Genomic DNA, 115,343 nt, shown 5'->3' on the forward strand with positions numbered 1-115,343 from the left:
TTGCTTGAAATAATCTTTTGCTGATTGATTTTTTCAGTTGTGTTTTCAAGGTTCAAACGTTCCACTTCGCGCTGTGCTTTTTTGCGTTCGGTGATGTTGAAGCAAACGATTAAAAGTTCTAGTTCGTCTTTTTTGATCATTACCGGAACCATCGATAAATCTAGCCAAATGGTTTCATTTTCTTTATTTAAAATACTCATTTCGCCTTGCCAGCCACTTCTTTGTTTTTCGAAAACTAGGCGGTCGAAATTGGTTTGTTCTTTTTCGTCGACGGTTAAAACTTCGGAGAATTTTTTGTTGGATGAAAACTTGGTATAATTCAGCAATTTGGCAAATTTTTCTCCGATGTGAATGATCGAACCGTCGGGCGCAATTCGGCAATACAATAAAGTATTTTCCATTGCGTAATTGAGCGATTTTAATTCTTTAACCGAATTTTCCTTGATCTCGCTTAGAATTTCTGTGTCGTAAGCGAGCTTTAAAGCTTTCTTTTCTGAAGATAAAAGTCTTGTAATTAATCTTTCGATTTTTTTATTTGTAGGTCTGAAAATGAAAAGGAATTCTAAAAGTAAGACCAAAAGCGTGAATCCGAAAATCCAATATTCTATTCGGCGTTGTTCGGTTACTTTTTCGTGTGCTTCGAGATCGTATTGGGTTACGATTTGATTCATTTTAGAAAGGAAAACGCCTTCGGTTTCTAAAATAATGTTTACGAATTTTTGGTTTTCAACAGTTGTTTTTTTCTGCTTTACATTCAGTAAAAAGGAATCAGTTGTTTGTGCAATTTTATTGAAAATCGGATTGATTTCGAGATATAATTTAGAAAGTGTTTCTGATTTTTCTTTTGGAAAAGCCAAGCTGTCACTGCCATTTTCGAGCGCATTTTGGTTTTTCTTCCAAAGCGCTAAAACTTCATTTAAATGCGAAATTTGTTTGATGGAAGCGGTATCAGAAACGTAATGCAGAATCAGAACTTCTTTGACGATTTTCTGGCTCAGCATTCGTTGTTTTCCCGAGAAATTAATGATTTTAGAGTCGCTTAACTGCTGATTCAGATTGTATTGTACTAAAACCTGACTTACAATTATAGTTAAGGCAATAGTAAGAAGCGCAAAAAAATACAGACGACGTAAATTTTTGAACGTGATTTTGTCTTCTTCCTGATTGCTTTTCTTCATATGAATTATAGTCCTAAAGAAGCTTTTATAAGATTCAGATTTTCTTCAGAATAGTTGATTTTTAAGGCTTCCTGATGTCCTTTTTCCGACATTTTATCCCAGGTTTTTTTGATGATGTTTTTTAGTTTTTCTTCGTCGTGTTTGTGTACAAAAGGTTCTAAGTAATATTCTAAAAACACCAGACAAATAACGTCTTCAAGTAATTGGGTTTCGTGATCTTTTTTAAGTAATTTTTTCTCTATTAAAAAGGAAACACGATCGATAAAAGTCTGGTCGTAACCTGCTTTTTCTAGTATTTCGGAAGTAGTTTTTGCGTGAAATTTTTTCAGTTCTTCTCGCCATTTCAAATAACCAACACGATCCATTGGATACGATTCGCGGGCGACTTTCCATCGACAGATGTGTTGTGCTTTTGATGCGATTTGGATTTCTTCGGATGCATTGGGTTCAAACTGCATCAGTCTTTCGTACATCCTGTTGGAATACAATAATTCTTTTGGATATTCTTTGTTTTGGTCGGTTTCGATGTTTGGGTCTTGTGCGTTTTCGGCATCAATCCATTCGCTTGCTTTTTGAAAAGGTGTAGTCATTTTTTGGTTTGATAATAGAATTTCAAAGATACGGAATTAAGTTTTTTTTCGCCACGAATTTCACGAATTAGCACGAATTATTGTTTTTGTTTTTTGCCACAGATTAAAGGATTTTTTGGATTTAATCTTGTGTAAATTTTTTTCGCCATGAATTTCACGAATCTCCACGAATTAAATTAGTGTAATTTGTGAAATTCGTGGCGAAAAAAAATCCTTTTAATCTGTGTAATCTGTGGCCTATAAATCAGTCTATGAAACCAACAAAAACTTCATCTTCAACAATCTTTATGGGATAAGTTGCAATGCTGTATTCTTCGCCGTTTAAGTTAGAACCATCAACTAAAGAAAAAGTCTTTTTATGCATCGGGCAGGCGATTTTTGGGATATCGTCGGCAGAACCTGTCATTCCTCTTGAAAGCACCATTTCCATTTTGTGAGGGCAGGCGTTTTGGCAGGCGTACCATTCGTTGCGACGGGTAAAATTAAAAATCGCAATTTGTTTGTTTTTGTATTTGATACATCCGCCTCGGTTGGTTGGAAAATCTTCTACTTTACCTGCTTTGAACCAAATTGTAGCATCGCTCGCATGAACTGTTTCGTATTGATTTAAGATTTCTTCCATTTTGATAAGTTTTGATTTCCTGTTTCTTAGCCCTCTTTTTACAATCATGAGAGTTATGATGGCGCAGTAAAAAAGAGGGTAAGAAGGACAGCAAACGTTTAATGATTTTTTTTCTTTTTTTTGGAGCTATTTTTTTCTCCCGCAGATTTGGCAGATTTAGCCGATTTTATTTTTAATCTTTTTAATCTGTGGCTTTTATTTTAAACACATAGAAACATAGATTTTTTTGTTTGTTGTTTGAGAAATAGAAAATTAAAAGAAACTAGTTTCTAACACATAGCTATGTGTATTTATGAAAGTGAAACGCCTTTTTTTGAGTTCAATAATTCTATGTCTCTATGTGTTTAAATAAATTTACGACCAGGCTTTTGGCATTTTTTGATCTCTTAGCGGAACAAAAACGGCGTTATCGTCTTTTTCGTCTGAGTTTATAAAGTGATTGAAACGTTTTAATAATCTTGGTTTTTCCAGCACTTGTTTCCATTCGCATTCGAAAGTGTTTACTAAAGTCTGCATTTCGGCTTCGAGAGTTTCGCAGATTCCTAGGCTGTCTTCGATAATAACTTCTTTTAAATATTCTAAACCTCCGTCTAGTTTTTCTAACCAAGTTGAAGTTCGGATTAGCGGGCCAGCGGTGCGGATGTAATACATTAAGAAACGATCCATGTATTTGATTACGGTTTCTTTGTCGATTTTTTCGGCTAATAAAACGGCGTGTTTTGGGTTTGCACCGCCATTTCCTGCGATGTATAAATTCCATCCGCCTTCAACAGCAATTAATCCGAAATCTTTTCCGCGGGCTTCGGCGCATTCGCGAATGCAGGCTGAAACACCTCCTTTTAATTTATGCGGAGAACGGATTCCTTTATATCTATTTTCAAGTTCGATGGCAAATCCGGCGCTGTCGTCCATTCCGTAACGGCACCAAGCGTTTCCAACACAGCTTTTTACGGCACGAAGTGATTTTCCGTAGGCGTGACCGCTTTCAAAACCATTGTCTATTAATATTTTCCAGATTTTTGGTAAATCGCTTAAATGTGCTCCGAATAGATCCACTCTTTGTGCTCCAGTGATTTTAGTGTATAAATCGAATTGTTTGGCAACTTCGCCAATTACAATTAATTTTTCGGCAGTAATTTCCCCTCCCGCAACTCTTGGAACAACAGAATAAGTTCCGTTTCGTTGAATATTCGCTAAAAATCTGTCGTTTGTATCTTGCGTTGTAACGTGTTTGTTTGCCGTATCGTTGTAAATACTAGAGAAAATTGAAGCTACAACAGGTTTGCAAATTTCGCATCCATCGCCTTTTCCATGATGATCCAGAACGTCGTAGAAATTCTCGTATTTGTTGATTTTTACCAAATCAAATAATTCCTGACGGTTGTAATTGAAATGCTCGCAGATCACTTCTTTTACTTCTTTTCCTAAAGATTTTTGAGTTGCTTTTACCAAATCTGAAACCATTGGTTTACAGCCTCCACAACCTGAAGTTGCCTTAGTTGCTTTTACAACATCTGAAAGAGAAGCACAACTTTCATCTAAAATTTTACAGCAGATTGCACCTTTGGTAACATTTTCGCAAGAACAGATTACGGCTGTATCAGGCAAATCCATAACGCTTCCTAAAGAAGAACCTTCAGAACCATCGCGAGAGCCTAAAATCAAATCTTCCGGATTTTTAGGCAATGCCATTTCATTGATATAAATCTGGAAAAGGGAATTGTAATCGCTAGAATCTCCAACTAAAATTCCGCCTAACAATTTTTTAGAATCTTTGGTAACGTTGATTCTTTTGTAAACGCCACTTAGTTTATTTTCATAAATAATAGCGGTAACGTCATTATTTTCAATAAAAGGATCACCAAAACTAGCCACTTCAACACCAATTAATTTCAATTGTGTCGACATATCGATGGTTTCCCTCATGGTTTTATCGCCATTTAAGATTTGCTCAGAAGCGACATCGGCCATTTCGTAACCTGGAGCAACCAATCCGTAAATGTTTTGGTTGTAAAGCGCTGCTTCGCCAATCGCAAAAATAGAAGGATCTGATGTTCGCATTTCATTGTTTACCACAATTCCGCCTCGTACACCAACTTCAAGGCCTGAAACTCTAGCCAGTTCGTCGCGAGGTTTGATTCCGGCAGAAATAACCAACATGTCTACTTTTAACAATTCGTCGTTTGCAAACATCATTCCTGTTATACTTTCTTTTCCGTCGATATATTGTGTTGCTTTGTTGAGATGAATTCCGATGTTTAATTCTTCAATTTTAGCTTGTAGCATATCACTCGCGCCTTGATCCAATTGTCTCGGCATCAAACGTGGGGCAAACTCCACCACATGCGGATTCAATCCTAAATCTCTAACGGCTTTTGCCGCTTCAAGACCTAATAAACCTCCACCTAAAACAGCAGACTTCAGTTGCACCTTTTTGTTTTATTTTTTTGGCGTAAGCCATTATCGCATCAAGATCTTCGATGGTTCTGTATACAAAAACACCTTCTTTTTCGACACCTTCAATTGGTGGAACAAAAGCCGAAGAACCGGTTGCCAAAACTAAGTAGTCGTACGTATGCGTTTTTTCTAAATGAGTATGTATTGTTTTTTCTGTACGGTTAATATCTGTAATTAATTCAGAAGTGTTTAGAATAATATTGTTTTCTGCGTACCATTGGGTTGTTGAAAGAGATAGGTCGTCTGCCGTTTTTCCTCCAAAGTACTCGCTTAAGTGAACGCGATCATAAGCGCGTCTTGGTTCTTCACCAAATACAGTGATTTGATACTTTTCCTGTCCTGATTTTGCAACAAACTTTTCGCAAAATTTATAACCAACCATGCCGTTTCCAACTACTATTACTCTAATCATGATTTCTTTAATTAAGTATTATTATGCAAATATAAGTATTTATACTTATAAAAATACGTAATAAATTTGTTTTTTTTAAGTATATAGAAATTTTTTTACTACGTATTTTACTTTGATCTTTTACGTAGTGCGGATTACGAATGATTTTGTCGTATTTAGTTTTTTTAAATTTGAAAGGATTCTAAATAAGCGTTTCAAAAAAAATGTCGTAAATTCATAAGAATTTTATAGATGTTTTACGAAGAAGAACATTTTTAATTTAGATCTCATGAAAAAAGTACTCTCATTATTGTTGTTATCATTTTTAATGATAGGCTGTAAAACGACAGCAAATAAAGAAACTGCACAAGCGGGTTCGACAAGTTCTACAGAAGAAGATTTAAAATATTATTTTAAAGGAACAGGAAACGAACCGTTTTGGGGAATCAAAATAGGGAATGAGGAAATCGTTTTTACATCATTAATACCTGGGAAAGAAAAAGTCATTTTTCCCGCTGTGGAAGCTATTAGAGCAATGGATGCGAATGTGAAAATGTATAAAGTAAGTAATGAAAATACTTCGGCGACAATTACAATTCAGCAATTGGATTGCCAAGATTCAATGTCTGGTGCGATTTCTCCTTATAGTGTAAAAGTCGAAATCAAAAATAATTCAGAATTAGAAACGAAAAAAGTAAAGGGCTGCGGAAAATATTTAACCGATTATCGTCTTCATGATATTTGGGTTTTGGAAGAACTAAATGGTTATAAGGTTTTTGCAACTGATTTTCAAAAAGAAATGCCTCGAATTGAAATTAATTCATCTGAAAATAGATTTTCTGGTTACGGAGGTTGTAATGCGATTAGCGGTTCTATTTTTTATGAAAAGGATTTGCTAAGATTTACAAAGGTAATTTCGACTTTAATGGCCTGCCCGCAAGGAAATAAAGAAGGTGAATTTACAAAAGCGTTGCAAAGCACAACTACTTATTCTATCGGGAATAATCAGTTGATTTTATCTAATCCTTCTGGGAAATTGGCTGTTTTTAAAAAGGTTGATTGATTATTATTTGTTCCCGCAGATTTTGCAGATTGAGCAGATTTTTATCGCATTTTTTGGCATTTCGACGAAGGAGAAATCTTCGCAAGAAATTCTACAAAGATTGACCTTTCTGTGCGGAGTTACTTGCGAAGATTTCTCCTTCGTCGAAATGACAATAATATGTTTAATACATGATCTTCAACATGTTTTTTTTGTTACTCAAGCAATTCCTTAGTTTCTTCCTCTTCGTCATCACCTTCAATAAAATCCAATTCCAAAGCTTTCACACTCTGAACTGCATTTCCGGCAATACCACGAATTGACCCGTACATTCCTAAAGTATTGTGAACCACTTTTTCGATTTGTTTTTCACGTTGTTTCCAGATTCTTTGCATGGCTCTTTTTTCAGAATCTAAATCGCTTTGCATTTGTGTAAAACCTTCAACAATTCCTTCAATTTGCAAACGGAATTCGTTGCTGGTTAAGAAATCATACAACATAGACATTTTATCGCCTTTGTTTTCCTGCGCCTGAACGGCTTGATTGATCTGAATTAATGACTGACGTAAAACCGCGCTTAAACCTTTAAATTCTTCGTAAGTACAAATCCAGATTCCGTCGCGCATGCCCATTCGTTCCATTCCGTTTGGCATTACTTCAGTGACTAAAACTCCAATATTGGCTCTCTTGATTCTGATGTCATTTTTAAATTTCTCAATCCATGAAGGTTGAAAAGCTTTTGTTCTTTTACTTTCGTAATAAATAGAACCGCAATTTTGGTGTTCTCTTGTGTTTACAACTTGAAGACAATCGGCGCCGTTTGCGCCTTTTTTAATTTCGTCAATACTGTCAAGAGGAAAGTTGTTTGCCAGCCATTCTTCGATAGCTAATTCCATTACTTCACCTTGCAATTGCATTGAACCTTGTTCTTGCTTGCGTTTCATTTCTTCAGTTAGCTTTTTTTGTTCTTCTAGCTGTTTCTGAAGTTCTTTGAATTTCAATTCGTTTTTATCGTCTTCTTGTTTTCTGATTTTTTCGCGTTCCAAAGTCAATTGAGCGTTTAATTGCTTTTCGGCTTCGGCTTGAATGGCATCTTTCATTTCCAGTTTTTCGCGCTGTAACTTGGCGATTTCACCTTCCATTTTATTTAATTCCCTGATTTTTTCCGATTTTTCAGAGAGTTCTTTTTCCATTAAAAGCAAACGGTCCTTGTTTTCTTCTTCAAGTTTGGTTTTTAGTTTTTCAGAAATTTCTTTTTCCGCAATTTTTCTTTCACGTTCCAAACGCTCGGCAAAAAGTTCGTTTTCTTGTTTCTTTTTGGCTTCAAATTCGGCTTTGGCTTTATCCAATTGTTCGTTTTTAAGCTCTAATTCTTTATTTTGAATAGTCGCTTTTTGTTGAAATTCTTTACGGATACTGTCTTCTAATTGATGTTTTAAAACATCATTTACGTCGATAGGAGTTCCGCAGTTTGGACACTGAATAGAAGATTGCTCAGCCATTTTATATTGAAATTTTATTGTAGAATTTGAATTTGCTAAGATATTTAAAAGTTCTCTTTTTATAATGTGGATTTCTGTACTAAATTGTAACGAATTTTTGTTATAGCCACGAAGGCGCTAAGGCGGAAAGTTTTTTTATAATTTAATCTCGCAAAGGAGCGAAGGCGCAAAATTTTTTTTTACAGCTTTTTCGAATTGTTTGTCATTTCGACGAAGGAGAAATCTCCACGAGAAGCTCTACAAAGATTGGCTTATAGGAACGGAGTTACTTGCGAAGATTTGCTTCGCCTGGTCGCTATCGCTCGAGTCTCCTTCGTCGAAATGACAAAAATGAGATAAAATCCTTTTAATCTTTTAATCTGTGGCTAAAAAAAACTTTGCACCTCTGTGCCTTTGCGAGATTAATTTCACCACAAAACTTAGCGTGAACTACTTTTATTCAATAAAAAATCAACAGCAGTTTTTGTAATTTCAGAATCATCTTCTTTTGAAGTGATAATTGAAACATCTGTACGTAAATTGACTTTTTTCAATTCAATAAAACCAATTTCAGGATCCTGATTATTTCTGGCAATGTTCGAAGGAACAATCGAAATTCCCAATCCATTTTTAACTAATTGTACGATCGAATTGATGTTATTCGCTTCGTGAATAATCTTCGGCGTAAAGCCATAAAAAGCACAAAGTTCCAGTAAAACTTCGTGATAATGTGGTGCGTAATCTTTGTTGAAGAAAACGAATGTTTCATCTTTCAGGTTTAGAATTTCTTTTTCAGATTTTAGCTGAATATTCTTTTTATTAAAAACAATTGAAAATCCGTCCTGAAACCATAAATGCGATTGTATTTTGGGAGATTTTATTGGTGATCGAATAATTCCCATTTCGATTTTTCCTTGTTCTAAAGCATCGATTTGTTTAGTGGTCGAAATTTCGAAAAGTTTAAAATTTACATAGGGAAATTGCGTTTTAAGATGTTTAATTAAATCTGAAATTATTGCTGAATAAATCGAACTGATATAAGCAATTCTGAATTCGCCCGAAACGTTTTCTGCGATCTTTTTTGTTTTGAGTGAAATGCGTTCAAGATTCAGGAAGAGGTCTTTTGTTTCTTTTTCAAAATATTTTCCTGCTTCTGTGAGTTCTACTTTTTTGTTGTTTCGAATGAAAAGTTTTGCTTGAAGCTCTTCTTCCAATTCAGCTATTTGTCGGCTTAATGGAGGTTGAGAAATAAATAGTTTTTCTGAAGCTTTGGTAAAGTTTAGTTCTTCGGCTACAGCCAGAAAATATTTTAAGTGACGTAATTCCATGATACTTTTAAAGTATTGTTAATTGATAAAAATAGTATTTTTAAAGTATTTATTAAAAGAATAGTTTTGAAAAATCAAAAAATAATTCTCTCGCAGATTGAGCAGATAAAGCAGATTATTAATTTTTAGATAAATCATTCTTAATCATAATAATATCCAATCATATAATAGCAAAAAGATTCGCTCAATCTGCTTGATCTGCGAGAGATTCAAAAAAAACAAAAGACCATGAAAAAATCAACTATTAAAGAAATCAAAGAACGTTTTGACAATGATGTCGAACGATTTTCAAATTTAGAAACGGGACAAGTAGCAACAATAGATGCTACTATTTCTTTAGAATTAATAACCGAAGCTTCAAAACGTATTGTTCCGAAGGCTAAAAATGTGTTAGATGTTGGCTGCGGAGCCGGAAATTATACTTTAAAAATGTTATCTAAAGTGCCAAATTTAAATTGCACTTTGGTCGATTTGAGTTTGCCAATGCTAGATCGTGCTTTTCAAAGGGTTTCAGCTGAAACCAACGGAAAAGTAGTAACAAAACAAGGCGATATTCGCGAAATAGATTTAGAAGAAAATAGTTTTGATATTATTTTGGCAGGTGCAGTTTTGCATCATTTGCGTGATGATAACGATTGGAAAACGACTTTTACTAAATTGTTTAAATTATTGAAACTTGGCGGTTGTTTGATGATTTCGGATTTAATCACACAAGACACAGAATTATTAAATGAATATACTTGGCAACGTTACGGCGAATATTTAGAAGGAATTGGAGGGGCAGAGTACCGCCAGAAAGTTTTGGATTATATCGAAAAAGAAGATTCTCCAAGATCGATGAATTATCAATTGGATTTAATGAAAAAAGTAGGTTTTTCAAAAGTTGAAATTTTACATAAAAACATGTGTTTTGGCGCTTTTGGAGGAATAAAATAAAAGTTTAATCGTTTGATTTTTGTTTTTGGTCGGTTTTATGTTTCTGTCTGTATAATAATTGATTGATGAAGTGAAAAAAAGTGTTGTTTTGTATAATCAAGTTCTATTTTTTCTTTCACAACTTAAATATTTAAAATGAGCAATAATCAACAATGGAATCGCAGAAGTTTTCTGTTTACAATGAGTGGAGCAGGAGCAGCTTTAATGTTAAATCCGCTTTTGTCTTGGGCTGCAACTGAGCAAGATCCCAGAGTTGCTCGCTATTGTTGCAAGAACATTTGGAATCGATACACACAATCACATTGATGTTCCTTTGATAAAATCGGAGCTGCCAGGCCCAAAAGTTGATTTGTTTGGTGAAATGCAGAAATCTGGCTTATCTGCAATTTGTATGACTTTTGCCGTTGACTATCAGAAATTAGTTAATCCGGGAGATGCTTACGAAAGATTTCTAAATGGGTTAACTGCAATGGATGAAATATTAATTGCTAATAATATGAAACGCGCTCTCAATTACGCTGATTTGGAAGGCGCTCATAAAAATAAAAAGCCTATAGTAATTCAATCTGTCGAGGGCGGACATTTTTTAGAAGGCAAAATTGAGCGTTTGCAGGTTGCTTACGATAGAGGTTTAAGGCATTTAGGTTTGCTTCATGACAATGATGCTTCTGTTCCGTTAGGTGATATTTTTACAAAAACGCCTCAATGGGGTGGCCTTACTTCTTTTGGAGCTGAAACAATTACAGAATGTGAAAGACTAGGTATTTTGGTCGATTTGTCGCATTGTGATGATAATACGGTAAACGGAGCTTTAAAAGTTGCTAAGAAACCTGTTTTAGTTTCGCATACAGGTTTAAATACCCGTCTTGGAACAAATGAATTTATGTCTAAAATGATGATGCCAAGACTTATAAGTAAAGAACAGGCAAAAATTGTAGCAGATCACGGCAGTGTAATTGGGGTTTGGACACATCTCGCTGATTCACCAACTGAATTTGCAGATAATATAAAAGCTATGGTTGACGTAGTTGGTGTCGATCATGTTTGCATTGGAACTGATACTAAACTGACTCCAGCTTATCGTTCTCCAAATGATAAAGGATGGGGGCAAGGAGATAATAAAAAACCGGAAGATAAAAAGGAAGAGCCCCAAAAACAAAACGATCAAAAAAGGCAAAATACTAATAAAAAGCAAGGACCACAAGGAACTAATCAATCTTGGGGAATTGAGAAACAGGGATTTTATTATACCGTTGTTGAATCTTTACTGAAAGCGGGTTTTAAAGAAGAAGAGATTGCTAAAATCGGCGGTGGAAATTATTGCCGAATATTTGATATTGCAACGAAAAGATCTTAATCTGTCAAAGAGTATTTGTAAACAAAACAAAAGCGAAATAAAGAATTTTATTTCGCTTTTGTTTTGTCTTTATTTGGTGCTGGATATTTGTTTCTAAGATCAAAAACTAATTCTGAAGGGCCATTTTTCTGTAGGTAATCTAATTTTTCTACAGCTTCTTCCATGCTTGGAATTTCTCCTTTTGGAATCCACCACATGGCTGTATGCGCTTTTCCGAATTTCTGAAACCATTCTTTTCGGCGTCTCAAAAATTCACTGTGAAAAGTTTTGTACATATAATGCTCCAAAGTTTCAATGCTTTCCCAAACTGATACATTGATGATAATTTGCTCATCATTGTACGGATTTAGACTTGTGGCATTGTAACTGTCAGTTTCATCTTTTAATCTCCAAACAAAACCTTCGCTTTCTTCGGCTAAAGTGTTTACTGCATCTAAATTATCTACAAATTCTTTCATAATTGGGTCGTTAATGTCGACTCCTTTCATTTTGGCAATATTAATTTCGGCAAGATGATATTGACTCATAAGTTTTTATGTTTCTGAATAATTATGTAGGATTATTTTTTCGCCACAAATTACACGAATTGCACTAATTTTATATTCTAAATAAAAAAGAATTTGTGAAATTTTGTGTAATTCGTGGCAAACAACTTATAAAATCTGTGCAGTTTTGTAAACCTGAATTGGGCTTGAAACAAGATTTTCGGTTTTTTGGATAAAATCCTTTAAGTAAGATTGGTTGTTATGTAAGTCTAAACCAATTTGGTCTTTCCATTCTTCCCAAAGAATAAAAACATTTTCTGAAGTGTGTAAATCGTAACGAATACATGCGCCTTCTTTTCTAGTTTCTGTTACTAGATGTGTCAGAAGGTTTTGAATTTCAAGTAAATGTTCTGGTTTACTTTTTAAAATTGCGGTAATCGAAATCATAATTATAAGTTTTTAAAGGTTTCTTCAAGATGTTTCGTATAATTCTCCTTAAAGATAACGATATTTTCTGGTGTAGCACCTTTTTCAACGTCATGGAAATGGAATCCGTTTATACGTTCCATTCCTGTAAATTTATTCATTTTATGGAAACCAAACATTGCGCCGTCATCAACCGAAGTTTGATCGAAGAATTCTCCCGAAGTGTAAAAGCCGTTGCTGGAGCATTCCAGCTTGTGGTAAGCATGTATTTGCGTCCGTGCAAAAGTCCGCCGGTTCCGTAATTGATATCTGGATTTACGCGACTTCTTCCATCGCTCTTGTAAATTCCTTTGTTGTGACCTGCTGTAAAAACATCGTCTATGTATTTTTTGAAAAGGTTTGGAAGTTGAAACCACCAAACTGGTGTGTGGTAAATGATTACATCTGCCCAAACAAATTTTTCTACTTCTTGGTCAAGATCAATATTGTCTTCTACATGAGTTGTTTTTATTTCGTATTCGTTGCTTTTTGAAAGAAATTCGGTTGTCCAGTCTTGCACTGTTTTGTTGAATTTCCCTCCTGAATGGGCAAATTTTTGTCCACCGTTGATTATAAATATCTTTTTCATGTTACTTTATGTTATTATGGATACGTGATGCGTGAGGGATAGGAGCGATATCCTTTTACTTTTTTCTTTAAAAAGTAAAAGATTTAGCGGATAGCCCGCCCTTGGGACACGCCCAAATTCTAATTATTTAATTTTTGAAATCGCCTGATTGATGAATTCCAATTCTGAAGCTGATAAATCGAAATCCATTGTTTTAGCGTTTGAAATGGCTTGTTCTGCGTTTCTTGCTCCAGCCAAAACTATTGCAATTCCTTTTTGTAAAGAAGTCCAACGTAAAACTAATTGTGATAAACTTGCTTCTTTTGCGTGTGCTAAAGATGTTAATTCTTCGACTAAAGTTTTTACTTTTTGAAGATCGAATTGACTGAAATATCCGTTTCTGTGATCGTTTTCTTTTAATTTGCTATCTGTGAAATATTTTCCAGTCAATAACCCTCTTTCCATTGGACTGTAAGCAATGATTCCGATGTTTTTTGCAACTGTAAAAGGAATTAGTTCTTCTTCAATTTTACGGTTCAACATACTGTAAGCGACTTGATTTGATGCGATTTGAATTGTTTTTTGTGCTTCCTGAATTTGTGCAATGTTGTAATTACTAACTCCGAAAGCTCTGATTTTTCCTTGCTGAATTAAACTTTCTGCAGACTTCCATTGTTTCAGAAATTGGAGTAGTAGAGTCTGGCCAGTGAATTTGCAGTAAATCGATATAATCGGTTTGAAGACGTTTTAAGCTTTCCTCAACTTCTTTAATTACGTTTGCTTTTGATGAGTACTTATATACTGGAACTTTTTTTCCGTTGTCGTCAGCGTCAAAGAAGAAATCGCCTTTTCCGTTGTTGCTTCCGTCCCAAACTAAACCGAATTTGGTAAGTAGTTGAATTTTAGAGCGGTCGTAAGATTTTATAGCTTCGCCGATCATTTCTTCGCTTAAACCAAATCCGTAAAAAGGAGCGGTGTCGATTGTGGTAACGCCGTGATCGATTGAAGCTTGGACAGATGCTATTGAATCTTTCTTTTCTGTTCCGCCCCACATGATTCCGCCAATAGCAAAAGCGCCGTATGTAATAGCTGATAATTCAAGTTCTGAGTTGCCTAGTTTTCTATATTCCATGATTGTGATTTTTTATGTTTAAAATTGATGAGGCAAAATTATACTGTTTTTGTGATTCTTATTTGGTATATATTTGTCTTTTTTAGGTATATTTGCATCTTCAAATAAAATGGAATTATGAAAAAAGAAAACTTATATGAACCTTTTACGGTTTCTTTTGAAACGCTGAATGAATATCCAGACGTTGGAGATCGTCATAATTTTTTCGAATTGGTTTATATTCTGGAAGGAACGGGAAGGCAGTGTATTAATAAGAATATTTTTGAATATGATCCTGGGCATTTGTTTTTATTGACACCAGAAGATTGTCATAATTTTACGATTGAAACCAAAACGAAGTTTTTCTTTTTAAGGTTTAATGATATTTATTTGAAAAATTCGAGTCTTCAGAATGAAAATATTCAGCGATTAGAATATATACTTCAAAATGCCAATCATCAACCAGGCTGTATTCTTAAAAATGATCCTGATAAATGTTTGGTGAAAGTAATGATTGAAGCAATTTGCCGAGAACATCAGGATAAAGATGTTTACAATCAGGAATTGATTCAGCAGTTGGTTAATACACTGATTATTATTGTGGCGAGAAATATCGCGAAATACTTGCCTGAACAAGTCACCATAAATACGGAAGCTAAAGCGATGGATATTCTACAATATATTCAGAACAATATCTATTATCCTGAAAAAATCAAAGCGGAATCAATTAGCGATTATTTCGGAATCTCGAATACTTATTTAGGACGTTATTTTAAAAAACATGCAAGCGAAACGATGCAAGCAATATATCAGTAATTATAAAACGAAACTGATTGAACATCGTTTGCAATTCAGCGAGAAGCGTATTAACGAAATAGCCTATGAATTTGGCTTTACGGATGAAAGCCATTTTAATAAGTTTTTCAGAAAACAAAAAGGCTATAGTCCGTCTGAGTTTAGAAAGACGATTCGATTGAGTGCTTAGTTTTTTTTGCCACGACCCGAGCGATAGCGAACAGGCGAAGCAATTCCTGAATTTGCACTAATTTTATTTTTACCACAGATTAATTGTATTAAAAATGATTTTTTTTGCTTATTAATTTTCTCTCGCAGATTTAGCAGATTATGCGGATTTATTTTTTTAATCTGTTTAATCTGCTAAATCTGCGAGAGAATAAAAGAAGAATTCGTGTAAATCCGCGTTTTCGCAAAGCGAATCTGTTTTATTCGTGTACTTTAATTTTCTTTACTTACTATAAAATCAAAATGCTCGGTTTTACCAGCTTTTAAATTATTGATTTCATTTTGGATTAATTCTTCTAATGAATCTGCAACTATTAGGCGTGACCAAGATTCGTTTTGAAGTTCTATGATTTGTCCAAATTTTCCTTTTAATGCTGGATCTGTATCGTATAATAAGTAATCGCCATTTCTACCTGTAGCAAACGGAATCCATTTAGGGTTGGTGTAATTGTTTGTGTTGATTTTTTCGAAATCTATTTCCTGTTCAGGCAAATCGTCTTCATCAAATTGTAAATCTTGAATGGAATCCCATTCTTCTTTAATATCTTCAAACGGAATAAGTTCGTACCACCAATTATTAATTAAAATCTGAAAAGCTGAAGTAACTGCATCATAATCGACATTTTGAACTTTGTAAAAGTTGATAAGTGCCAGGGGAATTGTAATAGCGTCTTCTAGTTCTGTGTGTTCTTGAATATCTTCAATAGAAATTCCCTCTGCAAGATTGTAATAATCGTTGTTTGTAGAAATGATCTTATTGATTTCCGAAATCCATTCTTGCCATAAAGGCTGAAATGATTGGAATGCAGGATCAAGTGGAGCACTAATTTTCTTTTCTTTTTCTTCAGCGACCGAAATGCTCAAACTTGTAATTTTGCCATCTTCTTTATCAAACCAAACACTGATTCCGTTAAGGATAAAAGCGCCGCTTCTGTCTCCTTTAAAGAGTTTTACAAGCTGATTTTTGTTGTTTTCGTAGTAATGAAATAATTCTTGCCCTTCAAAAATAAATTCTCCTGAAAAAATACTTTTTGCGCAATAATCATATTCACGAAGTTCGAGTTCAACAGCAAGGCTTTCGACCTTATTTCCTTCTTTAGAAAAAGCCATAATGCCTTGGTCGTCCCAAGTGTAAATATGATTGTATTGTTTTTTAAGATATCTAGATTCTCCTAAAGCTTGTTTTAAAACTGTTATATCAATTGGGAATTCGATGTTTACATTGTTAATCTGAAAGCCTGTTTTGGATAATTCAAGTTTTGTCATTTCGCTTTTTTAGGAATTAGATAATCTTCTTAATCACACGAAGTTTGTGAGTGTGTTTGTTTAATTCGGGATTGTAGATTCCAGTATGGTCCAAACGGTCAATACGAACTTTTCCACTTGCGTGAATGATGTAGTTGTTTTCCATGATGATACCAACATGAGTGATATTTCCTTCGTCATTGTCGAAGAAAGCCAAATCACCTGGTTCACATTCTTCAATAAAACTTAACGGATCGCCTTCAAGTGCTTGCTGAGAAGCGTCACGATGAATTTTATAGCCGTTTAGTTTGTAAACCATTTGAGTAAAACCAGAACAGTCAATGCCAAAAGGTGTTTTTCCGCCCCATAAATACGGAGCATTCAAGTACATAAAAGCGGTTTTAATTAAAGCGCTTTTAGGTTTAATGCCGCTGGTTTTGGTTCCTTCAAAATCAAAGTTGGAAGTATTGATTTCGCTATTGTTTAAAAATGATAATGAAGCTCCAAGCGGAATAGGAAGCAATAGATTATTTGGAGCAGTGATATAATCAATTAAATCGGCATTTAAAATAATTGACTCTTTACTCAAAAGATCAAATTGCTCTTTTGTAATTTCCTGATATTGCTTAGAATCTACCCAGCCTTCATAGTCATCAAACTGAATCCTGATTCGCGCCCATTGATTTTTACGTTCTAAAATTTCGATATGCTCGCCAAACAAAAGTTGTGTGACAATTTCACTTCTGTCGCTAGCTTCAGCGCGAACGGGTACTATGGCTAAATTGCAAATTCCAAACATTTAAGGAAATTTATAAGTTGAAAAATCAGGAGTTATATTGATAACTCCTGATTTTTTGAGATATTGTTTTAAGCTCTTTCGATAACAATTGCTGATGCGCCACCACCACCGTTACAAATTGCGGCAGCTCCAGTTTTTGCATTGTTTTGTTCTAAAACATTAAGTAAAGTTACAATTATACGTGCTCCAGAAGCTCCAAGAGGATGTCCTAAAGAAACTGCACCACCGTTTACGTTTACTTTATCGTTATCAAGATTTAATATTTTTGCATTGGCTAATCCCACTACAGAGAAAGCTTCGTTAAATTCGAAGAAATCAACATCTGAGATTGAGATTCCTGCTTTATCTAAAGCTTTTGGTAATGCTTTTGCCGGACTTGTTGTAAACCATTTTGGTTCTTGTGCAGCATCTGCGTAGCCTTTTATGTAAGCTAAAGGTTTTAAACCTAATGCATTTGCTTTTTCTTCAGACATTAAAACCAAAGCAGCGGCTCCGTCATTGATTGTAGAAGCATTTGCAGCGGTTACAGTTCCGTCTTTTGTGAAAACTGGTGCTAAAGATGGAATTTTATCTAATTTCACATTAGTATATTCCTCATCTTTAGAAAATATAACGGGTTCACCGCGTCTTTGAGGAACTTCAACAGGAACAACTTCATTGTCAAATTTTCCAGCGTCCCAAGCTTTTGCGCTTCTTTCATAAGATTGAATTGCAAATGCATCTTGTTCTTCACGGCTGATTTTGTATTCAGATGCACATAAGTCAGCGCAAACTCCCATTGCGTTATTGTCGTAAGCATCTGTCAAACCATCTTTTTGCATTCCATCAAGCATAGTTGCCGGACCAAATTTATTTCCAGTACGCATTTGTACATAGTGAGGAATCAAGCTCATGCTTTCCATTCCGCCCGCTACAACAATTTCAGCGTCGCCGCATGCGATTGCTTGGGCAACAAACATTACGGCTTTCATTCCAGATGCACATACTTTGTTTACTGTTGTAGCAGACAACTTCTTCAGACAGACCAGCAAAAAGCGCCGCTTGACGTGCTGGAGCTTGTCCGACACCCGCCTGGATTACATTCCCCATGAAAACTTCATCGACTAATTTTGGGTCAAGGTTAATTTTTGAAAGCGCTCCTTTTATGGCAGCAGCGCCTAATTTTGGTGCAGGTACAGTAGATAACCCGCCCATGAAACTTCCGATAGGTGTTCTAACGGCAGAAACGATAACAACTCTTTTGTTCATTTTCTGTTTAATAATAGTTAGTAAGCAAATTTAATGTTTATTTGAATAAATTCAAATTTTGTATTGAATCGAGCTGAATTTAAATTTAGGGTGAAATTTTTGTTAATTCTATTCGTTTGATTGTGAAGTGTTTTGAAAAAAAGATTAAAAAAAACTAAAAAAACTCAAAAAAAAGCTTGTGAGAAATGGAATGTTGTTATACATTTGCACTCGCAAAACGGAAGCAATTCCTTGAGCAAGGAGAGGTGCCAGAGCGGTAATGGAGCAGATTGCTAATCTGTCGACGGGTAACCGTCGCCAGGGTTCGAGTCCCTGTCTCTCCGCTTAATTTTTGCCTCGGGGTGTAGCGTAGCCCGGTTATCGCGCCTGCTTTGGGAGCAGGAGGCCGCAGGTTCGAATCCTGCCACCCCGACTACAATTGAAATAATGGTCGCATAGCTCAGCTGGATAGAGCACCTGCCTTCTAAGCAGGCGGTCGAAGGTTCGAATCCTTCTGCGATCACAAAAAACCATTCATCTCGAATGGTTTTTTTGTTTTTATGTAAATAGTTTTGATTTCTATTCTTAGAAATTTTAAAATAACGGTTCCATAGCTCAGCTGGATAGAGCAACGCACTTCTAATGCGTAGGTCGAAGGTTCGAATCCTTCTGGGATCACTTTATAGGATGATCATTTTTGATCATCCTTTTTTGTTTTGTACCTATTTTGTTTATTTTTAGTTGTTTATGGTTAAAAAATATTAATGGTATGAGAATAGCAATTCTTGGAACTCATAAGGTTGGTAAAACCACATTAGCAGAAAAACTGCATGAAACTCTTCCTGATTATGAGTTTTATTCAGAACCGTATTTTGAATTGCAGGAAATGGGTTTTGATTTTTCTGAAACGCCTACTGCAGATGATTATATAATCCAGTTAGAACATTCTTTAAAGCAAATTGTAAGAAGTAACAAAAATGCTATTTTTGACCGCTGTCCAATTGATCTTTTGGCATATGCTTTAGCGGTTGATGATAAATTGAATTTTTCGTCAATATTTAATAAAATTCAAAATGCAATTAAAGAAATTGACGTTTTTGTATTTGTTCCTATTGAACAGCCAGATCGAATTTTGTGCTCAGATTCAGATTTGCCTGAACTGAGGTCTGAAGTAAATGATGTAATCCGAGAATTAATTGATGATTTTGATTTGGAAGTAATTGAAGTAAGAGGAAGTTTATCTGAAAGGTTAAATCAAGTTCAAAATAAAATAGAGCATTAAAGAGATAAAATAAATAAAGACCAAACATTCTTGAACGCTTGGTCTTTATTCGTTTGTAATATTTGTTTTTAATGCAAATTACATTTATCAATAATTGTCAAATTCTCTTCGTTTGTAAAAAGTATCGTCATTACTTTCAGAAGCAAGGCGCGATTGTTCAGTAGGATAATAAGAATTCAATACTCTTCTTTCGTATTCCCTATCAAAATCATTTTGCCAGTTATATCTGCTTGTTTTTCTAAATGTATCATATCCAATATTGTTGGCCATGACAATTTTAGTATCTTTATTTATACTGACAGAACCAATTGGTATAATAATGTGGCTGTCTCCATCTTTATAGATAAATTCCTTTCCATTTTCATTTGCAATTGCATCATGTACTTCATTACGACTGTCTTCTATTAATCCTTTATCAAGATTAACGTCTAGATAAACAACACGTTGCATATCTTTATTAACCCAAAGGTTATCAATTTTTCCTATTGTGCGGTTGTCTGCGTCTACAATTTTCCAACCTCTTACATCAGAATAGTTTGAAGCGACTTTATAATCAGAAAGCTCGTCTAATCTGTATAAATTTCTATCTTTATTTTCCATAGTTTCTTAATAATTTGCTGTGCTGTCTACACTAGAATTGTTTTCGATTTCCATTCTGTTTTCATTTTGCACTTGGTTATCTTTCAAAAAGACATAGTATACAAGTGCTGAGATTAATAGGACTGCTACAATCCATGGCCAAATTGGCTTCTTTTTCTCAATTTTAATTTCTGCCATAACCTGTATTTTTATTATGAATATTTAATTTTATAATAAAGGTACTAATGGAGATTACGTTCGAAAGTATTTAATTTCATATAGAAGTTATAGAATTTCCAGTTGGATAGAAAATTGATTTACAATGTTTTGTGAGCTTAGTTGTTTGAAATGTATTAATTGAAATTGTTTTGTCTCTTTAGTTAAACCAATGTTTATGGGAGTTTCTTGTGTTCTTAAATTGTTTTGCAGTAAATTGCTTATTCATTTTTAATTCTAATAACAAATAAAATTTTTACTACACCCCATGAATGAAGAAATAAAATTTTTCCGAAATGCTAAGAAAACCAGAAATTTACTTTTTTATGCTAGCGCAATTAGTACTTTATTAGTAATTATGCTTTTATATGGCATAGGAACTTTTGATGGAGTATTTAAAATAAAACTTTCAATTGTTTCTGGTGCTATTCTTTTAATAATGCTTGTTTTGATATTTAAAATGCTTGCCAGTATAAAAGATAAATCTCCATTAATTCAAATAGATTCAAATGGTTTTTCTGGAAGAACAACTCCAGTAGCTAAAGCTTTCGGAAGAATAGAGTGGCAAGACGTTACCGATGTGCAACTAAATAAAGTAGGAGGTGATACTTTGGTTGCTGTTACAATTGATAATATAGCAAAGTATGACGGCCGCGCTTCTAAGTTTCTTTGGAAAATGGCTTATGACGAGCAAAATTCGAAATTGAATATAATGTACTCCGCTTCAGAAATTGAAATTAATGCAGATGAATTATATAAGCTGTTTTTAGAACATTGGAAAAAATAAAAATAGTCTGTTGTAAAATTTAAAGAGCCACTTTAATGAAGTGGCTCTTTTGTTAGTTCTAAATGCAAAATCGGATAGGGTTTTCCGCAGCCGTCTAGATCAGAAGTAGATTTTACTTCAAATCCAAAATGCTTGTAAAATGCAGTGGCTGTTTGGTTATCTTTATTTACATCAACTTTTGAGATTTTAAGTTCTTCAATTGCATATAATAATAACTTTTTTCCGATTCCTTTTCCGATTTGGTCCGCTGTTACAAACAACATTTCTAAGTTCTCATCATGAGTTCCGATAAAACCAATAATTTGTTGTTGGTCATTTTTTATACAGTTTAAAGAAACATTATCAAAAAAGTTTGGAATAAGTTCTTTGTAAAATGTAAAATCTTCAGGTTTTAAAAAATCGTGCGTTGCTTTTACTGAAGATTCCCACACTGAAATTAATTCTTGATATTCTGATTTATTGACTTTTTGAATCACAATTGATAAATGTTTGTTTTTTTGATAATCGGCAAAAATAGCAATTCTGTGTAACATTGGTTTTATCTTTTTGCGGCTGCCCAGAAAATTGAGTTTCTCAATAGAGTAGTGTATGCTTCGTTTTGAAATAATTCTGGTGCATGACCCATGAAAATGTAAACATTTCGCGAAGCAAAGTGATTGTTTGTCCAAACCACAGGATGATCTCCCATTTTTACTTTTGAATCTGGCTGGTAAGTAGATTCATCAACAGAAGCTAGAACATGAACATTTATTCTCGGACTTTTATCGTAAATGTACCATTCTTCTTTTTTGACTAGAAAATCTATTGGAATTCCTTTTGTTACAGGATGAGATTTGTCTTCAATAGTTACTTTACCACTGACAAAATCTGGAATATAATTAACAAATCTGATTCCGCCCATAAAATCAGAAAACCACTTCCACATTGGATATCCGTCAAACTCTCCAAGCAATGTCGCGTGATGCAGTCCAACCCAGCCGCCTTTCCCGCTGTTCATATATTTCTGAAATGCCTGCATTGATTCTTCGCTCCAAGTGTACGGAGGATAATCCAATTGTATAAAGACTTGATATTGCTTTAAAAGCGCTTCGTTGATGTTTTTTGTACTTTCTATATAATCGATTGTAAAACTGCTGTCAATAGCGAGTTTATTCAACCAAGGTTTGGTTGCTTTTGTAAAAGGAAGATGATGTCCGCCGTTTTCGTACAAAACTAAAGCTTTAAAACGCGACTTCTTTTGTTTTTGAGCTAGACAGTCTTGTTGAAGGAAACAGCCTAAAATAAGTAGAATAAAAAGTGTTATATTTTTCATTGTTTTGTAAAAGTTGCAGTTAAGCTAACGGTAATAGCTTTTAGTGGCAAATTACAAAAAAATGAAAATTTTTTTAAGTTTAATATTTTACGTTAAAAACTGAAATTTACAACACAAATCAAGTCTGTCATTGTCTGTGTTGTAAAATTCTAAAAAAGAACGATGTGTATTTGATGTGATTTAATTCGTCATTCTTTTTGCTTTTTCCATTTGTTTAAAACATTTGGAGTGAATTTCAAGTCCTTCTTTATATTGTTCAAAACTCATTCCGTATAGAAATGATTTGCTTTTTAAATCAATCTTACTTGATGCTGGGGTTTCAAATTGATTTTTAATAGAATCTGTTGGAATATTTTCTTTTTTATTGGTATTCTGATTTGTCATAAAATTAAAACTTTGATAAAAGATGTTTTTTCTAAATGCTTTATAAACTCAAGAGGTTAAAAGTTTTATTTTCTCAATTGCTTCTTTATTTTCATTTGCTACTTCTACCAATGCCAGTAAAATATCGTTTCTAAATATTGTTTTATTTCGAACATTTCTAACTAATGATTTGCTAGGAGCAGGCTGTCCTTTTTTGATGATACAAGCAATTGTAAGATCAACATAGGTTACAGGTAAATGCTTATCTATAAATTCATAAGCTTTTTTATTGTGAGAATTATCTTCTTTAAAATTGCTATTATTGATTAATTTTGACATATATTTGCTAAGTATTAATAACATGGTAATTGGCTTATGTAAATGTAGGAATAATATTATATTTATTATTCTTTTTAATGTTAAAAAATATATTTTAGCTATATTTTGAATGAATTTTAATAATGATGTATCACGAAAAATTAAGTAAATTCTTTAAGGACAAAGGATTGAAACAAAAGGAAGTTGGGGCGATTCTAGGATTTAGCCCTGCAATGATTGGGAGGTATTTACATGGAACGGCTAATATAGGTTCTGAATTTATTATTAGCTTAAGTAAAAATTTTCCAGATGTGGATTTGAATGATCTTTTTGCTCCCGATGAGCAAAATATGGTTAATGAAATGGGAGCGGTTTATCAAAAACAAACAATTTTGAATGACCTAGAAGAAATAGAAGGGCGCATTCATAATATTAGACTTCGTCTAGTAGACAAAAAGTTTGAGGAGTAATTGCAAGTTTCCCAAGAAAATATCTAACAAATTTAAACTTTACAGCAGTAATGAAACCACTCTATTTGGAGTGGTTTTTTTGTTATAAAATACTTCATTTTTAGTTAGGTATATATCAAGTAGTTAAGTTTTTTTTTACTAAATTTGATTAACAATTTCTAGCAGTAACCAATATGGAAAAATTAAAACGACCGGTTTATGTTAAACCAGGAGCGGATGATTTTTTTAAAAAGATGCGTTTAGAAGTGAATGAAACGGTCTTAAAAAACTCGTCCTTGTATGTATTAAATGTTGTGAAGTCATTAGGGCTTCTAGCAGTATTTTTTTTATTCTACGCCTGTATTTTAATGTTCGGGAATCAGACTCCCTTATTGTTTCTTTTTTACATTTTGTCTGGCATTACAATGATCGTTTTATTTATAAATGCTTTTCATGATGCTGCACATGGAGCTTTGTTTAAAAAGCCAAAGCATAATGAATGGTTTTTATATGTTTTAGAACTCTTCGGGAGTAATCATTGGCTTTGGATGAGACGTCATATAAGTCTGCATCATGCATACCCAAATGTGCCAGATTGGGATGTTGATATCAAACAGAGTGATATTATTAGAATATTCCCAAACAGTCCGCTCTTTAATTACCATAAGTATCAACACATTTACATGTGGTTTATCTATCCTTTTTATAGCCTAAATTGGCTTTATATTAGAGATTTTAAAGACTTTTTTGGTAAAAAGGATAATTATGTAAAGAAAGTAGTAGATAAAATTCCAAGACAAGAAGTTTACAGATTGTTTGTGGCTAAAATTATTAATTTAATTTACTTGCTTTTCATTCCAATGGTGCTTTTGAGCCAGCCTTGGTATACGGTTCTTTTTGCTTGGCTTTCAATGCATTTATGCGGTAGCGCAATTGGTGTTGTGGCGTTAGTTTCTACTCATGTTGACGAAGATGCTCATTTTCCTCATGCAGATGAAGACGGAAATCTTTCTGATACTTGGGTGATGCATCAGATGATTGTTACCAAAGATTTTAGTACAGAAAGTAAATTGGCTAATTTTTTATACGGCGGATTTACTCATCATGTAGCACACCATCTTTTTCCGGCGGTTGGGCATACATACTATCCATATATTACGCCAATTATAAAACGTTATGCAGCCGAATATAATCTTCCTTATACTTCATATCCGTTTCATCATGCTGTTCGTTCTCATTTTAGAATGTTGAGAGACAAAGGCGTAAAAGAGAACATTTTAATTACAGGAGAAATATAGTCTTCAAGATATTTAATAAAAAAGCGGTTTTTTTAAAACCGCTTTTTTTATGCATGTATTATTTTTTAATTTCTGTATTCTCCTTTTTAATATTTAAATCTTTTAAAAAGTTGCCTGTAATCTCAATCTCAAAATTATCTTCTTTAAAAATCGTCAGTTTTGACTCAGAAAATTTGTAGACGTTTATTTTATTGTTTTTAACATCAATATACAAATCATAAGAATAAGTGCTGCAGTCATGCTGTTTGCAACCCCAAGCGTGCAGTACATTATCTTGTTTTTCAAAAGGAGTTTCGGTATTCCAGTTTTTTATCATTGCATCGTAGTCAGCTCCTAAAAGTTTTTTTAATCTTGGCGCTAAACTGCTTTTAGTTAAAAATTGAGTCCCAATAACACTTTTATCTACTAAAGCATATAAAGAATCATTTGGGTTTAAAACAGTGCTATCTGCCTGTAAAGCCTCAGTTTTTATAGAAGTAGAATCTGTTTTAGGAACTTCTTTAATAATTTCTTTTTTGCAGGATAACAAGATTAAACTGCTTACAATGGCAGACTGAAATGTATTTGGCTCTGTAATTCATAATATAACTGATTTTAAAATTAATAATTTATTTTACAAAGTCGTAATGATCTAATTTTCATAAAGATATTAAAAATATTGTTTCTTTTAACAGTAATTTATGACGGATTTCAGATTCAAAAAAATAAATTTTTAGCTCTAAAGAGAAATCGTAAAAATCGATTTTTGATATTTTTTGTTTAACTTCAGTTTTTTAAATTATCTGACAATGAATCATACATTAAAAATTATAGCTTTTTTTCTTTTAGGAATTAGCACTCTACAAGCGCAAAACGAGGTTTATACTTCTCCTTCAGAAGTTAAAATTTCAGATACTACTTTTGTAAATCTAAGAGATTATAGTAATGATTTTGTATACGATATGAAATATGCGACCGAAGATAATTTTCTGAAAACAAAGGTTTACGATTGTGCTGAATGTATGCTTCGTTTAAAGACTGTAAAAGCACTAATTGCGACCAATAAAGATTTTCAGAAGAAAGGATATAAAATTAAATTGTATGACTGCTACAGGCCTTTAGATATTCAGAAAAAAATGTGGGAGATTGTTTCGAATCCTATTTATGTTGCAGATCCAAAAAAAGGCTCCATCCATAATAGAGGAGGAGCCGTAGATATTTCTTTAGTTGATGTTACAGGAAAAGAAGTTGATATGGGAACGTCTTTTGATTTTTTCGGAATTATGGCCAGTCATAATTTTAAACAGCTTTCAAAAGATATTCTTTCAAATAGAAAGTATCTAAAAAATACAATGATTAAAAACGGCTTCAATTCTTTTGATTCTGAATGGTGGCATTATAATTTAAAAGCAGGTTTAAAAGATAAAGTGTCCAACGAGAAATGGAAATGCGATTAATTATTCAACGCATCTTATGTTTTCCATAAAATAGGTATTTGGGTGTGTAACCTTTCCAGTCAATTCAGAGGTTAGTTCTCTTTTTACGATATAATCTTCAACATTTGTTAGATATTTCACTCGCATAATTGAGATCGGAGATTTTTTTAGTTCTTCGTAATTGTCTTTCATAAACATAAAAATACCAGTGTTTATGCGGTTGTCAAATCCTTTGTCGTCACGAACTAATGTTCCGCAATTTTCTTGATTGATATGCATCAATGTTACAATTTTTCCATTTTCTAATTGTAAAAAGATTTTTGAATTTTTATCGAAACAGTTGGCTTTAATAAAATCTTTACTTTTTTGAATAGATTGTAAATTTAAAGTAGGCAATCCGTCTGTTTGGGCTAATGAAAAGAAGATATAATCAAAGTTTCCTCCAAAATATTTCTCACTCATTAAATACTCATTTGTTACTTTATAGCTTCCAATAGAGTCATTTACATTTACGCTGTATTCACATGGTTTTTGCGCAAATGCAGTAATGGTCAATAAAAAAAGGGTTAGTGTAATTAGGTGTTTCATTGTATTAGTTTATTTTGGTGCAAATTAAAACTATTTTGTTATCTTTTACATCAGTTGTAAAAAAACAATACAAATTACCTCCACTTTTTATTTTCCATTTTTTTCTAATGTTTTCTACTGTTTCCTGAAAATTGCGAGTTGTGACATTTGCCTGTTTATTTGCAAGTTCATTTTTCATCTCGTTTTTGTTGTACGAAATGGCTTTTTGAACTTCAAATTTTCTTCCTGGAAAATCAATTAATTCATCAGAAGTATACAAATGAGAATGTTTATGAAGTTTGTCAATTTTAAAAGCAATACTTACTTCATCAAAACCGCCAGATTTCATAATAGCGACATTTGGTTCATAAAGATATTTCTTTGGAAAATCAAAAGATGGGAATGAGATTTCTTCGCCTAAAACAAATTCAAAAGTTTCTATTTTTTCTTTTAAAATATTGGCGGTTTTTAAAGTTATTCTACCAGAATAACTTTTGTGAATCTCAAAAAGCAGTTCTTTAACTTCATTTTCGAGCGCTATAATATGAATGTTCTTGACATTTTTTAATTCTGATAATCCTGCCGAAATATCTAATAATGGCGCAGTTTTAATTAAAATAGAATCTGATTTTTCAAAATAAAAATCAAGCAGTTCAGGAACATTTGGAAGACAATCTTTCAGCATGAAAACTTTGCCTTTGCTGTCGTTCCTCCTTGAAGGATCAATATAAATCCAGTCAAATTTTTGATTCGTTTCTTCCAATAAATGAATAGAATCTCCAGCATGAAAAGTGCAATTTTCAACTTGCAATTTTTTGAAATTTTGCGAAACAATAGCAGATAATTCTTCATTGATTTCGCAATGCGTTATCGATTTAAATTTCTTCGAAAAATAATAATCATCGACACCAAAACCTCCAGTTAAATCAATTAAAGATTCACCAGAAATTAAAGAAGCTTTGTAAGCGACTGTTTTTTCTGAAGAGGTCTGTTCTACAGATATTTTGCTTGGATAAATTATATTTTCAGCAAGCAAACCAAGACGGAAGTTTTTCTTTAGCTTTAGTTCGGGCTTCAATTTGGTTTAAAATTAAAATCCAATCTACTTCTGGAAATGGATTTTTCTGCAGTGCCAATTTTGTTATATCTGCACCAGTATTTTGGGTTATAAATTCCTGTATATCTTGATGCAAAATAGAAATGTTCAAAACTATATTCTTTCGGTTAATGTGGAGACAATTTTGTTTTCAGGAAAAAATTCTTTTAAAATTACTTTTATCATAGTAAACAAAGGAACGGCAATGATCATTCCGACGATTCCAAATGTAATTCCGCTGATTAAAGTAATGAGGAATATTTCCAGAGGATGCGAATTTACGCTTTTTGAAGAAATTATCGGTTGACTGATATTATTATCAATTGCCTGAACCAATAAAAAGCCAATTACGACATAAATTGTTGTCGGAAGAATTTGCGATTGAAAATCTTGACCTATTAAGCTAATCATGGTTAAAAGTGCGACTAAAATAGTTCCAATAATTGGCCCTATATATGGTATAACATTCAGAATAGCACATAAAAAGGCAATTACAAAAGCGTTTTTATTTCCAAAAATCATTAAAACAATTAGATACAAAATAAAAACAACAGTAAGCTGCAAAGAAAAGTCCAATAAAATATCGTGTTAGTAAATGATTTATTTTAGTGATAGAATTTAAGATTTTGTCTTCGTTTGTGTCAGGAAGTATTCTGCGGGCTTGAGCTTTAAAAATCTCCTGATCTTTTATAAAGAAAAAGGTGATGAAGAAAACAGAAACCAATCCCATTCCCATATCGGCCATAAAACTTATTATTGAATTGATAAATCCAGTAAAATAGCTAAAATCTAACATAGAGGTTAGTTTAGAATCTTTTATGACTTTATTTAAGTCAACATGCTGAATATTAAAATATTGTTCAATGCTTTGTTCTGTTTGTATAAATTGTGCCTGAAGATGTGCTGTGTCTAGAAGAGATAAATTGTTGGCTTGAGAAATAATTAACGGAACAAACAATAAAATAAAGCCTACAATCAGGAAAATGAACAAGATAATAGTTGTTGTTGCGGCCAATGAATTGCCAAACTTTAGCTTGTTTTTTAAAAATAAAACTAGTGGGTTGGCAATTAAACATAAAATTAATGAGATGCATAGATAGACAATTACCGTCTGAATTTCATATAAAAAATAAAGCACAACTGCTATAATTAAGATTACAGCGAGCGCTCGTAAAATTCCATTTGCAATAATTTTTGATGTTATCATTAATTCAAGTTTTAGAGCATAAATATAGGAAAAAGCATTCTAAAATTTAACATCAAACAAAAAAAGCGAGATGAAAACATCTCGCTTTGATTGACTTTTTAATTCTACTATTGCGCAAATGTCTGCTCTAGCACCTCCAGTTGTAAAAATAGCCGATATTCTGCTTTTTTGCCCTGCCGAAAACATATACATTGCAAGATCGTCAACATAGTCCATGTAGTTCATTGTCATTTCTACTGGCGTTCCAGAACAAGTACTGTAATGTGGGTAAGCAGGAACTCCATAGTTTGCATCATTATGAGTAGGAGTATCTGCAACAAGATCGCTTCCGCAAGTTGCGTCTCCCCAAATGTGACGTAAATTCATCCAGTGGCCAACTTCGTGTGTAGCCGTTCTTCCTAAGTTGAATGGAGCGTTTGCAGCGCCAGATAATCCGAAATAGCGAGAATCAATTACCACACCATCAGTAGATGAAGCACCGCCAGGAAATTGTGCATAACCTAAAATTCCACCGCCAATGTTGCAAGACCACATGTTTAATTTTGTAGTTGGAGAAGTAGGAGCAATTCCGCCTTGTGCAGTTTTTTTCATTGCATCATTTGTTCCCCAAGAAGTCTTAGTTGTAGATTTTCTAATAACTTGATCCAAAACAAATGTAATTCCGATGTTTGCTTTAACTCCAGCAAATAATGCAGGCACATTATTATAATCTGAGTTTAAAGCATTAAAATCTTTGTTTAAAACATCGATTTGTGATTGAATTTGTGCATCCGAAATGTTTTGTGCAGCAGTTCTATAAAGAACATTAACCACAACTGGAATTTCGATTTTTCCATTTACCAAACGGCCTGTAAAATTTGAACCTGCATGTTGTGTAGTAAAAGTTTCAATTTCGTTCATTCTAATAGCTAATGAAGGATCAGCTTTCAATTGAGCTTCTAAAACTTCTTGTGTTGCGCATCCTCTTCTAGAAGCAACAGTTGCATCTGCATTGGCAGAATCAGATTGTTCATTTTGACAAGCAAACAGCATTAATGCTGCAAATGTGGTAATAATAACTTTTTTCATAATAATTTGGGTTTTTGTTATAAAAATGTTGATTAGTTGAATAATGCAACAATTTTATAACAAAAAAATATTGTAGAAAAATATTACAAAGATTATTTTGTGAGAAATTTTATAAACCCTTACAAATACTGATTCCTACAAAAATTGAATATAAAATATTAATAAGTTATTTCTTTCTTTTTCATTTTTTTAATGCATTACGTCTTGATTATTTGCAGTTTAACGATTTTTTTGTATTTGCAGAATCAGTAAATTTTTGACTTGAGGGAAGAAAAAAACGGTTTTAAAGTATGTCTTACAAAGAAGTTATTTCATAAAGTGCAATACTTGCAGCACTGAACCACATTCATACTGCTGTTTTTGCCAAACATATTGATATGTACAATTTGATGAGAAAGTTTTAGAAGTTCCTCAGAAATTCCATTAATTTCACTTCCAATCAAAAGAGCGATTTTTTTGTCGAAAGGAATCATAACTTCTTTTAAGGGTTTACTATTCGAAGTGATTTCTAAGGCAATAATTTCAAAATTATTATCAAGTAAATAGGATTGAAGTTCACCAAAATCTTCAATAACAGAATGAGCCACATGAAGATGAGTACTGCGTGAAGTTTTATTGATTTTACGTGGTGTCAGCGGAATATCTTTTCCGAAAAATATAATATTTTCAACTCCAAAAGCTTCAGATATTCTGAATAAAGAACCAATATTCTGTTGAAAGTAAATATGATCGCATATTAAAGTAATAGGAAATGTTTTTCTTTCAAATTGATTTTCTTCGTGAGTTAGTCGCACTTTCTAAAATTTAATTGGTAAAAATATAATTGATAATGTTGGCGCCCATTTTTAGCGCTTTGTCTCTTACGTTTGCAGGATCGTTATGAACTTCAGGATCTTCCCAACCATCACCCAAATCGCATTCGTAAGTATAAAGTAAAACAAGTTTGTTATCAATAAAAATTCCGAATGCCTGCGGACGAGTTCCATCATGTTCGTGAATTTTTGGCAATCCGTTTGGAAAAGGAAATGGTTTCTGAAAAATTGGATGATTTGCTGGAAGTTCAACTAAATTATTATTCGGAAATATCTTTTTGATTTCTTTTCTGATAAATTGATCCATTCCGTAATTGTCATCGATATGCAGAAAACCTCCAGCCGTTAGATAATTTCTTAAATTGGTTACGTCAGCATCGCTAAAAACGACATTTCCGTGACCAGTCATATGTACAAATGGATACGAAAGTAAATCTGGATTGCTTGGTTCTACAGTAGAAGGTTTGCTTTTAATACGGGTATTAATATTAGCATTGCAGAAACTGATTAAATTTGGCAATGATGTCGGATTTGCATACCAATCGCCGCCGCCGCTATATTTAAGCAAAGCAATTTCTTGCGAAAAAGAAGAGATTGAAAAAAGTAATAATAAGTAAAATATTTTTTTCATTTGATTTTTTAAATTATAGGGCTTTACCGTACTATTTCTCTTTCGTCGAAATGACAAAATTGTGTTTAATTAGAAACTTCATTAAAGAAAACAACACTATGACAAGCCACAACCGCCGCTGTTTCTGTTCTTAAACGCGTATTTCCTAAAGTTACAGGTTTGTAATTGTTTTCTATTGCCAATGCAATTTCCTTTTCAGAAAAATCGCCTTCTGGGCCAATTAAAATCGTAACATCTTCATTTGGTTTTAAAACCTCTTTTAGTGACTTTTTATCCGTTTCTTCGCAATGCGCAATTAATTGTAAGCCATTTTGTTTTTGTTTAATGAACTCTTTATAAGAAACAGCTTCATTTAATTTTGGAAGAAATGTTTCGTTGCATTGTTTCATTGCTGATAAAATGATTTTTTCGAAACGATCACGATTAATTACTTTTCGTTCAGAACGATCACAGAAAATAGGTGTAATTTCTTGAATGCCAATTTCAGTTGCTTTTTCTAAAAACCATTCAAAACGATCATTCATTTTAGTTGGCGCGACAGCCAAATGCAAATGAAATTTTGGCTTTTCGGCATTTTTTATAGAAAGTACTTCAACGGTACATTTATTATCTGAAGCCAGAGTAATCTGAGTTTCAAATAATAATCCAAAACCATTGGTAACATGCAGAATATCTGAATCTTTTTTTCGAAGAACTTTTATAATATGACGGCTTTCTTCTTTATCAAAAGAAAAACTTTCGGTTGTTTCGTCTATATTCGGATTAAAAAATAACTGCATGATTAAAATTCGATTCTTGCTTTAGAAACTACAGCAGAAGTTTCAAAACGATTAGATAAGTATTTTTGGTATCCTACAATTCCAATCATTGCAAGATTATCTGTTGTATATTCAAATTTCGGAATAAAAGTTTTCCAACCGTATTTGCTTTCAGTTTCTTTTAAAGTTGCTCTGATTCCAGAATTTGCCGAAACTCCTCCGCCAATAGCAATTTGAGTAATTCCAGTTTCTTTTACAGCCAATTTTATTTTATCCATCAAAATTTCGATAATGGTGTGTTGAATAGAAGCGCAAATATCATTTAGATTTTCTTCAATAAAATTTGGATTCTGCTGTTTGTTTTTTTGAATGAAATACAAAATAGCTGTTTTCAATCCTGAGAAACTAAAATCTAATCCCGGAACTTTAGGTTTTGTGAAAGGAAAGGCTTTCGGATTTCCTTCTTTCGCATATTTATCAATCAAAGGTCCACCAGGATAAGGAAGTCCAAGAATTTTTGCGCTTTTATCGAATGCTTCACCAACAGCATCATCTGTAGTTTCTCCAATGATTTCCATATCAAAAAAACTATTCACTTTTACAATTTGAGTATGTCCACCACTGATTGTTAAGGCTAAAAATGGAAATTCTGGTTTGTCATAGCCTTCTTCATCAATAAAATGAGCTAGAATATGAGCATGCATGTGATTTACAGCAATTAGAGGCACGTTTAAGGCTAACGATAATGATTTACTGAAAGAAGTTCCCACCAATAGAGAGCCCATCAATCCTGGCCCTTGCGTAAATGCGATTGCGCTTAGCTGTTCTTTTTGTACATTTGCTTTGCGAAGTGCGGCATCTATCACTGGAACAATATTCTGCTGATGCGCGCGTGAGGCCAATTCTGGAACTACGCCTCCATATTGGTTGTGAATTAATTGATTGGCTACAACATTTGACAATACTTTGTCGTTATGTAAAACCGCGGCAGCAGTATCATCGCATGAACTTTCGATGGCTAGAATAAAAACCTCTGGATTTTGCATATAAAGGCACAAATTTTGAATTATATTTGACAAATCAAATTATTAAATTTCTTTGATTTAAGCAGTGCCCCAAAATTAAAGAATTTTTATCAAAAACAGCTGTTCTTTGTCTGTTCAAAATAAATTTAAAAGAAACTAAAATTAAAGAAGCTATCAAAAAAGTAAAGAAAATAATATCACGAACCCTAATTGGGTTGATTTTACTTTTGTTAGCGCTTGCTATCATACTATCTCTTCCTGTCGTTCAGACACAGATTGCTAATTATGTTACCAACCGATTAAACGAAGATTACAAGGTTAATATTAATGTCGAAAAAACGGCAATCAACATTTTTGGTGGAGTAAAATTGAAGAAAGTAACGATTTTAGATCATCATAAAAAAACGATGATTTATTCGGATATTATTACTACCGATATTGCCAGTTTCAGCAGACTGTTAGATGGAGATTTGATTTTTGGAGATTTACGTTTGACAGGCTTGATTTTTAATCTGAAAACTTATAAAGGCGAAGACGAGAACAATATCAATAAGTTTATACAAGCTTTTGAAGTTGAAGATACACCTAAGAAAAAATCAACAAAGCATTTTTTGCTGACGGCTAAAAATGGTTATATAGAAAAAGGAAGATTTTCTGTTATTGATGAAAATAAAACGACTCCAAAGTTTCTAGATTTTACAAAATTAAACGCTTATATCAGCGAGTTTAAATTGTATGGGCCAGATGTAAATACAAACATTCACCGATTTTCGTTTATGGATCACCGTGGTTTGTATGTTTCTAATTTTGCAGGGAAATTTAGTTATACCAAAAAACAGATTATAGTCGAAAATCTGGCTATTAAAACCAAAAGATCTTCCATTTACGGTGTGGCAATTCTAAATTACAAGCCTTCAGATTTTCTGGATTTTACAGATAAAGTTCGATTTGATGTGTTGATAGATTCTTCTTCTATTGCAACAAACGATATTCGTCATTTTTACGATGGTTTAGGCAAAAACCAGCATTTTAAGCTAAAAACAAAACTAGACGGTCCGCTTAATAACATGCTGTTAACAAGGTTAAGATTAAGTGATACAAATGGGTCAAAAATTAACGGAACAATTAATTTTAGAAATCTTTTTAGGCAGTAAAGACCAGAAGTTTTCTATGGATGGAAAATTTGACAAGTTGCTTTCTAGCTATGATGATCTAGTGGTGCTACTTCCTGAGGTTTTAGGAAAAAGGCTTCCGAAAGAAATGAAAAAAATCGGTAAGTTTAATATTGTTGGAAAAGCAAAAGTTTCGACTACAGCCTTAGAAACAGATTTTAAAATGGCAACCGATCTTGGGAATGGACAAGTCGATCTTCATATGAATAATATGGATTTTATTGATAAAGCTTCCTACTCTGGAAATATCATTTTGACAAACTTTGATGTTGGTGCTGTTTTAAGCCGAAAAGATATTGGCAGAACTACTTTGAATCTAGATGTGGATGGAGTTGGTTTTACTGAAAAATATTTGAATACTGTTATAAAAGGAGACATTTCGAAATTAGATTACAATAAATACACCTATAATAATATAGTAGTAAACGGAAATTTTAAGCTTCCTTATTATAAAGGGCAAATTGCTATTAATGATCCTAACTTGAATTTAAGTTTTGATGGTTTGCTAGATTTGAGCAAAAAAGAAAATCGTTATGATTTCCATATCAATGTCGAAAATTCGGATTTGCGAAAACTTAAATTTGTTGGCGATTCGATTTCTCATTTTAAAGGCGATGTTGTCGTTCAGCTATCTGGAAATTCTATTGAAAATCTGCAGGGTGATATTTTTATTAATGATGCAGAATATCAAAATCCAAAATCGACTTATGTTTTTGATCAAGTAAATCTGAATTCAAGTTTTGATGCTGATCGTTTGAGAACGATTACCATCAGTTCAAATGATGTTGTCGACGGAAAAATTGTGGGTAAATTTAGATTTGATCAATTAAATAAATTGGTCATGAATTCAGTTGGTAGTTTGTACACCAACTATAAACCTTACAAAGTTAAAAAAGGACAGTTTTTAAATTTCAATTTCCGTGTTTATGATAAAGTGGTCGAAATGCTTTATCCAGAAATTAATATTGATTCGTCTACAGTTGTTAGAGGGAAAATAGATTCTGATTTACAAGAGTTTAAATTCCGTTTCAGATCTAAAAAAATCACGGCTGATAAAAATACATTTGATAACATCCGTATTAATATTGACAATAAGAATCCGCTTTATAATGCTTATGTTGAGTTAGACAGTATAAAAACACCTTATTATAAAATACGAGATTTTAATTTGATTAATGTTACCGCAAATGATACTCTTTATGTGCGTTCGGAGTTTAAAGGAGGAAATGAAGGTGAGGATTACTTTAATCTAGATTTGTATCATACCATTGATAAGAATAAAAATAATATTATCGGAATCAAGAAATCTGAAATGAAGTTTAAAGACTATCTGTGGTACTTAAATGAAAATGCTGAAAAAGATAATCAGATTATAGTTGATCAGTACTTTAAAAATTTCTCATTTGATAATATTGTTTTATCTCACGAAAACCAAAAAATTGATCTAAACGGAGTTATAAAAGGCACCGATTATAAAGATCTGGTCCTCACTTTTGAAGATGTTGATATTAATAAAATTACACCGGTAAATTCCAAATTTGTATTTGATGGTAATTTGAATGGAAATGTGAACTATAAGCAGAATAAAAATGTTTATCAGCCCACGGCATCCATTAAAATTGACCATCTTGTGATGAATAAGACGGAATTGGGTACGCTTAATTTTGATATTTCGGGAGATGAGAATTTTAAGAAATTCACAGTTAATTCATCGATCCAAAATGGCTTTACCGAATCGTTTCGAGCCAACGGAACTTTTGCTATTGAGAATAAAGAAACAATCATGGATATGAGCTTGAAGCTGGAAGGTTTCAATTTGGCTACATTAGGAACTATAGGAGGTGATGTTATCTCTAATGTTAGAGGTTCTGTTTCTGGAAACGCGGCTGTTATTGGAAATTTGAAAAAACCTGAAATCAATGGACGTTTGTATGTTGAGAAAGCAGGAATGACAATTCCGTATCTAAATACTGATTATGAACTGAGTGATCGAACCGTAATTGATTTAACTAACGAAAAATTCTTGTTTAGAAATAATCAGTTGACTGATACTAAATATGGGACAAAGGGTTTGCTGAACGGAAGTATCGAGCATAATAATTTTGGTGATTGGAAATTAGATTTAAATGTTACTTCTAAACGATTAGTTGCATTGGACACAAAGGACAGTGAAGATGCTCGCATATTTTGGAACAGCCTTTATAAATGGATCTGCTAGTATAAAAGGTCCTGTTGAAGCTCTTTTTATTAAAGTAGATGCAAAATCTGAAAAAGGTACTGAGGTTAAGATTCCAATCAATAACACGCAAAGTGTTGGAGAAAGTAGCTGGATTCATTTTGTGACGCCAAAAGAGAAGTACAATCTAGCTAATGGAATTGTTGAGAAAACAAGAGATTATAACGGACTTGAACTGGAATTTGATTTTGATATTACACCAGATGCCGAAGTAGAAGTTATTCTAGATCGAAATTCTGGTCATGGTATGAAAGGAAAAGGATACGGATCGCTTTTGTTTAAAATTAATACATTGGGTAAATTCAATATGTGGGGAGATTTCCAGGCATATGAAGGAACTTATAACTTTAAATATGGCGGACTTATCGATAAAAAGTTTACGGTTAAAAAAGGTGGTTCGATTATTTGGGAAGGAAACCCGATGCGTGCTCAGTTAAATTTGGAAGCAGTTTACAAAACCCAAGCCAATCCGGCAGTACTTTTAGATAATACTTCTTCATTTAATAAAAAAGTTCCTGTAGAGGTCGTTATCGGATTGAGAGGAGATTTGGCGAGTCCAGAACCAAATTTTGATATTCAATTCCCTTCTGTGAGTAATGTTTTAAAATCGGAAATACAATATAAGCTTGATGACAAAGATATTCGCCAGACGCAGGCACTCTATCTGCTGTCGACAGGTTCGTTTATGAGTACTGACGGATTTAGTCAGGGAGATTTCTCTGGAACATTAACAGAAACGGCTTCAAGTTTATTAGGAGGGATTATCAAATCAGATAATGATAAAGTAAATATTGACTTAAATTATATCGCCGCAGATAGAAGGACAGGGCAGGAGGTTGATGGTCAGTTTGTGGCCAATATATCGTCTCAGGTAAATGAACGAATTACGATTAATGGTAAATTGGGAGTTCCTGTTGGTGGTGTAAATGAATCTGCAATTGTTGGAGATATTGAGATTTTATATCGTGTAAATGAAGATGGAACAATGAATCTCCGTTTATTCAATAAGGAAAATGATATTAATTACATAGGACAAGGAATTGGTTATACACAAGGAGTCGGTATTTCTTATGAAGTAGATTTTGATACCTTTAGCGAGCTTGTAAATAAGTTATTTAAAAGCCATAAAATAGAAAAAGCTGTAAAAGGTTCTTCTGCCGATCAAATGCAGGATTCTTATCTAAATCCGGATTACATGAATTTTACAAGTAAAAAAGATTCGGAAAAGAATAAGAAGAAAGCAAAAGAAGATGAGGAGAAAAGAAAGAAAGAAGAAGAAAAGAAGAAAAAAGAACAGCAGGCACCAACTAATAATCAAGGATTGATTCCAGATAACGATTATTAACACTTTGTTAAAAATCGGCATTTATAAAACCATTATTCTCATAATGGTTTTTTTGTGCTAAATTTAGGCACTCTAATAAAATTTTCCATGTGAGCAGGAAATTCTGATTTTTATAACACTTCATCAGGGTATTGTTAATTTTGACGATTTAATTAAAAAAATAGCGTTTTATTATTTTTAATGAAATTTTTTCCTAGAAAAAACTTATTAACGAAAACGTTTGAATTTAACAGATTTTATTAATTTATGATAATCGTAACCCGAAAAGTGCTGAATGTTTGCTAATTTTACACTTTAATACTTAAATAATGCCAAAAACAATAAAAAAAGTAGGTGTTCTTACCTCAGGAGGAGATTCACCTGGAATGAATGCTCGCAATACGATCAGTTGTTCGAACTTGCGCATACCATAATATAGAATGCATCGGAATTTATAGAGGGTATCAAGGAATGATTGAAGGAGACTTCAAGGAGATGGGACCACGTAGCGTAAATAATATTGTAAACAAAGGTGGAACGATCTTGAAATCGGCTCGTTCAGTTGAGTTTAGAACCCCTGAAGGTAGAAAAAAAGCACACGACAACCTTGTTAAGGCAGGTGTTGATGCTTTGGTTGTTATTGGTGGTGATGGTAGTTTTACTGGAGGATTAATTTTTAATTCAGAATTTGATTTCCCAGTTATGGGAATTCCAGGTACAATCGATAATGATATTTATGGTACAAGTTTTACTTTAGGGTATGATACTGCTTTAAATACTGTTGTAGACTGTATTGATAAAATTAGAGACACTGCAAGTTCTCATAACCGTCTTTTCTTTGTAGAGGTTATGGGTAGAGATGCAGGTCATATTGCTCTTAATGCAGGTATTGGTGCAGGAGCAGAAGAAATTCTTATTCCTGAAGAAGATCTAGGTTTAGATCGTCTTTTAGATTCGCTTCAAAAAAGTAAAGCGTCAGGAAAATCATCTAGTATTGTTGTAATTGCTGAAGGAGATAAAATTGGTAAAAACGTATTCGAATTAAAAGATTATGTTGAAGCTAATTTGCCAGAATACGATGTGCGTGTTTCGGTGTTAGGACACATGCAACGTGGTGGTTCTCCATCTTGTTTTGACCGTGTTTTAGCAAGCCGTTTAGGAGTTAAAGCTGTAGAATCTTTAATTGAAGGAAAATCGAACTATATGGTTGGACTTCGTGAAGATAAAGTAATCTTAACACCACTTGAGCAAGCTATTAAAGGTAAATCAGAAATTGATAGAGAATTGTTAAGAGTGTCTGACATCATGTCGACATAACCAATATAAAGTTTAAAAAAGAAAGAGAAGTTTATTGTGAGGAAATTAGACTTTGAATTAGTGTAATAAAAACAAAAGCAAAAATTTAGTAAAATGTCAAAAGTAAAATTAGGAATAAACGGATTTGGACGTATCGGAAGAATCGTTTTTAGAGAGTCTTTCAATAGAGATAATGTAGAAGTTGTTGCAATCAATGACTTGTTAGACGTAGATCACTTAGCTTATTTATTAAAATATGATTCAGTTCACGGTCGTTTCAACGGAACTGTAGAAGTTAAAGAAGGAAAATTATATGTAAACGGAAGAAACATCCGTATCACTGCAGAAAGAAATCCTGCTGATTTAAAATGGAACGAAGTTGATGTAGATGTAGTAGCTGAATGTACTGGTATCTTCACAACTATCGAAACTGCAAGTGAGCACTTAAAAGGTGGTGCTAAGAAAGTTATCATTTCTGCTCCTTCTGCTGATGCTCCAATGTTTGTAATGGGAGTTAACCACGAAACTGCAAAAGCTTCTGATTTAGTTGTTTCTAACGCTTCTTGTACTACAAACTGTTTAGCTCCTTTAGCTAAAGTTATCCACGATAATTTCGAAATCGTTGAAGGTTTAATGACTACTGTTCACGCAACTACTTCAACTCAAATGACAGCTGACGGACCTTCTAGAAAAGACTGGAGAGGTGGACGTGCTGCTGCAATCAACATCATTCCTTCTTCAACAGGTGCTTGCAAAAGCGGTTGGAAAAGTTATCCCATCTTTGAATGGAAAATTAACTGGAATGTCTTTCCGTGTTCCTACTGCTGACGTTTCTGTAGTAGATTTAACTGTAAAAGTTGCTAAAGAAACAACTTACGAAGAAATCTTAGCTGTATTGAAAAAAGCTTCAGAAAACGAAATGAAAGGTATTTTAGGATATACTGAAGATGCAGTTGTTTCTCAAGACTTTATTTCTGATAAAAGAACTTCAATCGTTGATGCTGGTGCAGGAATTGGTTTGAACTCAACTTTCTTCAAATTAGTATCTTGGTATGACAATGAGTACGGATACTCAAGCAAATTAATTGATTTATCTGTACATATTGCAGGTTTAAAATAATAATATATATTTTTGCAAAATCCCGTTACTTATAATAACGGGATTTTCTTATTTTGTTACCTCTATAATTAATGTAAAAAACACACTTTTAAATTAAAAATAGAAAACCTAATTCCAAAAACTAAACAAATGAAATTAATAGTTGATAGTGGATCTACTAAAGCCGATTGGATTGCGATAGATGATAATGGAAAAGTATTATTCACAACACAAACTTTAGGATTAAATCCTGAAATTCTAGACGAGCCAGAAATCATTGAAAGATTAAATGACCGTTTTGATATCTTACAAAACAAAAAAAATGCTACACATTTATTCTTTTATGGTGCCGGATGTGGTACTGATAGAATGAAAGAGTGGTTAAAAAGAATTTTCCAAGAGTATTTTTCTAACGCAATTGTAGACGTTCAAGAAGATACTTATGCGGCAGTATATGCAACAACTCCAAAAGGACAAGAAGCTATAGTTTCGATCTTAGGAACAGGTTCTAATTGCAGTTACTTTGATGGAAAAGTGTTGCATCAAAAAGTACAATCATTAGGTTACATCGTAATGGATGATTGTAGCGGTAACGTTTTTGGAAAAGAATTAATTAGAAAATACTATTTTAATAAAATGCCTAAAGAATTGGCTGTTGAACTTGAAAAAGAGTACGACGTTGATCCAGATTTTATTAAAAACAAATTATATAAAGAGCCAAATCCTAATGCTTATTTAGCTACTTATGCTAAATTCTTAATTAAGCATAAAGATACTGAGTTCTGCAGAAAAATCATTTTCAAAGGAATGAAGTCTTTTGTTAAAAATTACATCAAACAATTCGATAACTGCAAAGAAGTTCCAGTACATTTTGTTGGTTCTATTGCATTTTATTTGAAAGATGAATTGCAAGAGACATTTAATAAATATGAACTTCAATTAGGGAATGTTTTAAGAAGACCTATTGATGGATTAATTGCTTACCATGTCGCTAATCAATAGTTCTGGTTTTATGGAAATTGCCATTATTGCTCATGATGGAAAAAAAGCAGATTTAATTGATTTCTTAATCAAAAATGAAGCTGTTTTACACAATGAAAAAATAAGGCTTATTGGTACTGGTACTACTGGAGGAAAAGCAGAAGCTGCTGGATTTAAAACTCAGAGAATGCTTTCTGGACCTCTTGGAGGCGATGCGCAAATTGCAGGAAGAGTTGCGGAAGGAATTACGCAGATGGTTTTCTTTTTTAAAGATCCCTTGTCAAGTCATCCGCATGAAGCAGATATTAACATGCTAATTCGCGTTTGCGATGTGCATAATGTGCCGCTGGCAACCAATGAAGCAACGGCACAATTATTATTAGATGCTATTGCACAGCAATTATAGAAATTTCTACATTAACATTTTTTGGCAAACATGCCACTTGAACCGTTTCACGAGCTGGAGCGGTTTTTTCGTTAAAATAAGATCCGTAAACGGTATTTATTGCTCCAAAGTTGTTCATGTCCATAATGAAGATTGTTGACTTTACAACGTTCTCAAAAGTCATATTTGCAGCTTCAAGAATAGCGAGCAATGTTTTTCATCACTTGATCGGTCTCGTCGTTAATATTGTCTGTAATCAATTCTCCTGACTCAGGATTGATTGCAATTTGTCCAGAGGCATAAAGTGTGTTTCCAGACAATACGGCTTGATTATACGGTCCGATTGGAGCCGGAGCTTTCTCGGTAAAGATGATTTTTTTCATAATGAAATTATTTTGATTCGAAAGTAGTTTATCTGTTAGAAACGCTTCGTTTGTTCCATTTGATATCGCTAAGCATACCAGATTTAATTCCGATGAAGAAGTTCCAGTTAGAATTCGTTCCTAATGGTTGCCAGTTAAAGGCCATTCTCCAACTTAATAAATCTCTTTCAAAACGGAATTGTGTAAAGGTAACTCCTTTTTGTACAAAGTCGTAACCTGTAGAAACACCGGCTTTCCATTTAGGAGTAAGATCGGTATTGACAGAAATCATAATCGAATTACCAGAAATAGTGCTTTCTCGCTTTACGTTTGAATACGTTAACGAATAGGCAAGTGTCATGTCCCAAGGGACTTTAGAGTTGAAGAATTCTGTAATTACATCATCTTTTTCAGGCTCGTTAGCGAACTGGCTGTTACGGCTGTCGTTTAAGTCGGTATTTGTACCAAACAAGTCATCGCTTCGTCCTCCGTTCCGCTGACTTTGGGTATTCTTTTCTTTCTCTTTTCCGGTTCCTTTATTAGAGAATGAGTAGTTTACAGTTACGTTTGCACTAGTCATTCTAAATAAACTTCCTCCATTGTCAATATTGAATTTGTCAATTTTGTTACCTCCATTATCAATTGCATATGGGTCTAATGTGGCTCCAAAGTTCATATTCATTTTATTGTCAAAAAACTGTGTTCCACCACTAACCAATACAGGTTGCCAGCCAAAAGTAGATTTGCCATCAGCATTAAAATTGTAACTTGTGCTAAAGTTTAAGTTGTTTAGCAACATTATTTTTTTAGGCTCTGTTTTTGTACTGTCTCGGTCTCTTACTTTGGCTTCAAAAGTATTACTTAAGGCAAAACCAACAATATTAGAGTTGTCTTTTCCAGGTGCTCCAAATAATCCGTTTTCAAATCTAGTATATTCAGAAGTAATTCTTCCAGAAGCATCGACTCCATAAGTGTCGTAGTATCTTTCAAAACTTGGCGTATAAGCATAAGTTATACTTGGACGCATTACGTGTCTAATTGACTGAATTCTTTTGTCGTCTCCGAAGTTAAAAGTTCCGTAGATCGTTGTTCCTAAATTGGTACTGAAATTATAAGTTCTATAAGAGTCAAAACCGTTTATAGATTTATTAACTGTTTGTCCTGCAGTAGGATCGTACTCTTTTTGGATTGTTTTGTTAACCCATGTTTCTTGATAGGTTGTAGACGCTCCAGCACTAAAATATTTGAAAATCTTAAAGTTAGTGCTCAACGGAATAGTCTGTTGTAATCCTAATTGCGCATCGTCAAACATCTGCGGTTTAAAAAACAAAGAATCTTTTGTTTTAAAGTAGTTTTTACCGCTTACATTATATTGTAAGTTGATGTTTTTGATTAATCCTTTCTTTACACCATCTTTTCCAACAAAAGGATAAACACGATCGATACTTCCTTGTAAGGATGGAAGAGTCATAATAATGTCTTCTGTTTGCGTATTCTGGCTATGTGTTGCAGATAACGAAATACGTGAGCCAGGAATGGTGTTGAAAGTTTTGTTATATGAAATAGATGAACTTAATGTGTTATTTAAATTTGATCCAATATTTGCTTGATTGATCGACTGTTTGAAATACTTACTACTACCCATGTTGACAGAAGCAGAAAAAGTTGAATTTGGATTTGATTTTGTGTCTTTAGAATGCGACCATTGTATATTATAGATACTTTGTTTTGAATAATCAGGATACCCGCGCTCACTGCTAATTAAATTCTCAAAACGGATATTGACATTTCCTCGGTACTTATATCGAGTAGCATATGCAGATTCAAAACGCATGGCGTAACTTCCGTTGGTGTAATAATCTCCAAGTACAGTTAAGTCGTAATTGTCGCTTAACGCAAAGTAGTAACCTCCATTCTGCAATGAAAATCCACGTGTGTTAGAATCGTTATAACTCGGAATAATAATACCAGAGACGCTTTTTTCTTTGCTTAAAGGGAAAAAACCATAAGGTAATGCAAGTGGTGTAGGAACATCAGCAATTACCATTTGCGTTAAACCGGCAACAATTTTTTTGCCTGGTACAAATTTAATTCTGCTGGTTTTGAAATAATACTCAGGATTATCAATATCTTGAGCCGTTGTAATAATTGCTCCTTTTAAGAAGTATACAGAGTCATTCTCTTTTTTGGTAACAGAAGCTTTAATATTTAATTCTCCTTGTTTTGTTCTTGAGTTATAAATTAAAGCTTTTTTAGTTTTAAAATTAAAACGGATCGAATCTGGCTGTACCTCACTTGATCCTTGTTTGAAGTTCGGAAATTGTGTTAGTACTCCTGCAGAATCCTTAATTCTTCCTGCATAAACTTCATCTTTTTCGTAATTAAGAACAATTATACCCGATTTTAATTCGACATCTTTATAGTATAATTCTGCTTCATTATATAAAGTGATCAGCTTTTTTTTCTGATCAATTTTAGCATAGTCTTTTGCTTTGTATCTTACTTTTCCATCCAAAAAGTCTTTTTTGGTTTAACTGTATCTAGTTTTATGGTATCTGTAATTGCAGGATTTTCTTTATCTGTTTGTTTTACAGCAGGTAAAGGCTTTTTTTGTTTTTTATTTCTTGCGAGTATATATTACCACAACCTATAGTTAGGAAAAATGATATTAAAACGATATTAAATAAGTTTGTGTGCAAAGGTTTAAATGCTATTTTTGTAAAATTATGGCTTGTTTTTTGACATGTCAAACTTACATATAATTTTTTGGCAAAAATAATCAATTCTAAAAATTATAACAGCTGCATTTTATTAAAATTAACTTTTAGATTTATGAATAGAATTAACAAATTTAAGGTAATATTTACTTTATTTCTAATAATATCGTCCTTTTGTGCTCATAGTCAGTCAAATGTGTTTAAGGTAACACTTGATGCCGGACATGGAGATCATGACTTTGGAGCTGTTTACAGTGGACGAATTGAAAAAAATATTGCTTTAGCTATTGTTTTGAAGGTAGGAAAGATTTTAGAGCTAAATCCTAATGTTAATGTAATTTATACTCGAAAAACAGATGTTTTTATAGATTTGGTAGAGAGAGCTAATATTGCAAACAGAGCAAATTCGAATATTTTTGTGTCTATTCACTGTAATGCAAACAAAAATACAGCAGCCGACGGAACAGAAACCTATGTTATGGGTTTAAGTAAAGTAGCATCAAACCTTGAAGTCGCGAAAAAAGAGAACTCTGTAATTACATTAGAGAAAGATTATAAACGTAAATATGAAGGTTACGATCCTAATTCTCCAGAATCTATGATTGGTATGACTTTAATGCAAGAAGAATATTTAGATAATAGTATAACGCTTGCTACCAAAATAGAGGAAAATTTTGAAAAATTAGGAAAAAAACTTCGTCATGGAGGAGTAAAACAAGCGCCTTTTATGGTACTTCACAAAGCATATATGCCAAGAGTTTTGGTTGAAACTGGCTTTGTGTCGAACCCAACAGAAGGAAATATTTTGAATTCTGAAGAAGGTCAAGATGATATTGCGAAAGCAATTGCAGAAGCAATCTTAAGTTACAAACGCGAATATTTTGGGACAGGAGCGGAAGCTACTGAGAGTCGGCCCGTAAGAGACACTACTCCTGCAAAACCTAAAACAAGTGCGCCAGTTGCAGTAGCGAAGAATAGTCCAAAAGGGACTTTTTTTAAAGTACAGCTTATTGCAAGCATCAAAAAAACACCTTTAGAACCTAAAAACTTTAAAGGATTGAAAAATGTAACGATGGTATATGAAAACAATATTTATAAATATTTCTACGAAGAAACTTCAAGTTACGAGACAGCCCAAAAATATCTGCAAGAAGCTAAAAGTAAAGGATATGGCGCTGCATTTTTAGTAGCAACTAAAGATGGTGAAAAAATCAGTATTCAGGACGCGATTAAATAATAAGCTCAAGTTCGAATATTTATATTAATTTTGTACAAACACTTAGAATTTTGAAACTAACAAGAGAAATTAAAACGGCTATTTTAGTCATCGTATCTATTTTATTATTTATCTGGGGATATAGTTTTTTAAAAGGCAGAGATCTTTTTACTAATTATACCGTATTATACGCTGAATATGATAATGTTGAAGACTTAGCACCATCAGCTCCAGTAACACTTAACGGACTTGCAATTGGTAAAGTAAGTAAAATTACAATTGATGAAGTAACTGGTAAATTATTGGTTGAACTTCAGCTTAAAACAGATTTTCCAATTTCTAAAAGCAGTACAGCCGCAATTTATTCTCCAAGTTTAATTGCAGGAAAACAAATTAAAATCATTCCAAATTTTGCTGACAAAGAATTAGCTGAAGACGGACAGAAATTAACTTCTACTGTTGAATTGGGGTTGACAGAATCATTAGGAGGAAAAATAGAGCCAATTCAGCAAAAGCTTGATAAAATGCTTTTGAATATTGATAATTTGGTTACAGGATTAAACAATACTTTAGACAAGAATACTCAGGAAAATCTAAAGAAAACAATTGCTGAGTTGAGTCAAACAATGCAACAATTTCATAAAGCATCTGGCAGTCTTAACAATATCTTAGATACCAATAAAGGTCAGATAAATGGAATGGTTACAAACTTCAATAAAATGTCTGGCAACTTCAATAAGATTTCAGATTCATTGAACAAGGCAGATTTAGGTAAAACAGTTCGTAACTTGAACCAAACTTTAGCTAAAGTTGATGTTTTAATGAGTAATTTGAATTCTGGAAAAGGGACAGCAGGAAAAATACTTAACGATGAGGCATTGTACAATAACCTGACTAAAACTTCAAAAGAGCTAGAATTGTTATTGCAAGACCTTCGTCTTTATCCAACCCGTTACGTAAACGTTTCTCTTTTTGGAAAGAAAAACAAACCATACGTAGCACCAACAGAAGAAACAAACTCAACTGATAAAAAATAAGTATAAATGAGTTATTTAGATAATATTTTATTCGCAGTACTTCTTATAGTAGGTTTCGGTTTTTTTGCAGCTGAGCGTAAAAAAAATCATCCGAAATATTAATTTAGGAGTCGATGTAGATCGAAAAGATAATCCTAAAGCTCGTTGGAAAAACATGGCCTTGATTGCTCTTGGGCAATCAAAAATGGTGAGACGCCCTGTTGCTGGAATACTGCATATCTTTGTATATGTAGGTTTTATAATTATCAATATTGAATTACTTGAAATCATTATTGATGGACTTTTTGGAACTCATAGAATTTTCGCACCCTATTTAGGCGTGGTTTATGACGTTTTAATTGCTTCGTTTGAAATTTTGGCAATACTTGTAATTATTGCTGTAGTAACGTTTTGGATTAGAAGAAATGTAATTCGCTTAAAGCGTTTTATTAATTCAGACTTGAACGGATTTCCAAAAAGTGATGCCAATTACATTCTGTATTTTGAGACAGTTTTAATGATTCTGTTTTTATTGATGAATGCTTCAGATTTGCATTTGCAGAATGTTCCAGGTGGATATTCTCATTTTCATAAAGCAGGAAGTTACCCAATAAGCCAGTTTATTGCTCCAATTTTTAATGGTACATCTAATGAAGCTGTTGGATTATTGTTTGAAGTTTTTTGGTGGTTGCATATTGTTGGTATTTTAGTTTTTATGAACTATTTATACTTTTCAAAACACTTGCATATTCTTTTGGCTTTCCCGAATACGTATTTTGCAAACTTAAAACCAGAAGGGCAATTTGATAATTTGGCTTCTGTGACAAAAGAGGTGAAATTAATGATGGATCCAAATGCTGATCCGTTTGCGGCAGCTCCGGTTGATGAAAACGCGGCTCCGAGTAAATTTGGTGCAAGCGATGTTCAGGATTTAAACTGGGTTCAGTTATTAAATGCTTATACATGTACAGAATGCGGACGTTGTACTTCGTCTTGTCCAGCAAATCAAACGGGTAAAAAATTGTCTCCACGTAAAATTATGATGGATACAAGAGATCGTTTAACAGAAGTTGGTAAAAATATCGATGCCAATAAAGGTGTATTTGTTCCAGATAATAAATCACTTTTAAACGATTATATTACTCCAGAAGAATTATGGGCTTGTACCTCTTGTAATGCTTGCGTTGAAGAATGCCCTGTAAATATTAGTCCGTTATCTATTATTATGGATATGCGTCGTTACTTGGTTATGGAACAAAGTGCTGCTCCAATGTCATTAAACGCAATGATGACTAACATTGAAAATAACGGTGCACCATGGCAATATAGCCAGCAAGACCGTTTAAATTGGAAAAACGAGAATTAAGATTTATTGTTTAATCGGTTAGTTGTTTAACCGTTTGATCGATTTTAAAATAATATTTCGGTTTTTATAGAATTGTCATACTGCTTTTAGCAATTAAACAATTTCACGATTAACCGATTAAATAAAAGTGAGAGAAATGTCAGAAAATTTAGTAGTACCAACAATGGCAGAAATGCTTGCCGAAGGAAAACAACCAGAGGTTTTGTTTTGGGTAGGTTGCGCAGGAAGTTTTGATGATAGAGCAAAAAAAATTACTAAAGCGTTTGTGCGTATTTTAAACCGTACTAATGTTTCTTTTGCAGTTTTAGGTACAGAAGAGAGTTGTACTGGAGATCCTGCAAAGAGAGCTGGAAATGAGTTTTTGTTTCAGATGCAAGCTATGATGAATATCGAGGTTTTGAATGCTTATGAAGCTAAAAAGATCGTTACAGCTTGTCCACACTGTTTTAATACTTTAAAAAATGAATATCCTGAATTAGGAGGAAACTACGAAGTGATTCATCATACAGAATTTTTGAAATCATTAATTGATGATGGAAGATTAACTGTTGAAGGCGGACAATTTAAAGGTAAAAAAATCACTTTTCATGATCCTTGTTATTTAGGTAGAGCAAATAAAGTTTACGAAGCGCCAAGAGATTTAATTCAGAAATTAGACGTTGAATTGGTCGAAATGAAACGTTCTAAAGCAAATGGCTTATGCTGTGGAGCAGGAGGAGCACAGATGTTTAAAGATGCTGAACCTGGAAATAAAGAAGTAAACGTTCTTCGTACAGAAGATGCATTAGAAGTAAAACCAGATATTATTGCTTGCTGGTTGCCCGTTCTGTAATACAATGTTGACAGACGGAATTAAGCATCAAGAAAAAGAAGGACAGGTAAAAGTGCTGGATATCGCTGAATTAATTGCGAATGCACAGGATTTGTAGTCTGAGGTTCTAAGTTACTAAGATGCTAAGGTTCTAAGACTAAATCTTAAAAATCTAAAATCAACAATCTAAAATCTAAAATTAAAAATGTATATACCTTTTGAAAATTTACCAGGTGAATCTAGAGTTTGGATTTACCAGTCGAACAGAAAATTTTCTGAGGAAGAGTTTTCTGAAATCGAAACAGATTTAAAAGCTTTTGTAGAACAAATGGGCTGCGCACGGCACAAGTCTAGAAGCTTCATTTTTGTTAAAATACAATAGATTTATAATATTGGCAGTAAATCAAGATGTTCAAGCTGCTACAGGTTGTTCTATTGATAGTTCTGTTGAATTTATTCAAAGTTTAGAGAAAAAGTACAATGTTGATTTATTGGATAAAATGAATGTTACTTTTAAACTAGGCGAACATATTGCGCATAAACCATTAATTGATTTCAAGAAAATGGTAAAAGATAAATCAGTTTCTGAGAATACAATTGTTTTCAATAACTTGGTAAACAATATTGAAGAATTCAATGAGTCTTGGGAAGTTCCTGCAGCTGATAGCTGGCACAGCAGGTTTTTTTAAGAGTGTTTAAAATATATTTAAAAGGCATGAAATTTAGATTTTGTGCCTTTTTTTTATGGTTTGAAGTTTTAGGTTTCAAGTTTAAAACCTGTTAGGTTTAGTTGTGTAAGGAACTTTGTCAAAGTTGGGTAATGCTGTTTGTGAATTAAACCCGACAGGTTTTTAAAACCTGTCGGGTTTCGTTGCTTAAAGAACTTTTGTAAGGGATGAATTATAAAGTCGGTTTGCGCATTTTTGTCATTTCGACGAAGGAGAAATCTCCGTTAGAAGCTCGACAAAGATTGCTTTTTCGTTGCGGAGCTACTTGTTGAGATTTCTCCTTCGTCGAAATGACAATGATTGTGGTTATTTTGTGTAATACTAATGTTTCTTACAATCTTGGTTTTAAACTTTGGCAAGTAGGCAAGAAAGGCTCTTATGAAAACAAAAACGTCTAATCTAGCCCCGATGGGAGCGGTATCTCCCGATTTAGAAAAACAAGGCTTTTTCAGCCGTAGTTTTTGTTGATCGGGAATTTAGCGGACAGCGGGACTAATGTTGTTTTGACCGATATTGTTCTGCTTCTAAAAAATATTTATCAACCAGAGTTAATCTAATTTTGTCAAAAATCTAACAATTTAAACGGTTAATTAAACGCTATTTTTGAGTATTTTCGTAGAATTAAATTTTATCCATGAAAATAGCAATAGTTTGTTATCCTACTTTTGGAGGTAGTGGTGTAGTAGCCACCGAGTTAGGTCTCGAGTTAGCCAGAAGAGGACACGAAATACATTTTATCACATACAGTCAGCCAGTTAGATTGGCACTTTTAAATCCGAATGTTCATTACCACGAAGTAAATGTTCCGGAATATCCATTGTTTCATTATCAACCTTATGAATTAGCGTTATCGAGCAAATTGGTCGATATGGTTAAGTTGTACAAAATAGAGCTTTTGCATGTGCATTATGCTATTCCTCATGCTTATGCGGGGTACATGGCAAAACAAATGCTGAAAAACGAAGGAATTAATCTTCCGATGATTACAACACTTCACGGAACAGATATTACACTTGTTGGAAATCATCCATTTTATAAACCAGCGGTAACATTTAGCATCAATAAATCAGATTATGTGACTTCGGTTTCTCAGAGTTTGAAAGATGATACTCTGAAATTATTTAAAATCAAGAATAAAATCAAAGTGATTCCGAATTTTATCGAATTAGATAAAGTTAAAAAAGACCCAAGTGCACCTTGTCATCGTTATGTAATGGCAAATGAGAATGAACGCATTATTACTCATATTAGTAATTTTAGAAAGGTTAAACGCATTCCAGATATTATTAAGATTTTCTATAATATTCAGAAAGAAATTCGGCTAAATTAATGATGGTTGGTGATGGACCTGAAAAAGAAAAAGCTGAAATTCTATGTCAAGAATTGGGAATTTTAGATAAAGTGATTTTCTTTGGAAATAGCCACGAAATTGATAAAATCTTATGCATGACTGATTTGTTTTTACTGCCTTCAGAAACTGAAAGTTTTGGTTTGGCAGCATTGGAAGCAATGGCATGCGGTGTTCCTGTGATTTCTAGTAATTCTGGAGGTTTGCCTGAGGTTAATTTTGATGGTTTTTCGGGGTATTTAAGCAATGTTGGAAATGTTGAAGAAATGGCCGAAAACGCGTTAAAAATTTTAAAAGACGATGCGGTCTTGAGTCAGTTTAAAGCAAATGCTCTTGAAGTAGCAAGAAAATTTGACATCAAAAATATTCTGCCTAAATATGAGGCTTTATATCAGAAAGCAATTGATGATTACAAGTATGAAAAGCACTAATTTAAAAGGATAAAATGAAAAAAGTAATTTCTGTTTTAGCGATTTTTGTTTTGATTTCGTGTGGAGTAAAAAAAGTGGAAAGTTCAAATGCAGCATTGTATGAAGTTTTGACAAAACAATCGGACGGCGGTGGAAATATTAAATTCTTCGAAATTTTGACCGAGCCCAATGAAATTAAAATGCTTGAAAATGATCCAAATTTGGCTCATAAGATGAAAGATCCAGATGTTCAAGATTACAACTATGTAATTTTGAATATGGGTGAAAAAAATACAAGCGGTTATTCTATTGATGTTGAGAAAGTAGAAGAAACAGATAAGAATATCATTATTACGGTAAAAGAAAATAGTCCGGCAAAAGATGCAATGACGATGCAGGTTATTTCATATCCTTATACAGTGGTGAAAATTCATTCTAAGAAAGAAATTATTATTAAATAAAATTAAATTAAACTTGGCTTCGACTCCGCTCAGCCTGACATTGATTGTTTTTAGAAAGCGATTTCAAAGTTTGTCAGGCTGAGTGGAGTCGAAGCTTTTTTTTAAATTTCTTTAAAACCATAAAAAAAACCTGTCGCTTTTAAACGACAGGTTTCTTCTTACAATTATTTTTTATTTTAATTAGAATCTGAATTTAACGCCTAAACCAACGTCAAATCCAAAATTATCATCATCATAATATCCAGAACCAATTTCAGGTCTCGCGTCTAAAGACAAAGTAATTGGCACTTCTTTAAATCTATATTCAATACCGATATCTCCAGCAGCAAAAACATAAGTTCCGCTATCTTTATATTTGTAGTTGTTATTGTAGTAATCGTAATTCCAAGAAGCTAAACCTCCACCGACACCAGCGTACCAGTTAAAGCCTCCGTCAATGTTCCAAACCCATTGGTAAAGTGCCACACCTTTTACAGCGTCGACATCTCTACTGTTTCTCCAACCTAAATCGAACTCAAGTCTGTTCTTTTGGTTTAATCCTAATTGGTACGATATTTCTCCTCCAAATCCGTTATTGTCCCCAAGACGTAATCCTAATGCGTTTTTCGAAATTTCTTGTGATTGAGCCGTAAATGCTAAACCAAGAAGCATAATGGCAGATAAAAGTATCTTTTTCATAAAAATGGTTAATTAATTTTTTTCAAATGTATTATTACAGTCAGATAGAGAACGTATAATATTTTTGAAAATTGTTATATAATTTACATTTTTAGAAATTTGAAGCGTTAAAATTCTTAAAAAACTGTTTCTGAGAGCTCTATTTTAGTATTATCGAAGAAATTAGCTGAGAAGTGAGAAGATCTTCCATTTCTAAAAGATTTTCTTCTTCAGCAAAATTACTAGCTTTATAAGAAAACAGTTTCCAGCGTTTTTTATGGTATTCCAACGCAGTTAAATTTTCTACCCAGTCGCCAGAATTCAGGTATAAAGTAGAACCATGTTTGTTTTCTTTGGTTACGATTTTTGGTTCATGAATATGTCCGCAAATTACATAATCGTAGTTTTTTTCAATGGCTAGATCTGTTGCAGTGGTTTCAAAATCAGAAATAAATTTTACTGCTTTTTTAACACTTGCTTTTATTTTTTTCGAAAAAGAATACGGCTCGCGTCCTAGTTTTGCCAGACACCAGTTAGCAAATCGATTCATTAAAATTAAATAATCATAACCTAATCCGCCCAACTTTGCAATCCATTTTGAATGCTGAACAGAAGCGTCAAAGACATCTCCGTGGAAAATCCAAGCTTTTTTATCATCTAATTCTAAAACTAATTTATCAACAAGAGCAAAATTTCCCATATTCATATCACTGAATTTTCTAAGTATCTCATCGTGATTTCCAGTAATATAGTAAACTTTTGTTCCTTTAGAAGCCATTCCGATTATGCGCTGAATAACTCGTAAATGCGCTTTTGGAAAATACGATTTACGAAACTGCCAAGCATCAATTATATCGCCATTTAAGACTAAAGTTTTGGGTTTAATGCTTGAAAGATAGTTGTTTAATTCTTTGGCGTGACTTCCGTAAGTTCCTAAATGGACATCAGAAAGGATGACCAATTCGACATTTCTTTTTTTCAATTTTTCTTGATTTGAAGTTTTACAAATGAATAAAAATTTGTGAAGATTGATTTTATTAAAAGGTTATCAAAAAGTGGGTAATTTTACCAAATTGTGATTTTTATCCCATTTAATGTTTCGTTAATAATACCAGTTTTAAATTTTTTAATTTAATTCATAAAACTTACATTTGCTCAAAACAAAACACAATGGCAGGAAACAGCTTCGGCACACTATATAAAGTAACTACATTTGGGGAATCTCATGGTGAAGCTTTAGGCGGAATTATTGATGGATGCCCTCCAGGAATACAATTAGATTTTGAAGCAATTGAAGTAGATATGGCTAGAAGAAAACCAGGTCAGTCAGCAATTGTTACACAAAGAAAAGAACCAGACAGCGTTCAATTCTTATCAGGAATATTTGAAGGAAAAACAACTGGAACTCCAATTGGTTTCATTATTCCAAATACCAATCAAAAATCAGACGATTACTCTCATATAAAAGATAATTATAGACCAAGCCATGCTGATTATGTTTATGATCAGAAATATGGTTTACGTGATTATCGTGGTGGCGGAAGAAGTTCTGCAAGAGAAACAGCAAGTAGAGTAGTAGCAGGTGCAATTGCAAAACAAATGTTGCCTGAAATTAAAATCAATGCTTATGTTTCTTCTGTTGGGCCAATTCATTTAGATACACCTTATCAGGAATTGGATTTTTCTAAAATTGAAAGCAACCCTGTTCGTTGTCCAGATGAAAAATCTGCGGCGATTATGGAAGAATATATTCGTGATATCCGTAAACAAGGAGACACTGTCGGAGGTGTTGTAACTTGTGTAATTCAAAATGTTCCTGTTGGTTTAGGAGAACCTGTGTTTGATAAGCTTCATGCAGAATTAGGAAAAGCAATGCTTTCTATTAATGCAGTAAAAGGTTTTGAATACGGAAGCGGTTTTTCTGGTTCTGAAATGAAAGGAAGTGAACATAACGATTTATACAACCCTGACGGAACTACAAAAACAAATCTATCAGGCGGAATCCAAGGTGGTATTAGCAACGGAATGGATATTTATTTCAGAGTAGCATTCAAGCCAGTAGCAACTATTATGCAGACTCAAGATTCTTTAGATAATAAAGGTAACATTACACCAATGACAGGAAAAGGACGTCATGATCCGTGTGTAGTGCCTCGCGCAGTGCCAATCGTAGAAGCGATGGCGGCAATTGTTTTGGCAGATTTTTATTTAATCAACAAAACATATTAATAAAAGGTAAGACAGTGAGGGTCTTATATTTTAATAATTAAAAAATAATTTAATGCAAGAAGTTACAGAAACTAAAAAACAATCATTTCTTTCGGGATTAACAGGGCAAATTATAATTGCGATGGTTCTAGGAGCCGTTTTAGGCATTATATTGCACAACACTATTTCGCCAGAAGCGGCACAGTTATTTAGTGGCAAAATCAAAATGCTAGCAACGATTTTTATTCGTTTGGTGCAAATGATTATTTCTCCATTAGTTTTTACCACTTTGGTAGTAGGAATTGCAAAATTAGGAGATATTAAAACCGTTGGAAGAATTGGAGGGAAAGCTATTGGGTGGTTTTTTACAGCTTCATTTATTTCTCTTTTAATCGGATTGTTTTACGTAAATGTTTTGCAGCCAGGTGTTGGTTTAAAACTAGAACACGTTGATATGGCAGCAGCTTCTGAAGTTACTGGTAAAACACAAAATCTATCTTTTGACAATTTTGTTGAGCATATTGTGCCAAAAAGTATTGTTGAAGCAATGGCAACTAATGAAATCCTGCAGATTGTAGTCTTTTCTATTTTCTTCGGATTGGCAGCGACTTCTTTAGGAGAAACTGTAAAACCAATCATTGGTGCTTTTGATAAACTGTCTCATATCGTTTTGAAAATGGTAAACTATGTAATGAAGTTTGCTCCAATTGGAGTTTTTGGCGCCATTGCAGGTGTGTTTGCGATTCGTGATGCTGAGGAATTGGTTATTACTTACTTTAAGTTTTTTGGTTCATTTTTAATTGGTATCAGTACACTTTGGGTAATTTTAATCTTAATAGGATATATTTTCCTTAAAGGTAGAATGACAGAATTGTTAAGACGTATTACAGGACCTTTGGCAATCGCTTTTGGTACAACAAGTAGTGAAGCTGTATTTCCTAAATTAACAGAAGAGTTAGAAGCTTTTGGGGTAAAAGATAAAATTGTTTCTTTTATGTTGCCGCTTGGATATTCGTTTAACCTTGACGGAAGTATGATGTACATGACTTTTGCAAGTATCTTTATTGCTCAGTTCTATAATGTACATTTAGATTTAGGAACACAAATGGCGATGCTTTTAGTTTTAATGCTTACTAGTAAAGGTATTGCAGGTGTGCCACGTGCAAGTTTGGTTGTAGTTGTCGCAACATGTGGTATGTTTGATATTCCGATTGAAGGAATTGCATTAATTCTTCCAATTGATCACTTCTGCGATATGTTTAGAAGCGCAACAAATGTATTAGGAAATGCATTGGCAACTTCTGTTGTAGGACAATGGGAAGACAATAAAGAATAATAAAAACGCTGAGATTTTAATTTTTTTATCTTAGTTATCGAAATAATATTTGAAAAGCTGTATTTTTTTATGAAATGCGACTTTTTTTATTTTAAAGTGTATATTTGATCAAATTAGCCGATTAATGCCCCAAAAACGGATTTTTTTACTATTATTCTTGGTTCTGAATTGCTTTGCCAATTCGGCAATTGCGCAATCTCATTGTAATCTCGATCCTAAAATTGATAAGACTGTAAAAGAAGCACTTTTAAATTTTAGGGAAGCTAATTTCGAAAAATCACTCATTTATTCCAGAGCAGCCTTAAACGCGGCAACAGCAATAAAAGATTATTGTCTTATTGCTCGTTCCTATAATATTATTGCGGCCAATTATAACGAATTAACAGAGTTTGATAAAGCTATTTTTTTCTATAAGAAAGGCCTCTACTACGCTAACAAAACCAATAATGATTCTATAAAATGCCTTCTCTATAATAATTTAGGGAATATGTATTGTTTTGAAAAGAAGCAATTTGATGAAGGGATTCGAAATTATAAGAAAGCGGTCGCTTTTGCTTTGAAAATTAATGATTTAAAGGAAGTTTATTTTACTAATATCAATATTGCTTGGGCTTATTTTGATATTGGAAATTTCAATCAAGGACATCTTTTTTTAAAATATGTTAACAGCACTAAATTAAAATACAACGACGGATCGACAGAAGTTATTGTTGATATGCTGAACGGTATTTATTCTAGTCATATAAAGGATGATAAAGCTGCCAATGCCTATTTTTTAAGTGCTATTGAGGCAGGAAAAAAATGTCAAGAAAAATCAGATCTGGCGCATGCTTATTTAGAATATTCTCATTTTTTGAATAAAATCAATAAACACAAAGAAGCTTACGGTGCTCTGGTTAATCATTATAATCTTTCGGATAACTTGTATGATGTTAAAAAGCTTAAAAGAGCATCTCAAGCAGGTTTAAGTCTTGAATTAGATGAATATAAAAGACAGATTGATAAAGTTGAAGGAGAAAAAGTAGAGCAATCTCAGAGTTTAAGAAAATCAAAAATCATTGTAATTCTTTTTATTTTGATTTCGCTAATTCTTCTAATTTTAATTGTCACTCTGGTAAAGAATATCAGATATAAGAAAAAACACAATTTAGAGCTTCTTAAAGCTAAAGAAATTGCAGAAGAAGCCTCTTTGCTCAAAACTCAATTTATATCGACGATAAGCCACGAATTAAGAACGCCGCTTTATGGAGTAGTTGGAATTACAAATATGCTTGCTAGAAGAGCATAAAGAAATTTCGAGAAGCCAGCATTTAAGTTCTCTAAAGTTTTCTGCTAGATATTTGCTGTCGCTCGTAAATGATATTTTGCAGATCAATAAAATTGAAGAAAACAAAATCGTTCTGGAAAACCTGACTTTTAATATTTCTGATGAAATAACGGTAATTAAGAATTCGCTTTCTTTTCTTTCGCAGAAAAATAATAATAGCATTTCTATTGATATTGATCCACATATTCCAGAATATTTAATTGGAGATAAATTGCGTCTGGCTCAGATTTTAATGAACTTGGTTAGCAATGCGTTGAAATTTACTAAAGACGGGCAAGTTGAAATTATCATAAAACTAAATAAGGTAGAAGGGAAGCTCCATTATTTGGATTTCTTGATAAAAGACAACGGAATTGGAATTGCAGTTGTAGATCAGAACAAGATTTTTGAAAAGTTTGTTCAAGTTGGCCGAAAAGATGAAGATTATCAAGGTACAGGTTTAGGACTTAGTATTGTTAAAAGGCTTTTAGGTCTTTTTGGAAGCAGTATTACTTTGGATAGTGATTTAGGAAAAGGAACTTCATTTTCGTTTACAATTGCTTTTGAGCACGATTTGGCTAAAACAAAAAGTATTATTGATGAGATTGAAGTGGATTTAACTTCGAGCGAAGTTTATAAAATTTTAGTCGTTGAAGACAATTTGATCAATCAGCTTGTTACCAAAAAGATTATTGAAAAAAACAATTATGCTTGTAAAGTTGTTGATGATGGTTTTGTTGCGCTTAAAATTTTAGAAGACGAAACTTTTGATTTGATTTTAATGGATATCAATATGCCTTTAATGAACGGATTTGAAACTACGAAAAGAATACGTCTTCAAGGAATAGAAACTCCAATTGTAGCTTTAACGGCTTTTGATAAAGATGAAATTACAGATGAAGCAATTTCGTCTGGAATGAACGATATTATAATTAAACCTTTTGAGCCAGTTAAATTATTTAAAATAATCAATTTCTTGATAAACGAAAAAAACGCTGTTTAGTACCAGCGTTTTTTATTTTTCTTAGCATTATTTGATTTTCTCGATTTATGAGCGCCACCGCTTCTGTTTGAGCTTTTAGGCTTTTCTCCAGCTTCCGGACTTCCAGAATGCCATTGATACGGATGATCTGCAATTGTTTTTACATCAACCTTAATTAATTTCTGAATGTCTTTCCAGTACGGAAGTTCGTCTTTTCCACAAAAAGAAATCGCAATTCCGCCGTTTCCAGCGCGACCAGTACGGCCAATACGGTGAACATAAGTTTCAGGAATATTAGGTAAATCAAAATTGATTACATAAGGAAGCTGTTCGATATCAATTCCTCTTGCGAGCAATATCAGTTGCAACTAGAACTCCAACTTCTTTATTTTTAAAAGCGTCTAGAACTCTTTGTCTTGCATTTTGAGATTTGTCTCCATGAATCGCTTCTGCGGGAATATCTTTTTTGCGAAGTGCTTTAACAACATTATCTGCACCGTGTTTTGTACGTGAAAACACAAGCACGTTAGATAAATTCTCTTCTTTAATTAAAGTATAAAGCAAGTTTCTTTTTTCGGTTTTATCTACAAAATAAACACGCTGCTCTACATTTTCTGCAGTAGATGAAACGGGAGAAACTTCTACTTGTGCTGGATCTTGAAGAAACATTTCTGCCAATTCGCGAATTGCAATTGGCATAGTTGCAGAGAAAAGTAAAGTTTGTCTGTTTTTTGGAGTTAGTTTTACGATTTTTTTGACATCGTTAACAAAACCCATATCTAACATCTGATCGGCTTCGTCTAACACTAAAGTGTGCAAATGATTTAAATCAAGAAAACCTTGTTTATGAAGGTCAAGCAAACGTCCTGGAGTAGCAATTAATATATCAACTCCGTTTTTTAAAGCATCAACTTGAGGATTCTGAGAAACTCCTCCAAAAATAGTCAGTTGCGTTAAGTTGGTATATTTTGCGTAAGTGTCAAAACTTTGTCCAATTTGTACAGCAAGTTCACGAGTAGGTGTAACTACAAGGGCGCGAATTACTTTTGCTTTTTTTGATGAACCGACAATTCGATGTAGTTGATGTATAATTGGAATAGCAAAAGTCGCCGTTTTTCCTGTTCCTGTCTGCGCACAGCCAATTAAATCACGACCTTCTAAAACAATAGGAATTGATTTTTCCTGAATTGGAGTCGGATTTAAATAGCCTTCTTCAAATACGGCTTTTTGTATACTTTTTGAAAGTGATAGATCTTCGAATAACATATCTTTGGTATTTAGTATTTTAGTTTTAATTACTAAAATGCTGTGCAAAGATATGTTTATTCGTTCAATCGTTTGTTTGAATTTGCTTTTATTTGGCAAAGAGGCCTTATAGCATAATCAAATAGAATATTTAAAATCAAGCAGGTTCTATGTTAGCTTTGATAAAATCGGTTACCAAATAACCAATTAATTTGCCAATTAAATTATTGTTTGGAGAATTGTCTAAATCTGGCGCACCCTCGCAAATATGCAGATATGTGGCATTTTTATGTTCTGCAAAGAAAGAAACAAATTGCCTTAATTCTTCAACAGAAAATCCGCTGATTGTCATGGCACTACTGGCGATATTAGGAATTGCATCTAAGTCAATTTCAATTCCGAAAGCATCATTTTTAATAAAATCCAAAGCTGTAATCATTTCACGATTAAAGTCTTTTTCTTTTCTAATGTTGACACTGTCGTAAGTATTGTAACGAACGCGGTCTTCCAATTTTTTAATAATATCTAAAACACTTTTTGACGTGTAATTCTCGTGCAGACCAAAAATGAAATATTTCTTTAAAAAACCTTCTTCGTAAGCGTATGAAAATCCATTTCCGCTGTGACGGCCTTCTAAAATTCTAAAATCAGAATGCGCATCAAAATTAATGGCATTTACAGGTTTTCCTTTTGCAAGTGCAGCGCCTTTAATATTTCCGTAAGCATTATTATGGCCTCCGCCAATAATAATTGGTGTTTTTCCAGCTTTAATTATGGTAAAAATAATATGAGAAACTTCTTTGTCTATTTTTTCAACTAGCTGGCTTAATTTGGAACGGTCGTCAATGTCGTTAAAATCTAAGTTTTCAACTTCACGCATTTCGTCAGCAACATTGATATGTCCTAGAATAATAATATTGCTTCCTTTAGCAAAACGATTGTGCTGAATGTTTGCAATGCTTTTTATAGCGCATTGCCATGCAGAAGCAGCTCCAGGTCTTCCGTAATTGGCACGAACACCAATATCTTCAGGAATTCCTAAAAGCACATATTTAGCTTCACTTTCTTTAATAAAATTAATCTTATCAATTCCTGGCGGAATGACAATCATTTTTTCTCCGAACTTTATTTCACCACTTCTGTGATTTGTGATTTTTGCTAAATCATTTATAGTGAATGGGATTAATTTTTCCATGAAAAAAATTTATTTTCCAAAAATAATATAATTGTAGAAACTTACGTTATTACCTTATATTAATTCTTAAATTTGTTATTAAAGAAAATTATTTAAATATGGAAAACCCAAAGAACAACAATTCAAGTCTAAAGGCGGTAATCGCGGTTTTAGCAGTCCTACTGATCGGTAGCTTAGTGTATATTTTTAAATTATCTTCTGATACAGAGGTGGTTAAAACTGAACTTACAACAACCTTGACTGAAAAAGAATCTGTAATGAAAGATTTACAGGAGTTAAAAGCGACTTATGATGCTTGCTATTGCTGAAAACACTTCTATGTCTGACGAATTAATTCAAGAGAGAGACAAAGTGGTTGCTTTAATGGATGATTTGAACAAATCTAAAGGAGATGTTTCTAAATACAGATCTCAAGTTCAAGCAATGCAAAGCAAAATGAAAACTTTAGTTGCTGAAAATGATGAGTTGAAAAAACAAAATGGTGTTTTAACTACTCAAAGAGATAGTACTATTGTAGTTTTAGGAGAATCTAAAAAATATAACGAAGTATTAGTTGGTCAAAACGAAGAATTAGCTAAAACGGTAGAGAAAGGTTCTAAATTATCTGTATTAAATACTAAAACTTCAGCTTACAAATTGAAAAGCTCTGGGAAACAAATCGAAACAGATAAAGCAAGCCGTGCTGATATGTTGAAAGTTAGTTTTACAATTGCTGAAAATCAAATTGCAAAATCTGGAGATAAAACGTATTATGTTCAAGTTATCGATGCTAAAAACAATGTTTTAGGCGAAAAGAAAACAGAAAACTTTGGAGACAATACATTAACTTATAGCTTCAAAACTACAGTAAAATATGAAAATAAAACTGTTCAAGTTAGTGAAGATTTACCAGGAAAAGATTTTGCTAAAGGAACTTATTTTATCAATGTTTTTGATAATGATGAGTTAGTTTCTAAAACTAGTTTCAGTTTAAGATAATTCTGCCGAAGGGAAAAATACCACTTAGATATTAAAGGTCTGTGATTTTCACAGACCTTTTTTTATGGAATAAAACTTGAGTTATATAATTTGACCCTCAACAAAAACAGATTCGATAAGATTGCTTCCAAATGCATAAGGAATCTGATAATAAGAAGAAATAGGTTTTGTTACGATCAAATTGGCTTTCTTGCCTTTTGTAATGCTTCCGTGAGTTTCTGAAAGCCCCATTGCGTAAGCGCCGTTTATTGTAGCCGCATTAATAGCTTCTTCTGGTGTCAATTTCATTTTAATACACGCCGTTGCAACTACAAAATTCATATTTCCGGATGGAGTAGAGCCAGGATTAAAATCTGTTGCTAATGCTATTGGTAAACCGGCTTTTATCATTTCGCGCGCTGGCGTGTACGGAATACTTAAAAAATAAGAGCAAGAAGGTAAGGCTACAGGCATTGTTTCTGTATCTTTTAATGCTTGGATATCTTCTGGATTCATCACTTCAAGATGATCGACAGAAATAGCGTTAAATTTAACTCCAGCTTGGATTCCGCCAATTGAATTAAATTGATTGACATGGATTTTTGATTTTAAACCAAAAGCTAAACCTGCTTCCATTATTTTTTCGGTTTCTTCAACAGAAAAATAACCGCTTTCGCAGAAAACATCAACATAATCTGCAAGTTTGTTTTTGGAAATTTCTGGCAAGCATTTCGTTAATAATTTCGTCCAGATAACCCGCTTTATCATCTTTGTAATGTAAAGGAAAAGCATGTGCGCCCAGAAATGTCGCTTTAATTGCAATAGGATAATTTTCTGCTAGTTTTTGAATTACACGAAGCATTTTTAATTCTCCATCAACTGTCAATCCGTAGCCAGATTTTATTTCTACGGCACCAGTTCCTAAATGCATTACTTCTTCTAAACGGATTTTAGATTGTTCGTAAATTTCTTCTTCAGAAGAATCATTTAGTTTCTTAGCCGAATTAAGAATTCCGCCGCCGCGATTGGCGATTTCTTCATAAGAAAGCCCGTTGATACGATCTACAAATTCCTGTTCGCGGTTTCCTGCATAAACAATATGAGTGTGGCTGTCGCACCAAGACGGAAGAACAACTTTTCCTGTTGCATCAATTATTTGGTCGGCATTTATTTTTGGAAGATTATCCATTGAGCCAAAATCTTCGATCAAATTGTCTTTTAGTATTAAAAAAGCATTTTTAATAGTTGGAAGTTTTGCCATTTCAGAACCTGAAACTTTAGCGATTGAAGTTTCGCGAACTTGTAGTAACTCTTGTATATTTTTGATTAAAGTGATCATTAGTAAGAATTGTTATAAAACACAAATTTCACAAATTTTCACGGATTAATATGTGAAAACTTGTGAAATTCGTAAAATTGTTTTTCTCTAAAGATTATTCAGAAACTGTTATTTCGAACATTTTATCCCAATATTTACCAGTAACGAAAATAGTTTTAGTTGCAGGATTATATGCAATACCATTTAAAACTTCGGCATTTTTAGCTTTTAATGATTTACGTAAATCTGAAAGATTAAGAATTTTTTCAACTGCTCCAGATTCTGGATTTACAACTGCAATTGCATCTTTCTGCCAAACATTTGCGTAAAATTTACCGTCAATTAATTCAAGTTCGTTAATCGCTTTAATTTTTGAACTTCCAGAATATACATTGATATAATCAATTAATTTTTGAGTTGCAGGATCCATTTTCCAGATTTTCTCGGTTCCGTCAGAATGATAGATGTATTTGTCATCGTGCGTCATTCCCCAACCTTCTATATCTTTATCGTATTTAAATGTTTTTTCTAATTTAAAAGTCTTGGCATCGTAGATGTAACCTGTTTTTTCCTGCCAAGTCAACTGATATATTTTGCCACCAAAGAAAGTAATTCCTTCTCCAAAATATTCTTTCGGAAGATCAACTTGTTTGATCACTTTTCCTGTTTTGTAATCTACCTCTCTAAAGTAAGAATCACCTTTTTGTCCTGTACTTTCAAAAAGCCTTCCATCATGAAACTCTAAACCTTCTGTGAAAGCTGTAGTGTCATGAGGAAAAGTATTTACAATTTTATATTTTAATAATTTAGGCTCAATGTCTGAAACTACTTCAATTCTTTTAGTGGCATCAGAAGAATCTCCACCAAAATAAACCTTAGCTTTTAGGTATTGATAACCTAATTTTTGATCTATTAATTCAAATCTAAAATTTTCAGTACCTTTTGTACCTCCAACTCTTTTGTCGTTTACGAAGTAGGCAATGCTGTCAATTTCTTTCGATTTTGGGTTTAAAATTCCAATATTAAGCGCCTCTTTTTGGGTAAGATGAGCAGGAAAAGCAGAATCATCGATAGTAAATAAAGAATTTTCACCTTTATTTTTTTCTCCACATCCAATTAATGTGATTCCTAATAAAATGACAGCTAGGAAGTTATATTTTTTCATAGTTTAAAATTTGAATAAGGCAATATACGACGATATTTTTATTGCTCGCAAAGGTCTTGCAAAAATATAAAAAGGTTGTATATTTGCACCGGCAAGTCCTACACGACCAGCTCCTGCAGACTCCCCCAGGATGGGAACATAGCAAGGGTACGTGGTTGAGCGGTGCGATGTAGGTCGCTTGCCATTTTTTTTAGAATTTAATTAGTTTGCAATCTTCCTTTCAGGAGGATTTTTTTATTTTTGACCCTATCTGAAGTTAGATGTCATTGGTTAAAAGTTAAATTTTGAGCATTAAATATACTGTTCAAATAAAACCATTTTCCAAAACTCATAACTCATAATTTATAACTTATAACTAAAAAAAATGAGCAAAGTCGTTTTAATTACCGGAGGATCATCAGGAATTGGAAAATCTATTGGTGAATTTTTACATCAGAAAGGTTTTGTTGTGTACGGAACAAGCAGAAACCCTGAGAAAGTTTTAAATTCAGTTTTTCCTTTGGTTGCTTTAGATGTTAGAAATTCGGACTCTATTAAAACTGCGGTAGCTAAAATTATTGCAACTTCTGGGAGGTTAGATATTGTAATTAATAATGCTGGAGTTGGAATTACAGGGCCTTTAGAAGAAATTCCGACAGAAGAAATTAGAAATAATTTTGAAACTAACTTTTTTGGGCCAATTGAAGTTATGAAAGCGGCGTTGCCACAAATGCGCAAACAAAACTCGGGGCTTATTATTAATATTACGTCGATTGCCGGTTATATGGGACTTCCGTACAGAAGTGTGTATTCTGCGTCGAAAGGAGCTTTGGAGTTAATTACAGAGGCTTTAAGAATGGAAGTGAAAGCTTTTGGTATCGAAATTACAAATGTTGCACCAGGAGATTTTGCAACCAATATTGCAAGCAGGGCGTTATCATGCGCCGGTAATTAAAGATTCGGCTTACGAAAAAGTATATGGAGATGTTTTGGCGACAATGAATGATCATGTTGATGCAGGAAGCAATCCAAATGAAATGGCAGAAGCGGTTTATAAAATCATTCAAACTAAAAAACCTAACGTTCATTACAAAGTAGGCGCTTTTATGCAGAAGTTTTCGATTGTTTTAAAACGTGCGCTTCCAGATAAAATGTATGAGAAAATGCTTATGAATCATTATAAGCTATAGAAAAATGTAAAATATACACTTATTTTTAACATATAATTTTAAAATGGTTTTAATTTTAAAATCTTTATTGGTATTGATTTTGTAATTTTGCGACTAGATTTCTTTAAAAGAATTTATTTTAAAAGAAATTTATAAATACGAACAAACCATTTTTAATTAAACAAATTATGAAATTTTTTATAGACACAGCTAATTTAGCTCAAATTAAAGAAGCACAAGCTTTAGGTGTTTTGGATGGTGTAACAACTAATCCGTCATTAATGGCAAAAGAAGGAATTACTGGAAAAAACAACATCCTTAAGCATTATGTTGACATTTGCAATCTTGTTGATGGTGATGTAAGTGCAGAAGTTAACGCTCTTGACTTTGAAGGTATGGTTAAAGAAGGTGAGGAGTTAGCTGAATTACATGAGCAGATTGTTGTAAAACTTCCTATGACTAAGGAAGGTGTTATGGCGACAAAATATTTTTCTGATAAAGGAATTAAAACTAACGTTACTCTTGTTTTCTCTGTAGGACAAGCACTTTTGGTCGCAAAAGCTGGAGCAACTTTTGTTTCTCCATTCGTTGGGCGTTTAGATGATATTTCTACTGATGGATTGAATTTGATTCAAGAAATTAGAGAAGTTTACGATAACTACGGTTACGAAACTCAAATTTTAGCGACTTCTGTACGTCACACAATGCACATTGTAAACTGTGCTAAAATTGGTGCTGATGTGATGACTGGACCACTTTCTGCAATTTACGGTTTATTGAAACACCCATTGACAGATATTGGTTTAGCTCAGTTTGTAGCTGACTTTGAAAAAGGAAATAAATAATCCTTAAATATTTACAAAATTAAAATCGTCTTTTTTCTAATGAGAAAGGACGATTTTTTTTACTTTTATATTGAATCTTAAATAGTTAAATATGAAAGTTGTCTTATTTATGTTGTCGTTTTTTGTTGCGAGCTTTTCTGTAAACGCACAGGCCGCTAAAGTTATTACTTCAGTAAATGAAGCGGGAGATGTTGCTACTTATGAGCTGGATTGTTCTGTAAAATTTCAAACTCTAGCTAAAGGGCTTCGTTATAATATTACGAGGCATGAATTTAAAGGGCCAGAACTAAAAAACAGCTATCGTCTTTTGCTTGTAATGGATGGATTTTACTCGAAAACATTAAATAGTGAGATGACGATTTCTGCAGTTTTAAGTGATGGCACCAAAATAGAGGCTAGAAAAACGATAGAAGATGATGGCTTTTTTGATGGAGCTTGCACTTTAAAAATAAAAGATCCTCAAGCGCTTTTAAATGCCGATATAGACAAAGTAATAGTTCACGCGGATAAAGATGTCGTTTATTCTTTAACAGCGCAAAATAAGGCTGTTTTTAAGAAAAACTTGAGTAATATTATTAATGCTAAATAAAAGTTGCTAAGATTCTGAGATGCTAAGGCTTTAAGTTATTTCTTCTTTGAATAAAAAAAAAATCCAAATTCCAGTTTTAAAATTGGAATTTGGATTTTTATATATTGGAGTTTTTTAATTTTTAGTGTCCGCCGCCAGCACTTTCTATGTGACTGATACCTTGTCTTTTTAAGATTTTAGGACAGTAGAAACCATAGAATCCTAAATATGCAAAACCGATAAGAGGTACAATGTAAGAGAAGTGAGTGTAAGTGATGCCGAAAATTCCACCTGGATTTGTTGCGTCTAAATCACAGATACTTCCTTGCACTAATGGAATTACTCCACCACCAAGAATCATCATGATTAAGAAAGAAGATGCTTTTCCTGTATTTTTTCCTAATCCTGCAATAGCTAAATCGAAGATTGAAGGCCACATAATTGATAAGAATAATCCGCCAGAGATAAAGAAGAATTTAGCAATTTCTGGGTTTGGCCAAACTAAACCTAATACCATCATAGTTAATCCTGAAATTCCGAAAAGCATTAATGTTTTTCCTGCGTTTTTACCACCAACAAAACTTACAGCGATAAACAGCAAAATCCAAAATGGGTAGATGTAAAATGAAGAAACGTCGTGAGCGACAAAGATGTTTGCGCCAATAATTACTCCAAATGCAGCAAGCAGGAACAATAAATTTAAGTGCAGTATTTACCAAGTTTGAAGTATTGAACACGTTTGCTCCACCATTCCAACGACCGATCATTAAACTACCCCAGTAAAGCGCAATAAACGGTGCAACAGCGTCTTCTAAGATGTTTCCGAATTCGTGAGTGTGTAATAACGCAGGTAAATTACTGATGATTGTTACTTCAGTTCCTACATAAATAAAAATTCCTAACATACCCAAGTATAATTGCGGATAGTCAAGAATGTTGAATTTACTGTGTTTGTCTTTTATTATAGCTTCTTCTTCTTTTACAGGATCTTCGATTTTTGAGAAATTCATAAATACTGCAACAGCAATAAATGCAAGACCTAAGATGATGAAAGGCAATTTAATATCTTCTAGTGAAAGAGCCGTTTTTTTGTTATCTCCCATTCCGAATAAAGCGATACCTAATAAGATTGCTCCAATTGTTGTTCCAAAAGAGTTGATTCCACCTGCAAGAGTTAAACGGTGTGCTCCAGTTTCCGGACTTCCCATTTTAATCGCCAAAGGATTGGCAACAATTTGTTGAATAGAAAAGCCTAAACCAACTGTAAATAAAGCTGTTAAAAAGAAAGGGAAGCTCTCGATTGTTGCAGCTGGAATGAATAAGAATGAACCTACAGCTGATAAAATTAATCCTGCAGATAATGTTCTTTTGTAGCCATATTTTTGTAAAATATCTACTTTTAAAGAAACGATAAAGAATATAATTGATCCAACAAAATAAGCGACATAGAAAGCCCAAGCTACTAATTGAGATTGTACTTGCGATAGCGTAAATACTTTTTTGAATACTGGAATCAGGATGTCGTTAGCAGAACCAACAAAACCCCAAAAGAAGAAGACGATTATCAAAGAGATAAATTGCCCCCATTTGGTTTGAACATTTTCTGAACTCATAATAATAAGGTTAATTTTTTATTTTATTGTTTTTTGAAGACCGTAAATATATTTGTTAGGATTATCAAAAAAATAAAAAGGTATAAATAATGTTAAATTTAAACCAACGGCTATGTTTTTTCAACAAAGTGTTAATTTTAACCTACTTAGAAAATGTAATTCGTAATTATATTTATTCCAATATCTTATTTTTAACTTCTTTACTGTAGTTTCTGCCTATTGGAATGTTGTAAGATTGTATTTGAACACGGTTTCCTTCTATAGATTTTACCTTGTTTAGTGCAATTACATAAGATTTATGAATTCTAAGGAAGCGATCTGCAGGTAATTCTTCTGATAATGATGTAAGAGATTTATGAGTAATATATGTCTTATCTGGTGTGACTACTTTTATATATTCTTTCATTCCTTCAACAAACAAAATTTCCTCAATATTAATTTTCATCATTTTTTTATCGACTTTAATAAAAATATGAGAATCTCCTTTTGAAGTTTCGACTTTAATATTGTTTTTGAGATTGTATTCGGTGGTAATTTTATTGATGCATTTTATGAATCTTGGTAACGGAATAGGTTTTACCAAATAATCTAATACATCCAAATCATAACTTTCAGCAACAAATTCTCTAAAAGCGGTTGTAATGATGACTTTGGTTTTGTTTTCGATAAGGCTAATAAGCTCAAAACCGGTCATCATAGGCATGTTAATATCTAAAAAGACAGCATCAACAGGTGTACTGTTAATAAAATCGAGTGCCTCTAAAGAGTTATTGAATGTTGCTATAACTTCAAAATCTGTAAAATTGGTAAAATAATTTTGCAGGACCTTGATAGCTAAAGGCTCATCATCAATTAACACGCATTTAATCTTCATTATATGTAGGTATTTGTAATCGGATTATGTAGAAATTTAGCTTGGTTTGTTGTTTAAGGCGGAAATTGCTTCTGTAAATTAGTTTCAGTCTTTTTTTCGTATTAACCAAACCAATTCCTCTTTTCGGATTATGATTTTGTGAAATTACAAAATTATTTAAGATTTCAAAATCGAGTATTTTATTGTCTGTAACTTTACAATTGATCTTTATTTTTAAATTTTTGTTGTTTAGACCTCCATGTTTAAAAGCATTTTCGACCAAAGAAATGAAAATTAATGGCGGTACAACAACATCGTCAATATTAGATTCTAGATTTATGGTGACTTCGACATTTTCAAAACGAAGCTTTTCTATTTCAATATAGTTCTGGATATAGTCGATTTCTTTTATTAACGGAACAAATTTGGTTCCTTTAACATCATATAAAACATACTCCATCAAATTAGAAAGCTTTATAATTACATCAGGAACTTTCTTTGATGATTCTAACGATAAAGCATACAAATTGTTTAGCGTGTTGAAGAAAAAATGGGGTTGAATCTGGTTTTCAAGATACTTAAGTTTAATCTTAAATTGGTTTTCTCGTAAAGATCTGTTTCTTTCTCGCTCTCTTAGCCAAGTTAAGGTAAGATAAATTGATGATGCCATTGCTAAGACATACAATTCTCCGATACAAACAGCAACAATGTGATTGATCTCAAAAGGATGATATTCTCTATTAGCTTCAGGCCATATATTTTCTGATATTATATAGTAGGTTAGAGCTGTTTTTAGAAGATATATCACAAATAGACTCAACAGAAGTAAAAAAGTATACATAATATACTTTTGTTTGAGTACATATCTTGGAACCAAAACAAATAAATTCAAATAAACTAAAGGAATAACCAAAGAGAATTCAATTAAGTTTGATTTGAATGCATAAGGATAATCATTAAAGTAAGCGCCCCATCTTAAAAAGTTTAAAGTAAAATAAACTCCCCAAAACCAGACATGATTTTGCAGTTTGATATCAAATTTAACTTTTCGTATTTCTTTCAATTGATTCTAAGTTGTTTGAGAATTTTAGTTTTTCTTAACAGTATTTAAATAATGTGCAACTTTAAACAATTAACTGGTAAATGACAATTTTTTTGCAAAAAATTTCCAAAAAAAAGGATATTGGTGCTTATTTTTTGTATTAGAACGTTTTCGTAAAGCGTATTATTGAATAATTTATGTCGTTCGTTTAAATTTTGTTGCTGTTGGTTTAATTTATTTTTTTTAACAATGCCTTAAGAATAATTTTACATCATAACTAACAAAATAAAATAAACATGAAAAAAATTTTCTTAATCTTTATGATTGTTTTTACGGCGCAAGTTTCGCTTGCTCAAGTAAAAAGTGTCAAGGGTGTGATTACAGATTCTGATGGGATGCCATTACCAGGGGCTTCTGTTGCTGTACAAGGAGGTCAAAAGGGAACAACTACCGATTTTGACGGATTGTACACTATCGAAGTTCAAAAGGGTCAAAGTTTAGTTTTTACTTATGTAGGACTTGAAACTCAAACTATAGTTGTAGGAGATCTTGCTACAATTAATGTGAAGATGGTTGCAGTTGCATCAAATGCTTTGAATGAAGTTGTTGTAACTTCTTTAGGTCTTAAGAAGTCTAAAAAATCATTGACTTATGCTACTCAAGAATTAAAAGGAGAAGAATTAGTTCGAGTAAAAGATGCAAACGTTATCAATACTATTGCAGGTAAAGTTGCTGGTGTTGCTGTTACTAAAAGTGCTGGTGGTACTGGTGGTTCTACAAAAGTAGTAATTCGTGGTAACTCATCTATTATGAATAGCCAGCCATTATATGTAATTGATGGTATTCCGATGTATAATGGATCTTCAAGCCAACCAAATGGTACTTTTGGAGATACAAATGGTGGTAACCGTGATGGTGGTGATGTAATCTCTCTTGTAAATCCTGATGATTATGAAAGTATGACAGTATTAAAAGGTGCTGCAGCTTCTGTATTATATGGTTCTCAAGGAGCAAATGGTGTAATTTTGCTTTCTTCTAAAAAAGTAAAAGAAGGAAAAGGTAATTTTACAGCTTCATCTGTAACTACATTCGAAAATGCGACTTACTTGCCAAAATTCCAAACAGAGTACAATAGTACTGGAGCAAAAGAAAACACAAAAGATCACGTAAAAGATTTTTTTGACACAGGTGTAACTCAAATTACTTCTTTCGGATTTACAACTGGTTCACCAACTGCTACAACTAGCATTACTTATGCTAACACTTCTTCTTCTGGAATTATGCCAGGAAACGGTTTGAAGAAAAATAACTTTGGTATCCGTCAAACAGGAAAATTCTTTAATGATAAATTAACCGTTTCTGCAGATGGAAAATATACTACTCAAACTATTGACAACAGACCGCTAAGTGGACTTAACTTCAACCCATTAACAGGTGTTTATTTAATGCCAAGAGGAAATGGAAATGACTTTAATTACTATAAAAACAATTTTGAAGTTTTTGATCCAGTTAGAAACTTAAATGTTCAAAACTTCCCAGTAATTAATGAATATATTCAAAACCCGTATTGGTTAATCAACAGAGCTAAATCTGAAGATAAAAACAACTTCTTTAACGGATCTTTAGCCTTAGATTATAAAGCGAATAACTGGTTAAATATTACAGCAAGATATAGCTATAATAGAATCGAAAGCATTTTTGATAAAAAAATCTACGCAACTACTTCTGAAATTATTGCGGCTCCAACAGGAACTTATATCAACATTGGTACATTAAGTACTCAGCGTTATGGAGATTTAATTGCAAGAGTAAATACAGATTTTAGTGAAGATTTCTCTTTTAATGCTGTTCTTGGTACAAGTATAAATAATACTATGGCTAACCAACAAACAATCTTAAACTCAGGAACAAATAATGGTGGATTAGTTAACACAAACTGGTTTACTTTAGGAAACTTCGTTAACAATAAAGCAAATCAACAAGTTTCAGGTTCTAACAGAGAAGTACAATCTGTATTTGCATCTGCATCACTTGGATATAAAGGTATGTTGTATTTAGATTTAACAGGTAGAAATGACTGGTCGTCTACATTAGTTAATACAGGAAATGGTTCTTACTTCTATCCATCTGTTGGTTTAACAGGAATCATTAGTGAAATGGCTACAATGCCAGAGTGGATTAATTTTGGTAAAGTGAGAGGATCTTATGCACAAGTTGGTAACGACATTAACGCTTTCGTAACTTCTCCTAGATATACAATCCTTGGAGGGCAGTTTATTGCGCCAAGAGTTGGACCAAGACCAGGAGAAACATTAAAACCAGAATTAAAATCAGAGTACGAAATTGGTACTGAATGGAGACTGTTTAACAATAGATTAGGTTTTGAATTCTCTTACTATAATTCAGAAACTAAAAACCAATATGTTGAAGTTCCAGCGCCTTCTACAAACCCTTACGGATATACTAACTATGCATTTAATGCCGCAAGTATTGCTAACCAAGGTATCGAGATTGTGTTAAATGGTAAAATTATTCAAGGAGATAAATTTTCTTGGGATACTACAGTAAACTATTCTCATAATAAAAATACAGTTAAAGAACTTCCAGAAGAATTAGGAGGACGTGTAATATTGACAGATCCAGGATCTAATGCATATAGATTCTCATTAGTAGAAGGAAGACCATTTGGAGTTATTGAAGCTTACACTTTAGTTAGAGATGCTCAAGGAAGACTTCTTCTAGACGATCAAGGTAAACCACAAGTTGATCAGAACTTTAAAGAAGTAGGTAATGCTAATCCTGATTTCATGTTAGGTTGGTCTAACACTTTCAAATTCGGATCTTTCTTTGCAAATGTTTTAGTTGACGGAAGATTTGGAGGAAGTGTAATGAGTATGACTCAAGCTTTAAATGATTCTTATGGAGTTTCTAAAGCTTTTGGAGATGCTAAAAATGCTGGTGGTGTTACAGTTAATGCAATTGCAGCAGATGGAGTTACTCCAGTTAATAAAATTTCTGCAGAAGATTACTACGGAACAGTTGGTGGTAGAAGTGGAGCTTTAGCTGAATATGTTTACAAAGCAACAAACGTTAGCTTAAGAGAACTTTCTGTAGGATATACATTTAACCCTAAAGCAGTTCCATTCATTCAAAATGCAAGTATTTCTTTAATTGCTAGAAACTTATTCTTTTTCTACAAAGACGCACCGTTTGATCCAAATGTTGCTTTAAGTACAGGTCAAGGTTTACAAGGTGTTGACATTTTCGGATTGCCAACAACTAGAAGTATCGGTCTTAATTTAAACGTTACATTTTAATAAAAAAACATCATGAAAAGAAAATATATACAAAAGTCGATTCTCTGCTTAGGCTTATTAGTCGCTATGAGCTGTACTGATAACTTTGACGAGATTAACTCTGATCCTCAAGGTTCTACTGCTGAACAATTAGCACAGGATTTTAATAATATCACGGGTTATTCAAAAGTAATGTTCAATTTTATTTTTGAACAAGATCCATTGTGGGGATACCAAATCCAGCAAAACTTGCAAGGTGATGTATGGTCAGGTTATATGGCTACTCCAAATCCATTTGGAAGTAATAATAACAACATGACTTACAATCTTGTAAATGGTTGGAACGGTAGAGCATGGGATGATGCGTACACAAACGTAATGGCAAATGCTCTAAAAATAGAGCATGAGACTAAAACAAAAGGATTATATCCAGAAATATATGCAATGTCTCAGATACTAAAAGTTGAGGCGATGCATAGAATAACTGATATTTATGGACCAATTGTTTATTCAAAATATAGTTCTGAATCTTCAGTTAAAGAATACGATTCACAAGAACAAGTGTACACGCAGATGTTTGCAGATCTTGATGAGGCTATTGTAACATTAAGCAAAGCGAGCAGATTCTGGTGAAAGCTCAATTATTACTAAAGCTGATTTTTCTAAATATGGAGGAAGCTATTCTAAATGGGTAAAATTTGCGAATTCTCTTCGTTTAAGATTAGCAATGCGATTAGCTGTAAAAGCTCCAGCAGTAGCCAAAGAACAAGCTGAAAAATCTATTTCTCAGAAATATGGTGTAATGCTTACTAAAGACGATAGTTTTGTTTTCTTAAGTGACTTTACAAATCCTGTATATGGAAATAGTAATAGTTATGAAGATATTAACATGTCTGCAGATATGGAATCTATCTTAGTAGGATATAATGATCCAAGACTATCAAAATATTTCGCTGTTTCAGTTAAATATCCAGGAGAATATAAAGGAATTAGAACAGGAATTGTTTTGCCAGTTGCTCCAGATGGAGCTACAAAAGCAGCTCGTAAAGATTTTTCTAAAGTTGGAGAAGCTATAAATGTAAAAGAAACTGTTTTCTTATCTACTGCTGAGGTTTTCTTCTTAAGAGCAGAAGGAGCTTTGAGAGGATGGAATATGGGAAGCGATGTTCAATCTTTATATGAGGCGGGAATCACAGCTTCTTTCGAGCAGTTTGGAGTTTCTTCATCAACATACAAAACTAGTACAGCATTGCCAAAAGCTTATGTTGACCCGCTTGATGCAACAAATAATGTCGCTGCTGTTAATAATGTGACTGTAGCTTGGGAAGCAGGTGCTTCTAATGAAGTTAAACTTCAAAAAATTATTACTCAAAAATGGATTGCTGGTTTCCCTGACGGACAAGAGGCTTGGACTGAGTGGAGAAGAACTGGATATCCAAAATTATTCCCAATCACAAATAACACAAGTAACGGAGTTATTAGCTCTCAGTTAGGTGTTAGAAGAGTAAATTTTGTGGCATCTGAAATTGCTGGAAACAAAGATGGAGTTGCAACTGGTATTGCTAAGTTAGGTGGACCAGATAACGGTGCAACAAGACTTTGGTGGGATACTGGAGTGAACTTCTAAAAAAAATGGGATATTAAGTTTGGTTAGTAGTGTGGTATAGATGGCGAAAGCTGTCTATACCATATCTTAAAACCATGATGGTAATTACTACAAAAAAGAAAAGAAATGAAAAGTGCTTTAGAAATAAAACCTGATATCAGTTATAAAAGCGCGGGAAAATTTGAAGAAACTCGTTTTGAGAAAATTCATAACGAAATTTTCAAAAGTTCTATTGAAGCTTCTGTAATTGTAGCGCAGGAAATTGCGCGACTAATTAGATCTAAGCAGGAAAAAAATAAATCTTGTGTTTTAGGTCTGGCAACAGGTTCTTCTCCTATCAAAGTTTATGAGGAACTAGTGAGAATGCACAAAGAAGAAGGACTAAGTTTTAGCAATGTAATCACTTTTAATTTGGATGAATATTATCCAATGACTAAAGAAAATAATCAGAGCTATCATTATTTCATGCACGAGCATCTTTTTAAACATATTGATATCAAACCTGAAAATATTAATATTCCTGATGGTACTGTAGCAATTGAGGAAATCAATCAATACTGTATTGATTATGAAATGAATATTAAAAATGCGGGTGGTCTTGATTTTCAATTGCTTGGAATTGGTAGAACGGGTCATGTTGGATTTAACGAGCCTGGTTCGCACATCAATTCAGGAACAAGAATTATTACCTTAGATCATATCACAAGAGTCGATGCTTCATCTGCTTTTAATGGTATAGATAATGTGCCGAAACGCGCCATAACAATGGGAGTTTCGACCATTATGAGATCAAAACGTATTGTTTTGATGGCTTGGGGACAAAACAAAGCAGATATCATCAAAAGAACTATTCAAGGAGATATCAGTTCAGAGGTTCCAGCTACGTTTTTACAAAATCATCCAAATGCAACTTTTGTTTTAGATCAGTCGGCAGCATCAGAATTAACCCGTTTCAAAACACCGTGGTTAGTCGGTGAATGTCTTTGGACTCCTGAATTAAAAAGTAAAGCAATTGTCTGGCTTTGTCAAAAAACAAAACAATCTATTTTAAAACTGACAGACCGTGATTACAACAATAACGGAATGTCTGACCTATTGGCTCAAGAAGGTTCTGCTTATGATATGAACATTAATATGTTTAATATTTTACAGCACACTATTACTGGATGGCCAGGAGGAAAACCAAACACAGATGATTCATTTCGTCCAGAAAGGGCAAATCCGGCAAAAAAGAGGATTATTCTTTTTAGCCCGCACCCAGACGATGATGTGATTTCTATGGGAGGAACATTTTCAAAATTAATCAAGCAAGGACACGATGTTCATGTGGTCTACCAAACTTCAGGAAATATTGCAGTTTCAGATGATGAAGCTTTAAAATTTGCAGAAGTTGCCAGTGATTTTATCGGAGAAGGTCAAGCTGATATCAATTTCAAATCGGTTATCGAGTTTTTAAATAACAAATCTGAAAATCAAATCGATTCTTTGGAAGTTCGAAAATTAAAAGGACTTATAAGAAGAAGAGAATCTTACGGAGCAACAAGATATATCGGATTGAAAGATGAGAATACGCACTTTTTGGATCTTCCTTTTTACGAAACAGGACAGGTTAAAAAGAATCCGTTAGGACCAGAAGATATTGCTATCGTAAAAGACATTATTGCTAGAATAAAACCACATCAGGTTTTTGTCTGCTGGAGATCTTGCAGATCCGCACGGAACTCATGAGGTTTGTTTAAATGCCATTTTTGCGACTTTAAAAGAACTAAAACCAGAACCGTACATGAATGATTGCTGGTTGTGGCTTTACAGAGGAGCTTGGCACGAATGGGACATTCATGAAATTGACATGGCCGTTCCGTTAAGTCCTTCAGAAGTATTATTAAAACGTCATGCCATTTTACATCACCAGTCTCAAAAAGACAGAGTAATGTTTCAAGGAAATGATTCTCGTGAATTCTGGGTTAGGGCAGAAGATCGAAACAAAAACACAGCAATTTTATATGATGAACTAGGTTTAGCTGAATATGAAGCAATAGAAGCCTTTAAACGTTTTGATTATTAAAGTTTTATGATTCTATAAAATGAATCAAATGACAAAATTCAGATGATTACTTGTAAAAGTGAGGTATGCAGAAGTCATTCTGGATTTTGTCTTTTTATATAAATTAGGATATGGACTAAGAAACTATCCGACCAAAAAAAGAAAAATGAAATATTTATTTGTACTATTATTTGCAGGTATATCGGCAGGTGCTCAAGTCCAGAAAGAGCAACTGAATCTTATGCCTTGGCCTCAGAATGTTGTAATTAATGAAGGTAATTTTAATTTAACTAAAAATTTTAAAGTAAATATTACTGGTAATCCAAATGCTAGAATTTTTGGAGGAGTAACTCGTTTTTTGCGCCGTTTAGATGGTAGAACAGGTATATTTTTTGAACAAGGTTTTATTACCAAATTAAATGAAGTTCCAAATGCAGAATTACAAATTAATTGTAGTAAAAGCGGAAAAATTGGTTTGTATGAAGATGAGAGTTATCATTTAGATATTACTTCAAACAAAATTATAATTAATGCAACCAGTGATTTGGGAGCTTTGCATGGCTTGGAGACATTGTTGCAACTTCTTCAAAACAATTCAAAATCGTTTTATTTTCCAGTTTCAAAAATTTCAGATTTTCCAAGATTTACTTGGAGAGGTTTAATGATTGATGCTTCAAGACATTTTCAGCCTGTTGATGTTATTAAAAGAAATATTGACGCATTGGCAGCAATGAAAATGAATGTTTTTCATTGGCATTTGGTTGATGATCAAGGATGGAGAATTGAAATGAAAAAACATCCAAAGTTTACTCAATTAGCTTCGGATGGAATGTATTATACACAAGAGGAAATTAAAAATATCGTAAAATATGCCGATGAGCGCGGTATTTTAATTGTTCCCGAAATAGATGTTCCAGGTCACGGATCTGCAATTTTAACGGCTTATCCAGAAATTGGCAGTAAAGTAATCAAGTTGACAGGAGGAACATCCGAAAAAAATATTCAAGGTACAGCAATCGCTACCTATGGAATTGAAAGAAATGCTGGTATTTTTTCACCAACATTAGATCCTTCAAATCCTAAAACGTATCAACTATTAAGTGAAGTTTTTGATGAGGTTTGCCCATTGTTTCCAGGTGCATATTTCCATATTGGAGGAGATGAAAACGAAGGAAAAGATTGGGATGAAAACCCGAAAATTCAAGAATTCATGAAAAAACATAATTTAAAGAACAATCACGAATTACAAACTTATTTCACGATGCAATTGGCTCCGATGTTAAAGAAGCACGGAAAGCAATTGATGGGTTGGGAAGAAATTTTGACGAAAGATTTATCTAAAGAAGCGATCGTTCACTCATGGAGAGGGCCAAACGAAGGAATGCCAGCAGGTAAATCTTTGGTAGAAGCTGTTAAAAAAGGATACAAAACCGTTTTGTCTAACGGATATTATATCGATTTGATGTACCCAATTGCAAGCCATTATTTAAATGATCCGATGCCAAAAGGAGCGAATTTAACGAGTGACGAAAAAGCAAGAATTCTTGGTGGAGAAGCGACAATGTGGACAGAATTGGCTACACCAACAACTATAGATTCTAGATTATGGCCAAGAACTGCAGCTATTGCAGAAAGACTTTGGTCTGCAGAAGACGTAGTAGATGTAGAAAATATGCGTAAACGTTTAGAAACAGTTTCTTTCAGATTAGAAGAATTAGGAATTACTCATATACGTAACAAAGATGTTATTTTAAGAAATATTGCCAACAATCAAAGTATTCAACCGCTTGAAGAGTTTTCTAAAGTAAGCGAACCTTTAAAAGGATATACTCGTAACAAAGGAGGAACAGAGTACCAGATGTATTCTCCTTTTACTTTGTTTGCAGATGCTTGCGGACCAGATGCAAAAGATGCTCTTGCATTTGATGCAGCGGTAAATCAATATTTAGCAAATAAATCGGCAGATAACAAAGCAAAAGTGACTGCATTTTTTACTAAATGGATTGCAGTGCATAATGACCTTACAGCACTAAGTGCAAATGCTCCATTAGTACAGCCAATTTTACCATTGTCTAAAAAATTAAGTGATGCATCGCAGGAATTATTACTTGTATTAGACAACAAATCGACTTTAAAATCAGCAGATTTAAAAAGTTTAATAGATCAATGTAATACAAAAGATCATGCTGACGTGGAATTGTCAGTTTATGAAAGTTTGAAAAAACTAATATGAATTTTGGTTGAGTTAGTGTTATTAGAGTTACATTAATTAGGCTTTTAATTATCTCTGCTGAAGTTCCTCGGTAGAGATAGTTATAGCCAAGATTTCAGAAATAATCAACACTTAACTTAATTAAATAACAAAATATAAGCCGTGAAATTAATTATTAACATTTAAAACCAAATAGAAGAATAAGAATACAATAAAACATGACAAAAAAGTATAGATTGATGATTAGTCCCAAATTTATCATTTGTATTTAATATTAATTTTTAAAATTATAAATAAATATCAATCACTACTATTTACTAATGATTATGAATGAATCAGAAATAGTAATATTTATCTATAGAATGTAATTTGAGTTTATTTTCAATCGATCGCGGGGTTCCAATCTGCTGTTGAGCGAAACCCAGAAGAATTTAAGCTTCTGTGGCCCAATTATTTATTTTCTATTAACTAATATTTATTAACTATGAAACATTATTACAGATTGCTCTTTTTGTTACTGTTTCCCTTACTAGTGTTGGCCCAACCGGCTCACGGAAAAAAAGTAGTGGGGTATTATGCGCAATGGTCTATTTATGCTCGGGATTTTAATGTTCCGAAAATTGATGGGAGTAAATTGACGCATTTAAATTATTCTTTTTATGGGACCACTTATGATCCTGCCCATCCAGAGAATACAAAATTAAAATGTTTAGACACCTATGCCGATTTTGAGCATATGGAAGGCGGAATTCCTTGGGATGCGCCAGTTAAAGGAAACTTTTACGATTTAATGAAATTGAAAGAAAAGTATCCGCATTTAAAAGTTTTAATTTCTGTTGGAGGCTGGACAAAAGGACAAGATCTTTCTCCAATTGCCTGCAAGTCCTGTAGCAAGAGCGGCTTTAGCGAGCAGATATGGCAAACTTCATTATTACATATCCATTTATTGACGGTTTCGACATCGACTGGGAATATCCTCTTTCGGGCGGAACTGATGGTACAGAAATAGTAAATGGTTCGCCTGTTCCTCCTCAAAAATATAGTCCTGATGACAATAAAAATTTAGTGCTTTTATTAAAAGCTATGCGTCAGGCAATGCCAAATAAACTAATTACTATTGCTTGCTGGAAACAATGTTAGAAATGTTTCTAAACAGTATTTAGGACCAAATAACAGAGCACAATACGGAATGACAGAAGACATTTCGACTTATTGTGATTATATCACCTATTTCGGATACGATTTTGGCGGTAACTGGTATGATAAAACCTGCTATAATGCGCCTTTATATGCAAGTGGAAATCCAAATGATCCGTTGTATGGTGCAACACAATCAGAATCATTAGACGAATTAACGAATCAATATTTAAATGTAATTGGTTTTCCTGCGAATAAATTAATCATGGGATTACCTTTCTACGGAAAAAAATTCGACAACGTTGCCGCAAATTCAACAAACGGATTGTTTGTTTCAGCACCAAGATATGTAGTCCCTGGATGTACAAATCCGCAAAACCCAACAGGAACATGGGATGGTTCAGGAGCTTGTGAAAAATCTGGAAGTATCGAAATCTGTGATTTAGTTGGGAATCCAGTTACTAATTCGCATGCCTATTTAGATCCAAACACGATGATGGTAACGCCATCTGCAGCTTCGGCAGGATGGGTAAGATATTTTGATAATACTACAAAAGTTCCTTATTTATATAATGCTACTTCAAAAGAATTTATTTCTTATGAAGATAAACAGTCAATGGACTTAAAAGTGCAGTATATAAAATCAAAAAACTTAGCAGGAGGGATGATCTGGGAATTATCTCAAGATACAAGAGGTTCAATTCCCAACGCATTATTAAACCAAGTTGATACTTCTTTTGGAAGTGTTGTGCCAGGAACAGTTAGTATTTCTGGTTCAGTAAAAAACGGAGCAACTTTAGTTACAAACGTTACAGTTGAATTGCGAAATGCAAGCAATGCGGTGATTCAAACAGTAGTTTCTGCAACAGGAAATTTCACATTCAACAATTTAACTTCTGGGCAAAACTATTCGTTAACAGTCGCAAAAGCTAGTTATACATTTGTTCCTGTAAGTTTAACGAATGTTACAGTTAATCAGACAGGCGTTACAATCAATGGATCTCAGCCAACTTACACTGTAAGCGGAACCGTTCTAGACGGAACAGTAGGAGTTTCTGGTGTTACAGTTTCAGCAGTTTCTGGAACTACAACATTAACAGGAGTTTCAAATGCAAGCGGAGCTTACAGCCTAGCAGGATTAACAGCAGGTTTAAACTTTACAGTTACCGCTGCAAAATCTGGATTCTCTTATACGCCAGCGTCAACGGTTTACAATGCAATTGATGCTAATAAAACGTTGAACTTTACACAAGGTGCTGCAGTGGTAACGTATACAGTAAGCGGAACAGTTCTTAACGGAACAACTCCAGTTTCTGGCGTAACAGTTACTGCATCTTCTACAGCAGGAAATGTTACTGCAACAACCAATTCAAGTGGAGCATATTCATTGACTTTAGCTTCTGGCGGAACTTATACAGTAACGGCTGCTTTAACAGGTCAAACATTTACACCAGCTTCAACAGTATATTCTAATTTGAATGCGAATAAAACGTTGAATTTTACTCAAGATGTTGCAACTACAAGTAAAATTAGCGGAACAGTTAAAAACGGAACAATTCCTGTTGCGGGTGCAAAAGTAGAAATCGTTTTGCCATGGACAGATAATGCACATCCGTGGAAAAGTGTTTTGGCAACAACAGATGCACAAGGAAAATACAGTTTTGATAATGCTGTTACAGACGGTTATACAACTATTACAAGTTTAAAATTAAATACTTGGTCAAATGGAGAAGTAAATTATTACCCAAATAATTTGGCAAATTTTCCTGTTCCATCAACTCCAACAGTTTACAACTTTAATACAAGTTCAACAGCAAAAGCGAGCATTGGCAGCGAGCGACAAACTTAATCAGCGGAACTGTGAAAAATGGTTCAACTCCAGTTGCTAACGCACAAGTTGAAATCGTTTTACCTTGGACAGATAATACACACAACTGGAAAAGCGTTCTGGCAACAACAGATGCATCAGGAAATTATACTTTCGATAATTCAGTTGTAGCAGGTTATACACAAATTTTAAGCTTGAAATTAAATTCATGGCAAAACGGAGAAGTAGCTTATTATCCAAATAATCTAGCCAACTTTGCTGTTCCTACAACGCCAACAGTTTATAATTTCAATACCCAAACAACGGTTGTAACCAAGCCAGTTGTTGCTATTACAGCACCGACAACTTCGGCGATTGCTATAAATTTAGGATCAGCAATTAATTTTGTTGCAACTGTTGGATTAAGCGCTGCAGATGCGACTACAATTTCTTCTGTGGTATTTAGTTTAGACGGACAAAGTATAAGTGCGACAAACTCTTCTGGAACTTATACAGCGAGTTGGACACCAGTAGCAAATCAGTTTGGAGTTTCTCATGCCTTAACTGTTACGGCTACGGCATCAAACGGAACAACAGATTCAAAAACATATAGTTTTACATTAACTTGTTCAGGTGCAAACTGTCCAAATGCATTGCCTGTAATCACTTGGAATTCACCATCAAATACTACGGTATACCAAAGTTCTTTCCAAGCTGTGCCAATTTCAGTTACAGCTGTTGATAGTGACGGAACAGTTTCAGGTGTTACGATTACCATAAACGGCGGTACATTTAACATGACAGCAGGTACAAATAATACTTATACGTATAATTTTACGCCAACTGCTTATCAGGATTATCCAATTGTAATTAAAGCAACCGATAATAAAGCTGCCGTAAATACATTAAATAATACTATTAAAATTGCTACAGTAAGTGGTAATAGATTTATTCCACTTCCATCTAAAATTATTTTAGGATACGCGCATTCTTGGGAAAATACTTCAGCTCCATTCTTATATTTTTCTCAGATTAAGGGAAGTAAGTTTAATGTAGTGGATTATTCTTTCGTAGAAACCGTTAATCGCGATGGTTATACACCAATACTGACTACAAATGATGCTAGATATTTGACCAATGGCGTTTTCGATAAGCAATTATTGAAAAATGATATCAAAACTTTAAGAGATAGCGGCGTTCCTGTTATTGTTTCTATTGGAGGTCAAAATGGTCATGTTGTTTTAGAGAATGTAACGCAGAAAAATATTTTTGTTAATGGTCTAAAAGCCATTATTGACGAGTATCAATTTGATGGAGTTGATATTGATTTTGAAGGCGGATCTATGAATTTTAGTGCCGGAGGTCTAAGAGATATTTCTTATGCAGGAATTTCAGCTTATCCAAGATTGAAAAACGTAGTAGATGCTTTCAAAGAATTAAAAGCATACTATGGGCCTGGATTCTTATTGACTGCAGCTCCAGAAACACAATATGTACAAGGAGGTTATACTACTTATACGGATACTTTCGGTTCGTTCTTGCCAATTATTCAAAACTTGCGTAACGAGTTAGATTTGTTAGCGGTACAATTGTATAACACAGGAGGAGAAAACGGATTAGATGGTCAATATTATGGTACGGCTAAGAAAGCAAACATGGTTACAGCCTTAACTGATATGATCATAAAAGGGTACAACATTGCTTCAACAGGAATGCATTTTGATGGCTTGCCAGCTTCAAAAGTTCTTATTGCATTGCCAGCTTGTCCGAGTGCAGCAGGTAGCGGTTATTTAACTCCTACAGAAGGAATTAATGCTATGGATTATTTAAGAAACGGAACCAATTTCACTGGAAGAACATATACTATGCAGCCAGGTGGACCATATCCTTCTTTAAGAGGTTTAATGACTTGGTCTGTAAACTGGGATGCGTCTTCTTGCGGAAATTCATCTGAATTATCTAAAGCATACGCGGCTTATTTTGCATCGCAAGGCACAGCAAAAACATTGGCTGTAGAAGATATAACTGCTGAAAGTAATACAACTGTTGCCTATTTCAGAAACAATACATTATCTGTAGCGAATGATACGGGAGATATTGCTCAAGTTGATGTATTTAATACGATAGGACAAACTGTTACAAGTCATAGAAATATTCAGAACAATAAAGAAGTACTGCTTAATAGTCCAAGTTTTGCTAGTAAACAAATTTTTGTTGTGATCGTAACAGATAAATCTGGACACAAAAAGTCATTGAAAGTAATGAACTTTTTAAACTAAAATAAAAGAATTAAAAATTTAGAAATAAGAAAGTTGGGACGGTTAAAATTGAGTTTGGTTATTTATTTTTTAACCTAATTTTTATTTCTTAAATGCTGTGAAGTGAGGTAATTTGTTATTTGGTTTTTGCCTCATGTAGCGCATTATGAACCTGGCAATTTTTGTTGCCAGGTTTTTTTATCGGTAAAATAATTCCTTATTTAAGCTTCCAAATAAGGATCTAAAACTTCTGCAAGTTGATTAAGCCAATAAAAATTATCATCGATATTCTTTATTCCCGATTCTATCGTTTCGCATTTTCTCATTACTGATAAAGAAAGCACATTATTTACTTCGCGTATCATTTTTGCCATTTCCTTACAATCAATTTTGTCTGTAAAGAAATCGATTAACCTTGCTTTAATTTCATCTGAATGATTATTTGTAGTCATTGTCTTGTTTTTTTTAGCAAATCTAAAGAATTACTATTTTTATTATGACACAAATTTGTTTCATAATGGAAGATTTTTGAGAACGAATCTTCTAAATCTGCAGAGTCTGCGAGAAACCCTTTGCGAACTTTGCGCATTCCTTCGCTCCCGATAGCTATCGGGATTGCGGTTAAAAAACTTTCACTATTTTTGAGATCAAATACAATTGATTTAGAATCTATGCAGAAATTCATTAGCTTAATTACACTACTTTTTATTTTTACAATAAGTACAGCTCAAAACAAATTCGGAAATCCAGAAGTTGATCCCACTCAAATTCAAAAAACTTACCCAGAATGGGCAGACTTATCAGAATAAAAAAATAATGCTTTCTAGAGACTTTATCGCTTTAGACGCATCTTCAAAAGAAATTACTAAAGAATCTTTTTTAGATCAATTGGCAAATGGAAATTTCATTCCAGTTCGATTAAAATCAGAAGAAAGTGTATATGTCTATAAGCTTTTCAAAATCCTGCCAAAAACAGATACAAGTATAAAAGCAACCATCAATCAAATTGGTTTTGATGCTTATAAAAACTATAAAATGGAAGGAACAGCTTTTCCGCAATTCTCCTTTAAAGATTTAGACGGAAATCTGGTAACTAACGAATCCATGAAAGGAAAAATCATTGTGATAAAATGCTGGTACATTCACTGCACTCCTTGCATTAGAGAATTTCCGCAAGTCAATAAACTGACTGAAGAATACAAAGACAGAAAAGACATTGTTTTTATGAGTTTAGCCGAAGATTCAGCAGAACAATTAAAAGCATTTTTGGCTAGAAAACCCCTTTCATATTCTGTAATTCCAGACATGAAAGTTTATATGAATGAATCTCTGCAATTGAATTCTTTCCCAACACATTTTATTCTAAACAAAAGAAGGAATGATTGCAAAAGTGCTTCCTAATTTTGAGAGTCTGGAAGTGGCTTTGGCTAAAGAAAGTAAGCTCTAGCTAAATTAATCTCGCAAAGTTTTTATTTAAAACCAATAATTAACGGTCCAGTTTGTCATTTCGACGAAGGAGAAATCTCACTAGTTAATCGATAAAGTAACCCCATTTTTGTCATTTCGACGAAAGAGAAATCTCCACAAGTAGCTCGACAAAGATTGGCGATTATAGAAGTGGAGTTTCTTGCGAAGATTTCTCGTCCCTCGAAATGACAAGATTGCGTAGTAATCAACTTGGTAAAAAAAACTCTGCGCCTCTGCACCTCTGCGAGAAACCCACACAACTATAAAAAACCTTAGCACCTTAGCATCTTTGCAACTTAGAACCTTTTTCACTACTTTTGCACCAAATTAATTAAAAAGACATTCATGTTAACAGTCAATAATTTATCAGTTCAGTTTGGTAAAAGGATTTTATTCGACGAAGTAAATACTACGTTTACTCACGGAAATATTTACGGCGTTATTGGAGCAAATGGTGCAGGAAAATCTACTTTCTTAAAAGTGATTTCGGGCGATATTGATCCAACTTCAGGGCACATTCATTTAGAGCCAGGAAAACGTATGTCGGTTTTAAACCAGAACCACAACATGTTCGACGAGCATACTGTTTTGGAAACCGTTTTAATGGGAAATAAAGTTCTGTATGCTGTTAAAAAAGAAATGGATGAACTTTATTTAGATTATAATGATGCTAATGCAGACAGAATAGGGGAGTTACAAGTTCAGTTTGAAGAAATGAACGGATGGAACGCCGATTCTGATGCAGTTGCGATGTTGTCTAACTTAGGAATCACAGAAGCAGATCATTATACGTTAATGGCGGATATGGAAGGAAAAATGAAAGTTCGTGTGCTTTTGGCACAGGCACTTTTTGGAAATCCTGACTTGCTGATTATGGATGAGCCTACCAACGATTTGGATTTCGAGACAATCGCTTGGTTAGAAAACTTCTTGGCAAACTACGAAAACACTGTAATCGTTGTATCTCACGACCGTCACTTTTTAGATGCGGTTTGTACACATATTTCTGATATTGATTTCGGAAAAATCAATCACTATTCAGGAAACTATACGTTCTGGTATGAGTCTAGCCAATTAGCGGCAAAACAGCGTGCACAGCAAAACAAAAAAGCAGAAGAGAAGAAACAAGAGTTGGAAGAATTTATTCGTCGTTTTAGTGCAAACGTTGCGAAATCGAAACAAGCAACTTCTCGTAAAAAAATGATTTCGAAATTAAATATTTCAGAAATTAAACCTTCTAGCCGTCGTTATCCTGCGATTATCTTCGATCAAGATCGTGAAGCAGGAGATCAGATTTTGAATGTAGAAAATTTAGCGGCTTCTGTAGACGGAGAAGTTTTATTTAAAGATATTAACCTGAATATGGCAAAAGGCGATAAAATCGTTCTTTTCTCTAAAGATTCACGTGCAACAACAGCTTTCTACGAAATCTTAAACGGTGAGCAAAAAGCAGACGCTGGAACTTTCGATTGGGGAATTACAACCAATCAAGCGTATTTACCAGCTGAAAACCACAAATATTTTGAAAATGATTTAAGTTTAGTTGACTGGTTACGTCAATACGCTAAAACAGAAGAAGAACGTGATGAGGTTTTCATTAGAGGTTTCTTAGGAAAAATGATTTTCTCTGGAGAAGAAGCTCTTAAAACGTCTAGAGTTTTGTCTGGAGGAGAAAAAGTACGTTGTATGTTGTCTAGAATGATGATGGAGCGTGCAAACGTTTTAATGCTAGATGAGCCAACAAACCACTTAGATTTGGAGTCTATTACAGCTTTCAACAACTCATTGAAAAACTTTAAAGGTTCTGTAATCTTCACAACGCATGACCACGAGTTCGCGCAAACAGTTGGTAACAGAATCGTAGAATTGACACCAAACGGAGTTATCGATCGTTACATGACATTTGACGAATATCTTGATGATGAGAAAATTCAAGAACAAAGAAAGAAGATGTACAATCTTTAATTTTTTGAAATTCCAATAAATTGTAAGTTCCAATTATTGAAATTCCAAATTCCAAATTCCAATCTTTGACTTTACAACTTTGTCAAAGTTTAAAACTTTGACAAAGTTCTATACCCATAAAAAAATCCCAAACTCCAAGTTTAATTTGGAATTTGGGATTTTTTTATTGTTTATTTAAAACTATTTGCTTCCGAACATTTTAGCGAAAATCCAGATAATAATCGCAATAATAAAAATTACGATAAAAATTCCGAATCCCATTCCGGCTTTAAAAATGTCTCCTATAGCTTCACAGCTTGTAAATGAAAACAGTATTACAAATACCATTAACAATCTTAGTATTTTATTTTGCATGATTCTGATGTTTTAAATTGATACTTAAAATTACTTCAGGAATAGGCAAAATCTGTTATAGAATTTTTTGGAAATGTTTTAGGATTTGGATTTTATGATTTTCATTTCTAATGTGAGGAGCCCAATAATTATAGCCATTTCTGCTAGAAAGTAAATAATCCCAAAGACAGAAACGCTTTTATAATTGTAGATTAAAATACCAAATATTAGGGTGCAATAAAGAATGTTAGCTGTACAGATTATTTTTAAAAACGGTTTCCAATTTTGTTTGACTAAAAAATAACAATTGATGGAATAGACGAAAAATGAGAATGCAATAATTGAAAGGTATTCGAAAATATCTTTTGGTAAACCGAAAAATTCGTTCAAGTTTTTAAGGATAAAAAAGAGTAGGATAGTCGTAAGCATAGCTCCGAAGCTGTCTATTAAGAATATGTTTTTTGGTTCTGTTGGAAAATGCTTCATATTTTTTATTTGCGAACCTTTTAAAATAATTTTTTATGTCCCTTATTGGTTTTAAATTTTCTCATTTCTGTCGCACTAAAGCCTGGCCAAATTAATGTAAATAAAAGAATAGAAAAACCTATGCCAAAAGAGCCAAATATCCATTGAAATTTGTTTCCATTTCTTTTTTCATATTTTTCTTTTATCGGTTCTAAGATAACATAGTTTTCTGATTTTTTTTGAGCTCTCGCTTCTACTGCTTTTATGAAATTTTGTTTTTTATCAGATGTTGGCGTTCTCTCAAAATGATCTAATGAATAAAAATCATAATTTTTCATTCTATCAAGACAATAATTATAAAACTCATTATATGAGCGTTTATTTTTTTCGTCATTTCTTGCGTTTCTCAATCGATCATGAAAACTTACACCATACCAATATTTTGGTAAACTATTAATATTTGTTTGCTTTCTGTCAAAAATTGGAACAACAAAATAAATGTCAAAATTTAGATCATTGCTTCTTCCACTTCGACTGAATGATGTATAAGTACCTCCGAAATTAGTTGCAACAGAAAAATTAGCTAAATTATAATAACGGCTTTTTGGGGTTATCTCAATATCTGTTATTGTTGATAATTTTTGGAGCTTACCTGTTGCAGTAGTTAAATATTCTTGTGAATTTATTAGGCATGCGGTAATTGTAATAGCAGATAAAAATTGAAAAAAGAATTCGTGATGATCATTTTTTAAAATAAGAATTTTAAACCTAGGACGTAACCATATTAAAATTGGAATCCATGGTAATAAGACTGGTAACCAAAAGTTCCAGATTTTTTCATTAAAATCAAAAATTTCAAATTCAATTGTAAATATCCAACGAATTATTAAAAGACCAATTATAATGGATAATGAAATCAATAAGAAGATTGGTAGAATGTGCCTTAGTTTTGTAATGTAGTTTTGCAATGTTTTTGTTTTTTTGTAAAAGCAGAATACAAATTTATGGTTTAATTCTTACATTTTGTATTTTGGTACTTTTCTTTTTTGAGTTAGAAATTTTCGTCTAAAAATATTTCCAAGCTCAACACCCCAACAAATAAAATCAGATTCCGTATATTTGCGCAACCAAACATTACAATCACTTATGAGTCAAAAAGTATTACTTAATTCGAAAGAAGTTACTATCATACTCCATCGTTTGGCTTGTCAGTTAATCGAAAAACATCTTGATTTCTCTAATACCATTTTGGTGGGAATTCAGCCAAGAGGTGTTTTTTTAGCTGAACGTTTAAAACAAATATTAGAAAACGAATACAAGGTTCCTGAAATTTCTTTGGGATATCTGGACATCACTTTTTTTAGAGATGATTTCCGTCGTACTGATAAACCGCTTGAAGCCAATAAGACCCAAATCAATTTTATAGTCGAAGACAAAAAAGTCATTTTTATTGATGATGTTTTGTTTACCGGAAGAAGCATTCGTTCGGCGCTAACTGCCATTCAATCTTTTGGGAGACCTTCAGAAATTGAATTATTGGTTTTAATAGACAGACGTTTCAGCCGTCATTTACCAATTCAACCCGATTACAGAGGCCGTCAAGTAGATGCTATTAATGGTGAAAAAGTAATTGTAAGCTGGAAAGAAAATGATGGTGAAGATGTTGTTCACCTAGTGACAAATTAGTTTAATCGGTTAACCGGTTAATTGTTTAATCGGAGAAACTCAATGATTAGACAATTAAAAATATAAAAAGTTGAACCGTTAAATCGGTTAACTGTTTAATCGCAAAGCAAACGATTAAACGATTAAACAAATAAACAGTTAAACATTAAACATGAAAGAATTAAGCGTAAATCATTTATTAGGAATAAAATATATCAATGAGAATGATATTAACCTGATTTTTGAAACGGCAGATCATTTTAAAGAAGTCATTAACAGACCGATTAAAAAAGTTCCTTCATTACGAGATATTACCATTGCCAATATTTTTTTCGAAAATAGTACCAGAACCAAACTCTCTTTCGAATTAGCGCAGAAACGCTTATCTGCTGATGTAATCAGTTTTTCTGCGACTCAGTCATCGGTTAAAAAAGGAGAGACTTTGATTGATACTGTAAATAATATCCTTTCGATGAAAGTGGATATGGTTGTAATGCGCCACTCTAATCCGGAGCGGCTTATTTTTTATCTAAAAATGTAAAAGCAAGTATCGTAAACGCTGGAGACGGCGCGCACGAACATCCAACTCAGGCTTTATTAGACAGTTATTCTATCAGAGAAAAACTGGGTGATGTTGCTGGAAAAAAAGTAGTTATTGTAGGCGATATTCTGCATTCGAGAGTTGCCTTATCCAACATATATGCTTTGCAGATGCAAGGCGCTGAAGTTAAAGTTTGCGGACCAAAAACACTGATTCCAAGATATATTGAATCGCTTGGTGTTACAGTTGAACCAAACTTAAGAAAAGCATTAGAATGGTGTGATGTTGCGAACATGCTTCGAGTGCAAAACGAACGTATGGATGTGAATTTCTTCCCATCAACGCGTGAATACGCACAACAATATGGAGTAGACAAACCGCTTTTGGATTCGCTAGGAAAAGAAATCGTAATCATGCACCCAGGACCAATTAACAGAGGAGTAGAAATTACTTCTGAAGTGGCCGATTCTGATCATTCGGTTATTTTGAATCAGGTAGAGAATGGTGTTGCGATTAGAATGGCGGTTATTTATTTGCTGGCTTCTAAGATTCAATAGTTTTTTAGTTTTCAGTCACAGTCGCAGTTTTCAGTTTTGAAATAGGTGTCACACTGAGCGTAAAACTTGAAACCTGAAACTTGAAACAACAAAAAAACTTAGTAAATTAGCATCATAAAATATAAGCCCCTCAAATTAAAAAATGAAAGTAGATCAAAAAGGACATACCGTTACGATTAAAGATACTCAAGGAGATGTAAATGCTTTCTTGGAAAAAGTAACGCAACAATTTAAAACCTTTGAAAAACAAAATATTATAATCGATTTATCATCAGATTCTAATATTTCAGAAAATGATTTAAAAGCTTTTTTACCACTTTCTAAAGTTCAGAAAAAAGCGAAAAAATCGTTTGTAATTGTAGCAACCGATCTTGATTTTAACGCTATTTCAGATAAATTGGCTGTAGTTCCTTCTCTTTTAGAAGCTCACGATATTATCGAAATGGAAGAAATCGAAAGAGACCTCGGATTTTAAAATTGGTTTAATTGTTTATTCGTTTAACTGTTTAATCGATTTGATTTAATTTTAAGCCGATTAAACGATTTACCAAATAAACGAATAAACAATAAAATTGAAACTAACTATACTTGGCTGTTATGCCGCAACTCCGAGAACACTTACTAATCCGACTTCGCAGGTTCTAGAAATTAAAAACAGATTGTTTTTGATTGATTGCGGAGAAGGAACTCAGGTACAGCTTCGCAAAAACAAGATTAAATTTTCAAAAATTAATCACATTTTTATCTCGCATCTTCATGGAGATCATTTGTATGGATTAATAGGAACTATTTCGACTTTTTCGCTTTTAGGTAGAACTACAGATTTACATATTTATGGTCCGAAAGGAATTAAAGAATTAATTCTTATTCAATTAAAACTGACTGAATCTTGGACAACGTATTCTTTGTTTTTTCACGAATTAGAATCGAAAGAAAGTGAAGTTGTTTTTGAAGATAAAAAGGTCATTGTGAAAACAATTCCGCTAAAGCATCGTGTTTATACAAATGGATATCTTTTTCAGGAAAAACCAGATGAAAGAAAACTAGATGTTGAAGCAGTTCAGCGTTATGATATTCATGTTGCTTATTATCAGAAAATAAAAAATGGCGGAGATATTACGCTTGATGACGGAACAGTAATTGAAAATGAAAAACTTACTTTTGATCCGCCGCCAGCAAAAAGTTATGCTTTCTGTTCTGATACAGTTTACAATGAAGAGATAATTCCGATTATACAGAATACAGATATTTTATATCACGAATCTACGTTTTTAGAGTCGGAAGCAAGATTGGCCGAAAAAACACTGCATTCGACAGCAAAAGAAGCGAGCAAATATTGCTTTAAAGGCCAATGTGAAACAGCTTATTTTAGGTCATTATTCAACGCGTTATGATGGTCTAGAGCCATTTAAAAAAGAAGCAGAAGAGGTTTTTCCAAATGTGCTTTTGGCTGATGATGGAGTTAGTTTTGAGTTTTAATCTAAGGTTCTGAGATGCTGAGGTTCTAAGGGACTAAGTTTTGCTGTATTTGCTTCAAGTTTAAGTTGATGGAATCTTAATATATGATTGTCACACTGAGCGAAATCGAAGTGCTTTTTTTGAGTAGAACTTGCTTTGTAGTTGTGGGCTTCGACTTCGCTCAGCCTGACAAACTTCAAACCTGAAACTTGAAACCTGAAACCTGAAACAAAAATCTAAAGTCAATAATCTAAAATAACAAATCATGAACGATTTAAGTAATTATAGAAAATCTTACGAGAAGAGTGAATTATTAGAAAGTAATATTCCAGAAGATCCGATTAATCTTTTTAACCGATGGTTTCATGAGGTGGAAGATTTTGGTGGAAGCGGAGAGGTGAATGCCATGACAGTTTCGACAATTGGATTGGATGGTTTTCCGAAATCGCGTGTTGTTTTATTGAAGAAATTTTCTGAGGAAGGTTTTATATTTTATACCAATTACAATTCGGAAAAAGGGAAAGCAATAGAAGCTAATCCAAATGTTTGTTTGTCTTTTTTTTGGCAGGAAGCAGAACGTCAGGTAATTATTAAAGGAATTGCCCAGAAAACATCTGAGATTGTTTCTGATAATTATTTTGATTCACGTCCTGACGGAAGTAAGCTAGGCGCTATAGTTTCGCACCAAAGTGAAGTTATTCCGTCGAGAACTTTTTTAGAAGAAAACTTAAAAAAAATAGAAACTGAATTTGAAGGTAAGACTATCCCTAGACCTGAAAATTGGGGAGGTTATATTGTAACTCCACTTCAAGTTGAATTCTGGCAAGGAAGACCTAATAGGCTTCACGATAGAATTAGATATACAAGTCAGTCTGATTTTTCGTGGAAAATTGAGCGACTATCTTCTTAGTTGTAAGAAAATACTTTTTTAAATAAAAATTATATGCATTTCATCGATTAATTTTGTAGTTTAACGGTAATTTGAATACGTTTGGTATAGAAAAAGCAAACGATATTTTATTCAAAAATAAATTTAAAGGATTTGCCCCAACATTTACTTTAAACCGCTAAAATGCTGATGATTATGAAAAAGATTATGCGCACCATGTTGTTCATTGCGATTTTGTTCGCAATGAACGCATGTTCTGCTGATAACGCCGAAGCAAGCTTGGATAGCACTCCAACAGAAGCTCTTATTGTAAACTACACTTATAACGATACCGAAATAGAAACTATGAAGCTAATAAACGAATACCGTGTGAGTATTGGTTTAAATGCTTTAGAGAGAATTAATCATATATCTTTTAAATGTGAAGAGCATAATAAGTATATGATTGAAAACAATGTTGTAGATCATAATGATTTTGTTGCTAGATCAAGTAATATGACTAGTATACTAGGAGCTAAAAAAGTAGGCGAGAATGTAGCCTACAATTATAAAACTGCAGAAGCGGCTGTACGAGCTTGGCTTGACAGTCCTGGGCACAAAGAAAATATAGTAGGCGATTATACCCATTTTGGATTATCTGTAACAACAGATCCTGCTACGGGAAAAAATATTACACTAACATATTTGTTAAGATTTAAAAGTTTATTGAACAGGTTGGTTTTTAGAGGTCGTTGTAATTCATAGAATTGCAACGACTTTTTAAATAAAAAAAGCCGCCATATCGGCAGACTTTTTTGTTGATCTATTTTTAATATTACAAGGCTGTAATAATGAATTCGCTTCGTCTGTTTGCTTGATGTTCTGCTTCTGTACATGGAACTCCGTCTGAACATTTATTTACAAGTTGATTTTCTCCGTATCCTTTTCCAGTCAATCGGTTAGGAGCGATTCCGTTTTTAACTAACCATTGAATAGTCGATTTCGCTCTGCGGTCAGATAAAGCTTCGTTATACTGATGCGAAGCTCTACTGTCTGTATGCGAACGGATATCTAGTTTCATTGTTGGATAATCATTCAGAACAACCAATATTTTTTCTAGATCTAAGGCAGCTTCGGTTCTAATATTAGATTTATCCAAGTCGAAATAAATCATCTTGATGCCAAAGCATTTTCCTAAATCGTCGCCTACAGTAACCTTACAAGTTGATTTTTCCAATGCAATCGGTAGACTAGTTTTTCCGCTTGTTTTATCTATAGTAACAGGTAGCTCTTTTGTGGCATATTCTGGTTTTTCGGCTCTTACATAATAGGTTTTCCCGCATTCTACAGAAAAACTGTATTTACCAGATGCGTCTGCAACACTAGAATTTTTGAGATTCATTTGGTCATCATATAAAGTAAGTTTGGCTCCAGGAAGAGCAATTCCTGTTTCAGCATCAGTTACTGTTCCATACAATTCCTGAATACATCTTAATCTTGTGGTTTCTAGAAATCCGTAAATGTCATCAGACCCTTGTCCTCCGTCTTTATTAGAGGAGAAAAAACCTCTTCTCGTTTCGGGATCAATAATATACGCAAAGTCATCTTTTGGAGAATTGACGTCAGCTCCAACGTTCTGTATATTACTTATTTTTCCGTTATTGTCAATATTGGCAACAAATACATCTAAACCTCCAAGTCCTGGATGCCCGTCTGAAGCAAAGTAAATTTCATTTTCAGAAGTTAGATACGGAAAAGTTTCTTTTCCTTCTGTATTAATTGTATTTCCGAGATTTTCTGGTGTACCATAACCTCCATTTGGATTTATGCTGACTTTATACAAATCTGACTGTCCAATTGATCCTGGCATATCAGAAGCAAAATACAGTGTTTTTTCGTCTGGACTCAAAGCAGGATGAGCCGTACTGTAATTATCACTATTAAAAGGAAGTTCCGCAATGTTAGTCCATTTATTATCTGGTCCAAGTTCTGCTTTGTAAAGTTTGATTAAAGTGATCTTATTTTCATCCTTTCCTTTCTTTCCGTTGATATAATTATTTCTAGTGAAATAAACCGTTTTACCATCTTTAGTAAAAACTGGTGAAGCCTCATGGAATTTAGTATTAATGGCCGATTTAAATTTATTGACTTTTGATGTGCTTCCTGTTGCAGGATCTAGATCAGCATCATAAATATTAGTAAAATATTCTCCTGTCCATTTGTGTTTGCGTTGTGTGAAATTCCCTGTATCTCTTGCAGAAGCAAAATAAATTTTGTTGTTGTAGACAAATGATCCATAATCGGAGTACTTGCTATTGATGCCTGCATTTTCTATTTGGTACCTCCCAGAGTTTGCTTTAATCTGATCCAAATAGTTTATGTCTTCTTTATAAAGTTTTCCTCTGCTGTCATTTTTTGATTTAGCATTAAACTCATCCAGAAGTTTATTTGCTTTAGCCATATCTCCGCTTGATTTTAGAGACTGTGCGTATCTAAAATAGTATTCTGGCTCAACATCTGTATTCATTGCAAATAATTCGCCATACCATTTTGCGAGCATTCTGAAAATCTGAATTAAAATAATAGGCGTTACCTAGTTTTTTAAACATGTCTTCAGACTTATAGCCTTTATTAGCAACTTTTTCATAAGTTTTAATGGCATCAACATAGGCATAACTGTCATATTTCTTGTCTCCAGAATTGACTTTTGCCTGTTGCGCATAAGTGCTAAATGAAAAAGCGCCTATAATTGTAACGAAAAGTATTGTATAGTTTTTCATGATACCTTATTTTTAGAAGAAACGAGGAGTTGTCATTTTGCCTTTGTTTGAGAAGAATTCATAACGCAAGAAGATTTCGTGCGAACCTGAATTGTAATTATTCAATTTGGTAGTTTCTCGATCATATCCGTAACCTAAATAAAGTCCGTCTGTAATTTGAAATCCAACCATAGCACTTAAAGAAGCGCTCCATCTGTAAGCTGCACCAATCATAAATTTATCATAGAACATAAAGTTGGCAGAGACATCTACTTGAAGAGGTGCTCCTTCGACCATTTTAGTCAAAAGTGCAGGTTTAAATTTTATGTATTGATATTTATCAAGATCGAATACGTAACCTCCAATTAAATAATAATTGATTTTGTCTTTATAAATTGCTACATCGTTATCATTGTAACGATTAGTTTCAATAAAGTTTGGAACAGACAAACCAATGTATGCTTTATCAGAGTGCCAATAAACCCCAGCTCCAACATTAGGACTGAATTTATTATTTAAATCCTGAAATTGAGGATCTCCTTGATCTGCAGGATTTAATTTGTTTACATCTAAGTTGAAGATATTTGCGGTTCCTTTAATACCAAATGAAAGTTTAAAATCTGCAGATGTCTGAATTGTATAAGATAGGTCTACAGAAATGTTGTTCTCATTTGTTGGGCCAATTTTGTCGTTAACCAACGATGCTCCTATACCTAATTTGCTATTATTTATTGGTGTATTAATTGAGAAACTGCTTGTCTCTGGAGCTCCATCAAGGCCAACCCATTGGGTGCGGTACAGGCCGAATACACTAAATACTCCACGAGAACCTGCATATGCAGGATTTATGGTTATTGTATTGTACATATACTGTGTATACTGTGCATCTTGCTGTGCATACCCTGAACATGTAACTAACAGAATGACGAAGAAAAATAATTTTGTTCTCATAGTAGATTTTATTAATTTAATAATTACTATTGATTTTTTAAATCACTGAAAATCAATGTCATATAAATCAAAATTAGTCAAAAAAATCATTTTTAAATACGCCGCAAATAACCTTTGCGACGTATTTTAATTGTTATTTCGATAGATATAAGTACCCGTCTAATTTGTGATCTTGAGCATTGTTGTTTCCATCTAGAGATTTATAATTAATAATGTAAAAATAAGTTCCAGTTGGTAGTCCATCAGATTGCTTAACGGTTGTTCTTCCTCTTGAAGTTCCGTCGAAAGCATTTGTTGTATTATTGTAGTTTGTGGTTTCAAAAACTAAAACTCCCCAGCGATTATATATTTCAACAGAATTGGTTGGATAACAAGTTGTGTCATCAATATTATCAATTTTGAAGAAATCGTTTATATTGTCACCGTTTGGAGAAAATGCATTATGTACTAACACATCACCACAAGCTAAGACTTTACAATCATCATTGATTTCCATATTTAAAACTATATTTCTTGGACATCTTTCATCGGCTATTATATATTCGAAAGTGTAATTGCCCAATGCTAAACCAAACGGATTAAGAATACCACCCTGAAGGGCATTAGTATTGTTTCTATCTTGCCAAATTCCTGTTGAAGGAGTTCCTTCAGGAAGTAAGGTGCTTAGGTTAATCAATGTCGAATCATCGTTACATGCTGTGCCTCTTACTTCTACAACACCACTTGGAATTACTATAATGGTAACAGTTGCAGAATCACAATTATCTGGACTTGATTTGTCACAAATTGTGTAACCGTAAGTATAAGTGCCAGCAGGCGTTAAGCTAGACACATTTACATTTCCAGAAGCATCAACAGTAATGTTTGGATCTGTTTTAGTGTTATTTCCTTCGGTAAGAAGCGTAAAGTTTACTAATTCTATCGTTACAGGTGTTCTTCCTTTTAAATCATTGCTGAAAATATTACCTACTAATCCGAATGAATTACAACCGATATTGCTATAAGTATCATCATTCGCAATTATAGGAGAGATCACAATAACAGTCACAATAGCTGTATCACAGTTTCCAAAATCGGCCTTTTCGCAGATTTGATACGTTAATGTATAAGTGCCACCAGGCGTATTTGTCGCAACATTTATAGTTCCGTCAGGGCCTATTGATATTGAACCTGTTGGGTCGGGAACTGTTGTTGTAAGTGTTACGTCATTTATATTTACCACAGAACCATTTAGTGTATCGTTGGTTAAAACGTTACCCACAGTAGTTTGTGTTGGGCTTGATATTATTGGTGCAGGATTATCATCATTGGCAACAATTGCAAATGTTGGTCTTGCAGTACAATAAGGATCTGCCGGTGGATAATTAACTGTTATAGTCTCACTCGGATTTACAGATAGCGTTACATTAGCGGTTGGACGTAATTTCTCAAATCCATCAGCGGCTTCAATCCATTTGTTGTTTTCAAAAACCCAACCTGGCCAATCAATTCCTTTTCCTTGATCATCTACTACCGCTCCAGGCCATAATACGCGACCACTTAATGGCAGATTGTTCATTGTTGTTACAACATTATTGTTGCTATCTGCCCAAGCAATAGTTACACCATTTACAGGAGTGAAGTTTACTGGTGTTACTACATAATCAATGTAAGGAACATCATTAACACAAATTGAGGTTGCAGTAACTGTCATTACAGGAGCTTCTATTGTAACGGTTACAGTTGCTGTGTCACAATTGTCTGTCTGATCAGCTTCGCAGATTTGATACACCATTGTTAATGTTCCTGCTGGAGCATTTGGCAATACATCTACTGAACCATCAGGGTTTAGTTGTAAAAACTCATTTGGTGTAACCGTTGTAATTATAACATCAGATGCTGTTATAGTATTTCCTTCTAATGTATCATTTGGTAATACATTCAATACATTGGTTGTTGTATGATTTACACCAGGGATTGGACCAGCAGAGTCATCATTTGCAACAATATCTTTGTATTCTTTACAGCTAATTCCGAAATCATTGTCTAAATGAACTAAATCTTCTGGAGTAATGGTTACAATGTATCCGCTGTCTGTTGTGGTTTTACAAACGGTATGCAATTGCATTTTGCCTGTTTTACCAGCAATATTTTTAGCAGATATAGACGGAAGTACTTTTACTAAACCAGTTAATCCTAAGTTTGTCGCCATAGTATCGAAATTCGCATCTCTAACCAATTTTATAGTATATTCTCCATAAGGATTTGCTATATCTGGACGGTTTCTCCAGAATCCTTCAATTCCCACAATTACTTCATCATGGTATCCGTTTGGACCATCAATAATTATATTTGCGTTCAATGCATTTCCGAAACCTCCAGCATTTAATTCTCCAACATTTTGAGGTCCGGTATAGCTTCCGTCTCCGTTAAGATCTATCCATTCCCATTGGCTATAATCAATGTTTCCATTTGAGTCTGGTATATTTTTAGTTACAATTCCATCATTGTTCGCATCATACCATTCATCCTGAATTCCGTTACTATTAGTGTCAAACCAAACGTAATCTCCAAGAACAGGAAGTTTTGAAGCTCCATATTCAAAATTATGGGTTTGTATTTTACAATCTTCTAGAGTAGTAAAGAATAAGCTAGAGTTAACAGGGTATAATTGATATGCACTATTCAAATTAGCGTCTTGCACTTGAACTAAGTAGCTTCCAGCAGGCATTCCAGAGAAACTATACATTCCGTCTGCGCCTGTAATGTGCATTTGTATTGGTCCTGTAGTAGTTCCCTGAGGAACTAAAGTAACAGGTACATTTGCGATTGGAGCGTTAGTATCTATATTGATAATCTGTCCAGAAATTTTTACAGTATACACAGGTTGTGTAATCACAACGGTAGCTGTAGCAGAACAAGTCTGATTTTCACCATTTATAGGTGCAGTTGCAGTAAGAGTATAAGTTCCTGCTGGTAAATTAGTATTGCCAACAACCTCATTTCTTTCATTAGTAATTACTACAGTTGAGCCTGCGCTGTTTGATACTGTAATTGAACCATCTGAACCACCAAAACAGCTGGTGTTTGTTGCAATTCCGCTAACTGTAACTTTACGTTCGACTGTGAAAGTTTGAACCAATTCGGTTTTATTTCCTGCACAGTCGGTTAAAGTGTAAGTTCTTGTTAAGATATATGGTTCTCCATCACATCCATTTCCGCCATTGTTTGTATCGTTAACGGTGATATTTACAGTAGGACTGCAATTATCAGCAAGCATCTTTAATATCTGATGGATTTCCTACAGGTATTACATCTATACTAGCTAAGTTGGTTACACTTTCTGGAGCTGTTCCAGTTGGAGCAGTTTTATCTCGTACTGTGATAACTTGAACATGAGTAGTCGTATTGCCACCACAATCACTAATTTTCCAAGTACGAGTCAAGGTATAATTAGAAGGACATTCATTTTCAATACCTGATTTCGTTTCTGTATAAACTATTGGTAAGTCTCCATTGCAATTATCAGAAGTATGCATTTCTGCTGGTTCAGGAACTGCATCACATGATACTTCAATATCTAAAGGAAGAGTGCCAGTAAATAGTGGAGCAGTAGTGTCCTGAATTGTAATTATCTGAGTAAAAGTTTCCGATGTATTTCCACAGTCATCTTTTACAGTCCAAGTATTGGTATATGTTCCAGCATTTGAACAATTTTCAGAAGCCACAAACTGTCCGCTTGCTTTGGTGATGTTTGTGACATCAGCATCGCATGAGTCAGAAGCAGTTGGGAATTTTGCCTGAGCGGCAGCAAGCCCTTCTGCATCGCTGCATTCTAAAGTTGCATTTAAAGATCCAGCCGCAGTAGTCCATGTCGGAGCTGTGGTGTCTTGAATCGTAATGATTTGTGTGAAGGTTTCCGATTCATTTCCGCAGTCATCTTTTACGATCCAAGTGTTTGTGTATGTTCCCGCGTTAGCACATCCTTCAGAAGCCACAAACTGTCCGCTTGCTTTAGTGATGTTTGTAACATCAGCATCGCATGAGTCAGAAGCGGTCGGGAATTTAGCCTGAGCGGCAGCCAGCCCTTCTGCATCGCTGCATTCTAAAGTTGCATTTAAAGATCCAGCCGCAGTAGTCCATGTAGGAGCTGTGGTGTCTTGGATTGTGATGATTTGTGTGAAAGTTTCCGATGTATTTCCGCAGTCATCTTTTACGGTCCAAGTGTTTGTGTATGTTCCCGCGTTAGCGCATCCTTCAGAAGCCACAAACTGTCCGCTTGCTTTAGTGATGTTTGTAACATCAGCATCGCATGAGTCAGAAGCGGTCGGGAATTTAGCCTGAGCGGCAGCCAGCCCTTCTGCATCGCTGCATTCTAAAGTTGCATTTAAAGATCCAGCCGCAGTAGTCCATGTAGGAGCTGTGGTGTCTTGGATTGTGATGATTTGTGTGAAAGTTTCCGATGTATTTCCGCAGTCGTCTTTTACAGTCCAAGTGTTTGTATATGTTCCTGCGTTAGCGCATCCTTCGGAAGCCACAAACTGTCCGCTTGATTTAGTGATGTTTGTAACATCAGCATCGCAAGAGTCAGAAGCGGTCGGGAATTTAGTTTGAGCATGACAGCAAGCCCTTCTGCATCGCTGCATTCTAAAGTTGCATTTAAAGATCCAGCTGCAGTAGTCCATGTAGGAGCTGTGGTGTCTTGGATTGTGATGATTTGTGTGAAAGCTACAGATTCATTTCCGCAGTCGTCTTTTACAGTCCAAGTGTTTGTATATGTTCCTGCGTTAGCGCATCCTTCGGAAGCCACAAACTGTCCGCTTGCTTTGGTGATGTTTGTAACATCAGCATCGCATGAGTCAGAAGCGGTCGGGAATTTAGCCTGAGCGGCAGCCAGCCCCTCTGAATCGCTGCATTCTAAAGTTGCATTTAAAGATCCAGCTGCAGTAGTCCATGTCGGAGCTGTGGTATCTTGAATCGTAATGATTTGTGTGAAAGCTACAGATTCATTTCCGCAGTCATCTTTTACAGTCCAAGTGTTGGTGTATGTTCCCGCATTAGCGCATCCTTCCGAAGCCACAAACTGTCCGCTTGCTTTGGTGATGTTTGTGACATCAGCATCGCATGAGTCAGAGGCAGTCGGGAATTTAGCCTGAGCGGCAGCAAGCCCTTCTGCATCGCTGCATTCTAAAGTTGCATTTAAAGATCCAGCCGCAGTAGTCCATGTCGGAGCTGTGGTGTCTTGGATTGTGATGATTTGTGTGAAAGCTACAGATTCATTTCCGCAGTCATCTTTTACAGTCCAAGTGTTGGTGTATGTTCCCTCGTTAGCGCATCCTTCAGAAGCCACAAACTGTCCGCTTGCTTTAGTGATGTTTGTAACATCAGCATCGCATGAGTCAGAGGCAGTCGGGAATTTAGCCTGAGCGGCAGCAAGCCCTTCTGCATCGCTGCATTCTAAAGTTGCATTTAAAGATCCAGCCGCAGTAGTCCATGTAGGAGCTGTGGTGTCTTGGATTGTGATGATTTGTGTGAAAGTTTCCGATGTATTTCCGCAGTCATCTTTTACGGTCCAAGTGTTTGTGTATGTTCCCGCGTTAGCGCATCCTTCAGAAGCCACAAACTGTCCGCTTGATTTAGTGATGTTTGTAACATCAGCATCGCATGAGTCAGAAGCGGTTGGGAATTTTGCCTGAGCGGCAGCAAGCCCTTCTGCATCGCTGCATTCTAAAGTTGCATTTAAAGATCCAGCCGCAGTAGTCCATGTAGGAGCTGTGGTGTCTTGGATTGTGATGATTTGTGTGAAAGTTTCCGATGTATTTCCGCAGTCATCTTTTACGGTCCAAGTGTTTGTGTATGTTCCCGCGTTAGCGCATCCTTCAGAAGCCACAAACTGTCCGCTTGCTTTAGTGATGTTTGTAACATCAGCATCGCATGAGTCAGAAGCGGTTGGGAATTTTGCCTGAGCGGCAGCCAGCCCTTCTGCATCGCTGCATTCTAAAGTTGCGTTTAAAGATCCAGCCGCAGTAGTCCATGTAGGAGCAGTAATGTCTTGAACAATTATAGTTTGACTGACAGGAAGCGAAACATTATCGCAAGCGTCTTTTGCAGTCCAAGTTCTTGTTTTAGTATATGATCCAGCACAATTTCCCTCTGTAATTGTATCTACATAAGTTAATGAAGAAACTGTTCCACTGTCATCCGTTGCTGTGGCTTGTGTGAAAACTGGTTCCGCTGGGCAATTTATGGTTGTTGTTTCTGGTAATGGATTTATAATTGGTTTAATAGAGTCTCCATCCAAAATCGTAAATGATTCTGAAATCTGGCATCCATTTGCATCAGTTATAAGAACTGTATAATTTCCTGTAGGAAGATTGTTGGCTGTAGCTCCTGTTTGAACAGGATTTGAATTCCAAGAATATAAATATGTAGGAGTTCCTCCAGAAACTGTTACAGTTGCAGAACCATTATTACCTCCACCACAAGTTACATCAGTTTGAGATTTTGTAGCAGATAATCCTTGTTGAGGTTGAGATATTGTTACAGAACAAGTAGTAGTATAATTTAACTTGTCTGTTACAGTTACATTATGAACGCCAGCACTTAAAGCAATTGCTTGTGCAGTAGTTTCACCATTATCCCAATGATAAGTATAGTCACCATTACCTCCTACAGCTGTAATAGTTGCTTTTCCAGTATTTTCTCCAAAACATTTTACAGCGCTATCTTGAGAAATACTGCAAGAAAACACATCTGGTTGAGTTATAGTGACAGTACAAGTTGTTGTGCATCCTTTTGAATCGGTTACAGTAACAGAATGAAGACCTGCACTTAATCCAACTGCTTTTTGAGTAGTTTCACTATTATCCCATAAATAAGTGTAGCCTACATTACCACCAATTGGAGTTACAGTAGCTTCTCCATCGCTTAAACCATTTGAAGTGACAGCTTTATTTTGAATAATAGAACAACTTAAAGCTATAGCTGGTTGTGATATGGTTACTGAATTGGATTGAGAAGAGCAAGAATCAGTAATTGTTAAAGTGTACGTTCCTGAAGGAAGGTCTGAAACAGTTGCTGTTGTTCCAACTTCAATTCCTCCGCTATTTTTCCAAGAGTAGTTTACTGTTCCAATTGCGTTTGTTACAGTTCCAGCCGTTACAGTTCCAGTGTTTGCTCCAAAACAGAAAACATCAGTTTTGGAAGATGCGTCTAAAGCTAAAGCCGCCGCAGGCTGTCCGATTGTAACAGAATTGGATTGTGAAGAACAGCTATCGGTAACAGTTAAAGTATAAGTTCCCGCAGGAAGATTTGAAACAGTTGCTGATGTTCCAACTTCAATTCCTCCGCTATTTTTCCAAGAATAGGTTACAGTTCCAATCGCGTTTGTCACAGTTCCGGCTGTTACAGAACCAGTGCTTTTTCCAAAGCAGGAAGCATCTGTTTTAGAAGATATGCCTAAAGCTAAAGCCGCCACAGGCTGTCCGATTGTAACAGAATTGGATTGTGAAGAACAGCTATCGGTAACAGTTAAAGTATAAGTTCCCGCCGGAAGATTTGAAACAGTTGCAGATGTTCCAACTTCAATTCCTCCGCTATTTTTCCAAGAATAGTTTACCGTTCCAATTGCGTTTGTCACAGTTCCAGCTGTTACAGAACCAGTGCTTTTTCCAAAACAAGAAGCATCGGTTTTAGAAGATGTGCCTAAAGCTAAAGCCGCCGCAGGCTGTCCGATTGTAACAGAATTGGATTGTGAAGAACAGCTATCGGTAACAGTTAAAGTATAAGTTCCCGCCGGAAGATTTGAAACAGTTGCTGATGTTCCAACTTCAATTCCTCCGCTATTTTTCCAAGAATAGTTTACCGTTCCAATTGCGTTTGTCACAGTTCCAGCTGTTACAGAACCAGTGCTTTTTCCAAAGCAGGAAGCATCAGTTTTAGAAGACGCGCCTAAAGCTAAGGCCGCCGCAGGCTGTCCGATTGTAACAGAATTGGATTGTGAAGAACAGCTATCGGTAACAGTTAAAGTATAAGTTCCCGCCGGAAGATTTGAAACAGTTGCTGTTGTTCCAACTTCAATTCCTCCGCTATTTTTCCAAGAGTAGTTTACCGTTCCAATCGCGTTTGTCACAGTTCCAGCCGTTACAGTTCCAGTGCTTGCTCCAAAACAGAAAACATCAGTTTTAGAAGACGCGTCTATAGCTAACGCCGCTGCAGGCTGTCCGATTGTAACAGAATTGGATTGTGAAGAACAGCTATCGGTAACAGTTAAAGTATAAGTTCCCGCCGGAAGATTTGAAACAGTTGCAGATGTTCCAACTTCAATTCCTCCGCTATTTTTCCAAGAATAGTTTACCGTTCCAATTGCGTTTGTCACAGTTCCAGCTGTTACAGAACCAGTGCTTGCTCCAAAACAGAAAACATCAGTTTTAGAAGACGCGTCTATAGCTAACGCCGCTGCAGGCTGTCCTATTGTAACAGAATTGGATTGTGAAGAACAGCTATCGGTAACAGTTAAAGTATAAGTTCCCGCCGGAAGATTTGAAACAGTTGCAGATGTTCCAACTTCAATTCCTCCGCTATTTTTCCAAGAATAGTTTACCGTTCCAATTGCGTTTGTCACAGTTCCAGCTGTTACAGAACCAGTGCTTTTTCCAAAACAAGAAGCATCGGTTTTAGAAGATGTGCCTAAAGCTAAAGCCGCTGCAGGCTGTCCTATTGTAACAGAATTGGATTGTGAAGAACAGCTATCGGTAACAGTTAAAGTATAAGTTCCCGCCGGAAGATTTAAAACAGTTGCAGATGTTCCAACTTCAATTCCTCCGCTATTTTTCCAAGAATAGTTTACCGTTCCAATTGCGTTTGTCACAGTTCCAGCTGTTACAGAACCAGTGCTTTTTCCAAAACAAGAAGCATCGGTTTTAGAAGATGTGCCTAAAGCTAAAGCCGCTGCAGGCTGTCCTATTGTAACAGAATTGGATTGTGAAGAACAGCTATCGGTAACAGTTAAAGTATAAGTTCCCGCCGGAAGATTTGAAACAGTTGCAGATGTTCCAACTTCAATTCCTCCGCTATTTTTCCAAGAATAGTTTACCGTTCCAATCGCGTTTGTCACAGTTCCGGCTGTTACAGAACCTGTGCTTTTTCCAAAGCAAGAAGCATCAGTTTTAGAAGATGTGCCTAAAGTTAAAGCCGCCGCAGGCTGTCCAATTGTAACAGAATTAGATTGTGAAGAACAGGTGTCTGTAACGGTAACCGTATAAGTTCCCGCTGGAAGATTTGAAACAGTTGCAGTAGTTCCTACCACCACATTTGCACTGTTTTTCCAAGAGTAGTTTACCGTTCCAATCGCGTTTGTCACAGTTCCAGCTGTTACGCTTCCACTGCTTGCACCAAAGCAAGAGGCATCTGTTTTAGAAGACGCGCCTAAAGCTAAAGCCGCCGCAGGCTGTCCGATTGTAACAGAATTGGATTGTGAAGAACAGGTGTCTGTAACAGTCACCGTATAAGTTCCCGCTGGAAGATTTGAAACAGTTGCAGTAGTTCCTACCACCACATTTGCACTGTTTTTCCAAGAATAGGTTACAGTTCCAATCGCGTTTGTCACAGTTCCAGCCGTTACGCTTCCAGTGCTTTTTCCAAAGCAGGAAGCATCGGTTTTAGAAGATGCGCCTAAAGCTAAAGCCGCCGCAGGCTGTCCTATTGTAACAGAATTGGATTGTGAAGAGCAAGTGTCTGTAACAGTTAGCGTATAAGTTCCCGCCGGAAGATTTGAAACAGTTGCAGTAGTTCCTACCACCACATTTGCACTATTTTTCCAAGAGTAGGTTACAGTACCAATCGCATTTGTCACGGTTCCTGCCGTTACACTTCCAGTGCTTTTTCCAAAGCAGGAAGCATCGGTTTTAGAAGAAGTCTGCCAAAGCGAGAGCTGCTAAAGGTTGTGTAATTACAACACCATTAACATTTGCAGAACAACCATTTGCATCAACAACTTTAATGTCATAAGTTCCTGCTGTTAAATTTTGTAAAGTATTTGGAGTCGTACCGCCGTTTATGTAATACGTATATGGAGCGGTTCCGTTGGTAGCTTTTATCTGAATAGTACCATCATTGCCTCCAAAACATTTTACATTAGTTTTTGTATTTAATGCAACCGTGTAAAATGGAGGTAAAACAATAGTTGATGTTACAAAATCTCGATTGGCATACCACCAAGTATTTATCGTATTTAAATTACCATATTGTGGAGAACCATTATTGTTAGAATTAAAACCATTCCATCTGTGGCAATTACTAGGAGGAGTACTGTTAGGTGTACAACCTGTTAGGTTTACTTTGGCATCAAAAGTACCGCCAGTATAAGTAATGGCGCTGTCATCCCAGTAAAACTTTAAAACGTATCCTGATGGAGCTGCTGGTCTTACAGTTGTGCATGAAAAACCATATTGATTTTCTTCTACATCATATATTGGGAAATGGAATGCAGCCTGCCCAAATGTAACGACAATAGGTATATTTGTTCCTTGTGCGATAGTGTTTCCCAAACCATCTTTTCCGTTCCAAGGAACACTTACGGCATAAGGAGGAGCGCCTGATGCAGTAACAGTTTGAGTTGTCAAGACATCTTTGGTTCCTGGAGTATAAATTCCGTCTCCGCCATTAAAATCAAGAAGTATTTCAATTGTTCCGCTTTTAAAAACGCTGATATTGATATTACTTTCACCAATACCACAGTTTGTGATTCCGTTAATGACTATGTTGCCGTTGTAAGTTCCGTTTTTCCAGACATTAATATCAGGATCGTTTAAGAAAACCTCATACTTCGGACTCATTTTTGTGGCATCAGAAGCATTGTAAACGCTTTTTTGATCATTTGCAGCATTTCCTGAATTTCCCGGACCTGTATTGTTAAAAGCAACATTGAAGTACCATGGTCTAAAACCTGCACCATTGAAATTGATTTTATTAACAAAACCATTTTGAGTAGTAGCTCCAGTTGTAGAGCCATTGTCGGGAGCAAAAACATAGAAAGCTCCTGTAAAATCGGTGGTAACATTGTTCATGGCAAAAGCCCAACGTTTTGAATAAAGACGACCTGGAATTGAATTTTTAGTACTGTTGTTAGCTACAGTTATATCATAATAATTATAATAAAGTTCAGAGTAGTTTGAACTGTTGCTTTCAAATTCAATCCAGTAATCACCAGCAGGCATACCTGTTGGATCAAATACAATAGGAACATAACCAGCAGTAGTAACTCCATCGACTCCATTCGGACCATTTTGGGCTCTTGAAAGGCGTTGAGCTTCAGTACCTGTTATGTTTGCTGTAATACTGGTCAAATTATAACTAGCAAAAGCAACCGTACCGTCAGGTTTCATAATTCTGAATTTAGAATCTATTTCGTTGCTGTTATCTGGTGCAGTTCTTCTGGCTCTAGTAAAACCTAAGTACACCTTTTCGCTATTTGGATTTTGAATTCTAATGTAAAGCCTTTGTTCATTGGTTGAACCATATCGGGCAAAATTTCCGTATTCATCATTATTTATGCAAAGAGAAGCTCTATGATTAACATCTGGAGTTGTTTGCTTAGAACCTTCGCCAGCATAAATATTGATGCATAAAGTGCTCAATACAAGGCTTAAAAGAATTTGTAAATTGATCTTAAATGTAAAGTTTTTCATATTAAATATTTTTAATATTGCTGTAATTAGAACTACGAGTAAAACGAATGACTACTACATTTGGTAGTTTAAAGCATAAAGTGTTTTAGAAGTCTGCGATCTTTTTAAAATCTAAGATGAAGTCGTTAAACCCAACCCCTTTTGTTTTTTTTGGAGGGACATAGGTGTAAACAATAGTTTGGCTTATGCTTTGAGGACAAGTAGAAGATGTTGCAATGATTTTAGTCCCATTCCATTGATCAAGCTGACTAAGATCTCTTGGATTAAGCTTTATGTAAAATTCTTTGCTTTCTCCTGGAGCAAGAGTAATGGTTTTGTTTTCCAGTCTATTAGTGAATAAAACATTACTTTTTGAAGAGCTTCCATCTGGATTTTCATTGAAGTCTGAAAAATTATCCGCAGATAATTGATAAGTATCTGTTGCGTTTCCAGTATTTTTAATTTGAAGCACAAAGGAAGTTTCTGCACCTGTAAATTTTTGCTCATTTGATCCATCAATAGTGATTTCCGAACCACACGAACCAGACTGAGCAAATAAAACCGTTGTAATCAAGCAGAGTAGCGACGTAAAAAAGTTCTTTTGAAAGATATTTTTTCTTTGCGAAAAAATAATCTTACAATTGCTTACAAATTTCACCGCTTTTTCAAGAGTAGATTTAGTTTTCATAACTTAAGATTTTATTTTAAAGTATTTATGAAATTTTAACAGAATCAAAGTTATATTAGAGTTTTTCTAATATTATTTTTTTATCTGTAACTAACCAAAAAACTCGTTGAAGTGTTACTTTTTTAGAAAAAAATGACCCAAAAACACTTTTTTTTAACTCAAAAAAGTAGAATTTTTTCGTACATTTTTTTGCTCTTTTGATGAAAATAGGTTTGTTTTTAATGTTGTAAATAATTAATAATCAAGTATTTAGTTAAAATTTTAAAAAAATGTATAATATCGACTAAATACTAATTTCTTAGATGAATTACATAAAAAATAAAAATTTACGTTTCTATTTTATGTTAATGTTAATGTATTGAGAATAATGTATTCTTGTTAAAATTTAATAAGAATGTTAACAGAAATAAAAAAAAGAAAAGGTTTAAAATATCTTTTGTAAATTAGAACTTAATTAAAAAAATATCCTGTAAAACAGGTTTTTAAATTATGCGACTTATGAAAAATCTCATATTAATTCGTCATGCCAAATCTAGCTGGGAAGCACCACTAAAAGATTTTGATCGTCCTTTAATGAAAAGAGGAATTTTAGATGCGCACGACGTTTCATTAAATATTTCAGAGTATCTTCCTAAAACGTATATTATTTGGAGTAGCACTGCTGCGAGGGCTTCAGAAACAGCATTGATTTTTGCTCAAAATATTTCATACCCTATAGAAAGCATTGTTTACAAAGACGAGTTATATACTTTTGACGATAAACAACTCGAAAAAGTTATTAAATCGTGTGATAATAGTTTTGAAAGCGTTATTCTTTTCGGACATAACGAGGCTATTACAAATTTTGTTAATAAATTTGGGGATGTTTTTATAGAAAATGTTCCAACTTCAGGCTTTGTGTCATTACAATTTGATGCAGAAAGCTGGGACACTATCCATAAGGGCAAAACACATAAAACTATTTTCCCCAAAGATTTAAAATAATAACAGTGTACGAACAGAAATATATCGATAGAGAAAAAAGCTGGTTAGCGTTTAATGCAAGAGTACTTCAAGAAGCTGCAGATAGTACAGTGCCACTTTTAGACAGACTGCGTTTTGTTGGAATTTTTTCAAACAATTTAGACGAATTTTTTAGAGTTCGATATGCAGCCATTCGGCGATTAAGCCTCTCGGGTATTTCTGGCGAAAAATATTTAGGAGGTATTTCTGCCCACCAATTAATTAAAGATATTACCGAAATTGTAATTCAGCAAGCAATCTGAAAGTTTGCGTATACTTAGTAATATTGAAGCCGAACTCGAATCTGAGAATATTTTTATTATAAACGAAACGCAAATTACGCCAAAACAAGAGTGTTTCTTAAAAGACTTTTATACTCAAAAATTAAGTCCAGAACTGGTAACGATTATCCTAAATGATTTAGCAGTTTTTCCAATTTTAAAAGATACGTTAGGTTATTTGGCAGTTCGTTTAGAATTAGCTAATGACGAGGTTCGTTATGCCTTAATCGAAATTCCAAAAAATATTAACAGATTTGTCGTTCTTCCGTCTGAAGACGAAAAACAATATGTTATTTTAATTGATGATGTCATTCGTTTCAAGCTGAAAAACATCTTTAATATATTCGATTATAAGAGTGTTTCTGCTCACATGATTAAAATTACACGTGACGCACAATTGGACATTGACAGTGATTTGAGTAAAAGTATGCTTGAAAAAATCGCTACATCTGTAAAAGACCGTCGTATAGGAGAACCTGTTCGTTTTATTTACGATAATTTAATTGAAGATGATACAGCTGCAATTTTTCTTAGATAAAATGAAAATTGTAGAAACAGATAGTATAATTCCTGGAGGAAGATATCATAATCGCCGTGATTATATGAGTTTTCCAAACTTAGGACGTTACGATTTATTGTATAAGCCAAATGAGCCTATGCCGGTTCCTGGTTTAAGCTTAGAAGGCAGTATTTTAGAAAAAATCAGCAAAAAAGATTATTTAGTTCATGCGCCCTATCAGTCTTTTTCTTATTTAACCAAATTTTTGCGAGAAGCGGCTTTAGATCCTAAAGTAACAAGTATCAAAATAACTTTATATCGTTTAGCTAAAAACTCGCAAGTAATTAGCTCTTTAATAAATGCTTGCTAAAAATGGTAAAAGAGTAGTGGTACAAATCGAACTTCAAGCCCGTTTTGATGAAGCTTCAAATATTTCGTATGCCGAACAAATGCAAATGGAAGGAATTGAACTTATTTTTGGAATGAAAGGTCTTAAAGTACATAGTAAAATATGTGTAATAGAAAGATTGGAAGAAGGTAAAAATCGTCGTTATGGATTTATTTCTACAGGAAACTTCAACGAGTCGACTGCTAAAATCTATACAGACGTAACGCTTTTAACCTGTCACCAAGGAATTTTAAAAGACACTTCAAAAATATTTGAGTTTTTCGATATCAATTACAGAGTGCATCGATATAAGCATTTAATCGTATCGCCTCATTATACAAGAACCAAATTTATAAAACTGATTGATCGCGAAATTCTTCATGCGCTTGCAGGCAGAAAAACGCACATAAAGTTAAAAATGAATAGTTTATCTGATTTTAAAATGATTGATAAATTATACGAAGCAAGCAATGCAGGAGTAAAAATTCAGCTTCAAGTAAGAGGAATTTGCTCTTTAATTCCTGGAATTCCTGGAATGAGCGAAAATATTGAAGCAATAAGTATTGTAGATAATTACTTAGAACATTCGAGAGTATATATTTTTGGAAATGCTGGTTTAACCGAAGTTTATATTTCATCTGCCGATTTTATGACTAGAAACCTAGATGCAAGGGTAGAAGTAACATGTCCGATTTATGATCTTGAAATTAAAAAAGAACTAATCGATAACTTCAATATTGGTTGGAAAGGAAATGTAAAAGTAAGGTATCATTCTTATAAATTAGATAATAAATATAAGCCAAAAAATCATCATGCCCCATTTAGAGCACAGTTTGAGACCTATAAGTATTATCAAAATAAAGTAGCAATACTAGATGAGGTTCCTCAAAAAGTAAATTAATAATAAATACCAATTTTCAAATCATAAAGTGAGCATGATTAACATTAGGAAGTTTGCGGCGATAGACATCGGTTCGAATGCCATGAGGCTTTTGATCGCTAACGTTGTGGAGCAAGAAGGAAAAGAACCGCAGTTTAATAAAAGTTCCCTTGTTCGTGTGCCAATTCGTTTAGGGCAAGATGCCTTTACGGTTGGAGAAATTTCACAAGAAAATATAGATCGAATGGTTGATGCCATGAAAGCATTTAATCTTTTGATGAAAGTACATAAAGTAGAGCGTTATATGGCATTTGCAACTTCTGCAATGCGTGAAGCATATAATGCAAAAGAAGTCGTGGCTTTGATTAAGAAAAAAGCAGACATAAAGATTGAAATTATTGACGGTAAAAAAGAAGCGGCAATTATTGCTTCAACAGATTTGCATCATTTAATTAAATCTGACGAAACGTATCTTTTTGTTGATGTTGGAGGTGGAAGTACTGAGTTTACTTTGTTCTCTGACGGAAAAATGATTACTTCAAGATCGTTTAAAGCAGGAACAGTACGTTTGCTGAATAATATGGTGCATGATGTTGTTTGGGATGAAATCGAAAAATGGATTAAAACCAACACGGCAGATTATGATGAAGTAACGTTGATAGGTTCTGGAGGAAATATCAATAAGTTGTTTAAAATGTCTGGCAAACAACAGGAAAAACCACTTTCGTACATTTATGTTAACTCTCAGTATGCTTTCTTAAATTCGTTGACATACGAACAAAGAATTGCTGAATTGGGACTAAACTCTGATCGTGCCGACGTAATTATCCACGCAACTCGTATTTACCTGAATGCAATGAAATGGAGCGGCGCCCGCCAGATTTATGTTCCTAAAATCGGACTTTCTGATGGTATCGTAAAAGCAATGTATTACGGTAAAATTTAATATTTATGTTTTTTTAAATGAACAAAGGTAGACTAGAAGCTTTTAGTGATGGTGTTTTGGCAATCATTATAACCATTATGATTTTGGAAATCAAAGCGCCAGAAGGACATCAGTTTGAAGATTTAAAACCGCTTATTCCTAAATTTTTAAGTTATATTTTAAGTTTTATCTATGTTGGAATATACTGGAATAATCACCATTATTTATTGCATGGATTGTCAAAAGTAAACGGAAAAGTGTTGTGGAGTAATCTGCACTTTCTGTTCTGGCTTTCACTAATTCCTGTTTCTACCGCTTGGATGGGAGAACATAATTTTGAGAAAGCGACAATGTCGCTTTATGGTGCCATTCTATTTTTGTCTGCAATTTCATATGTAATATTGCAGTACACGATTATGTGTAGTGAAGGTGATGATTCTGCTTTGAGAAAAGTGCTTAAAAAAGATTTTAAAGGTAAAATTTCTTTGGTTTTATATGTAATTGGAATTGTTGCCGCATTTTATAATCAATGGATTTCTGGCGCTGCATATTTTATTGTGGCAATGTTGTGGCTTATTCCAGACAAAAGAATCGAGAGAGTTTTTGCTTCTAACGAATAATTTATGAAATCTGTTTTTCAGTCCATTCAGAATTTTTCTGCTGGTGAATTAAGTCATTTAGATGATTTGATTACATTTCGAACATTGAAAAAAGGAGAGCTTTTATTGACTGAAAATCAGATTTGCAACGAAATAGTTTTTATCGAAAAAGGAATTCTCCGTTCCTTTTTTG

At 33.9% G+C, this 115,343-nt stretch carries 76 protein-coding genes, 4 tRNA genes, 1 other RNA gene and 26 pseudogenes (2 of these 107 running past the window's edge); 58 read left to right on the forward strand and 49 right to left on the reverse strand.

Translation table 11 applies throughout. From position 1 onward, the window contains the following. The 4 genes and pseudogenes from P5P87_RS24785 to nirB form a co-directional block, all read right to left on the reverse strand. On the reverse strand, positions 1–1,178 hold the 5' portion of the coding sequence (locus P5P87_RS24785; RefSeq protein WP_278020962.1) for a PAS domain-containing sensor histidine kinase. The gene continues 631 nt to the left of window position 1, outside the view; 1,178 of the gene's 1,809 nt are visible here — the first part of the coding sequence; its start codon is at positions 1,176–1,178; its stop codon lies beyond the left edge, outside the window. A 5-nt stretch (positions 1,179–1,183) separates the two neighbouring features. Then, a complete protein-coding gene (locus P5P87_RS24790; protein ID WP_278020963.1) occupies positions 1,184–1,768 on the reverse strand; it encodes a DUF4202 domain-containing protein in 585 nt (194 codons plus the stop codon). 244 nt (positions 1,769–2,012) lie between these two features. After that, entirely contained in the window at positions 2,013–2,390 is a 378-nt protein-coding gene (nirD, locus tag P5P87_RS24795) for a nitrite reductase small subunit NirD (protein ID WP_278020964.1), read from the reverse strand. A 354-nt stretch (positions 2,391–2,744) separates the two neighbouring features. Then, a pseudogene (gene nirB, locus P5P87_RS24800) lies at positions 2,745–5,259 on the reverse strand (nitrite reductase large subunit NirB). Positions 5,260–5,527: 268 nt separating this feature from the next. On the opposite strand from nirB, the gene P5P87_RS24805 reads away from it, so the two are divergent. Next, entirely contained in the window at positions 5,528–6,301 is a 774-nt protein-coding gene (locus P5P87_RS24805) for an META domain-containing protein (protein WP_278020965.1), read from the forward strand. Between the two features lie 194 nt (positions 6,302–6,495). Here the strand turns inward: P5P87_RS24805 and P5P87_RS24810 are convergent, their stop codons facing one another. Then, a complete protein-coding gene (locus P5P87_RS24810) occupies positions 6,496–7,782 on the reverse strand; it encodes a DUF2130 domain-containing protein (RefSeq protein ID WP_278020966.1) in 1,287 nt (428 codons plus the stop codon). Positions 7,783–8,201: 419 nt separating this feature from the next. Continuing rightward, entirely contained in the window at positions 8,202–9,089 is an 888-nt protein-coding gene (locus P5P87_RS24815; protein WP_278020967.1) for a LysR family transcriptional regulator, read from the reverse strand. A 228-nt stretch (positions 9,090–9,317) separates the two neighbouring features. Between P5P87_RS24815 and P5P87_RS24820 the strand changes: the two genes are divergently transcribed. The 3 genes from P5P87_RS24820 (at position 9,318) to P5P87_RS24830 (ending at position 11,382) form a co-directional block, all read left to right on the forward strand. Beyond that, positions 9,318–10,025: a class I SAM-dependent methyltransferase gene (locus tag P5P87_RS24820; protein ID WP_278020968.1), complete on the forward strand. Its 708-nt coding sequence runs from the start codon at positions 9,318–9,320 to the stop codon at positions 10,023–10,025. A 135-nt stretch (positions 10,026–10,160) separates the two neighbouring features. After that, positions 10,161–10,331, forward strand: coding sequence for a hypothetical protein (locus P5P87_RS24825; RefSeq protein ID WP_278020969.1), 171 nt, complete (start codon positions 10,161–10,163; stop codon positions 10,329–10,331). Beyond that, positions 10,279–11,382: a dipeptidase gene (locus tag P5P87_RS24830; RefSeq protein WP_278020970.1), complete on the forward strand. Its 1,104-nt coding sequence runs from the start codon at positions 10,279–10,281 to the stop codon at positions 11,380–11,382. Before P5P87_RS24825 ends, P5P87_RS24830 begins: the two co-directional genes overlap by 53 nt. Before the next feature lie 47 nt (positions 11,383–11,429). Here the strand turns inward: P5P87_RS24830 and P5P87_RS24835 are convergent, their stop codons facing one another. The 4 genes and pseudogenes from P5P87_RS24835 to P5P87_RS24850 all read right to left on the reverse strand — a co-directional run bounded on the left by P5P87_RS24835 (position 11,430) and on the right by P5P87_RS24850 (position 14,032). Beyond that, positions 11,430–11,909 carry a DUF3291 domain-containing protein gene (locus tag P5P87_RS24835; RefSeq protein WP_278020971.1) on the reverse strand — a complete coding sequence of 160 codons (480 nt, stop codon included), beginning with the start codon at positions 11,907–11,909 and terminating at the stop codon, positions 11,430–11,432. Between the two features lie 126 nt (positions 11,910–12,035). Further along, positions 12,036–12,314: a putative quinol monooxygenase gene (locus P5P87_RS24840; RefSeq protein ID WP_278020972.1), complete on the reverse strand. Its 279-nt coding sequence runs from the start codon at positions 12,312–12,314 to the stop codon at positions 12,036–12,038. 2 nt (positions 12,315–12,316) lie between these two features. Continuing rightward, a pseudogene (locus tag P5P87_RS24845) lies at positions 12,317–12,921 on the reverse strand (NAD(P)H-dependent oxidoreductase). A gap of 123 nt (positions 12,922–13,044) precedes the next feature. Beyond that, positions 13,045–14,032: pseudogene (locus P5P87_RS24850) on the reverse strand (aldo/keto reductase). A 117-nt stretch (positions 14,033–14,149) separates the two neighbouring features. Here P5P87_RS24850 and P5P87_RS24855 point away from each other — a divergent pair. Continuing rightward, positions 14,150–14,827, forward strand: coding sequence for an AraC family ligand binding domain-containing protein (locus P5P87_RS24855; RefSeq protein ID WP_278020973.1), 678 nt, complete (start codon positions 14,150–14,152; stop codon positions 14,825–14,827). Then, the gene (locus P5P87_RS24860) at positions 14,793–14,996 is read left to right on the forward strand and encodes a helix-turn-helix domain-containing protein (RefSeq protein ID WP_278020974.1); all 204 of its coding nucleotides are present in this window, start codon (positions 14,793–14,795) and stop codon (positions 14,994–14,996) included. The genes P5P87_RS24855 and P5P87_RS24860 overlap by 35 nt, the downstream gene beginning before the upstream one ends. Before the next feature lie 251 nt (positions 14,997–15,247). Here the strand turns inward: P5P87_RS24860 and P5P87_RS24865 are convergent, their stop codons facing one another. The 3 genes and pseudogenes from P5P87_RS24865 to P5P87_RS24875 form a co-directional block, all read right to left on the reverse strand. After that, entirely contained in the window at positions 15,248–16,300 is a 1,053-nt protein-coding gene (locus P5P87_RS24865) for an SMI1/KNR4 family protein (protein WP_278020975.1), read from the reverse strand. Between the two features lie 16 nt (positions 16,301–16,316). Next, positions 16,317–17,078 carry a C40 family peptidase gene (locus P5P87_RS24870; RefSeq protein WP_198856342.1) on the reverse strand — a complete coding sequence of 254 codons (762 nt, stop codon included), beginning with the start codon at positions 17,076–17,078 and terminating at the stop codon, positions 16,317–16,319. Positions 17,079–17,146: 68 nt separating this feature from the next. Next, a pseudogene (locus P5P87_RS24875) lies at positions 17,147–18,326 on the reverse strand (acetyl-CoA C-acyltransferase). Positions 18,327–18,565: 239 nt separating this feature from the next. Between P5P87_RS24875 and P5P87_RS24880 the strand changes: the two are divergent. From P5P87_RS24880 to P5P87_RS24900, 5 genes are all read left to right on the forward strand, one after another. After that, positions 18,566–18,649 (forward strand) — tRNA-Ser (locus P5P87_RS24880). 14 nt (positions 18,650–18,663) lie between these two features. After that, positions 18,664–18,738 (forward strand) — tRNA-Pro (locus P5P87_RS24885). 16 nt (positions 18,739–18,754) lie between these two features. Next, positions 18,755–18,828: transfer RNA gene (locus P5P87_RS24890), tRNA-Arg, on the forward strand. Between the two features lie 81 nt (positions 18,829–18,909). Continuing rightward, positions 18,910–18,983: transfer RNA gene (locus P5P87_RS24895), tRNA-Arg, on the forward strand. Positions 18,984–19,074: 91 nt separating this feature from the next. After that, positions 19,075–19,587, forward strand: coding sequence for an ATP/GTP-binding protein (locus tag P5P87_RS24900; RefSeq protein WP_278020976.1), 513 nt, complete (start codon positions 19,075–19,077; stop codon positions 19,585–19,587). Between the two features lie 87 nt (positions 19,588–19,674). On the opposite strand, the gene P5P87_RS24905 is transcribed toward P5P87_RS24900, so the two are convergent. Together P5P87_RS24905 and P5P87_RS24910 are read right to left on the reverse strand one after the other, a co-directional pair. After that, positions 19,675–20,187 carry a PRC-barrel domain-containing protein gene (locus P5P87_RS24905; RefSeq protein WP_278020977.1) on the reverse strand — a complete coding sequence of 171 codons (513 nt, stop codon included), beginning with the start codon at positions 20,185–20,187 and terminating at the stop codon, positions 19,675–19,677. A 6-nt stretch (positions 20,188–20,193) separates the two neighbouring features. Continuing rightward, a complete protein-coding gene (locus tag P5P87_RS24910) occupies positions 20,194–20,364 on the reverse strand; it encodes a hypothetical protein (protein WP_278020978.1) in 171 nt (56 codons plus the stop codon). 286 nt (positions 20,365–20,650) lie between these two features. Here P5P87_RS24910 and P5P87_RS24915 point away from each other — a divergent pair, with 286 nt between their 5' ends. Further along, positions 20,651–21,169, forward strand: coding sequence for an STM3941 family protein (locus P5P87_RS24915; protein WP_278020979.1), 519 nt, complete (start codon positions 20,651–20,653; stop codon positions 21,167–21,169). 32 nt (positions 21,170–21,201) lie between these two features. Here P5P87_RS24915 and P5P87_RS24920 read toward each other — a convergent pair whose 3' ends face one another. From P5P87_RS24920 to P5P87_RS24935, 4 genes are all read right to left on the reverse strand, one after another. After that, entirely contained in the window at positions 21,202–21,645 is a 444-nt protein-coding gene (locus P5P87_RS24920; RefSeq protein ID WP_278022831.1) for a GNAT family N-acetyltransferase, read from the reverse strand. Positions 21,646–21,707: 62 nt separating this feature from the next. Further along, positions 21,708–22,481, reverse strand: coding sequence for a ThuA domain-containing protein (locus tag P5P87_RS24925; protein ID WP_278020980.1), 774 nt, complete (start codon positions 22,479–22,481; stop codon positions 21,708–21,710). Positions 22,482–22,661: 180 nt separating this feature from the next. Next, positions 22,662–22,865: a hypothetical protein gene (locus P5P87_RS24930; protein WP_278020981.1), complete on the reverse strand. Its 204-nt coding sequence runs from the start codon at positions 22,863–22,865 to the stop codon at positions 22,662–22,664. Between the two features lie 48 nt (positions 22,866–22,913). Further along, complete coding sequence (locus tag P5P87_RS24935) at positions 22,914–23,183, reverse strand: hypothetical protein (protein ID WP_198856333.1); 270 nt, start codon at positions 23,181–23,183, stop codon at positions 22,914–22,916. Between the two features lie 122 nt (positions 23,184–23,305). On the opposite strand from P5P87_RS24935, the gene P5P87_RS24940 reads away from it, so the two are divergent. Together P5P87_RS24940 and P5P87_RS24945 are read left to right on the forward strand one after the other, a co-directional pair. Then, on the forward strand, positions 23,306–23,632 hold the full coding sequence (locus P5P87_RS24940) for a helix-turn-helix domain-containing protein (RefSeq protein WP_198856332.1): 327 nt from the start codon (positions 23,306–23,308) through the stop codon (positions 23,630–23,632). Positions 23,633–23,805: 173 nt separating this feature from the next. Beyond that, on the forward strand, positions 23,806–24,909 hold the full coding sequence (locus tag P5P87_RS24945) for a fatty acid desaturase family protein (RefSeq protein WP_198856331.1): 1,104 nt from the start codon (positions 23,806–23,808) through the stop codon (positions 24,907–24,909). 58 nt (positions 24,910–24,967) lie between these two features. Here P5P87_RS24945 and P5P87_RS24950 read toward each other — a convergent pair whose 3' ends face one another. Continuing rightward, positions 24,968–25,438, reverse strand: a complete 471-nt coding sequence (locus P5P87_RS24950; RefSeq protein WP_278020982.1) for a hypothetical protein — start codon at positions 25,436–25,438, stop codon at positions 24,968–24,970. A gap of 259 nt (positions 25,439–25,697) precedes the next feature. Here P5P87_RS24950 and P5P87_RS24955 point away from each other — a divergent pair, with 259 nt between their 5' ends. After that, positions 25,698–26,345, forward strand: a complete 648-nt coding sequence (locus P5P87_RS24955; RefSeq protein ID WP_278020983.1) for a M15 family metallopeptidase — start codon at positions 25,698–25,700, stop codon at positions 26,343–26,345. Here the strand turns inward: P5P87_RS24955 and P5P87_RS24960 are convergent, their stop codons facing one another. From P5P87_RS24960 to tsaD, 8 genes and pseudogenes are all read right to left on the reverse strand, one after another. Beyond that, on the reverse strand, positions 26,346–26,912 hold the full coding sequence (locus tag P5P87_RS24960) for a hypothetical protein (RefSeq protein ID WP_278020984.1): 567 nt from the start codon (positions 26,910–26,912) through the stop codon (positions 26,346–26,348). It abuts the gene before it with no gap. 4 nt (positions 26,913–26,916) lie between these two features. Next, positions 26,917–28,099 (reverse strand): annotated as a pseudogene (locus tag P5P87_RS24965) (THUMP-like domain-containing protein). 2 nt (positions 28,100–28,101) lie between these two features. Further along, positions 28,102–29,194 (reverse strand): annotated as a pseudogene (locus P5P87_RS24970) (AI-2E family transporter). A 39-nt stretch (positions 29,195–29,233) separates the two neighbouring features. Beyond that, positions 29,234–30,262 (reverse strand): zinc metalloprotease, encoded by a 1,029-nt coding sequence (locus tag P5P87_RS24975; RefSeq protein WP_278020985.1) that lies wholly within the window; start codon positions 30,260–30,262, stop codon positions 29,234–29,236. A 295-nt stretch (positions 30,263–30,557) separates the two neighbouring features. After that, a pseudogene (locus tag P5P87_RS24980) lies at positions 30,558–31,056 on the reverse strand (TrmH family RNA methyltransferase). A gap of 10 nt (positions 31,057–31,066) precedes the next feature. Continuing rightward, positions 31,067–31,705, reverse strand: a complete 639-nt coding sequence (locus tag P5P87_RS24985) for a DUF4159 domain-containing protein (protein WP_198856323.1) — start codon at positions 31,703–31,705, stop codon at positions 31,067–31,069. 65 nt (positions 31,706–31,770) lie between these two features. Beyond that, positions 31,771–32,484: a 16S rRNA (uracil(1498)-N(3))-methyltransferase gene (locus P5P87_RS24990; protein ID WP_198856322.1), complete on the reverse strand. Its 714-nt coding sequence runs from the start codon at positions 32,482–32,484 to the stop codon at positions 31,771–31,773. A gap of 2 nt (positions 32,485–32,486) precedes the next feature. Continuing rightward, entirely contained in the window at positions 32,487–33,509 is a 1,023-nt protein-coding gene (gene tsaD / locus P5P87_RS24995; protein WP_278020986.1) for a tRNA (adenosine(37)-N6)-threonylcarbamoyltransferase complex transferase subunit TsaD, read from the reverse strand. A 194-nt stretch (positions 33,510–33,703) separates the two neighbouring features. On the opposite strand from tsaD, the gene P5P87_RS26025 reads away from it, so the two are divergent. The 7 genes and pseudogenes from P5P87_RS26025 (at position 33,704) to P5P87_RS25020 (ending at position 42,002) form a co-directional block, all read left to right on the forward strand. Next, the gene (locus tag P5P87_RS26025; RefSeq protein WP_340696599.1) at positions 33,704–34,642 is read left to right on the forward strand and encodes an AsmA family protein; all 939 of its coding nucleotides are present in this window, start codon (positions 33,704–33,706) and stop codon (positions 34,640–34,642) included. Then, positions 34,590–36,878, forward strand: a complete 2,289-nt coding sequence (locus P5P87_RS26030; RefSeq protein ID WP_340696600.1) for a translocation/assembly module TamB domain-containing protein — start codon at positions 34,590–34,592, stop codon at positions 36,876–36,878. Before P5P87_RS26025 ends, P5P87_RS26030 begins: the two co-directional genes overlap by 53 nt. Then, a complete protein-coding gene (locus tag P5P87_RS26035) occupies positions 36,835–38,241 on the forward strand; it encodes a translocation/assembly module TamB domain-containing protein (RefSeq protein WP_340696601.1) in 1,407 nt (468 codons plus the stop codon). Before P5P87_RS26030 ends, P5P87_RS26035 begins: the two co-directional genes overlap by 44 nt. Positions 38,242–38,549: 308 nt before the next feature. Then, a pseudogene (gene pfkA, locus P5P87_RS25005) lies at positions 38,550–39,537 on the forward strand (6-phosphofructokinase). A 93-nt stretch (positions 39,538–39,630) separates the two neighbouring features. Further along, a pseudogene (gene gap / locus P5P87_RS25010) lies at positions 39,631–40,636 on the forward strand (type I glyceraldehyde-3-phosphate dehydrogenase). Between the two features lie 129 nt (positions 40,637–40,765). After that, positions 40,766–41,617 (forward strand): N-acetylglucosamine kinase, encoded by an 852-nt coding sequence (locus tag P5P87_RS25015; RefSeq protein ID WP_198856318.1) that lies wholly within the window; start codon positions 40,766–40,768, stop codon positions 41,615–41,617. Between the two features lie 10 nt (positions 41,618–41,627). Then, on the forward strand, positions 41,628–42,002 hold the full coding sequence (locus P5P87_RS25020) for a methylglyoxal synthase (protein WP_044048067.1): 375 nt from the start codon (positions 41,628–41,630) through the stop codon (positions 42,000–42,002). Here P5P87_RS25020 and P5P87_RS25025 read toward each other — a convergent pair. Both P5P87_RS25025 and P5P87_RS25030 read right to left on the reverse strand, forming a co-directional pair. Next, positions 41,983–42,364: pseudogene (locus tag P5P87_RS25025) on the reverse strand (RidA family protein). The gene P5P87_RS25020 and the pseudogene P5P87_RS25025 overlap by 20 nt on opposite strands. A gap of 28 nt (positions 42,365–42,392) precedes the next feature. After that, positions 42,393–45,126 (reverse strand): annotated as a pseudogene (locus P5P87_RS25030) (putative LPS assembly protein LptD). A gap of 49 nt (positions 45,127–45,175) precedes the next feature. Between P5P87_RS25030 and P5P87_RS25035 the strand changes: the two are divergent. The 7 genes and pseudogenes from P5P87_RS25035 (at position 45,176) to P5P87_RS25065 (ending at position 52,416) form a co-directional block, all read left to right on the forward strand. Continuing rightward, positions 45,176–46,297, forward strand: a complete 1,122-nt coding sequence (locus tag P5P87_RS25035) for an N-acetylmuramoyl-L-alanine amidase family protein (protein WP_278020987.1) — start codon at positions 45,176–45,178, stop codon at positions 46,295–46,297. A 50-nt stretch (positions 46,298–46,347) separates the two neighbouring features. Beyond that, positions 46,348–47,313 carry an MlaD family protein gene (locus tag P5P87_RS25040; RefSeq protein ID WP_278020988.1) on the forward strand — a complete coding sequence of 322 codons (966 nt, stop codon included), beginning with the start codon at positions 46,348–46,350 and terminating at the stop codon, positions 47,311–47,313. A 6-nt stretch (positions 47,314–47,319) separates the two neighbouring features. Beyond that, positions 47,320–48,658 (forward strand): annotated as a pseudogene (locus P5P87_RS25045) ((Fe-S)-binding protein). Positions 48,659–48,794: 136 nt separating this feature from the next. Further along, positions 48,795–49,587, forward strand: a pseudogene (locus tag P5P87_RS25050) ((Fe-S)-binding protein). Between the two features lie 87 nt (positions 49,588–49,674). Then, positions 49,675–50,158: pseudogene (locus tag P5P87_RS25055) on the forward strand (ABC transporter ATPase). A gap of 673 nt (positions 50,159–50,831) precedes the next feature. Beyond that, positions 50,832–51,976, forward strand: a pseudogene (bshA, locus tag P5P87_RS25060) (N-acetyl-alpha-D-glucosaminyl L-malate synthase BshA). Between the two features lie 14 nt (positions 51,977–51,990). Further along, positions 51,991–52,416 (forward strand): protease complex subunit PrcB family protein, encoded by a 426-nt coding sequence (locus P5P87_RS25065; RefSeq protein ID WP_278020989.1) that lies wholly within the window; start codon positions 51,991–51,993, stop codon positions 52,414–52,416. 180 nt (positions 52,417–52,596) lie between these two features. Here P5P87_RS25065 and P5P87_RS25070 read toward each other — a convergent pair whose 3' ends face one another. Further along, complete coding sequence (locus tag P5P87_RS25070) at positions 52,597–53,094, reverse strand: hypothetical protein (protein WP_198856308.1); 498 nt, start codon at positions 53,092–53,094, stop codon at positions 52,597–52,599. A 139-nt stretch (positions 53,095–53,233) separates the two neighbouring features. Continuing rightward, positions 53,234–54,055: a UDP-2,3-diacylglucosamine diphosphatase gene (locus tag P5P87_RS25075; RefSeq protein WP_278020990.1), complete on the reverse strand. Its 822-nt coding sequence runs from the start codon at positions 54,053–54,055 to the stop codon at positions 53,234–53,236. Between the two features lie 188 nt (positions 54,056–54,243). Between P5P87_RS25075 and aroC the strand changes: the two genes are divergently transcribed. The 4 genes from aroC (at position 54,244) to P5P87_RS25095 (ending at position 58,926) form a co-directional block, all read left to right on the forward strand. Continuing rightward, positions 54,244–55,302: a chorismate synthase gene (aroC, locus tag P5P87_RS25080; protein ID WP_111285244.1), complete on the forward strand. Its 1,059-nt coding sequence runs from the start codon at positions 54,244–54,246 to the stop codon at positions 55,300–55,302. A gap of 52 nt (positions 55,303–55,354) precedes the next feature. Further along, entirely contained in the window at positions 55,355–56,617 is a 1,263-nt protein-coding gene (locus tag P5P87_RS25085) for a dicarboxylate/amino acid:cation symporter (RefSeq protein WP_278020991.1), read from the forward strand. A gap of 124 nt (positions 56,618–56,741) precedes the next feature. Beyond that, a complete protein-coding gene (locus tag P5P87_RS25090; protein WP_278020992.1) occupies positions 56,742–57,905 on the forward strand; it encodes a histidine kinase dimerization/phospho-acceptor domain-containing protein in 1,164 nt (387 codons plus the stop codon). Further along, on the forward strand, positions 57,889–58,926 hold the full coding sequence (locus P5P87_RS25095; protein ID WP_278020993.1) for a response regulator: 1,038 nt from the start codon (positions 57,889–57,891) through the stop codon (positions 58,924–58,926). Before P5P87_RS25090 ends, P5P87_RS25095 begins: the two co-directional genes overlap by 17 nt. Here the strand turns inward: P5P87_RS25095 and P5P87_RS25100 are convergent. Both P5P87_RS25100 and P5P87_RS25105 read right to left on the reverse strand, forming a co-directional pair. Continuing rightward, positions 58,923–60,171: pseudogene (locus P5P87_RS25100) on the reverse strand (DEAD/DEAH box helicase). The gene P5P87_RS25095 and the pseudogene P5P87_RS25100 sit on opposite strands and share 4 nt — an antisense overlap. A 136-nt stretch (positions 60,172–60,307) precedes the next feature. Beyond that, on the reverse strand, positions 60,308–61,345 hold the full coding sequence (locus P5P87_RS25105) for a formimidoylglutamase (protein ID WP_198856303.1): 1,038 nt from the start codon (positions 61,343–61,345) through the stop codon (positions 60,308–60,310). A 98-nt stretch (positions 61,346–61,443) separates the two neighbouring features. On the opposite strand from P5P87_RS25105, the pseudogene P5P87_RS25110 reads away from it, so the two are divergent. Then, positions 61,444–62,323: pseudogene (locus P5P87_RS25110) on the forward strand (hypothetical protein). A gap of 81 nt (positions 62,324–62,404) precedes the next feature. Here P5P87_RS25110 and hutI read toward each other — a convergent pair. Beyond that, positions 62,405–63,641: pseudogene (hutI, locus tag P5P87_RS25115) on the reverse strand (imidazolonepropionase). Positions 63,642–63,735: 94 nt separating this feature from the next. Next, positions 63,736–64,785 (reverse strand): glutaminyl-peptide cyclotransferase, encoded by a 1,050-nt coding sequence (locus P5P87_RS25120; protein ID WP_198856300.1) that lies wholly within the window; start codon positions 64,783–64,785, stop codon positions 63,736–63,738. Between the two features lie 89 nt (positions 64,786–64,874). On the opposite strand from P5P87_RS25120, the gene ffs reads away from it, so the two are divergent. The 4 genes and pseudogenes from ffs (at position 64,875) to P5P87_RS25140 (ending at position 67,367) form a co-directional block, all read left to right on the forward strand. After that, positions 64,875–64,972: signal recognition particle sRNA small type (ffs, locus tag P5P87_RS25125), an RNA gene on the forward strand. A 177-nt stretch (positions 64,973–65,149) separates the two neighbouring features. After that, positions 65,150–65,954, forward strand: a pseudogene (locus P5P87_RS25130) (SDR family oxidoreductase). A gap of 167 nt (positions 65,955–66,121) precedes the next feature. Next, the gene (fsa, locus tag P5P87_RS25135) at positions 66,122–66,778 is read left to right on the forward strand and encodes a fructose-6-phosphate aldolase (protein ID WP_278020994.1); all 657 of its coding nucleotides are present in this window, start codon (positions 66,122–66,124) and stop codon (positions 66,776–66,778) included. Positions 66,779–66,869: 91 nt separating this feature from the next. Next, positions 66,870–67,367, forward strand: coding sequence for a hypothetical protein (locus tag P5P87_RS25140; protein ID WP_278020995.1), 498 nt, complete (start codon positions 66,870–66,872; stop codon positions 67,365–67,367). Positions 67,368–67,488: 121 nt separating this feature from the next. Here P5P87_RS25140 and P5P87_RS25145 read toward each other — a convergent pair. From P5P87_RS25145 to P5P87_RS25155, 3 genes and pseudogenes are all read right to left on the reverse strand, one after another. After that, positions 67,489–68,959, reverse strand: a pseudogene (locus P5P87_RS25145) (MFS transporter). 172 nt (positions 68,960–69,131) lie between these two features. Then, positions 69,132–69,833, reverse strand: coding sequence for a LytR/AlgR family response regulator transcription factor (locus P5P87_RS25150; RefSeq protein WP_278020996.1), 702 nt, complete (start codon positions 69,831–69,833; stop codon positions 69,132–69,134). Further along, positions 69,823–70,875 (reverse strand): sensor histidine kinase, encoded by a 1,053-nt coding sequence (locus P5P87_RS25155; RefSeq protein WP_198856294.1) that lies wholly within the window; start codon positions 70,873–70,875, stop codon positions 69,823–69,825. Before P5P87_RS25155 ends, P5P87_RS25150 begins: the two co-directional genes overlap by 11 nt. A gap of 275 nt (positions 70,876–71,150) precedes the next feature. Between P5P87_RS25155 and P5P87_RS25160 the strand changes: the two genes are divergently transcribed. The 6 genes and pseudogenes from P5P87_RS25160 (at position 71,151) to chiA (ending at position 85,235) form a co-directional block, all read left to right on the forward strand. Then, the gene (locus P5P87_RS25160; RefSeq protein ID WP_278020997.1) at positions 71,151–74,171 is read left to right on the forward strand and encodes a SusC/RagA family TonB-linked outer membrane protein; all 3,021 of its coding nucleotides are present in this window, start codon (positions 71,151–71,153) and stop codon (positions 74,169–74,171) included. A gap of 12 nt (positions 74,172–74,183) precedes the next feature. Beyond that, positions 74,184–74,783, forward strand: coding sequence for a SusD/RagB family nutrient-binding outer membrane lipoprotein (locus tag P5P87_RS25165; RefSeq protein ID WP_278020998.1), 600 nt, complete (start codon positions 74,184–74,186; stop codon positions 74,781–74,783). A 10-nt stretch (positions 74,784–74,793) separates the two neighbouring features. Continuing rightward, entirely contained in the window at positions 74,794–75,777 is a 984-nt protein-coding gene (locus tag P5P87_RS25170; protein ID WP_278022832.1) for a SusD/RagB family nutrient-binding outer membrane lipoprotein, read from the forward strand. 105 nt (positions 75,778–75,882) lie between these two features. Continuing rightward, positions 75,883–77,821 (forward strand): annotated as a pseudogene (gene nagB, locus P5P87_RS25175) (glucosamine-6-phosphate deaminase). Between the two features lie 145 nt (positions 77,822–77,966). Further along, on the forward strand, positions 77,967–80,033 hold the full coding sequence (locus P5P87_RS25180) for a beta-N-acetylhexosaminidase (protein ID WP_278020999.1): 2,067 nt from the start codon (positions 77,967–77,969) through the stop codon (positions 80,031–80,033). A gap of 463 nt (positions 80,034–80,496) precedes the next feature. Next, positions 80,497–85,235: pseudogene (chiA, locus tag P5P87_RS25185) on the forward strand (T9SS-translocated chitinase ChiA). Positions 85,236–85,435: 200 nt separating this feature from the next. Here the strand turns inward: chiA and P5P87_RS25190 are convergent. Next, positions 85,436–85,666, reverse strand: coding sequence for a hypothetical protein (locus P5P87_RS25190; protein WP_198856288.1), 231 nt, complete (start codon positions 85,664–85,666; stop codon positions 85,436–85,438). 189 nt (positions 85,667–85,855) lie between these two features. Between P5P87_RS25190 and P5P87_RS25195 the strand changes: the two genes are divergently transcribed. The 3 genes from P5P87_RS25195 (at position 85,856) to P5P87_RS25205 (ending at position 88,646) form a co-directional block, all read left to right on the forward strand. After that, a complete protein-coding gene (locus P5P87_RS25195) occupies positions 85,856–86,023 on the forward strand; it encodes a hypothetical protein (protein ID WP_278021000.1) in 168 nt (55 codons plus the stop codon). A gap of 7 nt (positions 86,024–86,030) precedes the next feature. Beyond that, the gene (locus P5P87_RS25200) at positions 86,031–86,615 is read left to right on the forward strand and encodes a TlpA family protein disulfide reductase (RefSeq protein WP_278021001.1); all 585 of its coding nucleotides are present in this window, start codon (positions 86,031–86,033) and stop codon (positions 86,613–86,615) included. 411 nt (positions 86,616–87,026) lie between these two features. Beyond that, the gene (locus tag P5P87_RS25205) at positions 87,027–88,646 is read left to right on the forward strand and encodes an ABC-F family ATP-binding cassette domain-containing protein (protein WP_278021002.1); all 1,620 of its coding nucleotides are present in this window, start codon (positions 87,027–87,029) and stop codon (positions 88,644–88,646) included. Positions 88,647–88,826: 180 nt separating this feature from the next. On the opposite strand, the gene P5P87_RS25210 is transcribed toward P5P87_RS25205, so the two are convergent. Both P5P87_RS25210 and P5P87_RS25215 read right to left on the reverse strand, forming a co-directional pair. Beyond that, positions 88,827–89,000 (reverse strand): hypothetical protein, encoded by a 174-nt coding sequence (locus P5P87_RS25210; protein ID WP_278021003.1) that lies wholly within the window; start codon positions 88,998–89,000, stop codon positions 88,827–88,829. A 485-nt stretch (positions 89,001–89,485) separates the two neighbouring features. Then, the gene (locus tag P5P87_RS25215) at positions 89,486–90,412 is read right to left on the reverse strand and encodes a hypothetical protein (RefSeq protein WP_278021004.1); all 927 of its coding nucleotides are present in this window, start codon (positions 90,410–90,412) and stop codon (positions 89,486–89,488) included. Positions 90,413–90,590: 178 nt separating this feature from the next. Between P5P87_RS25215 and pyrR the strand changes: the two genes are divergently transcribed. The 6 genes and pseudogenes from pyrR to P5P87_RS25245 all read left to right on the forward strand — a co-directional run bounded on the left by pyrR (position 90,591) and on the right by P5P87_RS25245 (position 95,298). Then, positions 90,591–91,130 (forward strand): bifunctional pyr operon transcriptional regulator/uracil phosphoribosyltransferase PyrR, encoded by a 540-nt coding sequence (gene pyrR, locus P5P87_RS25220; RefSeq protein ID WP_012026512.1) that lies wholly within the window; start codon positions 90,591–90,593, stop codon positions 91,128–91,130. 151 nt (positions 91,131–91,281) lie between these two features. Continuing rightward, positions 91,282–92,207, forward strand: a pseudogene (locus P5P87_RS25225) (aspartate carbamoyltransferase catalytic subunit). Positions 92,208–92,349: 142 nt separating this feature from the next. Beyond that, positions 92,350–92,682 (forward strand): ribonuclease Z, encoded by a 333-nt coding sequence (locus P5P87_RS25230; protein ID WP_278021005.1) that lies wholly within the window; start codon positions 92,350–92,352, stop codon positions 92,680–92,682. Positions 92,683–92,779: 97 nt separating this feature from the next. Further along, positions 92,780–93,686, forward strand: a pseudogene (locus tag P5P87_RS25235) (ribonuclease Z). 244 nt (positions 93,687–93,930) lie between these two features. After that, entirely contained in the window at positions 93,931–94,575 is a 645-nt protein-coding gene (gene pdxH, locus P5P87_RS25240; protein WP_198856280.1) for a pyridoxamine 5'-phosphate oxidase, read from the forward strand. A gap of 174 nt (positions 94,576–94,749) precedes the next feature. Beyond that, positions 94,750–95,298 carry a CAP domain-containing protein gene (locus P5P87_RS25245; protein ID WP_340696602.1) on the forward strand — a complete coding sequence of 183 codons (549 nt, stop codon included), beginning with the start codon at positions 94,750–94,752 and terminating at the stop codon, positions 95,296–95,298. Positions 95,299–95,368: 70 nt separating this feature from the next. Here the strand turns inward: P5P87_RS25245 and P5P87_RS25250 are convergent. From P5P87_RS25250 to P5P87_RS25280, 7 genes and pseudogenes are all read right to left on the reverse strand, one after another. Next, a pseudogene (locus P5P87_RS25250) lies at positions 95,369–97,313 on the reverse strand (OmpA family protein). Positions 97,314–97,325: 12 nt separating this feature from the next. Then, positions 97,326–98,243 carry a PorP/SprF family type IX secretion system membrane protein gene (locus P5P87_RS25255; RefSeq protein WP_198856277.1) on the reverse strand — a complete coding sequence of 306 codons (918 nt, stop codon included), beginning with the start codon at positions 98,241–98,243 and terminating at the stop codon, positions 97,326–97,328. 133 nt (positions 98,244–98,376) lie between these two features. Further along, the gene (locus tag P5P87_RS25260) at positions 98,377–101,502 is read right to left on the reverse strand and encodes a T9SS type B sorting domain-containing protein (protein ID WP_278021006.1); all 3,126 of its coding nucleotides are present in this window, start codon (positions 101,500–101,502) and stop codon (positions 98,377–98,379) included. Continuing rightward, positions 101,492–102,760 carry an HYR-like domain-containing protein gene (locus P5P87_RS25265; protein WP_278022833.1) on the reverse strand — a complete coding sequence of 423 codons (1,269 nt, stop codon included), beginning with the start codon at positions 102,758–102,760 and terminating at the stop codon, positions 101,492–101,494. The genes P5P87_RS25260 and P5P87_RS25265 overlap by 11 nt, the downstream gene beginning before the upstream one ends. Next, complete coding sequence (locus P5P87_RS25270) at positions 102,706–108,075, reverse strand: beta strand repeat-containing protein (protein WP_278021007.1); 5,370 nt, start codon at positions 108,073–108,075, stop codon at positions 102,706–102,708. The genes P5P87_RS25265 and P5P87_RS25270 overlap by 55 nt, the downstream gene beginning before the upstream one ends. A 52-nt stretch (positions 108,076–108,127) precedes the next feature. Then, the gene (locus P5P87_RS25275; protein WP_278021008.1) at positions 108,128–109,909 is read right to left on the reverse strand and encodes a SprB repeat-containing protein; all 1,782 of its coding nucleotides are present in this window, start codon (positions 109,907–109,909) and stop codon (positions 108,128–108,130) included. 85 nt (positions 109,910–109,994) lie between these two features. Continuing rightward, positions 109,995–110,576 carry a COG1470 family protein gene (locus tag P5P87_RS25280; RefSeq protein ID WP_278021009.1) on the reverse strand — a complete coding sequence of 194 codons (582 nt, stop codon included), beginning with the start codon at positions 110,574–110,576 and terminating at the stop codon, positions 109,995–109,997. Between the two features lie 498 nt (positions 110,577–111,074). Here P5P87_RS25280 and P5P87_RS25285 point away from each other — a divergent pair, with 498 nt between their 5' ends. The 5 genes and pseudogenes from P5P87_RS25285 to P5P87_RS25305 all read left to right on the forward strand — a co-directional run. Then, complete coding sequence (locus tag P5P87_RS25285; protein WP_198856272.1) at positions 111,075–111,560, forward strand: SixA phosphatase family protein; 486 nt, start codon at positions 111,075–111,077, stop codon at positions 111,558–111,560. Between the two features lie 5 nt (positions 111,561–111,565). Next, positions 111,566–113,647 (forward strand): annotated as a pseudogene (gene ppk1 / locus P5P87_RS25290) (polyphosphate kinase 1). A gap of 34 nt (positions 113,648–113,681) precedes the next feature. Then, complete coding sequence (locus P5P87_RS25295) at positions 113,682–114,572, forward strand: Ppx/GppA phosphatase family protein (protein WP_125723695.1); 891 nt, start codon at positions 113,682–113,684, stop codon at positions 114,570–114,572. 17 nt (positions 114,573–114,589) lie between these two features. Beyond that, positions 114,590–115,171 carry a TMEM175 family protein gene (locus tag P5P87_RS25300; RefSeq protein WP_278021010.1) on the forward strand — a complete coding sequence of 194 codons (582 nt, stop codon included), beginning with the start codon at positions 114,590–114,592 and terminating at the stop codon, positions 115,169–115,171. A 3-nt stretch (positions 115,172–115,174) separates the two neighbouring features. Further along, a protein-coding gene (locus P5P87_RS25305; RefSeq protein WP_278021011.1) for a Crp/Fnr family transcriptional regulator crosses the window boundary here: on the forward strand, positions 115,175–115,343 show its 5' end (the start). 392 nt of this gene lie beyond the right edge of the window; only the first 169 of its 561 coding nucleotides appear in the window; the start codon lies at positions 115,175–115,177; the stop codon falls past the right edge of the window.

Source organism: Flavobacterium ginsengisoli (genome assembly GCF_029625315.1).
Classification (GTDB): Bacteria; Bacteroidota; Bacteroidia; order Flavobacteriales; family Flavobacteriaceae; genus Flavobacterium; species Flavobacterium ginsengisoli.

What these genes read in the sequence shown, in the direction of transcription:
- P5P87_RS24810 (WP_278020966.1), bottom strand. Translation starts at nt 7,782, where the DNA reads ATGGCTGAGCAATCTTCTATTCAGTGTCCAAACTGCGGAACTCCTATC.
- P5P87_RS25015 (WP_198856318.1), top strand. Translation starts at nt 40,766, where the DNA reads ATGAAATTAATAGTTGATAGTGGATCTACTAAAGCCGATTGGATTGCG.
- aroC (WP_111285244.1), top strand. Translation starts at nt 54,244, where the DNA reads ATGGCAGGAAACAGCTTCGGCACACTATATAAAGTAACTACATTTGGG.
- fsa (WP_278020994.1), top strand. Translation starts at nt 66,122, where the DNA reads ATGAAATTTTTTATAGACACAGCTAATTTAGCTCAAATTAAAGAAGCA.
- P5P87_RS24975 (WP_278020985.1), bottom strand. Translation starts at nt 30,262, where the DNA reads ATGAAAAAAGTTATTATTACCACATTTGCAGCATTAATGCTGTTTGCT.
- P5P87_RS24940 (WP_198856332.1), top strand. Translation starts at nt 23,306, where the DNA reads ATGATGTATCACGAAAAATTAAGTAAATTCTTTAAGGACAAAGGATTG.
- P5P87_RS26030 (WP_340696600.1), top strand. Translation starts at nt 34,590, where the DNA reads ATGGGTCAAAAATTAACGGAACAATTAATTTTAGAAATCTTTTTAGGC.
- P5P87_RS25020 (WP_044048067.1), top strand. Translation starts at nt 41,628, where the DNA reads ATGGAAATTGCCATTATTGCTCATGATGGAAAAAAAGCAGATTTAATT.
- P5P87_RS24990 (WP_198856322.1), bottom strand. Translation starts at nt 32,484, where the DNA reads ATGCAGTTATTTTTTAATCCGAATATAGACGAAACAACCGAAAGTTTT.
- P5P87_RS25035 (WP_278020987.1), top strand. Translation starts at nt 45,176, where the DNA reads ATGAATAGAATTAACAAATTTAAGGTAATATTTACTTTATTTCTAATA.
- P5P87_RS24825 (WP_278020969.1), top strand. Translation starts at nt 10,161, where the DNA reads ATGAGCAATAATCAACAATGGAATCGCAGAAGTTTTCTGTTTACAATG.
- P5P87_RS24870 (WP_198856342.1), bottom strand. Translation starts at nt 17,078, where the DNA reads ATGTTTGGAATTTGCAATTTAGCCATAGTACCCGTTCGCGCTGAAGCT.
- P5P87_RS24960 (WP_278020984.1), bottom strand. Translation starts at nt 26,912, where the DNA reads ATGAAACACCTAATTACACTAACCCTTTTTTTATTGACCATTACTGCA.
- P5P87_RS25190 (WP_198856288.1), bottom strand. Translation starts at nt 85,666, where the DNA reads ATGACTACAAATAATCATTCAGATGAAATTAAAGCAAGGTTAATCGAT.
- P5P87_RS25105 (WP_198856303.1), bottom strand. Translation starts at nt 61,345, where the DNA reads ATGGAAAAATTAATCCCATTCACTATAAATGATTTAGCAAAAATCACA.
- P5P87_RS24985 (WP_198856323.1), bottom strand. Translation starts at nt 31,705, where the DNA reads ATGAAAAAAATATTTTACTTATTATTACTTTTTTCAATCTCTTCTTTT.
- P5P87_RS24925 (WP_278020980.1), bottom strand. Translation starts at nt 22,481, where the DNA reads ATGAAAAATATAACACTTTTTATTCTACTTATTTTAGGCTGTTTCCTT.
- P5P87_RS25065 (WP_278020989.1), top strand. Translation starts at nt 51,991, where the DNA reads ATGAAAAAAGTAATTTCTGTTTTAGCGATTTTTGTTTTGATTTCGTGT.
- P5P87_RS24905 (WP_278020977.1), bottom strand. Translation starts at nt 20,187, where the DNA reads ATGGAAAATAAAGATAGAAATTTATACAGATTAGACGAGCTTTCTGAT.
- P5P87_RS24790 (WP_278020963.1), bottom strand. Translation starts at nt 1,768, where the DNA reads ATGACTACACCTTTTCAAAAAGCAAGCGAATGGATTGATGCCGAAAAC.
- P5P87_RS25295 (WP_125723695.1), top strand. Translation starts at nt 113,682, where the DNA reads ATGATTAACATTAGGAAGTTTGCGGCGATAGACATCGGTTCGAATGCC.
- P5P87_RS25070 (WP_198856308.1), bottom strand. Translation starts at nt 53,094, where the DNA reads ATGAAAAAGATACTTTTATCTGCCATTATGCTTCTTGGTTTAGCATTT.
- P5P87_RS24915 (WP_278020979.1), top strand. Translation starts at nt 20,651, where the DNA reads ATGAATGAAGAAATAAAATTTTTCCGAAATGCTAAGAAAACCAGAAAT.
- P5P87_RS25165 (WP_278020998.1), top strand. Translation starts at nt 74,184, where the DNA reads ATGAAAAGAAAATATATACAAAAGTCGATTCTCTGCTTAGGCTTATTA.
- P5P87_RS25120 (WP_198856300.1), bottom strand. Translation starts at nt 64,785, where the DNA reads ATGAAAAAATATAACTTCCTAGCTGTCATTTTATTAGGAATCACATTA.
- P5P87_RS25160 (WP_278020997.1), top strand. Translation starts at nt 71,151, where the DNA reads ATGAAAAAAATTTTCTTAATCTTTATGATTGTTTTTACGGCGCAAGTT.
- P5P87_RS24835 (WP_278020971.1), bottom strand. Translation starts at nt 11,909, where the DNA reads ATGAGTCAATATCATCTTGCCGAAATTAATATTGCCAAAATGAAAGGA.
- P5P87_RS25230 (WP_278021005.1), top strand. Translation starts at nt 92,350, where the DNA reads ATGAAAGTAGATCAAAAAGGACATACCGTTACGATTAAAGATACTCAA.
- P5P87_RS25245 (WP_340696602.1), top strand. Translation starts at nt 94,750, where the DNA reads ATGAAAAAGATTATGCGCACCATGTTGTTCATTGCGATTTTGTTCGCA.
- P5P87_RS24840 (WP_278020972.1), bottom strand. Translation starts at nt 12,314, where the DNA reads ATGATTTCGATTACCGCAATTTTAAAAAGTAAACCAGAACATTTACTT.
- P5P87_RS25280 (WP_278021009.1), bottom strand. Translation starts at nt 110,576, where the DNA reads ATGAAAACTAAATCTACTCTTGAAAAAGCGGTGAAATTTGTAAGCAAT.
- P5P87_RS24945 (WP_198856331.1), top strand. Translation starts at nt 23,806, where the DNA reads ATGGAAAAATTAAAACGACCGGTTTATGTTAAACCAGGAGCGGATGAT.
- pdxH (WP_198856280.1), top strand. Translation starts at nt 93,931, where the DNA reads ATGAACGATTTAAGTAATTATAGAAAATCTTACGAGAAGAGTGAATTA.
- P5P87_RS24860 (WP_278020974.1), top strand. Translation starts at nt 14,793, where the DNA reads ATGCAAGCGAAACGATGCAAGCAATATATCAGTAATTATAAAACGAAA.
- P5P87_RS24930 (WP_278020981.1), bottom strand. Translation starts at nt 22,865, where the DNA reads ATGACAAATCAGAATACCAATAAAAAAGAAAATATTCCAACAGATTCT.
- P5P87_RS25275 (WP_278021008.1), bottom strand. Translation starts at nt 109,909, where the DNA reads ATGAAAAACTTTACATTTAAGATCAATTTACAAATTCTTTTAAGCCTT.
- P5P87_RS25285 (WP_198856272.1), top strand. Translation starts at nt 111,075, where the DNA reads ATGAAAAATCTCATATTAATTCGTCATGCCAAATCTAGCTGGGAAGCA.
- P5P87_RS24865 (WP_278020975.1), bottom strand. Translation starts at nt 16,300, where the DNA reads ATGACAAAACTTGAATTATCCAAAACAGGCTTTCAGATTAACAATGTA.
- P5P87_RS25150 (WP_278020996.1), bottom strand. Translation starts at nt 69,833, where the DNA reads ATGAAGATTAAATGCGTGTTAATTGATGATGAGCCTTTAGCTATCAAG.
- P5P87_RS25205 (WP_278021002.1), top strand. Translation starts at nt 87,027, where the DNA reads ATGTTAACAGTCAATAATTTATCAGTTCAGTTTGGTAAAAGGATTTTA.
- P5P87_RS24815 (WP_278020967.1), bottom strand. Translation starts at nt 9,089, where the DNA reads ATGGAATTACGTCACTTAAAATATTTTCTGGCTGTAGCCGAAGAACTA.
- nirD (WP_278020964.1), bottom strand. Translation starts at nt 2,390, where the DNA reads ATGGAAGAAATCTTAAATCAATACGAAACAGTTCATGCGAGCGATGCT.
- P5P87_RS24805 (WP_278020965.1), top strand. Translation starts at nt 5,528, where the DNA reads ATGAAAAAAGTACTCTCATTATTGTTGTTATCATTTTTAATGATAGGC.
- P5P87_RS24935 (WP_198856333.1), bottom strand. Translation starts at nt 23,183, where the DNA reads ATGTCAAAATTAATCAATAATAGCAATTTTAAAGAAGATAATTCTCAC.
- P5P87_RS24855 (WP_278020973.1), top strand. Translation starts at nt 14,150, where the DNA reads ATGAAAAAAGAAAACTTATATGAACCTTTTACGGTTTCTTTTGAAACG.
- P5P87_RS25210 (WP_278021003.1), bottom strand. Translation starts at nt 89,000, where the DNA reads ATGCAAAATAAAATACTAAGATTGTTAATGGTATTTGTAATACTGTTT.
- pyrR (WP_012026512.1), top strand. Translation starts at nt 90,591, where the DNA reads ATGAGTCAAAAAGTATTACTTAATTCGAAAGAAGTTACTATCATACTC.
- P5P87_RS25090 (WP_278020992.1), top strand. Translation starts at nt 56,742, where the DNA reads ATGCCCCAAAAACGGATTTTTTTACTATTATTCTTGGTTCTGAATTGC.
- P5P87_RS25200 (WP_278021001.1), top strand. Translation starts at nt 86,031, where the DNA reads ATGCTTTCTAGAGACTTTATCGCTTTAGACGCATCTTCAAAAGAAATT.
- P5P87_RS25180 (WP_278020999.1), top strand. Translation starts at nt 77,967, where the DNA reads ATGAAATATTTATTTGTACTATTATTTGCAGGTATATCGGCAGGTGCT.
- P5P87_RS25300 (WP_278021010.1), top strand. Translation starts at nt 114,590, where the DNA reads ATGAACAAAGGTAGACTAGAAGCTTTTAGTGATGGTGTTTTGGCAATC.
- tsaD (WP_278020986.1), bottom strand. Translation starts at nt 33,509, where the DNA reads ATGCAAAATCCAGAGGTTTTTATTCTAGCCATCGAAAGTTCATGCGAT.
- P5P87_RS25085 (WP_278020991.1), top strand. Translation starts at nt 55,355, where the DNA reads ATGCAAGAAGTTACAGAAACTAAAAAACAATCATTTCTTTCGGGATTA.
- P5P87_RS24955 (WP_278020983.1), top strand. Translation starts at nt 25,698, where the DNA reads ATGAATCATACATTAAAAATTATAGCTTTTTTTCTTTTAGGAATTAGC.
- P5P87_RS26035 (WP_340696601.1), top strand. Translation starts at nt 36,835, where the DNA reads ATGCTCGCATATTTTGGAACAGCCTTTATAAATGGATCTGCTAGTATA.
- P5P87_RS24910 (WP_278020978.1), bottom strand. Translation starts at nt 20,364, where the DNA reads ATGGCAGAAATTAAAATTGAGAAAAAGAAGCCAATTTGGCCATGGATT.
- P5P87_RS24900 (WP_278020976.1), top strand. Translation starts at nt 19,075, where the DNA reads ATGAGAATAGCAATTCTTGGAACTCATAAGGTTGGTAAAACCACATTA.
- P5P87_RS25260 (WP_278021006.1), bottom strand. Translation starts at nt 101,502, where the DNA reads ATGCTTGCTGATAATTGCAGTCCTACTGTAAATATCACCGTTAACGAT.
- P5P87_RS25140 (WP_278020995.1), top strand. Translation starts at nt 66,870, where the DNA reads ATGAAAGTTGTCTTATTTATGTTGTCGTTTTTTGTTGCGAGCTTTTCT.
- P5P87_RS25255 (WP_198856277.1), bottom strand. Translation starts at nt 98,243, where the DNA reads ATGAGAACAAAATTATTTTTCTTCGTCATTCTGTTAGTTACATGTTCA.
- P5P87_RS24820 (WP_278020968.1), top strand. Translation starts at nt 9,318, where the DNA reads ATGAAAAAATCAACTATTAAAGAAATCAAAGAACGTTTTGACAATGAT.